The sequence below is a fragment of the Peptococcus simiae genome (genome assembly GCF_046569735.1).
Lineage (GTDB): Bacteria > Bacillota > Peptococcia > Peptococcales > Peptococcaceae > Peptococcus > Peptococcus simiae_A.
In genome coordinates this window covers 1-115,343 of record NZ_JBKICG010000003.1, presented here as the reverse complement: position 1 = coordinate 115,343, position 115,343 = coordinate 1, and the positions used below count along the sequence as shown (strand labels likewise).

Below are 115,343 nucleotides of genomic sequence, written 5' to 3'. Positions count from 1 at the left end.
CTTTAACAGTGCCAATAGTTACTTTTCAGTCATTATCCCGGTGGTCTTAGCAGTCGTGCTGGCCTATATTGCCGCCTACCAGCTGATTGCCCGGACCTATAGGGATATCCTTATCCGCCATAGCCATTAACAAAACCTGCCTCGAGGGAAAAACCCTTGAGGCAGGTTTTTTGATAGAAAGGATTAGAAATAATAATGGAGTGGATGTTTATTTATTCATTGGTGGCGTTCAGGTGAAAATAAGGAAGAAAGAAGTAAAAGATACTTGAATGTTTAAAAAGAATAGTATGATTACTGAAGTCATACTAAAAAATTCTAAAAATAACTCAAATAAGGGTGTTATAAAGGTGGATTAAAATGGTATGCTAATAATAGGGGGAGGCTAAAAGACACCGGATATGTATTTTTATTCAGGGAAATGAAAGGAGAATCGTTATGGCCAGTTTGCAGGATATTCCTTATGACCAGTTGACCATCGGTGATACGGCTGAACTATCTAAGACGATGACAGATGATGATGTACAGTCCTTTGCAGAGATATCCTTGGATCGGAACCCCCTTCATTTAGATGATGATGCAGCTCGGAGGTCTATTTTTGGGCAGCGGGTAGCCCATGGGATTTTAAGTGCTGGGTTGATATCTGCTGTTATCGGTACCCAGTTGCCGGGGAAGGATACCATTTATCTAGAGCAGACCTTGAAGTTTACGGCACCGGTATTTATAGGCGACCAGATTACCGCTAAAGTCACTGTAACGAATAAAAATGACGCTAAACATATCATTCAGCTGAAGACCCAAGTTACCAATCAAGACGGTAAGATGGTCATTGATGGGACCGCCACAGTAGTCAAAAAATAAGGAAGGATTTATATGACGAGTCAAAATAATGATTTTTTCAGCCAGTGGATGCAGGTGCAGAAGGATATGATGGACAGCTGGCAAAAGAATATGGCCCCTGACTACCAGGCGAACCCTTGGACAAGTGGTGCTTGGCTAGGAGACTGGTGGAAACAGATGACCAAGGCTTTTACGCCTGGTGTATTCGGGTCTTTTGCTGCCAATCCCATGGACCCCTTGGGATCAATAAAAAATGCGCTGTCCTGGAAGGAAGCCCTCTACAAATTATGGCAGCAACTCTATGAGAACCAGGTTGAACCAGGAGGAGAGGCCTGGCAAGACCTCTTGGACCGCTCTCAAAAGCAGGGTGCGGCTTTTTGGCAGGCTCAATTCGCTGAGTTTTTTCCGAAGGAAATGCAGGAAACTCTTACTCACGCCCAGGCCCTATTTACAGCTGCTTCTGAAACGGTGACCAACTTATGGGGGCCCTGGTCCAAGGCCTTTGTGCCCCTTCAGGAAAGTATGATGCGGGGTATCATGCAGGATCCGGAAGCCCTTTTAGAGGCCTTTGATTTGTGGAAAAAAACCTATCATGAAACGATGGGCAAGTACCTGAATATGCCGATGATGGGGATCTCCCGTGAAGCGCAGGAAATGCAGCTACAATTGCTAGACCGGGTCATTACCTTCATGACCTACTATATGGCCTTAATGGTGCGGGTCAGCCGGGTGTCTCAGACAACCATCCAAGGCATCTTTGAGGCCCAGTCGGAAAACTTGAAAAAGGGCCAAGTCCCCCAAAACTTTGAGGCCTTTTATGATTTCTGGAAAAAGACCTTGTCAGCTGCTTTCGATGACCTATTTTATTCTGATGAATTCACCAAACTACTGACAGCTACTGTCAATGCTGGTATGGACATGAAGGTGCTCAGTAATAAAAATATGGAAAGCTATTTAAAACAATGGCCCATCCCCCTTCAGAGTGACATGGACAGCCTATATAAAAAAGTACATGAGCTACAAAAAGACCTACAAGCCCTGAAAAAAGAACTGGCCGATTTGAAAGATACTGGATCCCAAAATATTAAAGGACAATAGGGAGGGCTTTGCATGGACAATTTAGAAACAAAAACCTTAGAGGATTTCTGGCAGCGCAGTATGTATGTACAAAGTAAAGTATTAAGCGGCTTAGAAGTTTTAATGAATGTAGATATTTCAGGCAGCAATGCGACGGAAAAAGAATTGATTTTTTCAGATAATAAAATGAAGCTTTACCACTACCGGCCCAGGGTAGAAAAGACCAATAAGTACCCGGTCCTTATCGTTTATGCCTTGGTTAATAAGCAGTACATGATGGACCTCCAGGAAGACAAGAGCCTCATCCGGAATATGCTGGAAGGCGGCCAGGATGTATATATCATTGATTGGGGCTACCCAACTGCCGATGACCGTTACATGACCATGGCAGACTACATTAACGGTTACATTGACCAATGTGTGGACATCATCGCCGACCGCCACCAGCTGGCAAAGATTAACCTGCTGGGGGTTTGTCAAGGCGGCACTTTCTGCCTGATTTATACCGCTCTTCATCAAGAAAAAATAAAGAACCTGGTGACCTTGGTTACGCCGGTTGATTTTTCAACGGATGATGGTTTGCTCTTTAAGTGGGGCAAACACTTAGATATGGACAAAATTGTTGCGGCATATGGTAATGTTGCCGGTGAATTTATGAACAGTGGCTTTCTCCTGTTGAAGCCCTATGACCTGATGGTCGACAAGTACGTTAACCTCATTGATGACTTGGACGATCCTTCTAAGATTGCGAATTTCCTCCGGATGGAAAAGTGGATTTTTGACTCTCCTGACCAAACAGGAGAAACGATTCGGGAATTTGTCAATGCCTTTTATCATGAGAACCAGCTGGCCAAGGGCAGCTATAGCTTGGAGGGTGAGCCGGTCAACTTAAAAAAGATCACTTGTCCAACCCTGGCTATTTTGGGTAAAAAGGATAACCAGGTACCTCCGGCGGCTACCCGTCCGATGATGGACCTGATTGGGTCTAAGGATAAGGAGTTGGCCGAGTTTGATACCGGACATATCGGTATTTTTGTGAGCCGCCGCAGTCAAAAAGAAGTGGCGCCAAAAATCAACGAATTTCTTAATAAGCACGCTCGGTAACAGGAAAACTATAAAAAATGAGTCGCTTTTGGCGGCTCATTTTTTACGGGTCCTTTACTTGACAAGGGAAAAAATCCCCTTTAAGATGAAAACATACCAGTGGCTGCCCTTTTGCGATAGGGCGGTTTTCTTTTTTGCTTAATAAGGAGGGATTAGGTGGAGGTCAAGGGACTGAGACGAGATTTTACCCATTATGTCAGTTTGAACGCCATTGCCATGCTGGGCTTTTCTTTTTATGTATTGGCAGACACCTTCTTCATCGCCTATTACATTGGGGCGGATGGCCTGGCGGCCCTGTCCCTGGCCCTGCCGGTCTTTTACATTGCTATCAATGGGCCGGGGATCTTACTGGGAATCGGGTCAGCGGCGCTTTTTTCGATTTCTATTGGCAAGCGGCAGTTTAAACAGGCCAGCCAGTATAGCCAGACGGCCCTGGCCACCGGGGTGGTTTATGCCCTGGCCCTGACGGCCCTGTTCTGGCTCTTCCGGGATGAGGTTTGCCGGCTCATGGGGGCCGAGGGGCAGATTTTTTACTATGTGCGGGACTATCTCTCCTACCTGGTGACCTTTACCCTGGCCTTTGTCCTCTTCCAGGTCTTTTTAGCCACCCTCCGCAATGATGGGAGCCCCCGGGTGGCTATGGCGGCCATGCTGGTCGGGAACCTGGTGAATACGGTTTTTGACTGGTTTTTAATGGGGCCCCTGGATATGGGCCTGGACGGGGCGGCCTTGGCCACCGGGGCCTCGCCCCTAAGTTCTCTTTTGGTGGTGGCCATCCACTTTTTCAAGGATGACCGCTACCTGTCCTTGCGGCCCTTTAAGCCGGATTTCAGCCTCTTGCCGGCCATTGCCCGGACGGGCCTGCCGGCCTTTATAACAGATGCCTCGAATGGGGTTTCGACCTATGCCTTCAACCGGATAATCCTCTTTATTGCTAATGCCCTGGCGGTGTCGGCCTACAGCATTATTTTGAATACAGCCCTGGTCATTATCTATATCTTGACCGGGATTGCCCAGGGGGTCCAGCCGCTCTTGTCCCTTTACTTTGGCCGCGGTGAGCCGGATGCGGTCCGGCGGCTCTGGCGGTGGGCCATCCGGACCATGCTGGTGGCCTCTGTTGGCATCGTCGCCCTGGGCGAGGTTTTTGCCCCGACCCTTGTAGCCCTCTTTAATACCCAGGGGGATGCAGCCCTCCAGGCCCTGGCAACGCCGGGGATGCGCTACTATTACCTGGCCTTTATCCCGATGGCTCTGAATATCCTGGCGGTCAATGCCCTGGCGGCAGTGACCGATGCCAGGGCTTCGGTGCTTCTTTCCCTTTGCCGGGCCCTGGTTTTCCCCATTCCCCTAGTCATTATTTTAGGCAGTGTCTTCCACCTTACCGGGGTCTGGTTAACCATTCCTCTGGCAGAAAGCCTGACCTTCCTGGTCTTCCTGGCCTTATACCGGCACAGCCGGTTGGCCCAAGGCAAAAGCGTGCCCGTCACTCCGTCTTAGAGTAGAGTGAGGGCACGCTTTTTTATGTGTTTTTATGAGGCGAAGGGGTCGGTCGGGGTGCCGCCGAGGGCACGGGACTGGAAGCCTTCGGTTTGGTCGGTTGTTGAACTGTAATTAATGAGCAGGACCAGGTAGAGCAAAATGGTGGCCAGCTGGGCGCTATCGGGATAGACCAGGAAGACCGGGGTCCAGTTGGGCCGGAATTTACGCTTGTACCGGTGGAGGCCGCTAAAGGAGTAAATGCTGGTGCTGAACTGGTAGGCGGTCCGGATGAGCTTGTCCCGGCGGCCGGAATAGCGGCCGGTGCCGACATTGGCCAGGGGGGAGCTGCCCAGGTCGAAGGACCGGTAGCCAGCCTCCTTGGCCCATTCGAAGAGGCTGATGAAGAGCATGTCCATGACCCCGTCAGCGGCTGTCTTGCTATAGCGCATGAGATCGATGGAGAGGGTGCCATCGCCATAGTCCGGGACCTCGCTGGCAAAGGCCTGGACCCGGCCGCTGGCGTCACAGAGTTCGAAGATGGCGCTCTTTTGGAGGTAGGCCGGGTCGAAGCTGCCCAGGGAAAAGCGTAATTCATGGCGGCTGCCCAGCCATTCATCGGAAATTTTCTGCCAGAGGGCCAGTTGCTCCAGGCTGTGGGGTGGGGTGGTCCGGCGGAGGTAGAAGCCTTCCTTTTCCATGACCGACCGGGTATGGCGGAGGCCCCGGTTCTTTTTCCCGGATAGGGTAAAGCTGGTCAGGTCGACGGTCGCATTTTCACCCAGCTTTAAGAAGCGGAAGCCTTCATTAATGTATTCGGTCAGGTAGCGGGCTCCGGTACTATAGAAGGAAACCATCATACCCAGGTCATCGGCCTGGAGGATGAGCTCGGAAATGGCATCGTCCACATCCGCCGGTTCGCCGATGGGGTCGCCCAGGACAAAGATATGGTTCTTGTAGGGCCGGTAGAGCATACAGACGGTGCCGCTTGAGGCAAAAAAGACCATGGTGTCCCTCATATAGAAGAGGTGGCCGAAGGGGCCGGCCCCATATTGGTCCACCAGGGCCTCAAAGCGGGCCTGGTCGTCTGGGCCGGGAGGCGTAAAGGTCAAATACCGCCGGCGGGTGGCCAGGGTGGCCAGGGTAATGGCCAATAGCAGGAGGAAGAAGATCACTGCCCCGGGCACGAAGGCGCCTTCATAGAGGAGGCTATTGATAAAGGGCCGGTGGAGGACCTGCTCCCAGATGACCATAAAGAGGGTGTAGCTGGCCATGACCAGGATGAGCCCCACGCTCAGCTTGATGATCAGAGGCCTGCTGACCGGAATAGAGGGTTGGGTAAAGAGGGGCCGGGCCAGGATCAGGACCACAATAAAGAAGAGGAGGATGGCGGCTAGAATAATGTCCAAGCCCACCAGGAGGCTGGTGACCATCCCGAAGAGCAGGACCCAGATGGCGACGGTATTGGCGTGTCGCAGGCGGAGGTCAATACCCCGGGCCACAATAATGAGCAGGATGCCCAGGAGGATGGTTGCCCCCCGGGAGAAGAGGGCCAGGCTGAGGGGCATCAATTGGGCCAGGACATGGATACGCCAAAAAAGCGTCGGCAAGACCGCCGAAAAGAGGAGGAGAAGGCCACAAAAGGCAATCCCCACACTGAGCATCCGGGGGAGGATATCCAGGACCCGTAAGAAGAGGGCCGGATTCAGCCGGTCGGTCAGGACCTGGATAATGAGGGTGAAGAGACCGATGAGCCAGGGCAGGAGGGTGTAAATGAGTCTTTCTGCCAAGAGGGCCATGACCACTTCGGAAGGGCTGTGGCCCAGGCCGGCAAAAAGGGCCAGGACTGTGGCGTCAAAAGTGCCCAGGCCCCCGGGGACCATAGAGAGGATCCCGATAATGGTTGCCACCGTATAGACCAGGATGCCCTGGCTGACCGGAATAGACCGGGCAAAATAGTGGAGGACAAAGGAAAAGTAGAGGCTGGCAACCAGCCATTCCCCGGCAGAGAGGAGGAGAGTCTCCAGCCGCATCTTCCGGGAGAGAAAGGCCAGGGGGGACCGGTTATGGCGTAAAACCGGCAGCTGGTCCCCAAATAAGTAGAGGGGGCAGAGGGCGAATAAAATCAGGCAAAAGGGCAGGTAGGTGATTTTACCCAGACTGACCAGGGCAAAGGAGGCCGGCAGAGCCATCATAAAAAGGCCCAGGAGGGTAGAGGCCAGGATGCCGGCCGATAACTGGTAGGCCTGGTCTTCGTCGGCGCCAGCAGCGGTATAGAGCTTGAGCCGCAAGGCCCCGCCGGTCAGGCCGGCAAAGCCGACAAAGTTATTAAAGCTCTGGGCAATCCAGCCAATGGAAAAGATCCGCCACTTGGCCAGGTCCAGCTTAAAGTAGCGGGCAAAGAGCAGGTCGTAGAGGGCGCAGCAGCTAAAGGCTGCCAGGCCGCCGGCAATGAGGACCAGCCAATCCCTAAAGGCCAGCCGGCTGACCATGTGCTCAATATCCCGCATATTGATTTGCTTTATTTCATCCTTTAAGGTAAAAAAAATCACGACCATAAAAAATAAAGCTAGGGCGATTTGTAGGGGTGTTCTGTATTTATTTAAGAAGTCTTTCAAATTTTTTATCCATATTTGTCTAGGCAAAACATTTCCTCCTTTTTTCATATTATACAAGCTAGCCTTCAAATTATAAATCACAGATTTTGTAACAAAACTTGTCAGATAATTCCATCTGATGTATAGTAAAAATAGGTTGATGGATACAGAAGATGAAGGCGTATAGGAGGCCTAAGTATGGAAACAACGAGTGTATTTTTACCAAACTTCACAATCGGTGGTGCTGATGTCTATAAAAAGGTACCGGAAATTGCCGGTCCTTACGGGAAAAAGGCAACGCTCATTGGCGGGAAAACCGCTTTGGAAAAGGCGGAAAAGGCCATTGGCGAGGCCCTGGCAGGCAGCCCTATAGAGGTCCTCGGTTCCCTTTGGTATGGGGGTGAGGCCACAGAGGCCCATGTGGAAAGGCTCATGGCAGAGCCCCTGGTCAAGGAGGCAGACATGCTCTTTGCCGTTGGCGGCGGTCGGGCCATGGATACCGTCAAGGTCGTCGGTGACCGTTTAGGGAAGCCGGTCTTTACCTTCCCAACCATTGCTTCCAACTGTGCCCCGGTGACCAAGGTCTGCGTCTTTTATCACGATGACCACACCATGCAGGGCCTGATTTTTGCCCAGACTCCACCCAAGCATACCTTTATCAATACCCAGATCATCGCTGAAGCCCCGAATGAATATATTTGGGCCGGCATTGGCGATGCCCTGTCCAAGCAATACGAGTCTTCTTTTGCCTCCCGGGGCCTGACCCTGGCCCATTCAGACCAGGTGGGGGTAGATATTGGCCACAACTGTGCCCGCCCCCTGCTCAGGTATGGGAAGGAGGCCATGGATGATGTCAAGGCCGGCCGGACCAGTGAGGCCCTGGCAGAAGTGGTCCTGAATATCATCGTCACCACCGGTCTGGTCTCCGTCTTTGTCAAGAATGACTTTAACTCAGCGGTGGCCCATGCCATCTACTATGGGGCCACCTTCTTGCCGGCCCCGGCCAATGGTCAGGTCCGCCTCCATGGCCAATTGGTGGCCTATGGGACCCTGATCCAGCTCCTGGTGGACCAAGACCGGGAAAACTTTGAAAAGGTCTATGCCTTAAACCAGTCCATTGACTTGCCAGTTTGCCTGGCGGATATCTGGGTGGATACACCGGCCTTGAAAGACCAGATGATTGACCACGCCTTGGAGCAAAATGACCTCAAGGTGGTCCCCTTTGAAGTGACCCGGGACCTCTTAAGCCAGGCCATTGATGATCTGGAAGCCTACCATAAGAGCCAAGTCTAGGCCAAGGTTGAGCTTAATCATAAAAGGGGCTGGGTCAGAATGCGTAAAATCATTCGACACAACCTCATAAAAGCTCATTTTTACTTGTCATTTTTCTCACTCTAGGCTAAGATTAAAATAATTGTTGTAGGACATGTATATACCAACAAAGGCCAAGGCCCGTCTCATTTTTGAGACGGGCCTTGGCCTTTTTGGGGGCTATTTTGCAACAGCCTCTTTCTGAGCTTTAGTCGGCGAATATATTCGCAATCTCCCGGTCGGCACTTTCAGGGCTATCGGCCCCGTGGATGATATTTTCAGAAACTGTCAGGCCGTAGTCGCCTCGGATGGTGCCCGGGGCAGCCTTGAGGGGGTCGGTGGCCCCGATTAAGGCCCGGCTGGCGGCGACCGCATTGGGTCCTTCTAGAATCATGGGGACGACCGGAGCTGACGTGATGAACTGGACCAGGTCATCATAGAAGTCCTTGCCCTGGTGCTCTGCATAGTGTCTGGCGGCCTGGTCGGCGGTCAGGGTCACCAGCTTTAAGCCCACCAGGCGGAGGCCCTTGCGCTCAAAGCGGCTGATAATGTCCCCGATACAGCCCCGCCGGACCCCGTCCGGTTTCACCATACAAAATGTGCGTTCCATACCATCATCCTTTCCTGGATCACTATCCGGGCCTTGGCCTTCCTCCTTGAGGCCGGGCCGAGGCCTCTTTTATTTGTATCATAGCTAAAGGCTGCCGGTCCTGCAAGAGGGAGCTTGCCGGGTCGGGCGCCTTAGCGGTTACAAACAAGCCCCTCTTGCTGGTTGATCCAACAAAAGGGGTAGGTATGCTTGTCTTTTACGGCTTAGTCGGCGTCTACTGTACCGAAGATGCGGTCGCCTGCATCGCCCAAACCGGGGACGATGTAGCCATGCTCATTGAGCACCGGATCTTTTTCGGCCAGGTAAACCCGGACATCCGGATGGGCCTCATGAACTTTTTGCAGGCCCTGGTCGGTGCCTAGGATAGCGGCAAAGGTAATATCTGTAGCGCCCTGGCTTTTTAAGAAGTCAATAGCATTGCAGGCCGAGCCGCCGGTGGCCAGCATGGGGTCCAAAACAATAACATGAGCCTCTGTAACATGACCCGGTAGCTTGTGGTAATAGGGTTCTGGCTCTAGGGTCTCTTCATTACGGGCCATACCGATATGGCCGACAGAGGCACTCGGTACCACAAACTGGAAACCCTCCAGCATGCCCAGACCGGCCCGTAAAATAGGCACCAGGACCACTGACCGTTCAGCCAGGCGTTTACACTCGGTGCTGGCCAGAGGGGTCTCAACGGTGGTCGTGACCAGGGGGAAGTCCCGGCTGATTTCATAGGCCATGAGCATGGCAATTTCGTTAACGATTTGACGAAATTGGGGGGTAGAGGTGGTCTTATCCCGCAAGAAAGAGATTTTGTGGTGAATCAGGGGGTGGTCAAAAATATGTGTGAAGCCCATCAAATCCTCCTTAGTTATATAAGGGGAAGCGGTCCGTTAGGTCTTTTACCAGGCGTTCTGCTGCCGCATCATCTTTGTCAATCAGTGCTAGTTTCATAATTTCGGCAATCTGTTCCATTTCTTTTTCACCCATGCCGCGGGTGGTAACAGCCGGGGTCCCAATGCGTAAACCGCTAGTAACCATGGGCTTTTCGGTATCGAAGGGGATGCCGTTTTTATTGGTAGTGACACCTAAGTCATCTAAAATAGCCTCAGCTTCTTTACCGGTCATGCCAACAGCCTTGGTGTCAATTAAGATCAGGTGGGTATCGGTGCCGCCGGAAACCAGGCGGAAGCCTTTTTCGGTTAAAGACTTGGCCAAGGTTTGGGCATTATCAACGACCTGTTGCATATAGGCTTTGAATTCCGGTTTCAGGGCCTCGCCGAAAGCAGCGGCCTTGGCTGCGATGACATGCATTAAGGGGCCGCCCTGTAAGCCAGGGAAAATAGCCTTGTCAATGGCCTTGGCCAGGTCTTCCTTGCAGAGGATCAGGCCGCCACGAGGCCCTCGTAAGGTTTTGTGGGTGGTAGAAGTGACGACATCTGCATAAGGAACCGGGCTTTGGTGGAGGCCGCAGGCTACCAGGCCGGCAATGTGGGCCATGTCGACCATGAATAGGGCGCCGACTTCTTTAGCCACCTTGCTGATCCGTTCGAAGTCAATTTCCCGAGGGTAGGCGGAAGCACCGGCAACGATGAGTTTCGGCTTCACTTCCTTAGCCACCTTTTCCAGGGCATCATAGTCAATACATTCGCTTTCCTTATCGACGCCGTATTCGGCAAAGTTAAAGTAGGTCCCGCTGATATTGACCGGGCTCCCGTGGGTTAAGTGACCACCATGGGCCAGGTTCATACCCAGTACCTGGTCGCCCGGTTTTAAGAGGGCGAAGTAAACACCCAGGTTGGCATTGGCCCCGCTGTGGGGTTGGACATTGGCATGTTCAGCGCCGAATAGCTCTTTCAACCGGTCGCGGGCCAGGTCTTCAACGACATCCACGTGTTCGCAACCGCCATAGTAGCGCTTGCCGGGGTAGCCTTCAGCGTACTTGTTGGTCAGGACAGAGCCTTGGGCAGCCATAACCGCCCGGCTGGTGAAGTTTTCAGAGGCAATCAGTTCAATTTTGTCCTGTTGACGCCTTTCTTCGGCGTCAATGGCATCTGCCAGGGCAGGGTCCGACGGACGCACATACTTATCAATATAATCCATGTATAATCCCCCTCTTTTTTATTGTACATAGCTTTCATATAAAACTGGCAATATTATAGCGGATTTAGGAAGTTATTGCAATAGTCTAATAACGTAGGCAGGGGCAGGCTAAGCTTTTCCAGGCCCGGCCGGGGCTGTCTTCTCCTGCCCTTGCTTAGGAGAGTGACTGAGGGCTCTTTTTCAGGCCTTTCCAGATGATTTGAGAGGGATTCTTAATTGAAAAGACTAAATAAAATTTGCGTTATTTGCGCTTGCAAAAACTAGGGCCTTTTGCTATACTGAGTCGTACGCCGATATAGCTCAATTGGTAGAGCAGCTGATTTGTAATCAGCAGGTTGCGGGTTCGAGTCCCATTGTCGGCTTAGTGCTGATGTGGCTCAGTTGGTAGAGCAGCTGATTCGTAATCAGCAGGTCGCCGGTTCAAGTCCGGCCATCAGCTTAGGCCTCGGTCGTGAGGCCTATTTTCTATGTGGAAAAAGACATGGCAGGGATTTATGCAAATACTTAAAAGATTAGACCTGAAACCTGGGTCTTTCTGACTAATAAATGAAAATTTTGAGAGTTTGGTATTATTTTGGTATTATATATAACACTTGACGATATCTAATTGATAGGGCATAATACTCAAATGAGGACATAAAGACCGACCTTCAAAATATACAGCAAAGCATTGAGATGGTGCTGTAGACGATAAGAATAATCTAGGGGGAATAGACCATGACCAATGAATCCATCTATGAAACCAAGCAAGCGCTGGTACACGAAATCTTAAAGACCAGACGTGAGCGCAATATGACCCAAAAAAATATTGAAGCAGCCTGTGGTGTCAAGCAGCCCGTCATTGCACGCATGGAACGTGGCCTGACCGACCCCCAGTTGACGACCATTTTAAAAGTACTGGCCCCACTAGGTAAAACCCTGGCCATTGTTCCCCTGGATGTTGACGAGGACTAATTTATATTTTTATATTATTATTACAATCGCGGACAGTGGTGTCTGCGATTTTTTTATAGCTGAAATCTTGTGGGCATTCATTGACGAAAAGCCCCTCGCCGTTGTCTTTACGACCCACATCTATTACAATAGTTAAAGGACTATTTAAGCTTAAGGAGGGGGCAGATGGCAAAACGCAAATCGATATATGTATGCCGGGAATGTGGTCATCAATCTCCTCAATGGCTGGGGAAGTGTCCGGGCTGCGGGGCCTGGGACAGCCTGGTGGAAGAAGTGCCGGTGGCTGTGTCGACTAAGCACCAGGCGGCCCGGTTGACGCCACCGGGCCTGGGGATCGACCGGGCAGTGCAGGCAGAGCCCCTATCGGCCATTGACAATAGCCAGTTGGCCCGGATTGGGACTGGGTCCCAGGAGCTGGACCGGGTTTTAGGTGGTGGCTTAGTGCCCGGGGCCCTTATCCTCCTGGCTGGTGACCCGGGGATCGGGAAATCAACGCTTACCATGCAGCTCATGGCCGGCGTCCACTTGGACGGGCCGGTGCTCTACATCTCCGGGGAAGAATCCCGGGGACAAATCAAGTCCCGGGCCAACCGGCTGGGGGCTGACGGGGATAAGATCTATCTCCTGACCGCCAACCAGATGGACCTCATTGAGGGGCATATCGACAGGATCCAGCCGAAGCTGATTGTTTTGGACTCGGTCCAGACGGTCTATGACCCGGACCTGACGTCGGCTCCTGGGACCGTCAGCCAGCTCCGCCAGGTGGCTAGCCGGAGCATGGGTTGGGCCAAGGGCCGGGGGATTCCAACGATTTTAATCGGCCATGTAACCAAGGACGGCAGTGTTGCCGGGCCCCGGGTCATGGAGCATATGGTGGACGCGGTCCTTTATTTTGAAGGGGACCGCCATTCTCAGTACCGGATCCTCCGGGCCTTTAAGAACCGGTTCGGGGCCAGCCATGAAATTGGCCTTTTTGATATGACCCGGGCCGGCCTGGCTGAGGTGCCCAACCCGTCGGCGGCCTTTTTGGCTGAGCGGCCGAAAAACGCGGCCGGCTCGGCGGTGACGGCCACCATGGAGGGCAACCGGCCTATTTTGCTGGAAGTCCAGGCCCTGGTGGCCTCGACGGTTTTCGGCTATCCCCAGCGCAAGACCACCGGGGTGGATAATGCCCGGGCCCTGATGCTCATGGCTGTCCTGGAAAAGCGGTTGGGCTTGGCCTTAAGCAAGGAAGATGTCTACCTGAATGTCGTTGGCGGCCTGCGGATTGGGGAACCGGCCGCAGACCTGGGCATTGCCTTGGCCGTCGTCTCTGCCTTTGACAACCGTCCCCTACCGGAAGATGTGCTCTTCCTGGCTGAGGTCGGCCTCACAGGCGAATTGCGGCGGGTCAGCCAGCTTTCCCGCCGCCTCCAGGAGGCAGCCCAAATGGGCTTCCGGCGGGCTGTGGTCGCAGCCGGGAGCCGGGTTGACGATGTGGATATTGAACTCATCAGCTGCAATAAACTATCTCAGGCGGTAGAAAAAGTATGGGGGGCGCTTGTATGACCAAACAGAGTAATATTAGCGAAATCCTGGAAATGGTTCGCATGACGGCCCCGGGCACCCGGCTCCGGGAGGGGCTGGATAATGTTTTGCGGGCCAATACCGGGGGGCTCATTATTGTCGGAGACTATGATAAGGTATCGGCCCTGGCAGAAGGTGGCTTTCACATCAATGCTCCCTATACGCCGGCCCACCTCTATGAGCTGGCCAAGATGGACGGGGCCATCCTGCTGTCCAAGGATTGCACTAAAATTTTCAGTGCCAACTGCCACTTAAACCCGGATCCCGGCACGCCATCGTCAGAAACGGGGATTCGCCACCGGACGGCTGAGCAGACCGCCCGGCAGACCGGGGAGCTGGTCATCTCTATTTCCCAGCGGCGGCAGCTGATCACCCTCTACCGAGGGAGCCAGCGCTATGTCCTTCGGGAGAGTGCCAGCCTCTTGAATACGGCTACCCAGGCCATTGAGGCCCTGGAAAAGTACAAGAATGCCCTGGACGAGGCCTTTGTCCGCCTGTCTCTGGAAGAATTTGACGATATGGTCAGCCTGGCCGATGTGGTCCAGGTGGTCCAGCGGGCCGAAATGCTGAAACGGGTTGATAATGAACTGACCCTCTATATTGCCGAACTGGGCACAGAGGGTCGCCTGGTCAGTATGCAGGCGGAAGAACTCATGAGTAACGTAGACCTTGATGAGCGGATGGCCCTGAGAGATTACCTGGTCTTCGATGACGAAAGCCCGGAGGCGGACCAGGTCAGTACAGCCTTGGATAAACTTGGCCGCCTGTCCAGTGAAGACCTGCTAGATGGGGACCGGCTGGCGGGTATTTTAGGTTATACCGGTTATAGCGACAAGGAACGGCGGAACCAGCTCTACTCCCGGGGCTACCGGATGCTGCACAAGATTCCCCGGCTCCCGTCATCGATTATTGATAATGTGGTGGAAACCTTCCTGAACCTGAACCGGATCACCAAGGCCAGCATCGACGACTTGGATGAAGTTGAAGGGATTGGCCCGGCCCGGGCCCAGCAGATTTCTACCGGTCTGGACCGGCTGCGGACTCAAACCATTATGGACAGCCACTGGTTCTAGTTCCAGGCTGAGTTGCCGGTGGACGCTCTTGTATTCCATTGAAGGGAGGTGAAGAAGATGCCATTAAAAATAGTGCGTGGATTTCTCATGTTATTTGGGGCGGTGAGTGGCTACTTTCTCGGATCAGTCGGCTATCGACAACTGATCGAACCGCTTAATCTGAACTTTTTGCCGTCACTCTCTTTTATGCCAATTATCGCCGGACTTATTTTTTCTTTATTATTCATGCTGATAGGCTTCGCCATAGCCCAACCCTTGATTAATGCCTTTGTCCATGGAACCCGTTTCTTAGAAGCCCGGCTTTCTGACGTGCCCTTAAGGGGCTTGGTTTCCGGGACCCTGGGCCTGATGGCTGGGCTGGTGGTTTCCCTGCTGATTATTCCGGCCGTGAAGACCCTGCCCTTGATCGGGGCCTATATGCCCCTTTTTATCATGCTCGTTTTAGGCTACCTGGGGGCTTCTATGGGCTACCGCTGGCGGGATGCCCTGGTGGCCTTACCGGATACCCTATTGGCCCATATGAACAAGCGGCCGGACCGGAAGCCTCGGAAGGAGGCCCCTAAGGGAACCGGAGACCTGGCCAGTGATTTCTTGCCGGGGACCCGGCCCAAGGTTCTGGATACCTCGGTCATCATTGATGGCCGGATTGTAGATATTGCCCGGTCCGGCTTTTTAGAGGGTCCTCTCATTATAACCCCCTATGTCTTGGATGAATTACGGCATATTGCCGATTCAGCCGATGCCTTAAAAAGAAACCGGGGCCGGCGGGGCCTGGATGTCTTAAATGACTTGCGGGAATGCGGTGTCCAGGTGGTTACCCTCAATAAGGACTACCCGGATATTGTTGAAGTGGATGCCAAACTGGTCATGCTGGCCAAGGACCTGCAGGGTTGTGTTGTGACCAACGACTACAACCTCAATAAGGTTGCGTCCTTTCAAAATGTTGAAGTGCTCAATGTCAATGAGCTGGCCGGCGCCATTAAAACAGTGGTCCTCCCGGGTGAAGCCATGCGGGTTGAAGTGGTTGGCCGGGGGAAGGGGGCCCACCAGGGGGTGGGTTACCTGGAGGACGGGACCATGATTGTGGTAGAAGGCGGGCGCGACCGGGTCGGGGAAAGCCTGGATGTGGTGGTGACCTCGGTCATCCAAACCAATGCCGGCCGGATGATCTTTGTACGATTGGAGGACTAGGGTGTTAGGGATAGTGGTTTTGGCTGCCGGCCGCGGCAAGCGGATGGGGGCAGGAGGAAATAAATTATTTTTGCCCCTGGGCGGGCAGTCGGTCTTAAGCCTGGCCCTTTGCCATATTAGGGCCGGGGCCCCGGCCTGTCCCCTGATGGTCGTTTACCGGCCCGGAGAAAAGGCCCTTGTCCAGGCTGCTTTGGCAGAAGCAAGCCTGGATCCTGACGAGGTCCTCTTGACGGAAGGAGGGGCCGAGCGCCAGGATTCTGTTCGTCAGGCTCTCTCTGCCTTGCCGGCCGACTGGGACCGGGTTCTCATCCATGATGGGGCCCGGCCTATCCTACGGGCTGCTTTAATGGCCAGGCTGGTCCGGGGCCTTGACCAGGCTGCAGCTGTGATCCCGGTCCTGCCGGTGACCGATACGGTTAAGCAGGTGGATTCTGAAGGCTATGTCCTTAAAACAGTGGACCGGACCAAGCTCTACCGGGTTCAAACCCCTCAAGCCTTTCAAGTGGCCCCCCTGCAGGCCTACCACAGCCGCGCCCTAGAAGAGGGGTTGGCTGTGACAGATGATGCGGCCCTTATGGAAGCCTATGGGGAAGCCGTCCTCACGGTGGCCGGTGACCCCTATAATATCAAGGTCACCCTACCGGCAGACCTCCCCCTGGCAGAACTTTATTTAAAGGAGAGCGGACTATGCGGATCGGATTAGGTACAGATGTCCACGCCTTTGCAGAGGGGCGGCCCCTTATCCTAGGTGGGGTGACCATCCCCTGTGACCGAGGGCTGGCCGGCCATTCAGATGCTGACGTCCTGGCCCATGCCTTGACCGACGCCCTTTTAGGGGCAGCAGGCTTGGGGGATATCGGCCGCCACTTTCCGGATACCGACCCGGCCTACAAGGGGGCCGATAGTCTCCTGCTTTTAAAGGAGGCCTACCGGTTGGTTCGGCAGGCCGGCTACCGGCTGGGCAATGCCGACTGTGTCATTATGGCCCAGGCCCCCAAGCTGGCCCCCTATATTGACCAGATGAGTCAACAGCTGGCTGGGGCCCTTGCTGAAGAGGCGGACCGGGTGCATATCAAGGCCACCACAACGGAAAAACTGGGTTTTGTCGGCCGCCAAGAAGGCATTGCCGCCCAGGCGGTAGTCCTGTTAGCGGTGGATAGTGAGTGATTTGATGACAGAAAAAGAAGCCTTTCATTTATCCGCCCTTACCCTGGCCTGGGTAGGGGATGCAGTTTATGAACTACACCTGCGCACAGCCCTCTTGGCAGAGAGCCACAAGGCCTCTACCCTGAGCCGCCTGTGTGTGGGTTTTGTTAACCATGGGGCCCAGTCCCGGGTGCTTTCAGCCCTTGAGCCCCTCCTCACCGAGAAGGAGGCCCAAATCTTGCGCCGGGGCCGGAATGCCAACGGGTCTGTTCCCCGGGGCGGCAACCCCGGCGATTACCGGCGGGCCACCGGCCTGGAAGCCCTGGTCGGCTACCTCTACTTGAGCGGGGAGACCGACCGGTTAAAGGAGCTCTTTTCGATGGTAGATAAGGAGTACGGAATTGAGTCAAGCAGATAATATTTTTATAGACAACTGTCGGGAAATTTTGACCAAGGGGGTCTGGGACAAGGACTACCCCGTCCGGCCCCGGTGGGCAGATGGGAGGCCGGCCCATACCATCAAAGCCTTCGGTCTCGTGAACCGCTACAATTTAGCTGAAGAATTCCCGGCCCTCACCCTGCGTCGGACCTATTATAAAAATGCCGTTGATGAACTCCTCTGGATTTGGCAAAAAAAATCCAACCGGGTGGCTGACCTGAAAAGCCGGATCTGGGACGCCTGGCAACGGCCTGACGGGACCATCGGCAAGGCCTATGGCTACCAGTTGGGGGTGGTCCACCACTACCCGGAAGGGGACTTTGACCAGGTGGATAAACTGCTCTATGACCTGGTCCATACCCCCCATAGCCGGCGGCTCATGACCAATATTTACAACCATGCCGACCTCCACGACATGGCCCTCTACCCCTGTGCCTATTCCATGACCTTTAACGTAAGCGGCAAAAAACTCAACGCCATTTTGAACCAGCGGAGCCAGGACATGCTGACGGCCAACAACTGGAATGTGGTCCAGTATGCGGTCCTGGTCCATATGCTGGCCCAGGTGACCGGCCTTGAGCCAGGGGAATTTGTTCATGTTATTGCTGATGCCCATATTTACGACCGGCACGTGGACATGGTTCGCGAGTTACTTGACCGGGAGCCTCGGCCGGCGCCGGTCCTCCGGCTCAACCCGGTAGTGACCGATTTTTACGACTTTACAGTGGATGACGTGGTCTTAGAGGGCTATGCGCCCTATGAATTTAACCATAAAATTCCGGTAGCAGAGTAGGTGATCATATGGAATTTATCGTAGCTGTTGACCGCCACTGGGGCATTGGCCAAAAGGGGCAGATGCTCTTTCATGTGCCGGCTGACCTGGCTTTTTTTAAAGAGACAACCATGGGCGGGGCCCTGCTCATGGGCCGGAAAACCTTTGAAAGCCTGCCCGGGGTCTTACCCGGCCGGCTGAACCTGGTCCTGACCCGACAGACGGATTATGATGCCGGCGAGGCCCGGGTGGTTCACTCGGTAGAAGAGGCCCTGGCTGCCGCCGGTGACCGGCGCTTATTTTTAATTGGCGGCGGCGACCTCTACCAGGCCCTCTTGGACCAATGTGAGGCTGGGTATGTGACCCGGATTAATGCAGAAGCCCCGGCGGATACCTATTTTCCGGATATGGGGGCAGAGGCAGGCTGGCTGCCGCCGGAAGTCATCCGGGAAGGGACCGATAACGGCTATGCCTTCCGGATTGAACACTACCGGCGGGAAGAAGCGCCACAAGAATAGAGGAGGCAGTTACCATAGCTGATTTATACGGAAGAAATGCGGTCCGGGAGGCCCTGAAAAGTGAGGCCGACCTCCAGCATATTAGCTTAGCAAAAGGGGCTAGACACGGTGTTATTGAGGACATCAGGCGGCTGGCCAAAACAGCCGGCGTTCCGGTCCGAGAAGTCGACCGTCGGGTCCTGGACCGGCGGTTTCCAGGCAAAAACCACCAAGGGGTGGCAGCCACCCTGGCAGACCTGCCCTATGTTGAATGGGAGGAGATCGTTCGCCGGGCCAAGGCCCAGGGCGAGGTCCCGCTGATTTTACTCCTAGATGACATTGAAGACCCCCAAAACCTGGGGGCTATGATGCGGTCGGCAGATGCCTTCGGTGCTCACGGGATTATTATCCCCAAAAGGCGGGCCGCCGGCCTAACCGAAGGGACCATGAAAGCGGCCTGCGGGGCCGGTGAATACGTCCCGGTGGCCCGGGTGGCCAACCTGGTTAACACCCTGAAGGCCTTGAAAAAAGAAGGCTTTTGGGTTTGCGGCAGCGCGGCCGATGGGACGGATATGTATGAGACCGACCTGACCGGGCCCCTGGTCCTGGTCATCGGCAACGAGGGCAAGGGGATGGGCCGCTTGGTCAGTGAGACCTGCGACTTTATCGCCAGCATTCCTATTGGCGGCCAGGTCGGGTCTTTGAATGCCTCGGTGGCCTGTGGCATCCTGCTGGCTGAAATCAGCCGGCAGCGGAGGCTTAAGCAGTGACGACCTGGCTCATTGTCGATGGCTATAATATGATCGGCCAGTGGCCGGCCCTGAGCGGAGACGGGACCCGGAGCCTGGAGGAGGCCCGGGATGATTTGAACGCCCGCCTGGATGAATACGGGGCCCTGAGTGGCTGGCGGGTCCTGGTGGTTTACGATGGTTACCGGGTCAAGGGAAATGCCGGCAGTACCCGGCGCTTTCCCTACCTGGAAATCATCTACACCCCTGAAGGGGTCACCGCTGATATGGTTATCGAACGACTGGCGGCCCAGCTGCCCAAGCGGAGTCACTTTTATGTCGCCTCCGGGGACCGGTTAATCCAGGAAACGGTCCTCTCTTTAGGGGGCCTTCGGATGACCGGACCAGAGCTTAGACAGACCCTTGCCGATGCACGGGTCAAGGCGCACCGGCTGATACATAAAGAAGTGCCGCGATCAACCCTTGACGGCCGGATTGACCCTGAGGTCCGCAGTCAGTTAGAGAAATTAATTAAAGAAGACGACAGACCGTCGTGAGAGGAGACCGGGTATGCATTACACCGATATTCTTGACGTGGACAAGAAAAACGTGCAAAAGGCGCGTAAGTACAGCTTGTCCATTATGGATGAAGAGATGAGCGTTGAAGAAGTAATCCGCACCCTACATGAAAAAAATATCAGCGTAGAGCCTGAAGAATACTTCTATGCCCTACAGGTGATCAGTGAAAACACTGACAATGAAGAAACCCTTATTAATGCATTTCCGGGGATGTTCAAAGCCTTTGAGGCCCACTTAAAACCAGAACCGCCAAGAAAATTTTCTAAGGACCACCCCCTACGCCTATACCGGCAGGAAAACGAAGCCATGTACGACTACTTTGATGATGGCGTCCACATGCTCCGCTATGAATTTGACCAGGCGGCCTGGATCCGCTATGCCAAAGAGGCCCAGGTCTATAAAACCCACCTGGTCCGCAAGCAAAACCAGCTCTACCCCCAGCTGGGAGATAAGGGGATCACCGGTCCCCTGCGGATTTTATGGTCCTATGATGATGATGTTAAAAATGCCCTGACAGAGTTTGAAAAGGCCACCTTAGACGGGCATGAGAAGGCCATCCAATCGGCCTTTTACACCGTCTATGATGTGACCGCCTTTTTGATGCGGATTGAAGAAAAACTTCTGTATCCGGCGGCCTTTAAGCTTTTAACCCTAAATGAATTTATCAAGATGGAAGTCGGCGATGATGAAATCGGCTATGCCTTTATTGAACCGCCGGCCCACAGCCAGAAGGAACGGCAAATGATGCGGGGGCTGGAAATCCTCATGCTCCACCATGACGGGAGTGAGCTGTCTGGCGACACGATTTTAAATCTGTCCACCGGGCGGATGAGCCTGAGACAGCTCAACCTCATGCTGAGCCACCTGCCCTTTGACCTGACCTTTATCGATGAAAACGACCTGGTCCGTTTCTACAATTCCCGGGCCAACCGGCTCTTTCCCCGGTCAGCAGGGGTCATCGGCCGAGATGTGAAAAATTGTCACCCCCGGGAGAGCCTGGCTAAGGTGGAGGCCCTGATTGAAGACCTGCGGACAGGCCAGCGGGCCTATGCAGACTTTTGGTACCCCAGAGGGGAGGAGATGATTTTGGTTCGTTACATTGGCGTCCGGGACAGTTCGGACGTTTTCCGGGGGATTTTGGAATTGGCCATGGACCTGGCCCCCTTCCAAAAAATCGAAGGCGTCCACCGCTTGGCGGATGAATAAGGGCAAGCAAAAAGCCGGAGAAAGATTCTCCGGCCATTTCTAGCATGGGGTAAAATAGGGGAGCGCTTTAGTCATCCACCTCGCCGTCCTCGCCAATTAAGGGGACAAAGGCAGGCACCGGGGACCAGACCGGCCGCATGGCAATGAGGGACAGGGCTCGGGCCTTTTCTAAAATTGGGGCGATGGCTTCTTCCGGTCCTTCAATGACCAGGTAGTCATTGGCCTGGCCGACACTGGTCATCCATTCATTGATTTCAGTGACGGTTTCTTCGGGTAGGGGGCCCTTGTCCACCTGCTTCCAGGGCATCCGCAGGGTGACGGGCAGCTTGAGCAGGCGGTCGCCCCCCATGGTCGCTAAAGAATTATAATGTAAGTCATCTAAGCGTGTATTGGTTAATAACAGTGCTTGTGTCATTTGCATGCCGCTCCTTTCTACCCCCATCATACAGGGGGGGCGGCCGGCTTGCAAGTCTTCCAGGCAACCATTAAGACAGGAGGCGCCTATGAAAATATCTACCAAAGGCCGGTATGGACTACGGGTCCTCATCGATTTAGCCGAACATTCATCTGAAGACCAGCGTGAAACCCTCCGGGCCATATCCGACCGGCAGAAGATTACGATTAAGTACTTAGAGCAAATTATGGTTCCCCTCCTGCAAGATGGCTATATCAAGAGCTTTCGCGGCCACTCGGGCGGCTATGTCCTGAGCCGGCAGCCGGCAGACATCCGGGTGGGTGATGTGGTCCGGACCATGGAAGGGTCCCTGGCCCCGGTGGCCTGCCTGGAAACAGATGCCGGCCACTGTCCCATGGCCGATGACTGCCCCACCCTGGTCCTGTGGCAGGGCTTGGAGGCCATTATTGAGGCCTATTTGGATCAAATTTCCCTGGCTGATTTAATCAATAACACGGTAGAAGACTTTGTTGTGGTCCGTCGTGCAGACTACCTAAAGGAAGGGAGTGCCCATGAGTCCTAGTGGATATGTCTTAGCCATCGTAGTCCTTTTGTGTGGATCCGCCTTCTTTTCTGCCTCTGAAACGGCCTTTACCTCCTTAAATACCATCCGAATGAAAAAAATGGCCGCCGATGGGAATAGGAAGGCAGAGCGGGTCTTGGCCATGGCCGAGAATTATGAGCGTTTATTGAGCTCTATTTTGATTGGTAACAATATCGTTAACATCACCTGCGCCTCCCTGGCAACGGTCTTGTTCGTGGACCTGATGGGGGCCCGGGGGATAACCATTTCCACTATTGTCATTACCATTGCCACCCTGACCTTTGGTGAGATTACCCCTAAAACCATTGCAAAGGAGCGGGCAGAGGCCATCAGCCTTGCTTTCAGCGGCCCCCTGCACGCCATTATGGTGGTCTTTAGGCCCCTGACGGCTATTTTTGGTCTCTTGCAAAGCAGCCTGGGCCGGTTCTTTGGCGGCAATGAAGATGCCGGCATCACCGAAGACGAGCTGATGACCATTGTCGATGAGGCCGAAGAATTCGGCAATATTGAGGCTGATGAACGGGAACTCATCCGGAGCGCCATGCAATTCGACGACCGGACTGTAGGGGATATTTATACCCCCCGGGTCCATGTCGTTGCTGTTGATGAAACCGCGGAGATTGAAGAAGTCATTGACCTCTTTAAGAGCAGCGGCTATTCCCGCCTGCCGGTTTACCGGGAAACCATCGATAATATTATCGGGGTTATCCATGTGAAGGACTTTTACGGGATGCTCCTGCAACAGAAGCAGGTCCCCCTCCAGGATTTAGCCAAGCCAGTGGGCTTTATTATGGAAAACAGAGACTTGGCCCGGCTGATGACCGCCCTGCAGCAGGATAAGTCCCACATGGTCGTCGTGACCGATGAATATGGAGGTACCGTCGGGATTGTTACCATGGAGGACCTCATTGAAGAATTGGTTGGGGACATCTGGGATGAATATGATGAGGTAGAGGCCCACCTGCACAAGGTGGCCCCGGGCAACTACCTGGTCAGTGGCCAGGCGGAAGTGGATGACATCCTGCCCCGCTTTAATGTCAAAACAGAGGACATTGAGGCCAATACCGTCGGCGGTTGGCTGACCGATATCCTGGGCCGGATTCCCCGTAAGGGGGATGAACTGACCCTCCAGGACTTCAGCGTCCGGGTTGAGCGGGCTAACCCCAGGTTTGTAGAGGAACTGCGCTTTACCCTTCGGACGCCGGGGGCAGACAAGTCCCCGGACCTGGCAGAGGAGGCTTAAAGATGGCTTTTCCAACAATTGATGAAGTCCAGGAGATGCTGGAGGCGGCCTGTGAGGAAATCCCTGAGGCCTTTTATGATGAGCTGAACCTGGGCATTCATTTAGAGTCGGAGGCCCTGCTCCATCCCGAAGGGCATGGGGACCTCTATATCCTGGGCCAATACTCTGTCAACCTGATTGGCTGCCAGATCAGTATTTTTTACGGGTCTTTTAAGGCCGTCTTTGCAGATGCCGACCGGGATGAGCTGAGCCGGCAGGTCAAGGAGACCCTCCTGCATGAATTTCGCCACCATATGGAACGCCGGGCCGGTGAGCGAGACCTGGAAATTGAAGATGAAGAGGAATTGGCGAGCTACCACCATGACTATGCTCTGCGGGTAGGAGGAAAAGATGCGTCTGGATAAATTTTTGCATGACATGGGCCTGGGGTCCCGGAAAGAACTGGGCCAGGCCATCCGGCGGGGCCGGGTGACCGTTGACGGCCAGCCGGTCGACCGGCGGGATTTTCAAGTTGGCGCAGAGGCCCTGGTGACCTTTGATGGGGCCCCCCTCAGCTACCAGGATGCCCAGTACCTGATGGTCCACAAGCCGGCCGGGGTGGTCACTGCCATGAAAGATAGCCGAGACCAGACGGTCATGGACCTCTTGTTTGGCCAGTCGAAAAAGCTGCGGCCCGTTGGCCGCCTGGATAAGGATACCACCGGCCTCTTGCTCCTCACCACAGATGGGCAATTGGCCCACCGCCTGGCCTCCCCCAAGTATAATATTCCCAAAACCTATCGTTTTACCTATAGCGGAGACTTCCCCCTGGATGCCGTCGAGCAGGTGGCCCGGGGCCTGACCCTGTCCGACGGGCCAACCCGGCCGGCCAAGTTAGATTTGACGGGGCCCGACCAGGCCCAATTGACCCTTTCCGAAGGCCGGACCCACCAGGTCAAGCGGATGTGTCATGCCCTGGGCGGGGAGGTCCTGACCCTCCACCGAGTCCGGCTGGGACCCCTGTGGTTGGGTGACCTGGCTGAAGGCCAATGGCGGAGCCTCAGTCCGGAAGAAATCACTGCCCTATATGCTGCCAGCGGTTTAAACAAGGAGGCGCTATGAGAGTATACGACTTTGACGAAACCATCTATGATGGCGACAGCACCGCCCACTTCTTTTTCTTCCTGCTCCGGCGTCACCCCGGCCTGGTTCGCTTCCTACCTGAAGGGGGCCTGGCTTTTTTGCGCTACAAGTTTGGCGGCTGGACCAAGACCCGGTTTAAAGAAAGGCTCTACCGCTTGTTTCAGGGGGTAGAGGATATTGAAGCTGAGGTGGCCGCTTTTTGGGCGGCCCACCGGGCGGGTATTAAGGAATTCTACCTGACCCAGCAGGCGGCAGATGACCTGGTTATCTCCGCTTCGCCCCGCTTTCTTCTAGCCCCAATCTGTGCCGACTTGGGCATCCACCAGCTCCTGGCCTCAGAGGTGGACCCAAAAACCGGTTTCTACCGGGGGCTCAACTGCTGGGGGGATGAAAAGGTCCGCCGCTACCTGGAGGCCGGCTACCGGTTGGAGGATATGACGGACTTTTACTCAGACTCCTTTTCCGATGCCCCCCTGGCCGTCCGGGCCAAGCGGGCCTGGCTGGTTACAGGGATGGACATCACACCCTGGCCCGGCCACTCCATGGAGGCCCAGACCCTTCAGTGAAGAAGATTTTTCTACCCATAAATCCCTATCAGTTCAAGACCTACTGCCAGCCTGGCGGCAGGTCTTTTTTTCTGTTCACTTGTTTGTAAAGGCAAATTGACAGGGCTCCCGTCATGAAGTATGATTTTAATATGGGAAATTTCTGCCAATTTAGAGAGGAGCGACATGCCATGGAAGATATAAGAAAAAGGCAAACCGTAGCGGATCTGGCAGCAGCCATTCCTGATGGGGCCTGCCTGACCTTTAGCGGTTTTACCATTTGGCGGCGGCCAATGGCCTTGGTCTACGAGCTGGTCCGGCAAAAAAAAAGACACCTGCACCTGATTGAGGTCAATGGGGGTACCCATTCGGATATCCTGGCCGGGGCAGGCTGTGTGGATATTTGGGAGTCCTGCTTTATCGGCCACGAGCTTTATGGCAAGCTGGGTAATAACATGGCCAGACGGATCCAGGCCGGGGAAACCATCTGCGAAGACTACAGCCACTATCAAATTTTGCTCCGCCTGGCTGCCGGGGCTGCCGGGATGCCCTTTATGGCCACCACAGCTGCCAAGGGGACGGATATTATGAACCCCGCTTATGATATGCTGGGACGGGCCGGCCTGCGGGATGGCAGCCGACCTAAAATTCCCAAGAAAAAATTTGACTACATCAAGGACCCCTTTTATGGCGGGACCGAGTACATCCTCCTGCCGGCGGCCCAACCGGATATTTGCGTGGCCCATGTCCACCAGATTGGTGACCAGGGCACCATCCGGGTAGAAGGGCAACGCTACAGCGATGTCGAAGCCATGAAGGCCGCAGACCGGCTCTTTGTTATTGCCGAAGAGGTCGTTCCGGAAGACTATCTGCGGCAAGAGCCGGCAGCTAATATTATCCCCCACTATATGGTAGAGCGGTATGCGGAAATGCCCTATGGGGCCCACCCGACCGGCTGTTACAACCGGTATGAAATAGACGGTGACTTTATCCGGGCCTATTACAAGCAGACCAAGACCCAAGAGGGCTTCGATGCCTGGGCCGAGGAATGGATCTTTAGCCTGCCCAACTTCGAGGCCTACCTGGAAAAATTAGGCTTCGGCCGCCTGCAGAACTTAACAGCCAACAGGGCCATCCATTACAGTACGACGATTAAGCGAGGTGCAAAAAAATGAGCAAGTGGGAGACCTATAAAGATAACTTTGACCACGCTCAGGTAGGGGAGTATGAAGTCATTGACCTCTTGGCAGTTGCCGGGGCTCGGGAAGTCCGGGACGGTGAAACGGTCTTTGCCGGCACAGGCCTGCCCATGCTTTCCGTTACCCTGGCCCAGCGAACGGGTGCTGGCCACGCCTCTATTATTTACGAAGCCGGCTCCATTGACGGCCGGCCGGAAAGCCTGCCCTCCTCCGTTGGCGATGCCCGGTGTGAACAGCAGGCCTCTGTGGTCAGCGGTCTGGCGGATGTCTTTGGCCAGCTGGAGCGGGGCCGGATCGACCTGGCCTTCTTAGGTGGGGCAGAAATCGACCGCTACGGCAATGTTAATACAACCGTGGCCGGGGACTATCTAAACCCGGACCGCCGTCTAGCCGGCAGTGGAGGGAACCCGGATATCAACGCCTTTGCCGGCCGTACCATCTTTACTATGGTTCAGGAAAAACGCCGCTTTAAGGAAAAGGTGGACTATATCACCTCCCCCGGCTGGCGGTTACCTGACTGGCAGGATGGGGGCAGGGTCAAGAGCCGGCAGGAAATTTTTGGCGATGCCTTCCGGGGCGGTCCCCAGGTGGTCATTACTAATATGGCCGTTTTCCGCTTTGATGACCAGTCAGGGGAAATGTACCTGGATACGGTTCACCCGGGCTACACGGTTGAAGATATTCAACAATTGGTGGGATGGGATCTGGATGTGTCCCGGGTTGCCGGTGAAACAGAGCCGCCAAGCTACCATGAGCTCTACCTGCTTTATGAAGAGATCGATCCGGAAGGTTTGTTTTTGTAAGCGCCATAAATAGGAAGGTAAACGATGAGGTTTAAGAGTTATAATCTGTTCTTATGGAATAGACAAAATGGACTTATAGGCAAAACCTACAACCAACCGTGTGATGCAAGGAATGCTTGTAATCAAGGGGCCTATTAATAAATAAGGTATTTGGGTATATATTAATATAAAGCCTGTAGTCTTGTTTAGGAGGTAGTTTAAAATGGAAGTTGATTTAAGGAATATTGGCAATGAAGAAGATTGTGAAAACATGAAAAAAGTCGCTTCAAAAGCGGGTGTTCAGGTGGTCTGCTCTGATGAAGATGAGAAGGAATTGGAGCGGGATGGGGCCCTTGACCTTTCCGATGCGGAAGACTGTGAAAACATGAAAACTGTAGCCTCAAAAGTTGGCATGCAAGTTGTTTGTGATGATGAGTAAAAAATAAAAAAACTCAAAGGTTATAAAAACCAGTCCTCTCCGAGAGGACTGGTTTTTTATTCCTGCCATAAGTATTGCAAATAAGTTCCAGGTCGTTTATGATTGGTTCAACGGCAAAGGGAAGACTTACCCAGGAAACCACTAGAGTTTTCCCCCTACATCATTGAAGTTGTTTTTAAGCTGCATGGTGTTGCTGAATACAAATGGTTATATTGATGTTCTTACTCAAAGGAGGAAATTTTAATGGCAGAAAAACAAAAAATGACGCCATCAGAAGCGATTGTTGAACAGCTTCGTGCTGAAGGTGTCGAGTATTGCGCCGGTATCGTCGGCTCCGCATTCATGGACATGTTGGACCTCTTCCCGGATGCAGGGATCCGCTTTATCCCTTGCCGGGATGAACACACTGCTGGGCACATGATGGACGCTTACAACCGCATTAGTGGTAAAATTGGTGTCTGCACCGGTCAGAACGGCCCTGGGATTACCAACTTAATCACTTCTATTGCTACCGCTTATCAAGCACACAGCCCGGTCCTCGTTATTGGTCCTTCTGCTGGTTCTGCTTCCGTAGGCTGGGACGGCTTCCAAGAAGTTGACCAAGTGCCGATGTTTAAACCTATTACCAAAAAATCTTTCGGCATTCCGCATCCTAGCCGTGCAGCTGACTGCGTACGTACCGCTTTCCGCGTCATGTATGCTGAACGTGGTCCGGTTTACCTTGATGTTCCCCGTGACTATTTCTACGGCGAACTGGAAGACTTCATCCTTCCTCCTGAAGAATACCGCAGCACCTCAGGCCTGATCCCTGACGGCGAAACCATGAAACGGGCTGCAGAAGTCATCGCTAACGCTAAACGTCCCGTCATCATCAGCGGCCGTGGTGTTGTTGACTCTGACGCTTTAGACTATGTTGAAAAAATCGCTGAATACCTGAGCTGCCCGGTTGCTACCACCTACCTCCACAACGATGCTTATCGTTTCAGTGATCCCCACTGGGTAGGGCCTATCGGCTACATGGGTTCCAAGGCTGCTATGTACTCCGTACGTGACGCTGACGTTATCTTAGCTATCGGCTGCCGTCTGTCCTATTTCGGGACCCTTCCCCAATACGACATCAAATACTTCAAACAAGACGGTTCTCAAGAAATCGTTCAAATCGACGTTCAAGCGAAACAAATCGCTCGTACCCACCCGGTTAAAGTTGGTATCGTCGGTGATGCCCGCGTAACCGCTGAAGGCCTCTTAAAACTTCTTCAAGAAAAAGGCGACCGTAAACCGGATCAAGCCCGCTTAGATGAAATCAAAGCCCTTCGCGCAGACTGGGATAAAGAAATCAAAGACCTGGCTATGGAAGAACCGGCTGAAGGCACCATCCACCCGCGTCGTCTCCTCTATGAAATGATGCTGGCTAAACCGGAAGACTGCATTGTTACCACCGACATCGGTAACGTTTCTTCCACCGCTAACAGCTATCTCCGCTTCAACAACCCCCGCTTACACGTTGCCTGCTTAACCAACGGGAACACCGGCTTCGCTTTCCAAGCTGCTCTTGGGGCTAAACTGGCTGCTCCGGACCAACCGGTTATGTCCTTAGCTGGTGACGGCGCTTGGGGTATGAGCTTCTATGAAGTTATGACCGCTGTTCAAGAAAATCTGCCGGTTGTTGCTGTTGTCTTCCGTAACAATGCATGGTGCGCTGAGAAGAAAAACCAAGTTGACTTCTACAACGACCGCTATGTTGGTTGCGAAATTGAAGCACCGAGCTGGGCTGAAGTGGCTCGCGTCATGGGCGCTGAAGGTATCTATGTTGACAAGGCTGAAGACTTGGCCGGCGCCTTCAAGAAAGCTTTTGACCTGACCATGAATGAGAAGAAAACCGTTGTCTTGGAAGTCCGCGTTGACGGCACCAAACTGGCACCGCCCTTCCGTAAAGACGCTCTGAAACTCCCGGTTCGCTTCCTTGACCGCTATAAACACCTCGACTACAGAGAATGGAAAAAAGACTGAGTTAACGACTCAATCTCATAGGAAATGTAGCATCATGATTGGCTGATGCCTTGCCGCCACATTCGCCATTATGAATGTGGCGGCTTTGCATTGGGGGGCCAATTTATGAAACACGAGGGAAAGAGGAGCCTTACAGAGGCTCGAATCAATTCTAAGCCAGCTACCATAGCGCCATCGCCGCACTTATTCCGCCTGAAGGATGGCAGCTGTGTGTGGGACATTCTCGGTGCAGGGCCGGACGGAGAAGAAATCCCTGCCCGCACAGGAGATGACCAGGCACGCTACAAGATTCACTACGCCTTTGTTGGCGGTAAACGCCACCATTGTGTGGCCTTACGGGTAGAAGACCGGACAGAGGGGCCTCATGATATTGAATGGCTCTATGTACGTTCCTATACCGGCGGACAAATTCGCTTCATTAGAGAGGGCGAAGAAGCAGAAGCGCTTTTGGCTATGGCTGAAGATGATGCTTATATGTTTTGTCAGAATGATCCTTGTATTGAATGTGCCTTTGCATGTAAGGTAGGCTTTGAATTTTATGCCTACTCGACATCTGAAGGACTTATTAAGGATGAGGCTAAGATTATTTACAGTAGAAGGTAATCACTAGAGTAAATGATTTTAGCAAAAGGTGTGGACGCATGAATAATAGCTGGCGTGGCACCCACAGAGGGGTTAAGACCGTATCACTGTCATGAGAAATGACACGTCCAGAAAGAGTTGATTTATGAACGACAAGAAGACCATTCAACCGACAGAAGAAGTTAAATTTGAAAAAGCCTTATCGCCACTTTCTATTTGGGGGTTGGCACTTGGCGCAATGATCGGCTGGGGCTGCTTTGTCCTCCCCGGTAATGAATTCTTGCCTAAGGGCGGACCGCTCGGCTCAACCATTGGGCTGATTATCGGTGCCCTAATGATTATTATCATCAGTTTCAGCTATTCCTACCTCATTAGCAAGTTTCCGGTGGCCGGCGGCGAATTTGTTTACGCTTATGCTGCCTTTGGGAAAATCCCTGCTTTCTTATGTGGTTGGTTTATTGCCATTGCCTATTGGGCCTTGATTCCCATGAACGGGACCGCAGTAGGCCTGATTGGCCGGTATATTTTTCCTGGGATTTTACAACATAAGGTCCTATATACAGTTGCCGGTTGGGAAGTATATGACGGCGAGATTATTGTCAGTGTGCTAGCCATTCTTATCGTAGGGCTCATTAATATGAGAGGCGTTAAGGCTGCTGGTTGGTTTCAGACCGCCGTCGCCTTAGGGCTGGTTGGGGCCATCCTTTTGGTCACTGCCGGGGTGATGATTTCAGAACCATCTCTGGATGATTTGAAACCCTATTTCCCGACAGGTTCTAGCCCGATTAAAGGCATTTTTGCAATCGCCGCTATGGCACCCTGGGCCTTTGTTGGCTTTGACTGTATTCCACAGGCTTCGGAGGAATATGCTTTTTCGAATAAAAAAACCAAGAAACTCCTCATTTCATCCATCGCTATTGCCTGTTTAATGTATGCACTAATGAACCTGGTGACAGGCATTGTTTTACCCTGGGAACAATTTTTAGCAGAAGGACATTTTTGGCCTACAGGTTTTGCTGTTGAAATGGTAGTCGGTAAGATTGGCTTGCTCTTTTTAGGGATTGCCATGTTCTGCGGGATTGTCAGTGGGCTCAATGCCTTCTATTTAGCCGGTAGTCGCCTGCTCTACTCTATGAGTTTAGCTGGCGCCCTTCCAGATCCCTTCAAAAAATTGGATTCTGTATACAAAGTGCCCCGGATGGCCATTATCTTTATGATGGTTTTAGCCATCATTGCCCCCTTCTTTGGCCGGCAAGTCCTGTCCTGGCTGGTTGATATGACTTCTGTAGGTGCGGCTATGGGTTTTGCCTTTACAACGGCATCTGCATCCCGGTTTGCTTATAGGCATGGCAACCGGTCCCAGTTTATCGTCAGCCTGATTGGCCTGACCTTTGCACTGATTTTCCTTTCCTTATTGTTGTTACCCTTTACGCCGGGTACCCTGTCTATGGAGGCCTGGGTCTGCCTAATTATCTGGATTGCAATCGGCGCTGTCTTCTACTTTGTCAAGCGCCATGACTATGCTAAATCCACCCAGCTGGAAGAATCCATTAAAGATTTAAGCGATGAAGCAGACCACGATCATTTAGCTTTTTAGATTCATTGCAGTTCGGTTGAATATCATATTAATGCCTGTTGCTTAAAGAAATCATCGAAAGGATGAACAGAATGACTTACAAATTACCAAAATTCACCCGTGAAGAAGTTCTCGAAATGGACCATAAGTACAACGTCCATTCCTGGTCTGCTCAAAAAGCCTTGAAAAACATTATTCCTGTTGAAAAATCTGAAGGCATCTACTTCTGGGACTATAATGGCAAACGTTATGCCGATATGTGCTCCCAGCTGGTTAACATGAACCTGGGTCATGGCAACCAACAAATTATCGATGCCATTAAAGAGCAGGCTGAACAACTCTGCTTTATTGCTCCTGGTCAAGCTGTTGGCATCCGGGCTGCTTTGGCTAAAAAAATCATTGAACATGCCCCTGAAGGCATGAGCCGGGTCTTCTTCACCAATGGTGGGGCTGACTCCAATGAAAACGCCATTAAAATGGCCCGTCAAGCTTCTGGTAAGCAAAAAGTCCTTTCCATGTACCGGTCCTACCACGGGGCTACCATCACTGCCGGTAACGTATCCGGTGACAGCCGTCGCTTTGCTGCTGAAATCGGTGGGAGCGCGCCTGGGATCGTTCACTTCTTTGGCCCCTTCCCTTATCGTGAAGAAATCGAATTCGAAAGCGAAGAAGCCTTAACCGAATACTACCTGAAAATGCTCCGTAAGCAAATCATTGCTGAAGGCCACAACAATATTGCGGCCATCATCTTAGAAACCGTTATCGGGGCCAATGGCGTTATTTTACCGCCTAAGGGCTATTTAGCCGGCATCCGGGCCCTCTGTGATGAATTTGGCATCTACATGATCTGTGACGAAGTTATGGCTGGCTTTGGCCGGACCGGGACCTGGTTCGCTGTTGACAACTGGAACGTATCTCCGGACATGATCACCTTTGCTAAAGGGGTTAACTCCGGTTATGTACAACTCGGTGGGATTATCATGAATGAAAAAGTGGTTTCCCACTTTGATGACAATGTCCTCCAATGCGGCTTAACCTACCAAGGCCATCCCCTGGCTTGTGCTTCCGCCTATGCTTCTATTGAATATATTGAAGAAAACAAGGTCTTAGATAATGTTCAAAAAGTAGGCAAGGTCCTGGGCGAATGCCTGGAAGAACTGGCTAAGAAACACGCTTGCGTTGGTGAAGTCCGCTACATTGGCCTCTTCAGCGCTATTGACCTGGTTAAGAATAAAGAAACCAAGGAACCAATTGCTGAATACGGTATTGATACCACCGGTAACCAGAAGAAGGTTGTTGCCAAGTGTAAAGAACTCGGCTTCTACACCTATGGCCGTGACAACTGCATCCAAATTTGCCCGCCGCTCATCATCACTGAAGAAGAGCTGCGTGAACAAATGAAGGTTCTTGATGAAGTTCTGACCTGGGCTGACAATGAATTTTGCAAATAAACCGGCTTGAAGGCCTGCCATTAAGCTAGAGAAGCACCCTGGGAAAAATTTTCCCGGGGTGCTTTTTGTGTATTGACAGAAGGGCAGGGAGGGGGTAGATTAAGGCTAATTGGTCCGGGCCTGGTTTTGCCTGAAAGGCAAGCAGAGAAGGGGTCCGACATATAGAAAGGATCGGTATGGCTCTTACATGTAAGCGGTTCAGTACATCGCAGATGATTATTTTGGGGTATGCCGGCGTGATTTTCTTGGGGACGGTCCTTTTGATGCTGCCAATCGCCACAGCAGATGGCCAGGGCGCCCCCTTCCTGACAGCACTTTTTACGGCCACATCGGCCCTTTCAGTGACCGGCCTGGTGGTAAAAAATACAGCCACCTACTGGTCCCTCTTTGGCCAGGGGGTAATTATCTCTCTCATCCAAATAGGGGGGATGGGGGTCATAACCGTGGCCATCGGCCTGTCCCTCCTGCGGGGTCGGCGGATTGGTCTGAAACAACGCCGGGTTATCCAGGATGCCTTGGCGGCGCCCCAGGTGGGCGGCATTATCCACCTGACCCGGGTGATTATCTACCGGGTGGCCCTGGTGGAGGCCCTGGGCGCCTTGGTCCTATTACCGGGCTTTGTGGACCGCTTTGGCCTGGCCCAGGGACTTTGGTACAGTGGTTTCCATGCCATTTCGGCCTTTTGTAATGCCGGCTTTGACCTCTTCGGCACCCAGACCCCCTATGCCTCCCTGACAGCCTTTGCCGATAGTCCGGTCGTCAACCTGGTCATCATGACCTTAATTATCATCGGTGGCCTGGGCTTTTTAACCTGGGAGGATATCTTGACCCAGCGGTTCAAGGTCAGGCGGTATAAGATGCAGACAAAGGTCGTCTTATTTATGACCGGGCTCCTGGTCCTTTTGCCGGCCCTCTACTTTTTTATGTATGAACTGGCCGACTTTCCCTTGCAAAAGCGGCTATGGGCCGCCCTTTTTCAATCGGTGACCACCCGGACGGCCGGTTTTAACACCATTAACCTGGGCCTTTTCAGTGGCGGTGGTCTAATGATCATGACCCTCCTTATGCTGGTCGGGGGCGGGCCGGGGTCCACTGCCGGTGGGATGAAGGTTACCACGCCGGCCGTCCTCTACGGGATGTCCCGGGCTGTTTTTAAGCGGGAACGGGCCGCCCACCTTTTTCACCGGCGGATACCGGTGACAGCCATCCATATGGCGGTGGCCATCTTTTGCCTATACACAGGGGTCTGCCTCCTGGGGGGCTTTTTCATGTTCTATTTTGAAAATCTGCCCTTACTCAAATGTTTATTTGAATGTGCTTCAGCTATTGGGACCGTTGGCCTGACCCTCGGTATTACTCCGGACCTCACCTGGGTCTCCCATGTCATCTTAATCATCCTGATGTTTGTGGGTCGGGTTGGGGCCATGACCTTTATGTTTGCCACCTTTTCCCAGACCCGAGACCGGAGCCAGGCCATGCCGGAAGAAAAGATTAATATTGGCTAGGAGGATAGAAATGAAAAACATCTTACTCATCGGCCTCGGCCGGTTCGGCCGCCATATGGCCCAGCAATTTTACACCATGGGCCACGAGGTCATGGCAGTAGACCGGCAGGAGGAACGAGTTAACCAGGTCCTTTCTTTTGTCACAGATGCCCAGATTGGGGATAGCACCGATGGGGCCTTCCTGACCAGCCTGGGCGTGGGCAATTATGACCTCTGTGTCGTTGCCATCGGGGACAGCTTTGAAAATTCCCTGGTCACCACCTCCCTTTTAAAGGAGCTGGGGGCCGGCCGGGTTATCGCCCGGGCCTCCCGGGGGATCCAGGAAAGGCTCCTCCTCCGCAATGGGGCCGATGAGGTCGTTTACCCGGAAAAACAACTGGCCCGGTGGACAGCTATCCGTTATTCCTCCGACCATATCCTGGAGTACTGGGCCCTGGACCAGGGCTATGCGGTTTATGAGCTGGATGTGCCGGCGGCTTGGCTGGGGCAGGCCGTGGCCCAGCTGGATTTACGGAAAAAATATGGGCTCAATATTTTAGGTATCCGCTATGCCGGCCAATTAGAGATGGAGGTTCGCCCTCAAACCATCCTGGAAGCAGGGGCTTCGGTCCTGGTCCTGGGCCCGGAAGCCCTCATCCGAAAGTGCTTTGATATTTAACCATGACGTCTCCCAACTAGGGCTGGAGCTCTAATCTGGGAGATTTTTTGTGTCTGTCAGCCGGGCGGCTAGGGGACCTGCCCGGACCTATCGGGGCAGCGGGAGCGTTTATTGGCAAGGGAATATGTGTATATGAATAATTAGTAGTCAGCGGTTGATATTTTTAGGAAAGGACGATGCAGCATGGCTGACACAAAAATTTCTATTCTTAATTTAATCCCTAAATATCAGGATGAGACGCAGAAGGAAGCTTTTGAGCGGGCATTAGGCCTAGCCCGTTTTGCCGAAGAAAATGATTTTAGCCGCTATTGGGTAGCGGAACACCATAACACCCGGGCCGTCCTGGGGTCAGCGACGGATGTGGTCTTGGGCTATCTTTTAGCCAATACCGATCGCCTCCGGGTCGGGGCCGGCGGGGTCATGTTGCCCAACCATACCCCCTTCCAGGTTGCGGAACGGTACGGCACCCTTGAAGCCCTCTACCCGGGCCGGGTGGACCTAGGGGTCGGCCGGGCGCCGGGCACCGACCGGGCAACGGCCCGGCTTATATACCGGGACCACTATGACCAGGAATCCTTTGCCGCTGCCCTAAGCCAGTTGCAGGATTATATGAGTGATGATGCTGACCAGCTCCCAGTGGCTCCGACGCCGGGGATCGGGGCCAAGGTGCCGATCTACGTCCTGGGCAGCTCAGATGCCTCGGCCTATGTGGCCGCTGAACTGGGCCTGCCCTACTCCTTTGCAGGGCACTTCTCTCCGAATTCCATTGGCCATGCCCTGGACATTTACCGGAAGCGGTTCCGCCCCTCTGAGGTCCTCCAAGAACCCTATGTCATCCTGGGCCTGACGACCAATATTGCCGAAACAGAAGAAGCCGCTGAAGAACTGGCCTTCCATGCCTCCCAGGTTTTCTTACATTTAATTCACCGCCAGAGTAAGGATGAATTCCTGAAGATGGACCCGGACCAGGCCCCTGAACTGACTTCTATTGAAAAATTCTACCTGCGGGCCCACCGGGGCTTATCCATTAGCGGGAGTATTGACGAGGCGAGAGACCAGTATAAGGCGGTCATGCGCCAATATGCCCCGGATGAAATCATTGGGGCTACCTATATTTCCGATCCTACAGCCCTGAAGGATAACTTCCGCCTCCTGGCCGACATCGTACGGAACGACTAAGCTACCGCCTTTACAGACCAAGCTATAACCCGCCGTCCAGCTCAGCTGGGCGGCGGGTTTTCTGCTAGATATAGGTGAGCTGGCCAAGGGCAAAAAGGGAAATTAAAAAACAAAAGTCCAGCGAATAAGGACTATCTGTTATATAAGTTATTTTGAGAAAATTAATTGATTATAAAATAATAATGGTTAAATAATATATAATTCGTCAACTACGGGATTCCAAGGGGTTTCATAAAAATAAAAAAAGAAAAAAGATGATATATAACAGTTGACAAGTCTACCGGAAGTGTGTATGATGTGGACTAATCACTATTTACTTATGGAGAGAAAAAAAGAGGTGTTATTTATGAGATGTTCCGGTTCTGAAGTTTTAATCAATGTGCTCATAGAGCGTGGCGTCGAGACCATTTTCGGCTACCCAGGTGGGGCGGTCCTAAACATTTATGACGCCCTTTATGACTATACCGATCAGATTCGGCACATCCTCACCGTAGATGAGCAGGGGGCCTGTTATGCGGCAGATGGTTATGCCCGGGCAACCGGCAAAACCGGGGTGGTCTTAGCCACCAGCGGCCCCGGGGCCACCAACTTGGTGACCGGGATTGCCAATGCCTATATGGACAGCATCCCCATGGTGGCCATTACCGGTAACGTAGCCCAGAATTTAATTGGGAAAGACTCTTTTCAGGAAATTTATATTACCGGCTGCACCATGCCGATTACCAAGCATAATTTTGTCGTCCGGGATATTGAGAACCTGGCCCCTATTTTACACCAGGCCTTTGATATTGCCAATTCTGGCCGGAAGGGGCCGGTCCTGGTGGATATCCCCAAGGATATCACCGCTGCCATGACCGACTATTCCCCCTTGCCCAAGGAAAATCAGGGGCCCAAAGCGCCGCCTGAAATTCCCCAGGCTGAACTAGACCTCTTGACCAAGCTCATTGAAAGTGCTGAACGCCCCTTGATTTATGCCGGTGGCGGCATCATTTCCGGGGAGGCCGAAGGTCCCCTGGCCCAACTGATGGAAAAGGCCCATATCCCGGCCTGCCATACCATTATGGGGACAGGCGCCATTCCCTATGACCACCCCTTGAACTTAGGCATGGTGGGCATGCACGGCCGGACCAGCTCTAACTTAGCCATAGAACATTGTGACCTCCTTTTGGCCTTAGGCGTCCGCTTTTCCGACCGGGTGGCCCTGAACTTTAAAAAATTTGCCCCCCAGGCCAGCCTGGTCCACGTGGATATCGACCCTTCCGAGCACCATAAGAATGTGCCCGTCGACCTGGCCATTGCTGCTGATGTAGGCGACTTACTGGAAGCCATCCTACCCCATGTTAGCCTTCAAGACCATGAGGACTGGTGGGCAGAGCTGAACCGGTTCCGGCAAGAGGACTGGCAGGCCCCGGCGGCCAAGGGTGAATTAGACCCGACTGCCATGGTCCAGGTCATCACCGACCTTTTCGGCAATGAAGGGACCCTGGTCACAGATGTCGGCCAACATCAGATGTGGGCCGCCCAAGGCGCCCGCCGGTCCAAGCCCCGGACCTTCATTACCTCCGGCGGTTTAGGGGCCATGGGCTATGGTTATGGCGCAGCCATGGGGGCGGCGGTCGCCCACCCGGATGAGCACATCGTCCACATCACCGGCGACGGGTCCTTCCATATGAATATGAATGAACTGGCCACCGCCGTCCACTATCAGATGCCCATCGTCACTGTTATTTTTGATAACCAGGCCCTGGGGATGCCCCGCCAATGGCAGCACTACATGTACGATGACCGGTATGCCATGAGTGACTTTTTCCGGACCACGGACTATGTGGCCCTGGCAGAGGCCATGGGGGCCAGAGGCGCCCGGCCGGACACTTTGCAGGCATTTGCCCAGGCCCTGGAAGAGGCCTTGGCTCATCCCGGACCTACAGTGATCTGGTGTCATATTGACCGTCATGCCCAAGTGCTGCCGATGATCCCTGCCGGGGGGACGGTTGCCGACAGCATAAGGACAGAATAGGAGGCCGTATGAAAAAACCAATGAAGCAGGAAGTTATTTGCATCTTAGCGGAAAATAATTACGGCGTCTGCGCCCGGATTGCCAGCCTGTTTGGCCGGAAGGGCTACAGTATTGATACCTTTACGGCGTCGACTACGTCGGATACTCACCTTTCCCGAATTACATTGACCCTATCGGGTGAGGAAGATGAGATCAAGCAAATCATGGCCCAATGCGAAAAGTTGGAAGAGGTCCGGACAGTTGAACTCTTGTCTGTACAAAATGCTGTTTTACGGGAAATCCTGCTGGTGAAGCTGGCCTTAGACCCGAATGATAGGACCCAGCTCTCTCGGATTATGGAGATTTGCAACATCTATAAGGCTGCTGTTGTGAGCTTGTCAACGGATATTATGATCCTGGAATTAACTGGGAAACCAGTCAAAATAGATGCTTTTGAAGAATTAATCCAGCAGTTTGAAATTGTAGAAATGTCACGGTCCGGTGCCACTGCAATGGCCCGTAAAGCGGTTCTTGGAAAGGAAGACTAAGCATGAAAAAATATTACGACAAAGATTGCAACATGTCCCTGTTAGAAGGCAAAAAGGTAGCCGTTATTGGCTATGGCAGCCAGGGACACGCCCATGCTCTGAACTTACACGACAGCGGGGTTTCTGTTGTTGTCGGCCTGGCCCCGACCAGTAAAAGCCGGGCCAAGGCAGAGGCAGCCGGCCTTGAAGTGGCTGACGTCTGCGATGCCGTCAAGGCAGCTGATATTGTCATGATACTGGTCCCCGATGAAGTAGCCGCTGACCTTTACCAAGCTGAAGTGGCCCCCAACTTAAAAGATGGGGCGGTTCTCATGTTCGCCCACGGCTTCAATATCCATTACGAACTGATCCGTCCGGCCCAAGGCCTTGACGTCGCTATGGTAGCCCCCAAGGGCCCTGGCCACACCGTCCGCAGCCAGTACCAGGAAGGCCGCGGGGTTCCTTCCCTGGTGGCTGTTTACCAAGATGCCAGTGGCCAAGCCAAGGACATCGCCCTGGCCTATGCGTCCGGCATCGGTGCCGGCCGGGCCGGGATCTTGGAAACCAGCTTTAAAGAAGAAACCGAGACCGACCTCTTTGGTGAACAGGCTGTCCTCTGCGGTGGGGTCACCGAGCTGATGAAGGCCGGGTTTGAAACCCTGGTTGAAGCCGGCTATGAACCGGAAATGGCCTACTTTGAATGTATCCACGAAATGAAACTCATCATCGACCTGATCATCGAAGGCGGCTTCTCCCGGATGCGGTACTCCATCTCCAATACAGCCGAATACGGTGACTATATCAGTGGCGAAAAGGTCATCTCCGATGATACCCGCCAGGCCATGAAAGACATCTTGAAAGATATCCAAAACGGGACCTTTGCTTCTGACTTCATGACCGAATTCTCCTCCGGCCGTAAGGCGCGCTTCTTAGCCAGCCGGCGCTTAGGTGCGGAACACCAACTGGAAGAAGTCGGCGGTGAATTACGCAGCATGATGAGCTGGCTCAAAGAAGACAAGTAAGGAGGACCTATGGCAGGACAAGAACCTTCTCGGACAGTCCTAGAGGGCCCCGAACGGGCCCCCAACCGCAGTCTCTTTTACGCCATGGGCTATACGGAAGAGGAACTGAACCGGCCCCTGGTAGGGGTGGTTAGTGCCTACAGTGAAATTGTCCCCGGCCATCAACACTTGGATAAATTGGCGCAAGCGGTGATGGATGGCGTTCGTCTGGCCGGTGGCACACCGATTTTGGTGCCGGCCATTGGCGTCTGCGACGGCATTACCATGGGGCATGCCGGCATGCGCTACTCCCTGCCCAGCCGGGAGCTCATTGCAGACTCTGTTGAGACAATGGCCCTGGCCCATGGCTTTGATGGCCTGGTCCTGGTGCCCAATTGCGATAAAATTGTCCCCGGTATGGCCATGGGGGCCGTCCGGATCAACCTACCGACCGTCGTCCTCTCCGGCGGGCCCATGCTGGCCGGCCGGGTAGGGGACCAGGACGTGTCCCTATCCCTGCTCTTTGAGGCCGTCGGTAAGAATAAGAGTGGCGTCCTCAGTGATGAAGACCTGGAGCAGATGAGCCAGGATGCTTGCCCGGGCTGTGGCTCTTGCGCGGGTATGTATACCGCCAATTCCATGAATTGCCTGATGGAGGCCCTGGGATTGGGCCTGCCCGGTAACGGGACCATTCCGGCCGTATCCGCCGCCCGCCGCCGCTTGGCCAAAACAGCCGGCATGCGGATTATGGACCTGATCCGGGAAGGGGTCCGGGCCCGGGATATCGTCAGCCAGGAAGCCCTCTTTGACGCCCTGGCCTGTGACATGGCCCTGGGCTGCTCTTCCAACTCGGTCCTCCACCTCTTGGCCATTGCCAATGAGGCGGACCTGGGCATTGACCTGAAAGACTTCAACGCCGTCAGCGAAAAAGTCCCCAACCTTTGCCACCTGGCTCCGGCCGGCCCGGCTCATATCGAAGAGCTGGACGCCGCCGGCGGCATCCAGGCCGTCTTAAAGGAACTGGTCCAAACCGGCCTCCTGCACCTAGACCGGCCCATGGCCTCCGGTAAAAGCCTCGGCGAGCAAATTGAAGGGGCTGTCAATAAGAACCCGGCCATTATCCGGCCCTTTGACCAGCCCTATTCAAAAACCGGTGGCCTAGCCATCCTCTTTGGCAATATTGCCCCGAATGGGGCCGTGGTCAAACGGAGCGCTGTGGCCCAGGAAATGCTGGTCCACACCGGCCCGGCCCGGGTCTTTGATGGCGAAGAAGAGGCCATCCAGGCCATCTATGGGGGCAAGATTGTCCCCGGGGATGTCGTGGTCATCCGCTATGAAGGCCCCACCGGCGGCCCGGGCATGCGGGAAATGCTCAACCCCACCAGCGCCCTGGCCGGCATGGGCCTGGACAGTTCTGTGGCTCTAATTACCGACGGCCGCTTCTCCGGAGCCTCCCGGGGCGCCTCTGTCGGCCATGTCAGCCCTGAAGCTGCCCAAGGCGGCCCGATTGCCCTAGTGGAAGAAGGGGACCGGATCACCCTGGATATCCCGGCCTACCGGATCCACCTGGAAGTATCTGATGAAGAATTGGAAACCCGCCGGCAAGCCTGGCAGGCCCCACCCCTCAGAGTCCAGAAAGGCTGGCTCAGCCGCTACGCCCGCCTGGTCTCCGGCGCCGACCAAGGTGCCGTATTGAAGGGCTAGATTTACAAGTGATAAAAAGCAATCGCCTTGTTTCCTGGATTCCAGGGCAAGGCGATTTTTTATGGCCTTTTGTGGCTTGGCAAGTGCATACACGGATATAAGAAAAGCCTGCACCGGAAAGAACCGGGGCAGGCTTTTTATACAGTTATTCAACGCCCTTTAAAGCCTCTACCATATCGACCTTGCGGAGTTTTTGGTGCATGAGGACCATGACCAGGAGGCTGACCAGGATAGTGAAGAGGCTGGCCAGGAGGAAGGTGGTCGGTAGGATCTGGGGGTCCATCATGACGTCGGCTGGGGCCAGGACGGTGATAATATTGAAGTGCATGGCCTTGCCCAGGGGGAGGCCGATGAGGATGCCCAGGAGGGTAAGAAAGCCGGTTTCCCGGTAGATGTAGGCGGTCACTTCTTCAGGGTAGAAGCCCAGGACCTTGATGGTGGACAGCTCCCGCATCCGTTCTTCAACGTTGATATTGGTCAGGTTGTAGAGGACTACCAGGGCCAGGCTCATACTGACGCTAACGATGATAATGATCATGACCCCCAGGGAGTCCAGGAGCTGGTTCATATTGGCGGTGGTATCGCTGGTTCGAGAAGTGGCCAGGACGATGTCATTTTTTAAAATATCTCGAACGATGGAACGGTCATCGATGCCGGCCTTGAGGCTGACCATGTCGGCATTGACCTGGGGCGGGTAGCCCCGAATCTGGCTATAGTTGGCCGGGTCCATATAGAGGGTATTGCCCACATAGGCCTCGCATAAAGCGGTGATGGGGACCCGCCGCTCAATTCCAAAGGCATCGGTATAGACCAGGTCGTCGCCGACACCGATGTTCATATGCCGGGCGGTTTGTTCGGTTAGGATAGCGCCATCGGCCAGGTCAAGAGGCTGGCCGGTCCGGCGGTCTCGCAGGATGACCCGGTCGGTAAAGGCCTGGGGGTCGGCCGGGACCATGACGGTCAGGGTGATGTTGATGCCCTTGTCGGTGGTCATATGGCCCTCGTCAATCCGGAGGGCCTGGCGGTCGGTTAACCGGCCCCAGGTGGCCTCTCGAAGGTCTTCTTGATAGGCGGCCTTGTCCTTTCCCGAGGCATTGCTGTCATAGGTGACCAGGAGGTCATAGTGGCTGAGCTGGTCAAACTGCATGGGGAAGATATTGGCCACAGCGTGGTGGAGGCCAAAACCCATGGTCAGGAGGGCTGTACAGCCGGCGACCCCGATAATGGTCAGGACGCCCCGCTTTTTATAGCGGAAGAGGTTGCGGATGGTCATCTTCTGCTGGAAGCCTAGGCGGCGCCAGAGGCCCTGCCAGTCTTCCAGTAGGATCCGGTTGCCAATGGCCGGGGCCTTGGGCCGGAGGAGGCTGGCAGCGTTCTCCTGGAGGATCCGGTTGCTGGCCAGGTAGGCTGCCAGGGCCGTACAGGAGAGGTTCAGTAGGAAGGCCAGGCCGATGGCCCAGGGGCTGATGGCCATTTGCGGTTCGGTAAAGATAAAGGAACTGCCGTAGGTCCGCCAGATTTGGGGGACCAGGATCAGGGCCCCGCCTAGGGTGCCCAGGAAGGCGGCAGGGAGGGCGGCAGCAACCCCGTAGAGGACGTAGACGGCGGTGATTTGCCGGTTGGCATAGCCGAGGGCCTTGAGGGTGCCGATTTGTCCCCGGGCCTCGTCAATCATCCGGACCATAGAGGAAAGGGTGATGAGAAGGGCGATGAGGTAGAAAAATACAGGGAAAATCCGGGCCATGAGCCGGATCCCGGTGGCGTAGTTGTAGTAGATGTTGTAGTCGGCGTTATCCATCCGGGTTTGGACTTGGTAGGCCGGCATGGTCAGGCGGCCGGTAGCCAGCTGGCTGTCGAGCCAGTCTTCAGCGGCCTTCTGGAGGGCCCGGTCGCCCAGACGGATGTCAGCTAGGCTGGCAGCCCGGAAGGCTTCATAAGCGCTGAGCCCCTGGCTGAAGGCCTGGCGGTTCCGGGTGAGGTCAGTCTTGGCCCCAGTCAGGCTCCGGTCCAGCCGGGCCCTGGCGCTGTCGAGCTGGAGCCGGCCGGCAGCCAACTGCTGGCGGGCTTGGACGAGGCTGGCCTGGTTTTGGGCTAAGACCTGGCCCTTGTCTCGGAGGGTCATAGCGCCCTTGTTCAAGGCTTCTTGCCCGGCAGTCAACCGGGCCTGGCTCTGCTGGAGCCGGTTTTCGTCCTGGGCCAGGCTGGTAGCTCCGGCTTGGAGGGCGGCCTGGCCCTTGTCCACGGCCTGGCGGGCCTTTTCCAGGGGGGCCTTTTGTAGCTTTAAGAGCCCTTCCTTGGCGGCCAGGGAAATCCGGGCAGCGGCCACTTCCAGCTGGCCGCTGGTGAGTTTTTCTTTTTCACTGGCCAGTTTTTTACGGGCCTGCTGCAATTGGCTTTCCCCGGCTAGGAGGCTGGCTTTTTGGGCATTGATTTTTGCCTGGCCTTCAGCCAGGGCGGCCTGGGCCGGCTGGATTTGTCTTTCCAGGGTCGCTTGGCCGTTGGCCAGGGCCTTTGCCTGGCCTTCCAAGCCTTGGCGGCGGGTGGCATAGCCCTGGTCGAGGGCGGCCAGGGATTGGTCACGTTCTGCTTCCACTTGGGCCATGTCTTCCCGGACGGCAATGAGCTCCTTCTTTTTAGCATTCAATTGGGCGGTGATGGCGGCTAATTTAAGGTGGGCATCCGGTTCGGTGGCCAAGATTATCTGCCGTTCCAGGGTCAGCCTTTGGACGTCTGCTTGCAGCGTGGCTTCCTTTTGCTGCAGGGGGGCCAGGCGGTTGGCTGCTTGGCTGCGGATTTTTTCTTCCTCAGCCTTTTGGCTGGCGGCGAGCTGGGCCAGCCCCTCTTGGACCTGGCTGGCCTTTTGCCTCAACTGCTGGAGCTTTTCCTTGGCCGGGGCCAGTTGCTGGGCCTTTTGGTCCAGGTCTTCCTGGGCCCGGCCCAGGGCCAGGCGGCCTTCTGCCAGCCGAGCTTGTTCGGCAGTCAGGCGGCGGTTACCGGCCTGCCATTGGGCCTGGCCCTCATTGAGCCGGGCCTCTTCCCGGGCCAGGGCCCTTTTGCCGGCGGCCACTTGCTGGTTGGCAGCGGCTAAACTGGCCTCGGCCTCTTGGAGGTCGGCGTCTTGCCGGGCCAGGTAGGCCTTTTGTCGGTTGAAGCTTGCCTGCTTTTCTCTTAGGTCGGTCCAGCCGGTCTTGACTTCGGCCTGGCCTCTGGCCAGGTCGGCTTCTTTTTCAGCCAGGTCCTGCCGGGCCCGGTCATACTTCTTGAGGCCCAGGGCCAGTTGGGCCTCCCCTTGTCTTAGGGCGATGGCCCGGTCAGCCAGGGCCATTTCTTGGCTGCGGAGGGTGCCCCGGCCTTGGGCTTCTTCGGCCAGGAGGGTCGGCGGTCCCTGCTGGAGGGCCAGGGCCTGGCCAGCCAGCTCCTTATCCTGTTCATAGAGCCGGCTCGGCCCGGCGGTCAGGCGGTGGTATTCGTCAACCAGGGTCTGGTCCCCCTGGGCCAGGCCTTGCTGGGCCTGGCGCAAGAGGTCTTCCTGCCGGCTGCTGGCCCGGCGGGCTAAACGCTGCTGGAGGTCTTTTTTGGCCTCTTCCAGGTCGGTGCCGGGGCGGTAGAAGAGGCGGATTATTTGCCGGTCTTGTCCGGCGAAATGGTCCTCTTCAATCCAGGCAAAGGCATCAACCGTACCATCGCCAAGGGGGACCCTTTTTTGACTAAAGGTGTGCTGGAGGTGTTCAGGTGAATTGACATGGCCAACGACGGTGAAGGTATCTGTATCGACTTGGGCCGGGGGATTTTGATCGGCATCCTGGACGCTGACCTGGCTGCCCAGGGGGTAGCTGGCGGCCAGCTTGTTTTCGATGGCGATTTCATGGGGCCCTGCCGGCAACCGGCCTGCGACCACTTCCGGTATAGGGAAGTCAGCCAGGCCTTCAAGGATGAGCACGTCCTTTTGGGGCTTACTTTCGATGGCGACCTGGCTGGCTGTGGTCATATCTTCTATACCGGGGCTGGCCGCCACCAGCCGGATATCTTCCGGGCTGAGGCCGAGGGGGTGGGTAATGGTCATGTCTGCCATCCGGCTTTCTTCAGCATAGTCGACCAGGGTCTTTTCCATGGTCGGCCCAATCGAAACGAGGCCGATGAAGACGAAGGCACTCAGGAGCAGCATGGTAAAAATGGCCAGATACCTGAGCGGCGCACCGCTGATTTGCCGCAGGGCATAGGCCCGGAGGTACTTATTCATGGCCTACCATTCCACATCTTCAATGGCCAGGGGGTTGGGGTTTAGGCGGACATCCCGGACCTTGGCATCGACGATGCTGATCACCCGATCAGCCAGCGGCGTCAATGCCTGGTTGTGGGTGATCACCAGGACGGTGGTGCCGGTGACCCGACAGGCATTATGGAGGAGGCCGAGGACTTCCCGGCCGGTCTGGTAGTCCAGGGCCCCGGTGGGCTCGTCAGCCAGGAGGAGGCGGGGCTTTTTGACCAGGGCCCGGGCGATGGCCACCCGCTGCTGTTCCCCACCGGAGAGCTGGGCGGGGAAGTTGCCGGCCCGGTCACTGAGGCCGACGGCAGCCAGGACATCTTCCGCCTTATCCGGCTGGTCGACCAACTGGGCGGCCAATTCGACATTTTCCAGGGCGGTCAGGTTGGGAACCAGGTTGTAAAACTGGAAGACAAAGCCGATGACCTCCCGCCGGTAGCGGGTCAGGTCACGGTCACTGTAATTTTCCAGGTGGGCGCCATCTACGATGATTTCGCCGCTGGTAGGCCGGTCCATCCCGCCTAGGAGGTTCAGAGTGGTGGACTTACCGGCGCCGGAAGGGCCGACAATAATGACAAACTCTCCCTGGTTCACGCTAAAGCTGATCTTGTCATTGGCAATGATTTGGGTCTCGCCCGTTTGATAAATTTTACTGCAATCAATTAAATCAATAAATGCCATGAGGGCCCTCCTTTCATCTTGAAAATGACTATGTTATGATATAGGTATAGAGTATTATACCACGCTTAGAATTAATTGACTATGAGGAGGTCGTTATGGTGTCTTTACAGTGGAGTAGGCAAGTCCTGCCGGAAGATGCCTTTTCTCAATTATATACAGACCATATGCAGGCTGACTTTCCGGCCTGCGAGCTGAAGCCCTTTAAGCACCTTCTGGCCCTGCAGGCCACCGGCAACTACGGCGCCTATACCTTTGGCCAGGCTGCCGATATGCGGGCCTATGCCTGCCTCTATGCCGACCAGGAGGCGGCCCTCCTGGACTACTTTGCCGTTGCCCGCGGTTACCGGTCTGAAGGCTGGGGGAGCCGGGCCCTGGAAGCCCTTTTGGACCAGGGCCTGCCCAGTGGTGGCCTTATCTTGGAATGTGATGACCCGGCCTTTGCAGAAACGGATGCTGAACGGCGGATTCGCGAACGGCGGATCCAGTTTTACGAGCGGCTGGGTTTTTCGGATAGTGGGGTTCGGGCAACGGTCTTTACCGCCCCCTTCTGGGTCATGGCCCGGGGGCAGGTAGAAGATGCCCGGGCGGCCCTCAAGCATGTCTATGACATTTTTGTGCCCGATGAGAAGCTCTATGCCAAGTATATTCATATCCACTAAAAAAGGGACTGTGTCAGAATGAGTAAAATCATTCGACATAGCCCCATAAAAGCTCCTTTTTACTTGTCAGTGTTCTCGTCTAGGTTAAGATTAAAATACTTGTTGTAGGCATGTATATAGTATAGCAAAAAAAGCACAAGGCCCGTCTCAAAAATGAGACGGGCCTTGTGCTTTTTTAGGGGCTATTTTACACCAGCCCCTTTTTTGCTTAGTCAGCTTTTTCTGTGAGTCGCCGGATGGCTTCCTGGTAAATGGCAATGGCCTTATAGAGGGAGGCGAGGGCGATGTGCTCATTGGCCTGGTGGAGCTGGCCGTCTTCGCCCGGGAAGAGGGGGCCATAGGCGACGGCCTTGGGCATCATCCGGGCGTAGGTCCCGCCGCCGATGGACAGGGGCTGGGCGGTGGCGTCGCCGGTCAGCTCTTGGTAGACTGCCAGGAGGGTGGCCACCAGGGGGTCATCGGCCGGGATATAATGGACGGCCTTGGCGGGGCCATCATAGGCTAGGTCCAGGCCATATGCGGCGGCCTTGGCCCGGACCCGGTCCACAATTTCTTCGGCCGTCAGCCCCCGGGGGTAGCGGATATTGATATTGACCCGGCTGGTAGCCGGCTGGATGTCGACAATGCCGGCGTTTACCGTTAGGGGGCCCATGACCTCATCGCTAAAGGCCAGGCCCAGGCCGGCCCCGTCCGGCTGGCGGTGGAGGCAGTCGCTGATAAAGGAAATGGTTGGGTCTAGTCCTTGGCCCAAATAGGCCTGGAGAAAGGCCGCTAGGTAGCTGGCCGCATTCCGGCCGGCAGCCGGTTCCGCCCCATGGGCAGACTTGCCCTGGAGGGTGAGCTTCACGTCGCCGGTGACCCAATCGGCCTGGCCCTGGAGACCCTGGTCTTGGCACCAGGCCGGAAAGCGGTCGGCTAAGTGGGCTGTCTGGTCGCCTATTAGGATGGCCTCTGCCCGGTCCGGGACCATATTGGCCCGTTCTCCGGCCTGGAGGATCTTTAAGGGGCCGGTGGCCGTCCTTTTAGCGGTGAGGTTTAAGGTGACCATCCCCTTTTCCCCGTTAATGAGGGGGAAGTCTGCATCCGGCGAAAAGCCCAGGCTGGGCATGGGCTCTGTGGCAAAGTAGCGGGCCATGCAGCCCCAATCGCTTTCTTCATCCGTTCCGATGATGAGGTGGATCCGCTTTTTCGGCTTAAAACCGGCCTCTTTTAAGCCCAGGAGGGCGTAGTAGGCGGCCATGGCCGGGCCCTTGTCATCGGCTGCCCCGCGGGCGTATAAAAACCCGTTCCGGATGCTGGCCTCAAAGGGCGGGCTGGCCCAGTCGCCGGTGGCCGGGACCACATCGACATGGACCAGGATACCTAGGATATCCTCGCCTGCGCCCCAGGCAATGCGGCCGGCATAGCCGTCAATATTGGTGGCTTCAAACCCGTCTCGGTCAGCCAGCTGGAGCATGTAGGCCAGGGCCTGGGCCGGTCCCGGGCCAAAGGGTTGGCCGGGGCCCTGCCGGCTGTCATCCCGGACACTTTCAATGGCCAGGAGACCGGCCAGGTCCCGGTGGAAGTGGTTTTTGTTTAGATGAGCCATCACTTGGCCCAGTGGATCATTCATGGTAAGCCTCCTCAAGCTGCTAGTGGTTTGCTAGGACCATCCTACCATTTTATCAGGCCTTAAACAAATGTCGCCGGCGACTGATTCCGGTCCGGTGATAGATAAGCAATATTAATGAAGAAAAAGCAAAGAAAGAAATCAGTCCGCCTCTGATTTATGCTAAAATTTACTTGGAACAAAAGCCATCTTAAAAAAACTTGACAGAATGGGTCGCATATTCGACAATAAGAATGAATGGATGGTTGACTACTTATTTCAGGAGGGTGATATGGCGGATTCGTTATTGGTGTTTCTGCAGGATGTTACATCCAGCCCCGCATACGCAATTACGGCCTTTTTAGTTTTAGCAGTCATCTTTGTGAATGGCTGGACCGACGCACCGAATGCGATTGCGACCTGCGTGTCTACACGTGCCATGCGGGCCCGGCCGGCTATACTGATGGCAGCCGTTTTTAATTTTTTGGGCGTACTGATTATGACCATGGTCAGCGCCGGTGTAGCGGAAACTATTTTTAATATGGTCGATTTTCGCGGCGAACCGTACCCGGCCTTGCTGGCCTTGTGTGCGGCCCTATTTGCCATTGTGATTTGGGCAGTGGCCAGCTGGTATTTTGGGATTCCCACCAGTGAAAGTCATGCCCTCATTGCCGGGATTTCCGGCGCAGCGATTGCCTTACAAGGGGGTATCAGCGGCATCAATGGGAATGAATGGATTAAAGTCATTTACGGGCTTATTCTATCTGTGACCCTTGGTTTTTTAATGGGCTGGTGTATTGTTCGCCTGGTTGGCCGACTCTTCAGAAATACCGATCGGCGCCGGACAGCCGGCGTCTTTCGAGGTGGCCAAATCGCCAGTGCGGCAGCCATGGCCTTCATGCATGGGGCCCAGGATGGGCAGAAATTCATGGGGGTCTTTATGCTGGGGATGTTTTTAGCCCGAGGTGAAAACCCTTCCGGCAGCTTTACCATTCCCCTGTGGCTGATGATTCTTTGCTCAGCTGTCATGGGGATAGGGACTTCTATCGGCGGCTACCGGATTATTAAGAGCGTAGGGATGGATATGGTCAAGATTAAGCAGTGGCAGGGCTTTTCAGCTGATGTGGCCGGGTCCCTGGTCTTGCTGATTGCGACCCTCGTCGGTTTCCCGGTCTCGACGACCCAGACGAAAACCACAGCGATTATGGGGGTTGGCGCCGGTAAGAGTTTATCCAGCGTGCGCTGGGACTTGGTTAGAAACATGGCCTTGACATGGTTAATCACCTTCCCCGGCTGTGGGTTAATTGGTTTTTGTGCAGTGAAAGCATTCGCAATATTGTTCGCATAGGGTTACTTAGAAAGTATTGGAGGAAAAAATGGGCCAAGATACTAAAGAAACCAAGAAGAATAAGAAGAAAACGCGGAAACCTAAAAAGAATTACAATTATTTCAAAGCCTTTGAGAAAATGACCCGGTATACCGTTCAAGCAGCGGCCTTGTTGGAAGACGCCACGACCAACTACAACCTGGATGTGGTTTTTGAAGACAAGCTGGAAGATATCCGCCGGGTGGAACACAAGTGTGATGAAGTGGTCTATGAAATCATGGACCAAATTGTCGCTGAATTTTTGCCGCCCATTGATCAGGAAGATATCATCAGCCTAACTTATGCCCTGGATGATGTCACTGATGCTATTGAGGACGTCTTTACCTGCATCTATATGTTCCGTGTGGATCATTTGCGGTCTGATGCCGTTGAATTTACCCGGATTTTATTACAGAGTACTGAAGGGCTTGAGGAAGCGGCAAAAGAATTTAGTCATTTCAAAAAGAGCAAGCACTTAAAGGATAAGGTGATGGCGGTTTCTGACTTGGAAAAAGAAGCGGACAAGCTCTTTGTCCGGGCCACCCATGAATTATTCGGGGATTCCTCTCTTGACCTGCGTGAAGTCATCATTTGGAAGGACCTTTATGAACGCTTAGAGAACTGCTGTGATGCCGCAGAAATGGTGACCAAGCTGATGGAGAAAATTCAATTAAAGAATCTCTAAACCAATCATTGAAACGGAGCAACCTGTATGCATTTTAACCGCTATACCCTGAGAAGGACCATGCTCGCCCTGGTCCTGCTCATTATCATCGCTTATGCTGTTTTTCATGCCGGAGATGTCGGGGTATCTTTTGGGAAATTACTCAATCTCTTAACGCCCTTTATTGCCGGGGCTGTCATGGCCTTTATTTTGAACGTACCCATGCGCTTTTTAGAAGGTCGGGTATTTTCGAAGATTAAGAGTAAGAAGTTTAAAAAGTTCAAACGGCCCCTAGCCGTTTTGCTATCACTAATCATTGTCATCTTATTGGTTACCCTGGTCTCGGTCATTGTTATTCCGCAGCTCATCGATTCTATTACCCTATTTGTGAGCAATATGCCGGAATACTTTGCCGGCTTTAACCACATCCTGGACCAGGTGGTCCAGCGGTTCCCAGATTCAGCTGAACAGGTCGAGCAGATACGGAAGAACATAGAGAATATATCCCCGGCCAATATCCAGCAAGGGATTATGGACTTCCTGCGGTCCTCGCCGGATGGGTCCAATGGGGATAATGGCAACCTCTTAACCTCGGCCCTCTTCTCAACCTTTGGGATCGTGACCAGTGTATTTGGCTTCCTGGTCAATGCCGTGGTGGGTTTTGCCTTTGCGATTTATGTCCTCTTTGCCAAGGAAGACCTGGCCATCCAGGGCCGGCGGTTGATCTTTGCTATCTTCTCCCATGAAACGGCCAAGTATGTCATCCACGTCTTTCAGGTGGGCTTTGCCAAGTTTTATAACTTCCTGACCGGGCAGTTATTGGAAGCGGTGATCTTGGGGTCCCTGATGAGTATCGGGATGCTTGTTTTACAGCTGCCCTATGCCTTCATGATTGGGGTCCTGATTGGCTTTACGGCCTTGATTCCCATTGCCGGAGCGGTGATCGGTGGCTTTATTGGTTTCTTGCTGGTCTTCAGCGTCAGCACCACCAAGGCCCTGATTTTCCTCGTCTTTATGCTCCTGCTCCAGCAATTTGAGTCCAATGTCATCTACCCCCGGGTGGTTGGCAGTTCGGTGGGGCTGCCCTCTATGTGGACCCTCTTTGCCATTACCATCGGTGGGTCTTTAATGGGCCTCATGGGGATGTTGCTCTTTGTCCCCTTGGTGAGCACGATTTACAGTTTGATTTCAGAAATTATTTATGGCCGCCTGGAAATGAAGGGGATTTCAGAGAAAGACCCCAATATTATCTATGGCGTACCGGATAGCAAGCGCTTAAAAAGTTAAGCGGACAAGTTCATAAAAAGTGGCGTTCGCGCCGACTGGTTGGAAACTTCCCAGGATAACACTAAGACCGCCCCCTAGGGGGGAGACAGCCTGTCTTTGTGCAGGCTGTCTTTTTTTGAAAGGAAATGAATATGCGTAGACAATCTTATACCTATCCCCTAGCTCTGACAGCTATTTGTGTTGGTGTCAACTTGGCCCTCTGCTTTGTCAATACCCAGCTCAAGCTCCCCATCTATATTGATACCGTCGGGACCATGACAGTTGCGGCCCTCCTGGGCGCCCCCTGGGCGGTGGCCTGTGCAGTCCTCAGTGCCATTGCCAACACCAGCATGGATGCCTTTGCCCTGCCCTTCCTGCCCCAAAGCATGACGACGGCCCTCCTGGCCACCCTGGTTTTCCGTCATCCCCGGGTCAAAAAGCTGGCTGCACCGGTTAAGGGACTGATTGTCGGCCTTCCGGCTGCGATGATCGGAGCCCTGATTGCCGCCTATATCTTTGGCGGGGTGACCTCGGCCGGGTCTAGCTATATCTTACAGTTTATGACCCATGTCATGGGGATGCCCCTGGTGGCTTCGGCCTTTATCGTCCAAGTGGTGACGGATTATCTTGATAAAACCCTGATCATCATCTTTGTGGGCCTGGTCATCCGGCGGATTCCCGGCTATATTTTAGAGCGCCTGCAATGAATTAACAGGTCCGCAATGAAATGGTAGGAAATGCTTGACATCTTTTTTACAAAACTATGCTATACTTGCCTTAAGCTGAAAGGCTAAGGAGGTATTCAATGAAGAAAACGATTATATCCACTGTCCTCGTGGCTGTCCTGGCCTTCCAACCCCTGGCAGCCCTGGCTGATGCAGCGGTGGGGGATAGTATTGTTACCATTGGGGATAACCTAAATGCCCAGCAGAGAGAAGAAGTCCTGCGCTACTTCAATGCCCCCCAGGGGGTCCAGGAAATTCGGGTAACCATTGATGAAGAACGGTACTACCTGGGCAATTCTGTACCGGCGGCCCAAATTGGGAACAGCACCAATTCCTGTGCCATGGTGACCTACACCTCTAAGGGGTCCGGGATCCATGTCACCACCAACAACATCAACTATGTCACCCCCTCTGCATATGAAAGCGCCCTGCTGACCGCCGGCGTCACCGATGCAGATGTCAAGGTAACGGCCCCCTTTGAAGTCAGTGGGACCGGGGCCTTAACCGGGATTATCAAGGCCTATGAAGTTTCTAGTGGGGCGCAAATTTCCGATGATGTGAAAAAAGCTGCCACCCAGGAGTTGGTCACCAATGCCAACCTCTCTAAAAGTCTGGGGGAAGACCAGTCCACAGCGGTCATCAATGACATCAAAAAGCGGATTGCTACGGAAAAACCCCAAACTGCCAATGACATCAAGGCCATCGTGGATAAAATCCTGGCCGACTACAATATCCAGTTAACAGACCAGCAGTACAAGCAACTTCTGGACACGGTCAACCAGCTGGCCAGCTTAAATATTGACTGGAATGCCCTGTCCGATAACCTCAACAAGTGGGCCCACCAGGCCAATGACTACCTGAACACAGAGGAAGGGCAAAACTTCCTGAGTAAATTAGGCAGTTGGTTTGAAAGCTTTATCGGCTGGTTTGCTGGCCTCGTCAGCGGGTCATCAGACCAGGCCCCGGCTGAAGAGACCAATAACGGCGGTCAGTAAGCAGGAAAAAGACGCCTTTAGGGCGTCTTTTTCCTATTCTAAGTATTTTACCTGTAAGCGAGTATGAAGGGAGGTCCCTATGGGCGGCTTGTATATCCATATTCCTTTTTGCCCCAGTAAGTGCCGCTATTGCGATTTCTTGAGCGGGCCGGCTGCGGAGGCCGACCAGGCGGCCTATATCGAGGCCCTGCTCATCGATCTCCGCCTCCAGATCCAGGCCTTTGACCAGCCTCTGGAGACCATCTTTATCGGCGGCGGCACGCCGAGCAGCCTGTCCCGGGCCAACTGGGCCCGGCTCCTGGAAGGGATGGCCGACCTGCCCGGCCTCGGGGCGGTCCAGGAATGGACGGTGGAGGTCAATCCCGGGGACCTGACAGCTGGGCTTTTGGCCGACTGGCTGGCCGCCGGGGTCAACCGCCTATCAATGGGGGTCCAGAGCTTTGATGATGCCACTTTAAAGATATTAGGCCGCCGCCATGACCGGCAAATGGCCCTGGCCGCTTATGAGACCATCCGGGCTGCCGGTTTTAGCAATGTCAACCTGGACCTGATGTACGGCCTGCCGGGGATGACCTTAGACAGCTGGCAGGCAACAGTCAAGGCGGCCCTGGCCTTGGCGCCCAGCCACCTGTCCCTTTATGGGCTCATTGTTGAAGAGGGGACCCCCATTGCCCAGGACCTGGCTGCCGGTCGCCTGCCGGATCCGGATGAGGACCTGGCCCGGGCCAGTTTTTTATGGCAGCGGGAGGCCCTGGCAGCGGCCGGCTACCGGCAATATGAGATTTCCAACTATGCCCAGGAAGGGGAGGTCTGCCGGCATAACCGGCTTTACTGGTCTCTGGGCGACTGGCTGGGCTGTGGTTTAGGTGCATCCGGTCAGGTAGGCGGTCGCTTTACCCGGCTGACCGGAGACCCGGCCCTCTATCGGTCCAGCCTGGCAGAGGGCCGCCTCCCCCTGGTCGAGGATGAGGTATGGTCTCGGGAGGACCTGATGAGCGAGCAGGTCATCCTGGCCTTGCGGCAGACGGAAGGCTTATGGATCCCCAGCTTTGATGCCCGTTACGGGGCCCACTTTCATCTTGATTACGCCGTGGCCATTAAGGCGGCCTGCACCCAGGGGCTGGCTGTCATGGACGGCCAGTATTTTAAGCCCAGTCTGGAAGGATTGCTCTTAAATAATGAACTGGCCATTTTATTTTTGTAAAGGCCCCTTTTGCCCTTGACAAGGGGGGCCAATAGTGGGATGATTTGCCATATCAGGTATGCCATTTGCAAGGGAGGCCTCATCATGGGACAAAGTCGGCTGAAGTTGTATAGACTTTTGATGTTTTTAGCGGTCATAGCGACTGTGGGCTACTATAATGCCGTCACCCGACTTTTTACCCTGCCGGCTACAGGGGTCGCTTATATTCAGAGCCATCTGTTACTGGCCCTGGCTTTCGTTTTGCTGGCCATGGGGGTTGGTGTCCTGGCCGTCCGCTTTTCCTTTGGTGGCTGGCGGCTGGGGACCATCTTGACCCTTGGCCTGGATGTCCTGGTCCTGCTCAGTGCGATTTTTGTAGACTTCGGTATATCGACGGATGTCCTCCGCTGCATGCTCCATAGCGGCGGGCTCATCCCCTTATCGGCCTTGAATATGGCTGTGGCCCTCCACTGGGTCTTCCGGGCCCAATAAAGCCCCATCTATCAAACCGTTTTCCCTTAGCTGGAAACGGTTTTTTTGTTGGATAAAAGGGGCAATTGCTTGACAAGAAGGGGGAAAGGTGATAAATTGAATGTGTAATTAGCACTCGATTAGATTGAGTGCTAACAAGATGTGACCAGTACAGAAGAAAAGGAGGCATGACGTGGGTATTACCGATCGCCAAGAACGCATCCTGGAGCACCTCATTCATGATTATGTGGCCAGCGGTGAACCGGTGGGCTCACGCACGCTGTCCAAAAAAGAAGACCTTGGCGTCAGTGCGGCAACCATCCGCAACGACCTGTCTGACCTAGAAGAGGCAGGCCTGGTCATTGCGCCCCATACCTCTGCCGGTCGGGTACCGACCGATGAGGGCCTGAGCTATTATATCAGCCGGCTCCTGCCGGTCCACTTGGCTGAAGACCGGTCGACCGACCCCTTTGGGGTCAAGGCCTGGTTGGGCACCGGCCGGGTCAATGATGATGTTACCCGGCTGGCCCTTGTGGACTGGCTGGCTAAAGCAGCAGGCCTGCCGGCCATGCTCTACCTCCCGGCCCTGGCAGCTGAGGAACAGCCGGTCCTGGCCCGGTTAAAGGTCATCTTCCTGGCCCCTGGCCGGGCCCTGATGGTTATGGTTACCGATGATGAGCAAGTCAGTAGTGACCTGGTGGATATGCCCTTGAGCATCGGTGAAAAGGAAATGCTCATTGCCGAGGGGCTCTTGAACCACTACCTGCGCGGCCTGCCCCTGCATTACTGGCGCCGGCCCCTGGCAGAGTTCTTGCAGCAGCAGGACGGTGAACTGGCTCACTTTATCCGCCAAATTGTCGACTTGCTCGGTGAAGCCATTTCCCATGATGGCCGCCGGGTCGTCTATGTTAGCGGGGCCTTAAAAATTTTAGACCAGCCTGAATTCCAGGAGCCGGACAAGCTGCGCCGGATCCTATCGGCCCTGGAGGAAGAAAGAACCGTACCAGACCTGCTGGCTGATGTATCCGGTAAGGATCCTGTGGTCCGCCTGGGCCGGGAACTGCCGAGCCCCCTCCTAGAGGACTGCGCCCTTGTGAGCGTAGCTTATCACATTGGCCGGCAAAGAGGCCACCTGGGCCTTTTAGGACCAAAAAGAATGAACTATCTTGCTTGCGCCCGTCTCTTACAAACGACCGCCCAGGCCATTGAAGAGATTTACCGAGACAAGGCCATGCTGGTACCAGACCGCCAAACGGACCTGGCCCCCCTCCTGCATTCCTTTGCTTGGCAACTGCGCGAGATTAGACAATAGAAAAGGAGTGAAGCGCATTGCGCGACCACGCATCTGAAAAAGAAACCATGTCGTCTGAGACAGAAGCCCCTGCAGAAGCGACGGCCGAAAAGGCTGAAGATGTGGCGGAAGCCACTGCTGAATCCGGCCAAGGGGAAGAAAATCCCTCCACTGGTGCCGAGACCCCGGAATTGGAAAACAGGTACATCCGCCTGCTGGCCGACTTTGACAACTACAAACGCCGAACCCAGCGGGAAAAAGCGGATATTTACCAGTATGCCAATGAAAGCCTCATTAAGGAAATCCTGCCGGTATTAGATGCCTTTGACATGGCCCTTCAAACAGCGCCCAGCTCTGATGACGACAGCCATAAAAGCGTCATGACCGGCCTGGAGCAAATCCAGCGGCAGCTGATGACGGTCCTAGAAGGGGCCGGCCTGTCCCGGATTGCCGGCCTGGGTGAAAGCTACGACCCGGTCTACCATGAGGCCATTATGGTCGATGAAAACGCCGACGCACCGGCCAATACCATCATTGATGAATTACGCACCGGTTACCAATTTAAAGATAAGGTACTGCGCCCCACTGTCTGTCGGGTCAGCGGGACCAGTTAACCATCCATTATATATGACAGATTATTAAGGATAAATATTCAGGAGGAAAAATATGGGAAAAGTTATAGGTATTGACTTAGGGACCACCAACTCTTGTGTGGCTGTTATGGAAGGTGGCGAGGCCGTCGTTATCCCCAATACAGAAGGAAACCGGACGACCCCGTCTGTTGTTGGTTTAAATAATAGCGGCGAGCGCCTGGTCGGCCAAGTGGCCAAGCGCCAAGCCATCACCAACCCCCACAACACCGTTGCTTCGATCAAGCGGCACATGGGGACTGACTACAAGGCCCACATGGGGGACAAGGAATACACCCCCCAGGAAATCTCCGCTATGATTTTGCAGAAATTGAAAAGCGATGCAGAAGCCTACCTGGGCGAAACAGTCAGCCAGGCCGTTATCACCGTTCCGGCCTACTTCTCTGACAGCCAACGGCAGGCCACCAAGGATGCCGGTAAAATTGCCGGCTTAGATGTTTTACGTATCATCAACGAACCGACTGCAGCGGCCCTGGCCTATGGGGTGGATAAAGAATCTGAAGACCAAAAAATCCTGGTCTTTGACCTAGGTGGTGGGACCTTTGACGTCTCCTTAATGGAAATTGGCGACGGGATTTTTGAAGTGCTGGCAACCAGTGGGAACAACCGCCTCGGTGGCGATGACTTTGACAAGAAAATCATTGACTGGGCTGTAGACAACTTCAAGAAAGATACAGGCATTGACCTGTCTGCAGATAAGACCGCTATGCAACGGTTAAAGGAAGCCGCTGAAAAGGCCAAAATGGAACTCTCGACAGTAACCACCTCTAACCTCAACCTGCCCTTTATCTCTATGGACAGCAATGGCCAGCCCCAGCACATGGACCTGACCCTGAGCCGGGCTAAATTTGACGAACTGACCGCTGACCTGGTTGAAAAAACCATGGTTCCTTCCCGTCAAGCCATGAGCGACGCCGGCCTGTCTGCCAGCGATATCGACAAGGTCATCTTAGTCGGTGGGTCCACCCGGATGCCCTCCATCCAGGAAGCCATTAAGAAATTAACCAATAAAGACCCCTTCAAGGGCATCAACCCGGACGAAAGCGTCGCCATTGGTGCCGCCATCCAGGGCGGTGTCTTAGTCGGCGAAGTCAAAGACGTGGTCTTATTAGACGTCACCCCCCTGTCTTTGGGGATTGAAACCCTGGGCGGCGTCATGACCAAGATTGTCGAACGGAATACAACCATCCCGGTATCCCGCAGCCAGGTCTTCACCACCGCTGCCGATAACCAAACCTCTACGGATATTCACGTCCTCCAAGGGGAACGGGAAATGGCCGCCAACAACAAGACCTTGGGCCGGTTCAGCCTGATGGATATCCCTCCGGCACCGAGAGGGATTCCGCAAATTGAAGTCACCTTTGACATTGACGCCAACGGGATCGTCAATGTATCTGCTAAGGACAAGGGCACCGGCAAGAGCCAGCGGATCACTATCCAGTCCAACAGCGGCCTGTCCGATGAAGACATTGACCGGATGGTCAAAGACGCTGAGGAAAATGCCGAAGCCGATAAGAAAATGAAGGAAGCTGTCGATACCCGCAATAACGCCGACAGCCTCCTCTTCCAAACCGACAAGGCCTTAAAAGACGCCGGCGAGACTGTTGAAGCTGCTGACAAGGAAGCCATTGAAGCTGCTCAAAAAGACCTCCGAACGGCCCTTGAAGGTGATGACACCGAAGACATCAAGGCCAAAACCGAAGCCTTAACCCAGGCCCTCTACAAGATGACTGAAAAAATGTATGCCAATGCACAAGCGGAAGCCAACGCTCAGGCTGAAGCCCAAGGGGACAATGCTGGTGCAGCCGGTGAAGACGGTACCTTTGACGCCGACTACACCGAAGTGAATGAAGACGATAAATAATGGCCGATAAGCGCGATTATTATGAGGTGCTCGGGGTTGATAAAGACGCCACAGACCAGGATATAAAAAAGGCCTTCCGAAAAAAGGCACGGAAGTATCACCCCGATGTGAACCCGGACGACAAAGAGGCGGAAAAGCGCTTTAAAGAAGTAAACGACGCCTACGAAACCCTTTCAGACCCGCAAAAACGCCAGCAGTATGACCAGTTTGGTCCGGACGGCCCCCAATTTGGAGGCTTTGGCGGCGGGCCAGGTGCAGGTGGCGCCGGCTTCGGTGGCGACTTTAGCGATATCGGCGATATCTTCAATATGTTCTTTGGCGGGGCCGCCGGTGGCGGCGGCCGACCACACGGTCCCCGTCGGGGCAATGACTTACGGGCCGACCTACTGATTGATTTTGAAACAGCTGTCTTTGGCGGCAAGGAAACCATTACCCTTACCCGGCGGAAGGTCTGTGACACCTGCCATGGGACCGGGGCCAAGGCCGGGACCAGCCCCCATACCTGCTCCCGATGTGGCGGGACCGGCCGGATTATCAGCGCCCAGCAGACCCCCTTTGGCCGGATTCAGACCCAAAGCACCTGTCCTGAATGTGGTGGCAGCGGTGAAATCATTGATGAACCCTGCACCGCCTGTGGCGGCCAGGGCCTGAAGCGGGAAACGGTCAGCCTGGATGTGACCATCCCTGCCGGGGTAGACAATGGCAACCGCCTGCGGATGCAGGGCGAAGGGGAGGGCGGCGAACAAGGCGGCCCCTCCGGCGACCTCTTCATCTACATCCGCGTCAAGCCCCACCCGATCTTCGAACGGGTTGATAACGATATCCACATGGAGCAGCCCATTAACGTGGCCCAGGCAGCCTTGGGGGATGAAATCGAAGTTCCTACCCTGGAAGGCCGCCTAAAATTTAAAATCCCCGCCGGCGTGCAGAGCGGCACCCGGTTCCGCCTCAAAGGCAAGGGCATCAAGGGGATGCGGAGCTTCGGGCGTGGCGACCAGTATGTAACGGTCGTTGTAGAAACGCCTAAGGGGCTCAGCGATGAGCAAAGGGACCTCTTTGCCAACCTATACGAAACCCTGGACCGGAAAGAACTTTATACGGACAGCAAGGGCCGGGCTCGAACAGCCAAAAACAGCTCCGGCAGCGGTAAGGGTGACAAGGATGAGGAAAAGGGTTGGTTTGGTAAAATCAAAGATACCGTCAACGATATTTTCCAAGATGATGAAGAAGAAGAGTCCCCTGATAAGAAATAGGTAAAAGCCTTTCATTGACCATCCGTCAGTGAAAGGCTTTTTTATATGGTTTGAATAATCCCCGCAAGGGGATATTAAATGGTATAATAGCCCAATAAGAGATTAGAAATGGAGGCAGGCTTATGGCTTACATTATTGCCCTGGACCAAGGCACGACCAGCTCTCGGGCTATTATTTTTGATCATGAACAGAATATCGTCGATATCCGGCAAAATGAAACCCGGCAATACTTTCCCCAGTCCGGCTGGGTGGAACAGGACCCCCAGGACATCTGGGCCTCGACCTTCGGGGCTTTACAGGAAACCCTGGCAGCTACCGGCATCAGTCCGGAAACCATTGACGCCCTGGCCATTACCAACCAGCGGGAAACGACCATCGTTTGGGACAAGACCACCGGTAAGCCGGTCTACAATGCCATTGTCTGGCAGTGCCGGCGGACAGCGGACCGCTGTCGGGACCTGGTGGACCAGGGCTACAAGGACCGGATTGCAGAGAAAACCGGTCTGGTCATCGACCCCTACTTTTCAGCGACCAAGCTGGCCTGGATTTTAGATGAGGTAGACCCGGACCGGACCCGGGCCAAGGCCGGTGACCTACTCTTTGGGACGGTTGATACCTGGCTTCTGTGGAAGCTGACCGATGGCCAGGTCCATGCCACCGACTATACCAATGCCAGCCGGACCATGCTCTTTAATATTCACAGCCTGACCTGGGACCAGGATATTCTGGACTTACTGGATATTCCCCGGGCCATGCTCCCAGATGTCCACCCCTCGTCCTATTCCTTTGGGCAGGCCCACTTGGGGCGGAATGTCATGGTGCCCGTGGCCGGCATGGCCGGTGACCAGCAGGCGGCCCTTTTTGGCCAGACCTGCTTTAGCCCCGGTGAGGCAAAAAACACCTATGGTACCGGCTGCTTTCTACTGATGAATATCGGTCATGAACCGATTATCAGCCGGCATGGCCTGGTCACGACCATTGCCGCCGGGACCAGCGACCAGCCCACCTATGCCCTGGAAGGGTCCATCTTTGTCGGTGGGGCAGTGATCCAGTGGCTGCGGGACATCCTGCATATTTTAGATGAAGCTGCGGACAGTGACTTTTTTGCGACCAAACTGGAAGATAACGAAGGGGTCTACCTGGTGCCGGCCTTTGTTGGCCTGGGCGCCCCCTATTGGGACGCCTATGCCCGGGGAGCCATGTTCGGCCTGACCCGGGGTACCGGTCGGGCCCATATTGTCCGGGCGGCCCTGGAGGCCATCACCTACCAGACCCATGATGTCCTAGAGGCCATGGTGGCCGAAAGTCCAGTTGAAATCAAGACCCTGCAAGTGGACGGTGGCGCTGCTGAGAATGACTTCCTCATGCAGTTTCAGGCGGATATCCTCAATGTACCGGTGGTCCGTCCGCAAATTCTGGAAACCACTGCCCTGGGGGCCGCCATGCTGGCCGGGCTAGCCGTTGGCGTCTGGAAGGACCTGGCCGAAGTGGCCCGGCACCGGCAGGTGGACCAAAGCTTCAAGCCGGCCATGGACGGGGATAAGAGGCAAAAAAATATAGATGGCTGGAAGGAAGCCATCCGTCGGACCTTGACCAAGCAAGTATAAGCAATAAAATAGGGATGTGTTCTACAGAAGGCATCCCTATTTTATTGGCTAAATCATACCCCACTTGCGCGTGTACTCTGCCTGCAGAAGATAGTCATCTTCAGTAAAGCCGTGCGCCTGCAAGGCAGCAATCGCATCTTTAAAGTCAAGGGCGACGGTTTCCATTTTAACGTAATCCCGGTGGGCGGTTAAAATCGTCCCTAAACCAATCCACACTGCCCAGTAGCCTTCTTTAAGCCATAAGTTTGAAAACTTACTGGTTTTACGTGTTTGTGCTTGCACGTGAATGCCTCCTTTTTTATAGTGGTTTAAGTAGCCAGCCGGATGTTGTCACCTCCTAGGGCTAGCCGAGGCTAGGTAAGTATGTAAATAAATACCAGCTATAGTATGAACTTATTTTTTCTTGGGGACAAGATATAAATGAAAGTAAAAGCCTAATAAAGCATAAATAAACCCTTAAAACATGTAATGGAAAAGATGATTAAGTATTAATTTTGATAATAAATAACACAACATATTCATTGAAAATGAACTCCTGTTTCAGTGATACCTTGCAAGTGTCCGGAGACGCTCATATATAAGTATAGAAGCTTTTTTATCTCTAGGCCTCTTTAAAAATAAAAAGAGCGCCCAAGTGGACGCCCTTTCAGCAAGGATTATAGTTTTTTATCTAACCAACATAAGATACGATAGGCCAAGAAAGCCCATAGGAAAAAGAAAGCAAAGGACAAGAGGGGATTTTTGAATCCCAAATAGGGCGAGTCGATAAAAATACTCTTCCAGTTAGGGACGTCTGTATAATAGTAGGCGCCCGGGCCGTACCCTTTATCAAAAAGAAAATGTCCCCAAAATATATCGTAGATAATAACCGCGCAGGCTAGGATAAAAAGGCCAAAGGCAAAAATTTGAAAAGGCAGTAATCGGCGTGCGTGCTTTTTGTTTCCTTGCACGGTTATCAGCTCCTTGTCCATTTAGTTTTTAAGAGAAAAGGGAGAGGTCAGGAATCGGGAAGAAGTTCCCTGAGAGGGCAATCCAAGCAACTAAGAGGGTTAGGATTAAGTTGAAGGATTGGCCAACAACGTAAAGAATCATCGGTTTACCGCCAGCCATTTGATCAGCCATTTCGCGGAAGTTGGACTCGAGACCGATAGACATGAAGGCCAGACAGAAGCACCAGCCCTTAAAGGTTTTGCAGCTGTCGATAATGGCTGTGGTGGTGTCTGAGCCAAGAGAGGGCAGGAAAATAAAGGAAGAAATCAAAGAAGCAGCAATAAAGCCCAGGATAAATTTCGGGAACCGGTGCCAAATTTCAGCTGCACCGACATCAGAAGAAGTCCCACGATCAACTTTGGTGGTAAAGAATATCGCAATACCGAAGGCAATGAAGCCGATTAAGATATTTTGAATCATTTTGACCATAGCGGCTACTTGACCACCTAATTCGCCTAAGGCTTCACCAGCTAAGACAACAGCCCCGGTGCTGTCGACAGTCCCGCCAATCCAGGCCCCACCAACCATTGGGTCAATATGAACTGCTTTAATAAAGAGCGGCATGCCGACCATCATAATAACGGTAAAAATCATGGATAGACCAATCGCAAAGGTCAGTTCGACTTTACGTGCCTTACAAGCAGCAGCTGCAGCAATGGCTGCCGATACCCCGCAAACGGAGGTAGCTACGGCAATAACCATTACCATCCGCGGATTTTCCATCTGTAGGAACTTACGCCCGAAAAGCCACATAAAAATAATAACCGTTGGAGTAACCAGCCAAGCAATAGATAAGCCGTAGCCACCAAACTTAGCAATATTAGCAAAAAGGACTTCTGCCCCCATAATAACCAAGCCTGTTTTAATGTAGTACTCCGTTTGCAAAATTGGTTTTAAGAAAGCCGGGGTTTTGAATACATTAGAAATAATAAGACCAATAACCAAAGCCCAAACAGCATATTCAAAATATTGCTTTAAAGTCACGTTGCCACTAACCAGGTAAACGATTGTACAGAGGAAGTATAATCCCGGGAAGGCCTTCATCCAAGCAGTGAAGTCTTTGCCCATAAAGTACATACCGATACCGAAGAGAATCTCAAAGAAGATGAGGGTGAAAATCCACTTAATTAGCACTTGACCAGAAAAAATATCCATAAAGGCCGTTTCACCATCACCCCAGGAGGCGAATTTGATGGCAGAGAAACTAAAGGGAGAATCGCCGGCAAAGATACCTGTGATTGTCGTAATGGCAGCAATGGTGATAACAGCAAAGCCCAGCCAGATGGTCCACCAGTCTTCAGCAGTCCATAAATCCTGGATAGAAAATTTACTGGCAACGACCTGTGCTTCATCACCGACCGGATTATCGTGGTCAATACATTCCCGTTCGAAGCAAGCCAGACGCTCTTCATCTGTCATACCTGCATAAGGATCATGTTTTTTCTTAGACATAGTATGCTCCTTTCGAAAATAGATTTTGAGAATGGGTCAAATAATCCTTGCTTCATATGAAAGATAACAAATTCTTATGATGAAAGCAAGGGAATGCTTTATTTGGTAACAAAAAGTTCAAGAAATAGTAAATTTGGATGATTTTTATTGCTTGCTTGACAGCTTAAGGGGAAGCTTGTATAATAGTCTTGTTGCAAAAGTAGAAAATCTTTTCTCACCTGCCGCCTAACGGTGTCCGGTTGCATCATCATTTAAGCTATATTTAGATATCCCATCTTCATATATAGTGGTTAATAGTGATGTAATATCGGCGGGTGAATCCCGTCTTTTTTTTATGCTATTTATTATTCACTATTCGGAGGTGTGGATCATAAGTAAAGAACTTCGTGTAAATGAAGCCGTTCGCTGTCGTGAAATCCGCTTGATTGGCAGTCAAGGGGAACAACTGGGGGTTATGCACCCCAGAGACGCCATGAAGGTCGCCGAGGAGCAGGGTTTAGATTTGGTGGAAGTTGCTCCAAATAGTAAACCACCGGTGTGCAAGATCATGGACTACGGCAAGTATAAGTATGAGCAACGCAAAAAAGAACGCGAAGCGAGAAAAAATCAAAAAACCATTGAAGTTAAAGAAGTTAAGTTGCGGCCGGGTATTGAAGACCATGACTTTAATACCAAGGTCCGTCATGCTGCCCGTTTCCTCGGAGAGGGCAATAAGGTGAAAATCACTATTATGTTCCGGGGGCGTGAAATTACCCATCCGGAACTCGGCCGCGAGCTTTGTGAGCGGGTAGCGGAAGATGTTCAAGATATTGCCAAGGTAGAGAAAGCCCCTAAAGTAGAGGGACGTAATATGACCATGATGTTGGTACCCTATGACAGTGGTGCTGACAAAAAGAAGAAGTAGTCGTGAGAGGAGAACCACCATGCCTAAAATGAAAACCCACCGCGGTGCAGCCAAACGTTTTAAACGGACCGGCACCGGTAAAATTAAACGGAACCACGCTTACACCAGCCATATCCTGGAGAAAAAATCTCCAAAGCGTAAGCGCAAGCTACGTAAAAGCGCCATCATGTTTAAGGGTGACGCCAAACGTATTGATCAACTCATCTAATTTATAGGAGGTCCAGATGGCTAGAATTAAACGTGGCGTCAATGCCCGCAAAAAACATAGAAAAATTTTAAAACAGGCAAAGGGTTATTACGGTAGCCGGTCTCGGGTATTCCGGGTGGCCAACCAGGCTGTCATGAAGAGCGGTCAGTATGCTTATGAACACCGCCGCCTGCGTAAACGTGACTTCCGTAAATTATGGATTTCACGTATTAATGCCGCTGCTCGTTTAAATGATATGAGCTACAGCACCTTGATTCACGGCTTGAAAGAAGCAGGTGTTGACATTAACCGTAAAATGCTTGCCGAATTAGCTGTCAACGATGAAAAGGCTTTTGCTGACATCTGCAGCCTGGCTAAAAGCAGCTTATAAGATTGAAGGCCTTCGTCATGGAGGCCTTTTTTTGCATATATTGATTGGGAGGGGCAGAAGGGAAGGAAATGTATGAAGGGCGGACTCCTGCAAGTATTTGTCAACGACCCTGAAAAGTGGTTTTCCGGGGCAGAATTGGCCGCAGAAATGGGCATTTCCAGGTCGGCCGTCTGGAAGCAAATTGAAGGCTTGCGGGCCCAGGGCCTTGCCATTGAGGCAGCGCCTAGAAAGGGCTACCGGCTGAGCGCTGAGGCCAACTTACTCAATGCCGTCGCTATCCAGGCGTCCCTGGACGAAAACAAGCCCTTTCAGTTGATGTACCAACCGACCATTGATTCGACCAATAAAAAGGCCGCTGAATTAGCCGGCGAAGGGGCCCCTGAATGGACCACCGTCGTGGCCGATAGCCAGTCTGCCGGAAGCGGCCGCCGGGGACGGCACTTTTACTCCCCGGCCGGGGTGGGGATTTATATGACCGTTATTTTGCGGCCCCAGGTGGCAGCAGAAGAGGCCACCCTTTTAACCATGGCTGCAGCCCTGGCTGTTGCTGAAACCGCTGAGGCCTTCAGTGAAGAAAAGATGGGCATCAAGTGGGTCAATGATATCTACCGGGGCCAGGCTAAGATAGCCGGTATCCTTACGGAAGCAGCCCTGTCCCTGGAAGAAAAAAGTCTTCGCTGGGCGGTGGTTGGCATAGGGCTAAACGTCTACCCCCATGCCAATGAAGCCGGCCAGGGCTACGGGAGCCTCTTTGACGGGCCCCGGGAGGACCCCCTGCTCCGGTCTAAAATGGCCGCTTCCATTTTAGACCGGCTCTATACCTATACCCAAGCTCTTTCAGACCGGCCCTATTTAGAGGGCTATCGGGACCGGCTATTTTTCTTAAATAAACCGGCCGACCTGGTCACCCTACGTGACCGCCGGACGGTCATTCCAAGGGATGTTGATGAGATGGGCCACTTGATTATTGAAAATGAGGCCGGCAGGCGAGAGACCATTTCCACTGGTGAGATTAGTTTGCGACCGCATGAATTGGGGGAATTATCATGACCACAGGTTTTGAACGCGCAAGTCAGTATTTAGCCGATAAAGGCTATGCTAACCGGATCCAGGCTTTTACCGAGAGTACAGCTACCGTTGCCCTGGCGGCCCAGCAGGTTGGCTGTGAAGAGGCACTCATTGCTAAAAGCCTGAGCTTTTACGATAAGGATGGGGGCTCCATTGTCATTGTAGCTGCCGGTGATGCCAAAGTAGATAATAAGGGCTTTAAGGAGCAGTTTGGCTTTAAGGCCAAGATGCTCCGGGGGGAAGATGTCGAGGCCCTGACCGGCTACCAGGCCGGCGGGGTTTGTCCCTTTGCCCTGCCCGAAACAGCAACTGTCTACCTTGACGCCTCCCTGAACCGGTTCGAAATAGTTTATCCTGCTTGCGGTGATGCAGCCAGTGCCGTAAGTCTGACCATCTCTGAGTTGGCTGAAGTCAGTGGCGCCCGGGCGACGGTGGATGTCTGTAAGGGTTGGCAAGAAGAGGCGTAAGAGATGGGCAGTAAAAAGCATAAAAAAACCAATGCCATGCGGCTTTTAACCCAGGGGGGCATCGATTACGAGGTCTACACCTACCGCTGGAAGGAAGATGACCTGGATGCCCGGCAGGTCGGTCCGGAAATTGACCGGCCGGATGAAATGATCTTTAAGACCCTCCTGGCCCTTGGGGACAAGACCGGGCCTATTGTAGCGGTCATCCCTTCTTATTTAAGTATTGATCTGAAAAAGTTGGCCCAGGTGAGCCAAAATAAAAAAGTGGAGATGCTCCCCTTAAAGGAATTAGAAAAAACCACCGGCTATATTCGGGGCGGGTGTTCGCCAATCGGTATGAAACACCAGCTGCCGACCTATATCGATAGGCATATTGACGGTCTTGATGAGGTTATTGTCTCTGCCGGCCAGCGGGGTCTGCAGGTGGGACTCAAGCCGGCAGACCTGGTAGCCTTTACCGAGGCCCTTGTTGTAGATATCACCATGGCCCATTTGTGAGAGAGTTTACAATTATTTTACATTTTAGCTGTAAGTCTAACGTATTCATTCGGTATGATGTACTTAACACCGAGAGGTGAAAAACTTTTTTCTTAAATCTAAGGAGGCCTTTTTAGAATGAAAAAATTAATGGCTGCTATGATGTGCATGGCACTTGGTATGGCTGTACTCGCTGGTTGCGGTGGCAACAATGACGCTGCTTCTTCTGAAGCTACTTCCGAACAAGCTAGCTCTGTAGAAGCTACCACCACTACCACTACTGTAGAAAAAGATGGCAGCGACGCCGCTACCACCACCACTACCACCACTGAAGAAGACACCAGCGCTGCTGAATAATAGCCTGAAAGTCTTAAGCACTGCTTCGGCAGTGCTTTTTTTATGCGTTTTTATACGAAAGGCTCTAGTTTATACTCAAAAAAGGGGGTTACCCAGTCATGTTTGGGATCATTCTTGTAGCTGCTTTTTTAGGTTTTTTGCTGCAAAGGGTTTCTGGAACCGGCTTTGCCCTGGTCATGGTACCGGTCTATACACTCTTTTTAGGTCCGGTAGAAGGGGTAGTGGTGAGCAATATCCTAAACGGTCTCGGCTGCCTCTTCTTAATGGTGGCCGCCCGCAAGGACCTCCAGTGGAAGCGGGTGTTGATTCTTTCAGGCGCAGCTGTACTTGGCATGTACCCGGGGATTTACCTGGTGAAATACCTGTCGCCGGCCTTCCTGCAACTTAGCATTGGCCTGATCATGCTGGTTGCCCTGGCCATTTCTCTGGGCTTTAAGGTGGATAAGCCCCATAAAGACGGCCTGGTGCCCTTGCTTTTATCCGGCCTTGGCGGGGGCTTTTTAGTGACGACAGCCGGCATCCCTGCACCGGCCATGGTCATTTATGCCCGGTATGTAAATTGGGACTTTCGCCACTTCAATGCAGCCATGCAAGGGGTCTTCTTCCTTATTTGCACCGTTACGGCCGGGATGAAGGTCGCAAGCGGGATTCCTTTTCCTAGGGACATTTTCAGTCTAAGCCATAATGGCTTGTTTTTACTTTTCGCTTTTATCGGTATGGGCCTGGGTGCTTGGTTGAGTCAGAGGATTCCCGATAAATATGCAGCAAGACTGGCCTTTATTGTGTCCATCATTGGTGCTGCTCTTGCGACTGGGAGGGGGGCTTGGCTGCTGGTCTTAGCCAACTAAAAAATAAGCAAGATAGCGGCCTACATACAGAAAATGGATACAATAGATTAGCGAAATTGAAAAGAAAAGAACATGAAAAATAAAAGAATAAATACCAATGAGCATATTATCCTTGTTTTTTGAAATAGATATAATATTTTTAGAAAAAACAGTGAAAAAAGAGGTTGAAAAAACGAAATAAAAATAAAAAAAGATAGACTGATAAAATTTACAAATATAAAACAGAAAAATTTTTAATTTAAATAATTTATGAGTTATTAATTGCATTGACAAGGTTTGTGAATAAGAGTATTATTAAGGCAGAAAGAGGAAGTTCATACTTGATAACTTGATTAATAACTTATTGAGTATAGAATGTATGGGGATAACCGATTATGTGCATGAGTAATCGGCTGCTGCGCATTGAAAAATAAAAATAAAAATAAACTTACAGCAATCCACACGGCACCATATCATGAAGCAATCGGTTATGTAAGATGAGGAGATGAGATCATGTCAAGTATTGCTTATAAGGCAGTTACCCCGGAAGTCATTAAACAATTTGAAGCAGTGGTACCGGGCAAAGTGTTAACCGGTGAAGCCATTAACCCGGACTACAATAAGGATGAGATGCCCATTTATGGGACCGGGAAGCCAGATGTATTAATTGAAGCGACAAGTACTGAAGCGGTAGCAGGTATTGTTAAAATTTGCTATGAAAACAGCATCCCCGTCATCCCCCGTGGGGCCGGTACCGGTTTAACCGGGGCAGGTGTTGCCTTTAACGGTGGTGTTATGATCGACATGTCCAAGATGAATCGCATCTTGGAATATGATATGGAAAATTTCGTCGTGCGGGTTGAACCGGGTGTCCTCCTGAATGACCTCGCTGAAGATGCCTTGAAACGGGGCCTGCTTTATGCACCGGATCCGGGCGAAAAATTTGCCACCCTGGGTGGCAATGTGGCGACCAATGCCGGCGGCATGCGGGCCGTCAAATATGGTGCCACCCGCGACTATGTCCGGGCCATGACGGTGGTCCTGCCAACCGGTGAAGTTGCCAAATTCGGGGCAACGGTATCCAAAACCAGCACCGGCTATAGCCTGATCAACATGATGGTTGGGTCAGAAGGGACCCTGGGGATCATTACCGAACTCACCTTAAAATTATTGGTTAAGCCAACCGCAGATATTTCACTGATCATTCCCTATGAAAACCTAGAAGATTGTATTGCGACTGTACCCTTATTTTTCTTAAACCACTTACAACCCCAAGCCTTAGAATTTATGGAGAGAGAAATCGTTCTTTCATCTGAACGGTATCTCGGACGGAGCATCTTCCCTAAGGAACATGAAGGCGTTGAAATAGGCGCTTATTTATTAGTTACCTTTGACGGTGATTCTGCAGAAGCCCTGGAAGGCCTCGTAGAAAAGGCTGCAGAAGTTGTCCTGGAAGCCGGGGCCATTGATGTGCTGATTGCAGATACACCGGCGAAGAAAAAGGATGCCTGGGCTGCTCGGAGTTCTTTCCTGGAAGCGATAGAAGCGGAAACAGAGCTTTTAGATGAATGTGACGTTGTTGTTCCGGTCAACCAGATTGCCAAGTACTTGACCTATGTCAATGAAGTTGGTGAAAAGTATGACTTTGAAGTCAAATCCTTTGGTCATGCCGGGGATGGGAACCTCCACATTTACACCTGCAGCAATGACATGGATGAAGCTGAATTTAAGCGCCAGGTCGATGAATTCATGTGGGATATCTACCGTAAGGCCCAAGAGGTTGGCGGCTTATTAAGCGGTGAACACGGGGTTGGCTACGGTAAATTAGATTACCTGGCCGAACTGTCCGGACCGGTTAGTATGCGGCTCATGGAGGGCATTAAAGAAGTCTTCGACCCGAAGATGATTATGAATCCTGGTAAAGTGTGCTACCCCTTGGAAGGCAAATAATTAAATATGTTTATATTTTGCTGCGAGATAGCAGCCGTCACCAATATAAAGTTTCAATGAGGAGGAAACTATTATGGCTTATTTAATTTCTGAAGAAGCACAAGACCTATTAAAAGACGTGAAACGGTTCTGTGAAAATGAAGTTGTTGAACAGTGTAAAGAATACGACCGAACTGGCGAATGGCCAAAAGAAATCTATGATAAAGCCATTGAACAAGGCTACCACGCCCTTGAAGTCCCAGAAGAATACGGTGGCCCGGGCCTATCTCGTGTCGATGTTGCCGCTTTAATTGAAGAAATGGCCATTGCCGATGCCGGTTTTGCAACCACAATTTCTGCCAGTGGTCTCGGGACCAAGCCGGTCCTCATTGCCGGTTCTGATGAACAGAAAAAACGCGTTTGCGATATTATCCTCGAAGGCGGTTTTGGGGCCTTCTGCTTGACCGAACCGGGCGCCGGGTCTGACGCCGGTGCTGGTAAAACCACAGCTGTTTTAGATGGGGACGAATATGTATTAAATGGCCGCAAATGCTTCATCACCAACGGTGGCGTCGCCTCCTTTTACTGTGTAACCGCCATGACCGATAAGAGCCAAGGGACCCGCGGGATTTCCATGTTCTTAGTGGAAAAAGGGACCCCGGGCCTGAGCACCGGTCATGAGGAAGACAAGATGGGTATCCGGACCTCCAATACCTGTGACGTGGTCTTTGAAGACTGCCGGATTCCTAAAGAAAACCTCTTAGGCGAAGAAGGTAAGGGCTTTAAGATTGCCATGCAAACCCTTGACCAGGCCCGGACCTGGATGGGCTGCGTATCTGCCGGGATTGCTCAACGCGGGATTAATGAAGCCATTGCCTATGGTAAAGAGCGGGTCCAGTTTGGCCGGCCCATTTTAAAATTCCAAGCCATGCAGTTTAAGATTGCTGATATGGCTATTAAGACTGAAGTGGCCCGTCAAATGGTTGCCCATTCCTTGACTTTGATGGACCAAGGCCTGCCTCATAGCAAGGAAAGCGCTATTGCAAAATGCTTTGCTTCCGATATCGCCATGGAAGTTGCTTCTGAAGCCATCCAAGTCTTTGGTGGTTATGGCTATAGCCGCGAATATCCGGTCGAAAAATTATTACGCGATGCCAAGATCTTCCAAATTTTCGAAGGATCTAATGAAATCCAACGCATCGTCGTTGCCAATAACACCATCGGCAGAATCTAATCTTATTGCGTAAAGACAGCTAAGGAGTACCTAAACGATGGATATTTTAGTTTGTATCAAACAGGTGGCAGATGATTCAATTGATATTTCCTTTGATGCGTCCAAAGACGCTATTAACTATAACGGAGCGGAGCAAGTGGTGAATGCCTTTGACACCTATGCCCTTGAAATGGCCGCTCGGCTAAAAGAAGCAAATGAAGGCGAAATTACCGTTATCTCTGTCGGACCCGACAGTGCTAAAAACGCTTTGAAGAACTGCCTGGCAGTTGGTGCTGAAAAAGCGGCCCTGATTCCCTGTGAAGACTACCAGGAAAAAGACCCGAAACAAATCGCCCAATTGCTGGCTAAGGGGATTAAAGACCTTGAAGCAGAACGCGGTGGCGCCTTTGACCTGATTTTCTGCGGGAAAGAGAGTACCGATGAAGCCTCCGGCCAAGTTGGTATTATGCTGGCCAAGGCCCTGGGCTACCCGGTGATCACCAATGTCATTGACATTGAAAAAGATGGCGATGCCGTCAAGGGCAAACATCAAACCGATGTGGGTTACGACTTAATTGAAGCTGCCCTACCTGCAATCATCACGGTGGAAAAACCGAAATATGAGCCAAGATACCCCACCGTTAAGAGTAAAATGGCCGCTCGTAAGAAACCGATTGAAGAACTAACCCCTGGTGACGCACAAGCCCATGGCTATGAAGTGGTCAAGGTTTACGGGCCACCTAAACGTGAAGCTGGCGTTAAAATTATCGCTGAGTCAGCAGAAGACGCTGTGGCACAAGCCATGGAACACGTTCATGCGGCCAAGGTTCTTTAGGAGGGGTGACTTATGAGCTTAGGAGATGGAAAAAACGTCCTAGTATTTGTTGAAGTGGTCGATGGATCACCGGTCAGCAATGCCATGGAAGCCTTGGGCCTCGGCCGTGAACTGGCCCAAGCTAAAGGCGAAGAAGTGTGTGCAGTTGTTATTGGTCCCGACCTGGATGTAGCTGCGGAAGCCTGCGCTAAGGGTGGGGCAGACAAGGTATTTACCGTTGCCCAAGACGCCTGGCAACTGGAAGCCTACGCCTCTATTTTAGGGCAACTCATCGAAAAATATACCCCAGCTTTAGTTTTGGCAGCATCCAACCAAAACGGTCGAGACTTGCAGGCAATCTTAGCCAACCAATTTGATACCGTATGCGTCAGCGATATCGTCGGTGCCCGGGTTGAAGACGGGGCCCTTATCCTGACCACCCCCCTCTACGGCGGCGGTGTCTGGAACGATGTCAAAGTCGCTAGCCATCCAAAATTTGCCACCGTCCGAGCCGGTACCGGTAAAAAAGTACCCCCGGAAGAAGCCACCAGCGGTGAAATTGTCAAAGAAGACGTCGCCCCGGCAGCAGGTGCCGTCTCCACAAAAGTGGCTGACGTCGTCAAAGAAGTGGCCGAAACCGTCAACCTGGAAGAAGCCGAAGTGGTTATCGTTGGCGGCCGTGGTATGGGCAGCAAGGAAAACTTCCAAAAAGTGCATGACCTGGCTGATTTACTCGGCGGTGTCGTCGGTGGTACCCGCCCTGTTGTCGAAGACGAATGGGTTCCCCATCCCCAACAGGTTGGCCAATCCGGTAAGATCATCGCACCGAAATTCTACATTGGCTGCGGTGTTTCCGGTGCTACCCAGCACTTAACCGGGATTTTAGGCTCTGACTTCATCCTGGCCATTAATAAAGATGAAGAAGCGCCGATCTTTGATGTGGCAGACTGTGGTATTGTCGGTGATGTCAACGAAATCCTGCCCCTCTTGATGGAAGAATTTAAGAAAGCTAAACAAGCCTAAGGCTTAGTCAAGCCAGTTGGGCCTAGCATAAAACCCGGATTCGGAGCGAATCCGGGTTTTCTTTTTTCTTTGCAAAGACGAATTTGCGTGTATAATTAGTAAAAACAGGACTGCTGCTTAAGAAAGGGGTAGGATCTATGATTTGTATAGAAGGGGCAAGGGTATATGCCCCTCATTCTTTGGGAAAAAAGAATATTTATATAGCTGGGGAAAAAATCATAGGCCTCAGTCATCATCAGCCGGCGAAATCTTTAGAACAGGTGATTTTTGCAGAAGACCTTATAGCCATTCCGGGATTAGTTGACCTACATGTGCATATTACCGGCGGTGGTGGTGAAGCAGGTATGATGTCACGGTCGCCTGAGCTTAGCCTAGAGACGATGATTCGGGCTGGGGTTACAACGGTTGCTGGCCTTTTAGGTACAGATACGGTGACAAGGTCTCTGGAAAATTTACTTGGTAAAGCACGGGCCCTTAGGGAAGAAGGGGTTAGTGCGGTTATTTACACCGGTGGTTATGATTATCCATCGCCGACCTTAACCGGAAATATTCGGAGAGATATATTCCTCATTCAGGAAGTTCATGGTGTTAAGCTGTCTTTGGCTGACCACCGCTCCAGTTATCCTCAAAGTATAGAAATAGAACGACTCCTTTCAGATGTCCGAGTGGCTGGTATGCTGAGGAATAAAGTATTTCAGCTCCATGTCCATATTGGCGATGAGGAAGAAAAATTATCCTCCCTGCTTGATATTGCCACACGACGCCCTCAACTGAGCACCCATATCACAGCGACTCATCTGAACCGGTCTGAAGCGGTATTTGCAGATGGCTTAGCCTTAGTCAAGGCTGGTGCCAATATGGATATTTCAACCGGCCTGTCGTCCGATAACCTGCATGTGGATACCCTTTCGGCAGAAGAGGCTGTGAAAAAATATGTAGACTTAGGTCTGCCACTAGACCAGCTGACCCTTTCCAGTGACGGGAATGGGAGTGCAGCGGAATATAATGCGGATGGGACCGTGGCAGCCTTTAAAATATCTCGCCTAGACAGTCTTTTGAAAACATTCCAAACCCTGGTCAATAAGGGCTATTTATCCTTTTCGGATGCACTTGCCCTCGTCACTGCTCAGCCGGCTAAACGTTTAGGTTTAGCCTATAAGGGAAAAATAGCCGAAAATATGGATGCAGACCTTGTCCTCTTGAGAAAAGATCTGAGCCTGTATGGGGTCATGGCTAGGGGCAAGTTGATCTACCAGGCAGGGGACTGAAAAACATCATGAAATTGAGGTGAAAGTATTGACATCCTTAGAAAACAATCATAGAAAACCCGCCTTGGCTTATGCAGTCATATCCCTGGTGACCATTGTTTCACTTATGGCCATTGGCTTACTTGTTTTTAAGGCAAATATCCAATCCCTGATGCTTTTGGCTTGGGTTGTCATGGGTTTTTTTGCTATGCGGTTAGGCTGGTCTTTCGAAGAATTGGAAGGGGCCGCCTTTCGGATGATCCACCAGGCCCTGCAAGCGACCATATTAATGGCAGCTGTAGGGGTCTTGATTGCTGCTTGGATCAGCGCCGGTACCGTTCCGACGATTATTTATGCTGGTCTAAAAGTGATTTCGCCCAAGTTCTTTCTCCTGACGACAGCCCTCATATGCGCCATTACCTCAACTGCAACGGGGTCTAGTTGGACAACGATGGGGACCGTAGGCTTGGCCATGCTCGGTGTCGGTATAGGATTGGGCATTCCGGTAGGCTTGACGGCCGGCGCCATTATTTCCGGTGCTTACTTTGGTGATAAGATGTCCCCCTTGTCTGATAGCACCCTTTTAGCTGCAGCCGTATGTAAAGTGCCTATTTTTACCCATATCCGTCACATGATTTATACCACCGGCCCGGCCATGCTCATTGCCTGTGGCTTATACACCTTTTTAGGGTTTAAGTATGCCGGGAATGCCTTTGATCATGCAGACGTGAATGCTATTTTGACGGGTTTTTCCTCACTATTTAAAATTTCCTGGATAACGATTTTGCCCGCCTTTGTTGTCCTTTTTATGATTTACAAAAAATACTCTGCCGTATTCTCTATCCTTTTAGGTGCCATCGCAGGGATGATTATAGCCGTTCTTTATCAGGGGGCCGATTTGCAGACGGTCTTGGCTGCAGTGTGGTCTGGCTTTGAGCCGGATGCGTCAGATGAACTCATGATTTCCTTCTTAAAGCGTGGCGGGATATCCAGCATGATGAGCACCATTGCCCTTATGCTTTTTGCGCTCGGCCTAGGTGGAATGATGCGAGAAACTGGGATTTTGCACGTTATTCTTGAGCACCTGGCCAAGGGGATCAAAAGCGTTCCGCGCTTGGTGGTATCGACGATGCTAACGAGCTATTTCGGCTCCGCAATATCGGGGTCCATGCACTTTTCTGCTGTGATTACAGGTACGCTTTTTGAAGAGCTCTATGAGAAGTTCAACCTAAAAGCAGAAAACCTGTCACGGATTATAGAGGACTGCGGCACCTTAGGTGCAGCCCTTATCCCCTGGTCAACGAACGCCGTTTTTGTTATGGGCATGTTAGATGTCAATTATTTACAATACCTACCTTATGCTTTTTTGAACTGGATTGACCCGCTCATCTCTCTCTTTTTGGGGGTGACAGGTATTGCTATGACTAAAATAGTCGCTCAAGAGAAAAAGATAATGTAGGAGATGGTATGAATGAGACAGACAGAACTGACCTTTGAAATTATGCTGCGGCCGGAATGGCTCAATGGGAGTGGCACCTACCATGGGGGCGAAATGCTTAAGTTGATGGATGAGCTTTGTGGCAGCCTAGCCACGGTGTATGATCCGCGAACTTATGTCACCGGATTTATTCATGGGGTAAGCCTAACCGGTTCGCCGACCGTGCGGAATATTATTCGTGGATATGCGACCATATGCTATACAACGCCCCGCACAGTTGCCGTGGAAGTCACCTTATATTACCGGAAACGGTCTGAAGCGAGAGATAAAGAGAGGGTCTGTGCCCACGGTTATTATATCTTTGTTGGGATAGATGGTGACGAGCCTATTGCACCCTTCGAACCGGTAGATCCAGGCAAAGCAGCAGGCTTAAAAAAAGAGCTGGCTGCTTATCTTAAAGAAAGCCGGCAACTAGTAAACGGTTAGTGGCTACAACACAGAAAAATAAGAATAAAAAATGCTAATAAAACCCATAAATCTATAGAAAGCGCCGTGGACACCTGCTTGTGGAAATTTCCTTGAACTCATCAATCAACATGTTATAATGCAATCAGTCAAAACAACTGAATATAATTTGCTTAAGGTCTTAAGCGGTTCAGATGAAAGTTGCAGGAAAAAGTGGCTATACACTTACCGAAGGATTGACGATCTCAGGTGTCCGTCAGGACAAGACTGTAACCGGATGATGGTCTGGAGAACTCATTGATTTGAGTACCGAAGGTGAAAATGCCTATAGGCGTGAATCTCTCAGGTAAAAGGACAGATAGGTATAAAGATCATAAGGTTCTTTATGTTGCCTGTTTTTTATATATCCTAAGAGTGAAAGACGCTTGTCTTTCACTCTTATTTTATCTAGGCCCCTTAAGCGGCTTATTTGTTCAGGGAAATTTATAGGAAAGAAGGAGTCGTCAGTGGCGTTTTTAGATGGAATGGTACAGGCAATAAGCGGTGTACTCTGGGATTATTTATTGATTTTCTTATTGGTTGGGACAGGGGTTTATTATACTGTCCGCTTAAAGTTTGTTCAGGTACGGTATTTTGGCCTGGGCTTGAAAAAGTTATTTGGCAGTTTTTCCTTCCATGGGGGGAAGCAGGAAGGCGGCTTAACCTCCTTCCAGGCCCTGGCAACGGCTATTGCCGCCCAGGTTGGGACAGGGAATATTGCCGGTGCAGCCACAGCCATTGCCTCCGGTGGGCCCGGGGCCATTTTCTGGATGTGGGTGTCTGCCTTCTTTGGGATGTCGACCATTTATGCCGAAGCCGTCATTGCTCAAAAAACCAAAAGAGAGCTTCATGGTAAGGTGGTTGGTGGTCCGGCTTTTTATATTCAAGAAGCCATTAAGGGGAATCTTGGGAAGTTCCTGGCCGGCTTTTTCTCTATTGCCATTATCTTAGCCTTAGGCTTTGCCGGGAACATGGTCCAGGCCAATTCCATCGGGGCGGCCTTTAACAGTGCCTTTGGCGTGAACCCGATCTTAGTGGGTGTTGCCTGCGCCCTGATCGCCGGCTTTATCTTTATCGGTGGGATTCAACGGATTGCCAGTGTCACAGAAAAAGTGGTACCGATTATGGCTCTCTTTTACGTCATTGGCTGCCTGGCCATTCTGGTTATGTGTGGGGGCGGGGCTGTTGCCGAAGCCTTCCGTGAGATTTTCGTTTCCGCCTTTGCACCGCAATCAGCTGCCGGTGGGGCGCTTGGTGTAACGGTCCAACAGGCGATCCACTACGGGGTGGCCCGGGGCCTTTTCTCCAACGAAGCTGGGATGGGGTCCACTCCTCACGCCCATGCGACCGCCAAGGTCAACCACCCGGCGGACCAAGGGGTTATCGCTATGATTGGCGTTTTTATCGATACCTTTATTATCTTAACCATGACCGCCTTGGTCATCGTCGCAACTGGCGCCTACAAGATGGACTTGACCGGCGCTGCCCTCAGCCAAGCGGCCTTCAATAGCCAATTTGGTGACCTGGGTATGATCTTTATCGCCATTTGCATGCTCTTCTTCGCCTTTACCACGATTATCGGTTGGTACTACTTTGGTGAAACCAACGTCCGTCGGCTTTTTGGCGAAAAAGCCATTAGGGTCTACGCCCTCCTCGTGGTTGGCTTTGTCCTGGTGGGTTCAGCCCAGGAAGTCGACTTTGTCTGGCACTTATCTGATATGCTCAATGGCCTCATGGTCCTGCCTAACTTAGTGGGTCTTCTGGCTTCTTCGGCCATTATCATTAAGCTGTCTAAGGAGTTTGATAAAAAACAAAGAGATCTGCGGAACTAAGCCTTTATTAGATGTATAAAGAGGGGCTGTGTCAGAATGAGTAAAATCATTCAACACAGCCCCTGGATTGCAGACAAACTTAGCCCTAATTGATTTATAAAATTCTCCTTAGCTATATATTATAAGCTTACATGGATATATCCATAAACAAAGTCCCTCCTCATTTTTTGAGCCGGGACTTTGTTTGTTAGAGGGGCTATTTTGCAACAGCCCCTTTTATGAGCTTTTTACTCAAAAGTAGTAGAGGCTTGCCTACAGGAGAAAAAAGTGTATACTATAACTAATGAAGACGTGGGCGGAGGGGCTTTGGCAGCCATCCACGTTTCTTTATAGGTTTGAGTTAGCTATAGACAACAAAAATGCGATTAGAAAGTTTGTAACTGAACTGAATGAAGTTACTAGAAGGAGGTCTTGTATGCAGAAATTGACTGAACTCCAGGAGGGGGAAAGCGGGCGGATTGTTGGTATAGAGGGAGACCGGCGGTATTTATCGCGGGTTACGTCGATTGGTTTAAACTATGGTTGTTGGCTGGAGATGGTTCAAAATGTAAAAAACAGGCCGCTCTTGGTTTATGGTCGTGATACGATGATTGCCCTGAACCGGGAAGAGTCGGAGCGGATCCGGGTAGAGGTGGGTCATGATGAAAGCGAGTAAGACCATTGCCCTCCTGGGCCAGCCCAATTCAGGGAAGTCGACGGTTTTTAACCAACTGACTGGGGGCCACCAGCATGTGGGCAATTGGCCAGGGAAAACAGTTGAAAAGGTGGAAGGGGTCTTTACTTTTAAGGGGCAGGCCTACTCTATTGTGGACCTGCCGGGGACCTACAGCCTATCGGCTCATTCGGATGAAGAAGTGGTGACCCGGGACTATATTGCTTCGGGCGCAGCGGACCTGGTTTGTATCCTGGCGGATGCCTCCCAGTTGGAGCGGAGCCTCTTTATGCTGGCTGACTATGCGGGTATCCGGATGCCGGCCCTCTTGGTGCTGACCATGATGGATGTGGCCGACAAGCAAGGGAAGCGGATTGACTGCGATAAGCTGGCCAAGAAGTTGGGTATCCCGGTCCTGCCCCTGGTGGGGACTGATCCGACAAGCTATGAAGACCTTTATTTGGCCTTGGAAGAAGGGATTTCTAGGCCCCGCTACCTATCAGAAGAGGCCCTGGTGGCCTGCTTTCAGACGGGTAGTCAGAAGGCGGCCTATGCCCAGGCCTTAACCATGGTGCCGGCAGAGGGGTTGGCCCTTTACTCACCGGCCTGGCTGGCGACCAAGCTCTTGGAGGGGGACCGGCTCATTGCTGAGGCCCTGGACCAGGACGGAAACCGGGATGTCCAGGCCTTTTTGGCAGCTAACCCGGATGGGAGCCTTTACACCGGCGACTGCAAGTTTGCCTGGATTGAAGCCCTTTTGGCCGACTGTGTGGACCGGTCCCAGGGCCGGCGGCGGGTCCTGGGCCGGTTTGATCGCTGGGCTATTTCTAAAAAATGGGGCAAGGCCATTGCCATAGGGATTGTCCTCCTGGGGGTCATGGCCTCCATGCTGGTGGCGGCGCCGATTATGGTCCTGGGCGGCGGCCTTCCCCTGCTCTTAAAGCCCTTGGTTATCCAGACGGGCCTGCCCCCGGTCCTGACTTCCTTTATCAACGGGACCCTGATGACGACGCTTGGCTGGGTGGCCTCCATGGCCGGCTTTGTCTTTGGCATCAACCTGGTCTTTGGCCTTATTGAAGAGGTGGGCTATATGGCCCGGGTATCCTATGTCTTTGACCACACCATGAACCGGCTGGGTCTCCAGGGCAAGTCCATTATGCCCATGTTGGTTAGCTTTGGCTGTACCATTGGCGGGGCGGCCGGGACCCGGGTCATTGATTCCTATAGCCAGCGGATTTTAACGATTGCTCTGGCCTGGGCCGTTCCCTGCGGGGCCACCTTCGCCGTGGTGCCGACCCTGGCCACGGCCTTTTTTGGCGGTGTCGGCGGTTTTCTGGTGATGGTCCTGATCTTTATCATTATGTTTATCCATATCAAGGTGACGGCCCTGGTCTTCGGCCGGACCCTGAGCCCGGTGGCAGACCGGACAGGGATTATTATGGAGCTGCCGCCCTACCATAAGCCCCGTTGGAAGGGGCTACTGAAGACCACCCTGGTCCGGTCTTTCGATATCTTTAAAAAAGCCTTTGTGGTCGTCTTTTTTGTTTCGGCCCTCTTCTGGGCCCTGACTTACTCGGCTGACGGGGATATGACAGGGACGGTCCTATACCGGTTTGGCCAGTCCATTGAGCCGGTGACCCGCTTTTTCGGGATGGGCTGGCAAACTTTCCTGGCCTTCCTGGCCTCGATGATTTCGAAAGAGGCAGTCCTGGGCGTGACGGGGGTCCTCTTTTCCCATACCGGGTCAATTTTTGAGGCCACCACCGGCGCCGGGGCAGATGCCCATATTGGGAATCTGCTGGCGGCTTCGATTTCCAAGGCCGAGGCCCTGGCCTTTATTATTGCTGTGACCTTTAATGTGCCCTGCCTGATGGCCTTGAATGCGACCTTGCACGAAACCCATTCGGCAAAGTGGACCCTGCGGATTGCCCTCTACTATGTGGCAACGGCTTTGGTCCTTGCGGCCTTGACCTACCATGTTTCAAGCTTATTTTTCTAAAGGTGGGATCTTATGTCTGTACTGGAATGGATAGCCCAGCCCGGCCTGCATGCGCCCCTGGAAGTAGCGGAGGCCTTGGGCATGTCCCTGGAAAGGGTCGAGGCCCAGCTGGCCTATTATGAACGCCTGGGATATATAAAAAAAGTGACGCCGGCCACTGGCTGCGGGAAGGCCTGCGCCTCCTGCCAGGGCTGTGGCTTAAAAAAGAAGGACCAGCCGACCCCGGCCTACTGGGAACGGGTTAGGTAAAGAGCGGACCTTTCGGTACGCCTGAACCGATATAGCTAAAATGATTTCCTAAGGAGCAACCCGATAAAAAAGTCTTCTGACTTGTTTTATCGGGTTGCCTTTTTGTTTTTCCGAGCAAGTAGGCAAATGGCAGTAAGCCAGACATCCTGGAGATAGACCTTAATCACTTGAAATAGAATCTTGAAATTCAAGTATTATTTATGGATGTATCCATCAGGAATATGGAAAGAAAAGCTTATCTTAAAGAGGTATTTTTTCGCTTCTGTAAAAAGTAAAACAATAATATTGAAAAACGAGAGCGCTTTTACTTTAATGAATATTTTTGTAGTAAAATGCTTACCATATCTAATAGGAATGATTAGCAACATCTGTAACCTGCTTAGGTATGATTGCCTTGTTGTGCTGGATGATTTTAGGAGGAAAAAATGGCAGATAAGAAAGGAAATACGAAGGGGATAGTCCGGAAGACGGTGACCATTTCTTTAGCGGCAGCACTTATTTCGGGACCGATTTTTAGCGATGCAGCTGTATGGGCTAAGGATCCCGCTCCTGTAATTTTAGGTGCAGGGAATGGGGTGAATTTAGCGCCGGCTAATACCAGTCTGGCTTACCCGGCTAATATAGTTAATGTTCTTAATTGGGATAAAGACGAAATGTCTGAAAACGACGTGAACTATTGGGGTATCAGCCAAGCCAATCCAAAGCAAAAACTCGTTAGAGTCACCACCTCGGACCCCATCGAAATCGTGGACTTCACCTATGAAGGCACTTTTGTAGACGAAGAAGGCAGAACAAACTTAAGACTATCTTATATGGAGAAATCTGCGGCGGTTTCAGCTGTTTGGAAACAAGCCCTCTTTAGATTTGACGATGACTTATACAACGCCATCGACTGGGAAAAATCTAAAGGTATTACCGAAAAAGGTGTAGCATATAAGTTTACAACAGCTCCTGGCAAGAATGAAAAATTGTTGTCTGTTGCAGAGATGATTGCAACTAGAACGCAAAATAAGAACAATTTGCCCATTAACCTTGTGTTAAAAGAAAATGTAAACTTAAATACCCTGGCTAAAAAGAACTATCTCATTCAAATGCGGTTAGTCGATGCAAAAAACCAACGGATTTACGCCTTTGCGCCGGGGAAATCCTCTCTCGACTATTCGACTTATACGAGAACCACATCGGTCTCTTTAGAAGATAAGATCGACACCCTATTTAAAAAGGGCCCCATGCAAAAGACAGGGGATTATCTCGCCGTGCAACGGTCCTTCCTGTCTGAATTTATCGCTAACCCAGACGGCTATGTGGATTCTTCGAACTTAGGTCTTGTTAGAACCCAATACCAAGGGGAGCGTGGATCTGCACCTGGGAATACAACCGATGGCAAACCGACGGGATTTGCCCAAGTCTTTGACGCTAGATTTGTTCAGTACTTTAAAGAAGATCCCCAAGGTAATATTGCCTATACCAACTTATTAAAGTCCGATAGAACAGAGTACGACAAGGACGTTCGCGTGCCTATTAAGAGAGATGACATCAACTATTCTCCGGATAAGAAGCTCGCCTACATTGTTATCGGCGAATCGAACTTTACCAAAGATGGCGTTAAAGTCGTTTCTGTCGATAAGATGAATAAAAAAATTAGCTTAGATGGTTTTTATTTCACTGCCATCGACTACGTCGTCGATAAGGAAAAATTCCAAGAAACTTTTCAAACCACGGGGACGACAAAGGTCAACTTCTCGACCATGACCGGCTGGGTAGAAACCAATCCTAAGGGTTGGAGCATCTTCGAAAAAGACTATGATAATGATTATGTCGTTCCGGCAGGGGAATCCTACATTGTGGATACAACACAACAACCTGAAAGCAATCAAATTATGATTCAAGCAGGCAATCCGGAAGAAGCCCTTCTTAGACGTTTCCAAGGATATTACGCAGGTTACAAAGGTTCTGACGCTGGATTTGAAAGAATTACCAAACTAGCTGATGGCGTATTTGAATTTAGCTTACGCGAAGGTGCTAAGATTTCTAATGGCGAAAAATTAAGAATTTATATTCCAGATTCAGAAAATCACCAAGGACCTTTAAACTTTATGGAAATGAAGAATGGGTCTAAATTAAATGGTGGTGCGGCGACCTTAAAGCTTGAAAAAGATAGAAATATCAATATGCACCTTTATAAAGCAGGTCAAAAAGGTAGCTTTAAGCTAAAATATACCCTCGCCAATGGTACGCCTTCAGAACTAGACTTCACACCGAAAGCAATGTGGAGTTATAGTGACAAAGATGGAGTAATGACGGGAGTACCCAATAAATCAATCACATCAACTGGTGGGAATTTCTGGATCAATACGAAAAAATTACAACCCGGTACGGATATTATCGTCGAGGCCTATGATGAAAATGGCGTCAAACAAGAAGATTTGACGTCATCGTTTAAGTATAAGGAATTAAAGAAACTGGACGAAAACTATACCGGTATGGCATGGGTCGATCATACAGAAGATTTGTCTCAAATTGGGATTGAAAAATCGACTTATGTTCCCTACCAAGACATTTACACCAACGATTACGCCGATGGCACCGACGATTGGTATAAAGATCCCCGCGTAGAAACAGACGGGGCCAAGTTTATGACCAAGACGGCCCATATTCTCGGCTTCTCAAAATACGAAGGCGCAAAAGTCAGAATGCGCTATATTAATCCGGAAAATATTACCTATGTAGGCAAGGCCGACGCTGAAAGCAATGAGTACAATAAAAATGGTGAAATTGTCGGAAAAGACGTCACCAAGACGGTGAACGTCCAAGGCACAGACCACGACGCCTACCTGTATGATATCGACTTGGCACAGCTCAGCGAGTTTAAAGATGGCAGCGGCATGGCAGGCGGATTTGAGCTTAAAAAAGATATGAAGCTTATCTTTAATGCGTCTAACGGTTCTGCCCTTCCCTCCGACTGGATTGAGTCCAGAGTCAAGACCAGGGTCTTATTTGATACCACAGAGGGTGCTTTTGCAGATAGCAAAAAACAAGCGGTTAAAGTCGTCCCCGACAACGAAAAATTCTTTGAAGAAGACGGATATACAGCGAACGGCTTTGAAGGGGCAGGGGCAAATACTGCAACCGGCGATAAATTCCCTGAAGCACCAACAGCAGATGGTAAGACATTCTTAGGTTGGGCAACAGAAGCTGGAAAGACAAAATTAGGAAAAACCGTGGTTAAAGCGGCGGATTACGATGCCTTGACGGAAGCTGAAAAATTCACATCCACCACAGCTGTACCGACCCACCAAGTCGTCTACGCCATTTGGTCGGAAGAAAAGCTCCTGACCTTTGACGCCAACGGCGGTACTTTTGACGACGGCAACAAAACCAAAACCGATGATATTACCGACGGTGTAACGCCACCAGCAAACCCGACACTAGCAGGCAAAGAATTTAAAGGTTGGGCAAGCACACCAGGTGCGACCCAACCCGAAGACGGAATCCTCAACAATGTCACCGCAGCAAAAACCGTTTACGCCGTTTGGGGCGATCCTGTTGTTCAAAAGGATAACGAAAAGTACAAAGCCGAATACGCTACCACAGATCCGGTAAAAGTAGGGGAAGCGGCACAATCTAACTACCCGAATTTTAAAAAGACCGAGGGCGGAGATGCTGTAAAACCGCAAGGAACGACCTTTAAGTTAGGAGAAGGTGCACCAACAGGTGCAACCATTGACGAAAACACAGGGATTGTTACCTACACACCAGTTGATGCTGATGCAGGTAAGACGGTAGACATTCCCGTCGTCGTCGTATATCCGGATAAATCTGAACAAGCGGCCACAGCGAAGATTGCAGTAGAAAAAGACACCAAACTTGACGTCAAAGCACCAGCGAAGACCGAAGTTAAAAACCCGGCTGCCTTAACAGACGAAGAAAAACAAGCGGTTAAAGATGCCATTAAGGAAGCCAACAAAGACCTAGGCTTAACCGACGATGACATCGACGTGAAAGCAGACGGTTCCGTCATCGTCACCAAAGACGGAAAAACCGGCGAATTAAAACCGGAACAAACCGTTACCGAAAGCCAAAAACTTGACGTGAAAGAACCGGCCAAAACCGAAGTTAAAAATCCGAAAGCCTTAACCAACGAAGAAAAAGCCAAAGTTAAGGAAGAAGTCAAAAAAGCCAACAAAGACCTCAGCTTAAGCGACGATGACATCGACGTCAAAGCAGACGGTTCCGTCGTCGTCACCAAAGACGGAAAGACTGGCGAATTAAAACCGGAACAAACCATTACCGAAAGCAAAAAGCTTGACGTTAAAGAACCGGCGAAGACAGAAGTCAAGAACCCGGCTGCCTTAACCGACGAAGAAAAACAAGCGGTTAAAGATGCCATTAAGGAAGCCAACAAAGACCTCGGCTTAACCGACGGTGACATCGACGTCAAAGCAGACGGTTCTGTCGTCGTCACCAAAGACGGCAAGACCGGCGAATTAAAACCGGAACAAACCGTTACCGAAAGCCAAAAACTTGACGTCAAAGCACCGGCCAAAACCGAAGTTAAAAATCCGAAAGCCTTAACCAACGAAGAAAAAGCCAAAGTTAAGGAAGAAGTCAAAAAAGCCAACAAAGACCTCGGCTTAAGCGACGGTGACATCGACGTCAAAGCAGACGGTTCCGTCATCGTCACCAAAGACGGCAAGACTGGCGAATTAAAACCGGAACAAACCATTACCGAAAGCAAAAAGCTTGACGTTAAAGAACCGGCGAAGACCGAAGTCAAGAACCCGGCTGCATTAACCGACGAAGAAAAACAAGCGGTTAAAGACGCCATTAAGGAAGCCAACAAGGATTTAGGCTTAACCGACGGTGACATCGACGTCAAAGCAGATGGTTCCGTTGTTATTACCAAAGACGGTAAAACTGGCAACTTAACCCCAGCTCAAACCGTTCAGGAAAAAACGGGTGAAAAAACCTATAAGACAAAGTGGGTTCAAGAAACTAAAAATGGCGTCATCACATTAAAAGAAAAAGATGGCAATCATCCGGACAATGATGGCATATCCGACCTTGAAGGTTATGAGCTTGTCCGTACAGATACTAAAGAAGAGGGCAATACTGTAACAATTACCAATGTCTACAGGTTACAATTGGCTTCAAAATTCTTAGGTCTTGACGGGCAAAATGTCAAAGAAGCTGAATTAGGGTATGATAAAGAGAACCCCAGTAAAGCGGATGGCTATACCTTCTTGTTTGATGAAGGAACAAGCACACAAGAAGTTGTCCAAGGGAAAAAAGCGTATATCGTTAATAGAATTTATGCTAAAAACCCGGAAATGGTAGAAGTCGCAAATCCTGACAATTTAACTGGACCTGAACAAGAAGCAGTTAAAGCAAAAGTAAAAGCGGCAAACAAAGATCTTAAAGATGATCAAATTGCAGTAGACAATAAAGGGAATGTGACCATTACAAGAGGTGCTAATACAGGACAGTTAGGCACGGACTTAACTGTAAAAAAAGATACCACTGCACCAGCTGCACCTACAGTCGTGGCAAATGACGACGGTTCTGTCACCGTAACACCACCTGCTGACAAGGATACTGACGTGGTGATGATCACTTATACTGATGAAGTGACAGGAACGGAAGGTACTGTTGCGGCAACAAAAGATGATCAAGGCAATTGGACTTTACCAAAAGATTCCGATTTAACCATTGATCCGAAAACTGGTGTCGTTACCATTCCAGCAGATAAGGTGAAAGACAATACAGAGGTCAAGGCTGTTGCTCAAGATACGGCTGGTAATACTTCAGACGAAGGAAGAGCAACAGTAGCAAAAGCGGAAACGATAGCTGAGAAAGTTAAGAGATTAAAAAAATTACAGTTGCCTGAAAAAACAATTGTTAAAGATGTAAACAATGTAAGTGACCAAGAAGCATCGCAAGTTGCATTAAAAATTTCAACTAAGAATAGAGACCTTATAATTGAGTTTGAACAATTTGATGTTTCAATAGGAAAGGATGGAACTGCAACAGTTACTTTTGCAGATGGAAGCTCTTTGACTATCCCAGGCACTGATTTGGTAATAGCTAAGGATAAAATTCTTGACGTGAAAGAACCGGCGAAGACCGAAGTCAAGAACCCGGCTGCCTTAACAGACGAGGAAAAACAAGCCGTCAAAGATGCCATTAAGGAAGCCAACAAGGATTTAGGCTTAACCGATAATGATATCGACGTCAAAGCAGACGGTTCCGCCGTCGTCACCAAAGACGGAAAAACTGGCAACTTAACACCAGCTCAAACCGTCACGGAAAGCACGAAGCTTGACGTCAAAGAACCGGCCAAGACCGAAGTTAAAAACCCAGCCGCATTAACGGACGAGGAAAAACAAGCCGTCAGAGACGCTATCAAGGAAGCCAACAAGGATTTAGGCTTAACCGATAATGACATCGACGTTAAAGCAGACGGTTCCGCCGTCGTCACCAAAGACGGCAAGACCGGCGAATTAAAACCGGAACAAACCGTCGAAAAGAAAGAAACAATTGCGGATAGAATTAAGCTCGTATTACCGGAAAAAACGGCAGTTGATGATGTAACTAATTTGACGGAAAGTGAAAAACTAGAAGTTGTAGGCAAATTAGTTAAAAAGAACCTGCATCAAGTGAAGGAATTTGGTGATTTTAGAGCAGTCGCAGGTGCTGATGGAACGACAACCGTAACCTTTGCTGATGGCAGTTCTTTAGAAATTCCTGGCACTGCGTTAGTAATAGCTAAAGATGTATTAGACGTCAAAGAACCGGCGAAGACCGAAGTCAAGAACCCGGCCGCCTTAACGGACGAGGAAAAACAAGCAGTCAGAGACGCTATCAAGGAAGCCAACAAAGACCTAGGCTTAACTGACAATGATATCGACGTTAAAGACGATGGTTCCGTCGTTATCAGCAAAGACGGCAAGACTGGCGGATTAAAACCGGAACAAACCATTAGCGACAGCAAGACAATTGACGTCAAAGAACCGGCGAAGACCGAAGTCAAGAATCCATCCGCATTAACAGACGAAGAAAAACAAGCAGTCAGAGACGCTATCAAGGAAGCCAACAAAGACCTCGGCTTAACCGATAACGACATCGACGTCAAAGACGATGGTTCCGTCGTTATCAGCAAAGACGGCAAGACCGGCAACCTAACCCCCGCCCAGACCATCCGTGAAAAAGCCACATCACCAGGCACCCCCGGTGGTGGTTCCAGCTTTATCATCCCCAAAGATGACAAAGGCACAGTAGAAGAGCTGAAAGACCACAAGGCCTACATCTTTGGCTATGAAGATGGCACCGTCCGGCCCGATGGAAAGATTAAGCGGGCCGAAGCAGCCGCCATGGTCGCCCGCCTAATGGGCTATGACCTATCAGATGTCAGCAAACCAAAATTTGCCGATACCAACGGCTGGTACAACAATGTTATCAACGCAGTCGTCAAAGCTGGACTCATGACTGGGTATGAAGACGGGTCCTTCCGGCCTGATGCCCCCATCACCAGAGCAGAGTTTGCCAAAGTCATCCAGAAGATTGACAAGCAAAATACCACCGATAACCTTCCCTTTGCCGACGTCCAAGGCCACTGGGCCCATCAAGCCATCACCCAGGCCTACGCCAATGGCCGGATTAGCGGCTACCCCGACGGCAGCTTCAAACCGGAACGAAAGATCAGCAGAGCAGAAGCAGCCAGCATCCTGAATGCCGTATTCGACCGGAAGGTCGATAAGGAAGGCCTGGCAAAAGTGGATGGAAAGGTCAAGACCTTCTCTGATTTGCAGGAAGGTCAATGGTACTACTATGACATGGTAGAAGCCATCAATAGCCATGCCTACCACAAGGCTGACCAAGCAAAAAGTGAATCCTGGCAGAAAGTAAAATAATCAAGTGTAAGAAGGAATGGGACAGGGTTGCTGTCTCGTTCCTTTTTTGTTCAATAGCACTTAGAAAAAAGAATCCCCTATAGCAAACCGGCCCAAGCTGGTCTTGGGCCGGTTTGCTATAGGGGATTCTTATGCTTGGTCAGGCGTTTAGTTAGGGGGAAGGAGAAGTGGTTTTATCCAATATTTCTAAGGCGAGGAGTTTAGAGGCGATGAGGGATTTGATATCCTCTATAGAGATATTGCGGACGTAAGTTGTTTGTTGTAGGGCAGCTAGAAGCTGGCTGATGAAGCGACAGACAGAGGGGTCATAGGAAACCAGGTACTTGAACCTGGTGGTATCAAAGGGGTCTAGTTTTTTCATGATAAAGCTATTTTTTCTCAAGACAAAGGACATATAGTAGTCCCAGTTAAAGTTGGTCATATACTGGGTATCAATTACCGCATAAGTATGGTGGTCTAAGTGGGTCAGTTTTTCTTTAAGGGATTTTAGGTAGCGTCTATAGGCCGGTTTGGGGAGGGTCAGATAGTAGGGCCCTACAGAGACCTTTCGACTTTCTATAGAGGCCAAGAGCGATGAGACATTAAAGGTAATCTCATAATGCTTATTGGAAAAGGCATAGCCTTGCAAGGCCAAGAGGTTATCCAGGATAGCCGCTTGTTTTTGGTTGACCTTATTTTTGCTGAGCACCTGCTTCAATTGGAGGGTGTCACTCAAGCAGCCGTCAATATAAGAGGTGAAGATTTTAGCTTTATCGTCGGCAAGGTTTTGTTCGTATTGGGACTTTTCAAAGGCGAAGTTATCAATGGTTTTTACTAAGGGGCTGCTGTACCTGAAGAGGCGGTTATTGTTGCGGTTCAGGTGCTTGAGTAAGTCCGGATTTTTAGAGAAGGTAATCATCAGGGGCTGGCCATCGTAAAAGGATTGGAAAAAGACGACGAACTTATTCTTCACATAGAGGTAGGGACTCCCTGCTGGTGTATCGGTATAGGTAAAAATATTTAAGTCATAATAAGATAAGAGGCCCAGGGCCTTGATGTAGCATAGCAGATCTTCTTGTTCAGGGACCCGGGGGAGGGCATTTACTAATAAGTTTAAGGTAATAGGAGCCTTTAGGCCGAAGAGCCATAATTGATCAAACCAATCCAATAAGGAGATGGATTGGTTGGTGGGCAGGGTAGAGTACATTTCGATGTGATCGAGCTCCAGGTCTGCAGCAAAAAGGGTATATAAAAAGCCGGCTATTTTTTTCTTGCCTACGATAACCTGATGGTCTTCCGGGGCCTCAAGGGGCGGAACATTGGATTTTTTGTAGGCCTCAAAATAAGCTGCCGTAAGGCTGTTATAGAGGGATTTATTCAGCATGGATTGGGTGGAGCAATTGGCATTTTTGGCTAAGATGACAGAAAGGGTATCCTTTTTATCGGAGTCAAAGAGGATGCTGGAAAACAAGGAGGCCAGCTCATTGTGAATGCCGGAAACGGAGGAGATGGAGGGGATTGACTTGCCGTTAATCCACTTGCTGATGTAAGAAACATCATAAAATAAAAGGTTGGCAATGTCTTGCAGCTTTTGGTCAGATGTATCAATCAGCCTTTTTAATAATTTTGCGTACTCCATACAAGGTGCCTCCTAGATTGGCAAGAGAGGGGTGCAGGTAGTTATGGTCCCTTGAGGGATAATAGCTATTATACCATGATTGTCCTGAGCCTGTGTCCTGATTATTATTTGGTAATAGTCAGGTTGGTTAGAAAGTGGTGGATAGTAAAGAAACCGTCCTCTAGGGACGGCTTCTGCAAAAATTACACGTTAAATAAAAATTCGATGACATCGCCGTCTTGGACGACATAGTCCTTGCCTTCCAGGCGGAGCTTACCGGCTTCCCGGGCCCCGGCCTCACCCTGGTAGTGGATAAAGTCATCATAGGAGATGACCTGGGCCCGGATAAAGCCCTTTTCAAAGTCGGAGTGGATCTTGCCGGCGGCGCCGGGGGCCTTGGTGCCCTTGGTGATGGTCCAGGCGCGGGTTTCCTTTTCGCCGGTGGTCAGGTAGCTGATCAGGCCGAGTAATTTGTAGCTGGCGGCGATGAGCCGGTCCAGGCCGCCGGAGGAAATGCCCAGGTCGTCTAAAAATTCCTGGCGTTCATCATCGTCCAGCTCGGCGATTTCCTGTTCTACAGAGGCGGATACGACGAAGACTTCAGACCCCTCCTGGGCAGCGTGGTCGCGGACAGCAGCTACGTAGGCATTTTCCTCAGCCAAGTCATCTTCGGCGACGTTGGCTGCGTAGAGGACGGGCTTGGCGGTTAAAAGGTTGAGCCGGTCAATAAAGACCTGGTGGTCCGGGTTATCCGGTTCAAAGCTGCGGGCACTTTGGCCGGCTTCTAAGTGGCCATAGAGGGCCTTTAGGCAGCCGTCTTCAGCAATGAGGTCCTTGTCCTGGGTCTTTTGCCCCTTAGCCGTCCGCTGGAGCCGGCGGTCAACAGCCTCCATATCGGCAAAAATCAGTTCCAGGTTGATGGTTTCAATATCCCGGACGGGATTAATATCGCCATCTACATGGATGATGTTGCTATCGTCAAAGCAGCGGACAACGTGGACGATGGCATCTACCTCACGAATGTGGGAAAGGAACTGGTTGCCCAGGCCTTCGCCCTTGCTGGCGCCCTTGACCAGCCCGGCAATATCCACAAATTCAATGACTGCCGGCAGGATTTTTTGGCTCCCACTAATGGCGGATAGCTTATCTAACCGTTCATCCGGTACGGTAACAATCCCAACATTGGGGTCAATGGTGCAAAAGGGGTAATTGGCCGATTCTGCGCCGGCCTTGGTTAGCGAATTAAAGAGGGTACTCTTGCCGACGTTCGGCAGACCGACAATCCCTAGTTTCATCTATACTTCATCCTTTCAACGTGAGGCATTCTATCTCCTGGTTATTATAGTAGACGGCTGAGGCTTTTGCAATTATGGCTTGGCGGTTGGGGTCTCTTCGCCGAGGCCTTCCTGGGCAGCTTGTAGGTAGCTGATAAAGCGCTCTACAGCCGGAGATTGGCGCCGGCTGGCCTTGGTGGCCAGGACAATTTGCCGGGTTAGGGTGGTGTCCAGGTCCCGGGCCACCAGCCGGTAGGGGGACCGCTCCAAGACCAGCTGGGGCACAATAGAAACCCCGATGCCGCTTTCAACCATGGCCATAATGACATAGTCATCATAGGTGGTGAAGCGGACATTCGGCGTGAGTCCATTGGCCTCAAAAAGGACGGTTACCTCGGAGGTTTTGCCTTCCTTTTCCCAGAGGAGGAGGGGTTCCTCACTCATGGCCTTTAAGGAAACCCTTTCACAGCTGGCCAAGGGGTGGTCCGGCGGCAGGATGGCGATGAGGTGGTCGTGGCCGAGGGGGATATAGTCGAAATTGCCCTCATAGGGCAGGCGTAAAAAGCCACAGTCAACGCTGCCCTCATTGAGCCACTGCTCCACTTCCGGGTAGTCACCCAGCATGATTTCATAGTCAATGCCCGGGTAGTCGGCCTGAAAACGCTGGATCAGGGCCGGGAGCCAGTGGATGGCCACACTGGTAAAGGTGCCAATCCGGATATGGCCACTTTCGACCCCATGCAGGCGTTGGACTTCATCCTGCAAGTCATCATAATCTGCCATGAGGGCCTTGATATAGGGCAGGAGTTGCTGGCCCTCAGGGGTCAGGGATAAGGGGAGGGTGGTCCGGTCCAAGAGGGAGACCTGCCATTCCTTCTCCAGGTCGGCAATCATCCGGCTAATGCCGGATTGGGAGTAATTTAAGGCATCTGCTGCCCGGGTAAAGCTCCCGGTGTCTACGGTCTTCAGCAGGGCCATGTATTTCGATAAGTTTTTATCCATTACCAGCACCTCATGATAAAAATGCATAGTAGCAATGCTAAACATTCGTTTTCTTAATGCACCCATTTATGATAAAGTAAATACAGCAAGAAGACAAGGGGAAAGGAGCATGCGGTATGCTTGTCAGCAATCCTGTCACCACCCCACCCGCCGGCCCTTTAACGCTGGTTCAAAAGCGGATTTACGCCCTCTTAGAGGAGCTGGAGATGCCCTACCAGCGGGTGGCCTGTGAAGCGGCCATTCGGATGGAGGACTGCACTGTCATTGAAGACCGCCTGGCCACGAAGGTCGTCAAGACCCTCCTCCTGGCCAACCGGCAAGAGACGGCCTACTACCTTTACGTGCTGCCGGGTGAGGCCCCCTACAAGGCTTCGGCCTTTAGCCAGGCCCTGGGTGTATCCCGGGCCCAGTTTGCCAAGGCCAGTGCCCTCCAGGCCCTCCTGGGGACGGAAATTGGCGGGACCACCATTTTAAGTGCGGTCTGGCCCGCTGCCAGGGAAGTCCAGCTGGTCATTGACCAAGCCTGCCTGGCTGCCCCCAGCTTGGGCTGTACAGATGGAACTCCGACCGGCTATTTGAAAATAGCCAGCCAGGACCTGCTCAACTTATACTTACCGGCCTGCGGACGGCAAGTGACCCTTATCTAAGACCGCAGATGAAGATACCCCCTCTCGTGAATTGGTGCATGGGAGCACTTGAGGGTTCAAGTGAGCACTGAGTCACGTTCTGCCTTATTGCCTGCTGGCGGTAAGGCTTTTTTTATGCCCAGACTGGCCGTTGCAGGGGCTTTTGTCATTTGATATGATGGGGGCAGAGAGGAGTGGTCCTGTGAAAAGAACCCTTGAATCATACTACACCACCATTGAAGATTTCCCGGCGGAAGGCATCTTATTCCGTGATATTACCTCTGTTTTAGGGGATGCTGACGGCTTTAAGCTGGCCATTGATGAAATGCTCAAGGCCATTGAAGGCGAAGCCATTGATGTGATTATTGGGATTGAGGCCCGTGGCTTTATGTTTGCCCCAGTCCTGGCCTACGAGTTAGGTAAGCCCTTTGTGCCGGTCCGAAAGGCAGGTAAGTTGCCCCGGGAAACGGTGTCAGCCACCTATACCCTGGAGTATGGAGAAGCAACGATTGAAATGCACGCCGATGCCTTTCCGTCCGGGGCCAAGGTTTTAATTGTAGATGACCTCATCGCAACCGGGGGTACCGCCAAGGCCACGGCCCAGATGGTTGAAGAATTGGGTGGGGTGGTATCCTCTTTTTTATTTGTATCTGAGCTGACCTACCTGAATGGCCGAGACCTTTTAAGGGACTATAAGGTGCGGAGCCTGGTCACTTTTTAAATATTCATTTTATTTTATAATATTGCCATTAGTGAAAGATACTGCTATAATATTGGTAAGTCGAAAGGAAATGTGGTGAAATGGTATCACGCTAGGTTGTGGCACCTAGGGTGCAGGTTCGAATCCTGTCGTTTCCTAACGTCGACGCACTCGCCGTATGGATGTGGGTGCGTTTTTTTGTTGGCAGATTTATAAGGAGGCGCCCGGTGAGGCTGTTATTTATAGGAGATATGGTAGGGCCGGCATCCATCGACCTGGCAGAGATGGCTCTGCGCCGGTTACGGCGAGAGGCCGCCTTTGACCTGGTCATTGCCAATGGGGAGAATGTATCCGTCAGGAACGGTTTGGCGGAATCAGAATACCGGGCCCTGCTAGCCATTGGGGTGGATGTGGTCACCTTGGGCAACCACGCCTGGGACAACCGTGATATTTATAATTATATCGACGATGCCGGCCGCCTGGTCCGCCCCTTCAACTATCCGCCGGGTACACCCGGAAGGGGCTGGTGCCTAGTCGATACAGGCAAGCACCAGGTGGCGGTCCTGGCGGCCATGGGCAATGCCCTCTGCTCAGCCCTGCCTTCTCCTTTTTTAGGCATTGAAGGGGTCCTGGCGGAAATCAAGGCCGAGGGCATCCGCCACATTGTGGTGGATATCCATGCCGAGGCCACGAGCGAAAAGGTGACCCTGGGCTATTTTCTGGACGGTCAGGTGAGTGCCGTCCTAGGTACCCATACCCATGTGCCCACAGCAGATGCCCGGCTCTTGCCGGCCGGCACCGCCTACCAGACAGATGTGGGAATGACCGGCCCCTATGAAAGCGTCATTGGTCTGGATATTGACCTGGCTAAGGCCCGGTTTACCACCCAGCGGCCCAGCCGCTACCGACAGGCCCCGGCTTGGCCCGGGGTCTTTCATGCGACAGAGGTGGGCTTAAATGGGGCCGGTCAGGCGGTAGACATCCAAACCCACCAGTTTATTCTCAATGAGGAAGGAGGCTTATTGTGAACGGTGCAGAAAAGGCATCCTTTGTGAACCAAGTATTCGATACCATTGCCGGTGACTATGACCGGATGAATATGCTCATGACCTGGGGCATGCTACCCATGTGGCAGCGGCGGGTCATGCGTTATACGGACCTGCCCTTAGCTGGCCGCGGCCTGGATGTGTGCTGCGGAACAGGCGAAATGGCCTTCCAAATGGCCAAGCTGGCCGGCCCCTACGGGGAAAGCGTCGGCGTCGACCTCTCCCGGGAAATGCTGGCAGCGGCCAAAGAAAAAAAGGCCCAGCGCCAGGTTGAAAACATCAGCTTTAAAGAAGGGGATGCCCTCAATTTGCCAGTATCCACCGGCTCTTTTGACGCAGCCACCTGCGGCTACGCCCTGCGGAATGTGACGGATATTCCCCGGGCCATCCAGGAAATGGCCCGGGCAGTCCGCCCTGGCGGCAAGGTGGTCTGCATTGAAGTGAGCCGGCCCCTCTTCCCGCCGGCCCGGCTATTTTTTAACTTTTATTATTACAAGGTGGTTCCTTGGTTGGGGGACCGGTTAGTCAGCCGCCGGCTGGTCGGGGACCAGTATAGCCCCTACGCCTGGTTGGCCGAATCCCTCCGGACCTTCCCCAACCGCCGGACCATTTGCCGCTATTACAAGGAAGCCGGCTTGGTGGATGTCCACACCCGGTCCTGCGGCTTTGGAGCCACGACGATTTACGTTGGCCGCAAGCCGACTAAAGAAGAAAGCCTCCAACCGGCGCCGACGGTCATTGACCGGGTCCTAGGGCCCATCGTTCAGTTGAAAAATAAGTGCCTTTCCTGTATAAAACGTTAAAAAAGGTCTGTGTCAGAATAGAGTGACCCCCTAAAGTTGGACTTTGTGGTCCAACTTTAGGGGGTTAGTTCATGTTTCTGAGTCACTCATACTTTTTTCTATGGCTGTTTTGGCATTTAGGTCATAGTTTTGCTTTCCGCCATCTCTAACACTCGTTCTGGGTTGATATAGTACCATTGTCGTACAGTACCTTTAGGAATGCCAAGATGATATGATGTATATTTGAACCTAGATCCTTGTTCAGACAATTTAGGTTGAAAACTTTTGTTTTATGAGGAATGGCTACTTGAAACTAATATGATGCTACCACAGTATTGCAAGCAAAAATAAATGGGTTTGTAAAGATTGGATTTGAGAAATAAATGCTTTATTAGTTAGTCATAGAATAATCAGAGCGTTTTTCTTTAGAGTTCAAATTGTTAAAAAATTTGATTGTGTAATTTGCAAAGTTTTGGGTATCTGAGGATGGTTTCTTTGGTAGTGCGATAACAATTTTGCGTTTTATGGGAGGGATTAATTTTTTGAGATGCACGCCTGCGGGTGGATTATGAAGACTAAGTGCGGGAAGAATCGTTACTCCCTTTCCGGCAGACACCATCTCCAGGATAAAACTATCATCTTCTGAATTGATAATTATTTCATTCTCGTAAGTGGCATTAAAGATATTTCCTTGGTAATTATTATTAAATACAGGGTTAATTGGTGACCGCAATATACAAAATTTGTTTAGTTCTTCTCTTGTGATATATTTTTCTCTTGTCGTTTCAAAAGAATCTGGAATTACGGCAAAAATATTATCTTCTAAAATGGGGGTAGAGTTAAATTCTTCAAAATACAAGGCGTTCCCTATACTCATATCGATAATATTATTTTTAAGATCTGTCCCTAATGATGTGGATCCAATATTAATTTCGAATTTTACATAGGGGTGAATTTCCTGGTAGGAGCTGATTAAATCAAACATAAATGCATGGCTTATACTTGCATGGGTTCCTATTCTGATAACTGGAATACTGTCTGATGAAATTTTATGAGCTTCTTTTAATAAAGCAGAAAGAGCGGAACTTGCTTCTTCAATAAAAGGCATTATCATTTCGCCAGATTTCGTCAGTACTATACCGCGATTCGTTCTTTTTAGTACTTCAAAGCCTAATTCGTTTTCTAAACTGTTCATCATTTGTGTTACAGCGGACTGTGTACAATTAAGTTCTTCGGCTGCTGCACTCATACTTCCATATTTAAGGATAATGAGTAGACTGTGCAATTTCCTATCATCCATATTATCTCCTCCAATCTACCTAATATAGAAAAACAGTATAGGAAAAAATACAGCCAACAAGAGGTGAAAATTAAAAAAAGAGTAATTAAATAAGATTCTAAGAGAATATGGTATGGTGCATCTTTTGTAATATTTTAAGGCCAATAGTCAAGTATAGCAAACCTTTTTTTATATTGTCATCAATATTAGCTTCTCTGATAAGGGTATCAAAAAAACTATCTTCCGAATTTTGAGAATAATCGGTATTATCATACAAAAGAGATTATTAATAATCTGCAAAACCCATATGGAAGTTGGTAAACACTTGGCAAATCACTTAGAGGGAGGTAAATGTTATGAAAATATTGAAAAAAAAGGAAAGAAAAAAACCAAGTTTCAAATACTCACTTCTGACGATGGTTGTAACTTTTGGCTTTATTATGATTCTTGCGCTTGGTTTAGGTGCATCAATTAATGCTTTGTTTTTTATAGCTTGGTTGATTGCTGTAGCTTTTGGACTAGGCACAGGGACATCATATAAGGAACTGCAGAATGGGATTGCTGATAACTGTAAGAAGGCCGTAGTGCCGGCAATGATAATTCTCAGTGTTGGTGCTCTAGTTGGAACATGGAATGCTGCAGGTACAGTACCAATGATTATTAGTTTTGGCGTAAAAACAATTTCGCCAAATATTTTCCCAATATCAGCTTTTACGCTTTGTCTTGTAACTGCACTTGCCACAGGAACCTCTTGGGGAACTTTTGGGACGGCAGGTGTTGCACTTTCGGCAATAGGACTCAGCCTAGGTGTTGATCCGGTTTTAACTGCTGGTGCAGTCTGTTCCGGCGCTTTCTTTGGCGATACAATTTCTCCTGCATCTGATAGCCCAAATTTGGCTGCTGCTGTATCTGGTGTTGACTTGTTTGCAGGTATTGCTTATCAGGCCAGAGTAACAGTTCCTTCAGCGATGATATGCTGTATTATGTACTATTTCTTTGGGCTTCAATATGCTGGAGGAGCAGTAGATAATTCTATGATTAATAAAATTGCAGGTGCTATAGACGGTAACTATAATATGTCGTTTATTCCACTCATACCGGCAATTATAGTCATCACGATGCTCGTTATGAAAATTCCTTCTATTCCGTCATTGTTATGTGGAGCAGTTTCTGGCGGTATTGTAGCTATCGTTTATCAAAAGCAGACTGCATTGGATACAATTACATTTTTTTGGAAAGGATTTTCAATTGATACGGGTGAAGAATTTGTAAATACGTTGCTCAATCGTGGCGGTGTTATGGGGATGGCTTCAACAGCGATTATGTTTTTCCTAGCATTCGGGTTATTTGGAATTTTGAATGCTGCGGGAATTATAGATTCTTTTGTGGAGCCATTTACCAGCAAAATGAACAGCAAGTTTTCTTTGGTTGTATCTAGTATGCTAATGGGCGTGTTTGGGACTGTTGTTGGAGCATCTATGAATTTTTCGTATGCTTTTGCAGGGAGTATTATGCAACCGGTATTCGATAAAAAAGGATTAGATAGAAGAGCTTTGATGAGAGCACTGGGTGTTGGATGTACAGCATTAGCTGTACTTATTCCATGGAGCTTGAGTACTCAAGTCGCTGCTCCATTTTTGGACGTAGAGCCACTTGATCTTATTAAGTATAACTGCTTTTTGTATGTGTCACCCGTAGTCTTAGTCCTTTGGACTAAGTTTGGCAAAGACACTAAGTGGAAAAGTGAATTGGATTCTGAGTTGATAGAAAAAATTTATGCATGAGGAATCTAGCGAAAGGAAGGGAGTATTATGAACACAATCGTCATCAATGAGAAATGGTGTAAGCAATGCGGGATATGTGCAACATTTTGCCCTAAAAAAGTTTACGATCGAGATGAGGATGGGCGACCATTACCGTCTAGAGAAATTGACTGTATCGGATGCTTGATGTGTGAAAAACGTTGTCCTGAGTTTGCAATTAAAGTGAAAAAGGAGGATTAAAAATGGGCGAATACAGATTTATGCAAGGTAATGCTGCTATGACCGAAGGGGCTATAGCAGCTGGCGCTCGTTTTTATGCAGGATATCCGATTACACCTTCTAGTGAAGTGGCAGAAACTTCTTCTGTTAGACTTCCTGAAGTTGGAGGCCTGTATATCCAAATGGAAGATGAAATAGGTAGTATAGCCGCACTAATAGGCGCCTCTCTATCTGGGAAAAAATCCTACACAGCTACCAGTGGCCCAGGTTTATCTTTGATGGCAGAAAACTTAGGCGTTGCAATTATGGCTGAAGTACCATGTGTTTTAATTGATGTTCAACGTTCTGGTCCGAGTACAGGTTTAGCAACTAAGCCTGCTCAGGGTGATGTAATGCAGTCGCGCTGGGGTACTCACGGTGACCACTCTATTATAGTAATTTCCCCATCTTCTGTTCAGGATTGTTTTGACTACATGATTAAAGCATTTAATTATGCTGAAATCTATCGTACTCCGGTAATCTTTTTAGCAGATGAAATAGTGGGTCACTTAAGGGAACAATGCATTATTAGAAGCCCGGAAGAAATTGAAGTAGTTGACCGCCCGACTCCTCTTTGTAGCCCTCAAGACTATAAGCCCTTTGAACATGATGGAAAAACAACGCCTCTTGCCTCCTATGGTAGCGACTATGTATTTAAAGTTAATGGTAGTATGCATGATGAGTATGGCAATGCTTGTGCAGTGCCAGCTAACGCAAATAGGATTATCCGGCACCTTTCAAATAAGATTGAACAACATGTTGATGACATCTCTATTGTACGAAAATACAACATGGAGGATGCGGAAGTAGCTCTCATTGCCTATGGTGGAACTGCAAGATCAGCATTAGGGGCGATGCAAAAAGCAAGAGAAGCGGGAATAAAAGCAGGCGTTCTTCAAATCGTTACGATTTGGCCGGTGCCAGAAAAAGAAATTCTGGAAGTTATGAATTCTGTTAAAGCGGTGGTAGTTCCTGAAATGAATCTAGGTCAGTATATAGGTGAAATCAGACAACGTAATCCAAGGAATATACCGGTAGTAGGTGTGAATCGTATAGATGGGCAACCGATAGAACCGGCTCAGATTTTAGCGAAGATGAAGGAGGTTCTAGAATAATGCTTAAAGATTATTTGCTCGTAGAAAAATTCCCACTTTTTTGGTGTTCAGGATGCGGTAATGGTATTGCATTACAAGCCATTGTTAGAAATATGGATAAAAGGAACTGGACGAGGAAAAATACAGTAGTTGCGACTGGTATTGGTTGTTGGGGTAAGGCTGATGACTATCTTAGTACCAACCGTATACATGGGACTCATGGTAGAGCTCTGCCTTTTTCAACTGGGGTTAAATTAGCTAATCCTAAACTAAATGTAATTACAATTATGGGTGATGGGGATGGCATTACTATTGGTGGTAATCATTTGATTCATGCAGCAAGAAGAAATGTTGATGTAACAGCGATTATGGTCAACAACTTAAACTATGGGATGACTGGCGGTCAATATTCAGGCACAACACCAAAGAGTTCTTTAACAAAAACGTCTGTTTATGGACATGTTGAAAACGGTTTTGATGTATGTGGGGTTGTTAAAGCAGCCGGTGGTAGCTTTGTTGCAAGATGTACCGTTTACGATGTGAATCAATTGGAAAAAATTATAGGGCAAGCTATGGATCATAAAGGCTTTTCCTTTGTTGAAATTATTTCTCCTTGTCCTACCCATTTTGGCCGCAACAATAAGCTAGGTGATGCACCTGCAATGATGAAATTGATAAAAGAAAACACTATTTCAATTAAACAAGCAGAAGGACTTGATTTTGAAGAATTAAGGGGCAAATTTGTAACTGGTATTTTTGAGAATCGTGAACAAGAAGACTACTCAACAGCATATCAAAAGATTATTGATGGGCTTCAAATAAAACAAAAGGTTGAAGATAAAGATGAGCCGAAAGAGCAATTTATAGAAAACGATGTGTCTGCAGCCCCTGGCCGTAAAGAAATCACAATTAGCGGTGTTGGTGGCCAGGGGATGATTTTGTGCGGTACCATGATTGCTAATGCTTCCGCTATTAATGACCATAAAAACGCAACACTATCAACAGAATACGGGACAGAAACACGCGGTACTTTTGCCAAGGCGGATGTTATTTCAAGCGATGATGAAATTTTCTTCCCAGATGTTACGGATCCGGATTTGGTTGTATGTCTTCACCAGATTGCCTATGAAAGATACACGGGAAAACTTAGCGAAAAATCAAAGATTATTTATAATTCGGACGAGGTAACGCCAGACCTGGCTCAAAGTCATAAAGAAATAGGGATTCCGATTACTAAAATTGCTAAGGAAATAGGGAATACCGCTGTCGCAAATATCGTAACGCTCGGTATTATAGCGGGGTATACAGGCGTGGTTTCTCATTCTGGTGCTAAAGAACAAATCCAGAGTTTCTTTGGTTCAAAGAGCGATAAGATTTTACAAATGAATTATCAGGCTTTTGACAAAGGTGTAGAAGTGGCCAAATATTTATAAGAATTGGATTAAGGAGGACAACATGAGATTAAGTGATAGGTTAGATAGACTTCCTGTTTCCGGAATCAGAAAAATGTTTTCTCTAGCTGAAAAATATGATGATACAATTAACCTTTGTATAGGCGAACCTGGATTTGATACACCGAGTCATATTATTGAAAAAGGGTGTTGGGCACTACAAAATGGATACACCAAATATGTAGCCAATGCTGGCATTATGCCGCTTAGAGAAGCTCTTGCTGACAAAATGAATTGCGATAATGGCTTTAATGTAAAAGCGGAAAATATCATGGTTAATTTTGGTGCAGGGCAAGCGTTGATGGAAACCATGCAGGTCATTCTTAACCCTGGTGATGATATTCTTGTTCCAAACCCGTGCTTTTCAAATTACTTTGGTTATATAGCTTTGGCGGGTGCTAATGCTATTACTGTCCCAACCTATGAAAAAGACCATTTTCATATTAAGGCTGAGATATTAGAAAAATATATTACGGAAAAAACAAAAGCGATTTTTATCAATACCCCTTGTAATCCTACTGGTGCGGTGACCCCTTTAGAAGATTTAGAAAAAATTGCAGAGTTAGCAAAAAAATATGACCTAATTATTGTTTCTGATGAACCTTATGAAAAGATTATTTTTGACAATAATAAGCATGTAAGTATTGGCTCATTACCGGGAATGTTTGAAAGAACAATTACGGTAAATAGCTTTTCTAAAACTTATGCTATGACTGGCTGGAGATTAGGCTATGCAGTGGCACCGGCAGAAGTAATTAAAGCAATGATTCAAGTTCAGGGTCCTTTAACAGCTAATGTAACTGCTGCTATGCAGTTTGGTGGTATTGCAGCACTAACAGAAAGCCAAAGCTGTGTTAACGAAATGGTTCAAGAGTATTTGAAACGACGCAATATTTTAGTTAAGGGACTTAATGAAATTAAAGGGATTTCTTGCCTAATGCCAGAAGGAGCCTTTTATGCATTTGCTAATATTCAAGACGTGGGGATGTCTGCTAAGGATGTAGCCATTAAGCTTTTAGATGAGGTTCAAGTAGTAACAACACCAGGAGATGCCTTTGGTCCTGCCGGTGAAGGTTTCCTAAGATTTTCTTTTGCAGCGTCAGAAGATAATATTGTAGCAGCTCTTGAACGAATGAAAAACTGTCTAGGAGAAAAATGATGGTTACTAAGGTAATGACAGAAAGAGAAGCAATTTCTAAATTTGTTAACGATGGGGATGTTTTGACGCTCGGCGGTTTTTCTACAAACCGCCGAGCTTATGGATTGGTACATGAAGTAATACGGCAAAAAAAATGCCATTTAATTCTAGAAAGTGGACCATCAGGCGGGGATAGCGACATGCTGATTGGTTCAGGTAATGTGGATATTTTTATTAACTCATATATAGCCAATGCAGGATATACAAATGTAAGTCGTCGATTTAGAGAAGCTGTTGAAACCGGAAAAATCATGTTCGAGGATTATTCTTTAGATGTGCAGACGATTGCATATCATGGAGCTGCTCTTGGATTACCGTATGTTCCTGTGAAAAATATGCTGGGGTCTGATTTAGAAAAATATTGGGGGATACCAGAAAACGAACGGAAAAAAGTAAAGAAAATATCTGATAAAAAATTTATAGTTCAAGAAAACCCCTTTAAAGCTGGGGATATACTTTGTTTGGTACCAACACCAAAGATTGATGTAGCCTTGATTCATGCTCAAAAAGCTAGTCCTGACGGTACGGTGAAAATTGAGGGACCTTCATTTCAAGATATAGATATAGCTATAGCGGCGAAGCACACTATTATTTCGTGTGAGGAGCTCGTTTCGAATGAGGAAATGCACAACAATCCACAAGAAAATTCACTTCCAGGATTATGCGTTGATGCAGTTGTATTGATGCCTTATGGAGCTCATCCCTCACAATGTTTTGGATACTATGATTATGATAGCAAGTTTTTTTGGGAATATGATATGGCGAGTAGATCTCAGAAAGATTTTGATAAGTTCATGATAGAAAATATTCTTTCACTAACTGACCATAAGGAGTATGCAGATAAAATAGGAGATAAGCAATTAAAAAAATTGCATGTTGATAAACAGTTTGGATATGTTCCGGATGTAGATAGAAGTAAAAATGCAGTTTTAGGGAAGAAGTGAAGTAAATGGAATGGACATCGAAGGAAATGATGGCGGTTGCTCTTGCCAGATGTATTGAAAATGGTAAAACCTATATTGTAGGTACAGGACTTCCATTAATTGGAGGAGCATTAGCAAAAAATACACATGCACCTCACGCACGTTTACTTTTTGAGTCCGGAATTATTGAAGGGGACCCATTAGAAGTTCCAACAAGCGTTTCGGACCTGAGAATTTGCCATGGTGCTTCAGTTTTATGGCCTCAGTTTAGATATTTTGGTTTAGAGACCATAGAAACCAATCGAGGTAGTATCGCAGGAGGGTTTCTTGGTGGGGCAGAAATAGACCCTTATGGAAACTTGAATTCTACGAGTATAGGGGATTACTGGAAGCCTACGACTAGATTTTCCGGATCGGGTGGGGCTAATGGGATTTCAACCTATTGTGATACATTTATTGTAATGAAACATCAGAAGAGACGCTTTTCTGAACATGTGGATTATATTACAAGTCCAGGATGGATAGATGGACCGGAAGGAAGACGTAAAAATGGATTAAACCCAGACAAAGGACCTCGTGCTGTAGTTACAGAGTTAGGTATTATGCGATTTAATGAGAATAAAAGGATGTATCTCTCTGAATATTTTGAAGGTGTGACACCAGAACAAGTACAAGATAATACCGGCTTTGATATTGACATATCAAAAGCTCATTTGGCAAAGCCACCTTCGCAAGAGGAATTAAGTATACTTAGGGAAAAAGTTGATCCGAAAGGTCTTATGACTAGATAGGTGGTTAAAAGTAAGATAGAGGTTCTCATATGAATATAATAACAATGTTAGGGATTGTTGTAGCTGTTGTATTAATCGCTGGTTTAGCGATTCATACAGGAGCTAAGACTATCAATGATGAGACAAATGATAATAATGCTGCGGTGATAGCTGGTGTTATTATGGGCACACTAGTAGGCGGTAGTTCAACCGTAGGGACTGCCCAGTTGGCGTATGATTATGGATTTTCGGCATGGTGGTTTACTTTGGGAGGAGGCATAGCATGTTTTATACTAGGTCTTCTATATGTTAAGCCCTTGCGGCGGGGAAATAATGCAACCTTAGTAGGTATGATTCGAGATGAATATGGTCCAACAGCAGGTATATCTGCAACTCTTCTAAACTCTTTAGGTACATTTATAAATATCATATCACAGCTATTGGCTGCATCAGCAGTTGTTCTTATTGTATTTCCTGAGGCTAGAACTGTAGTAACTGTTTTAATTGCAGCATTCTTTATGGTTTTATATGTAGTTTTTGGTGGCACGAAAGGGGCGGGTATAGTAGGAATTCTTAAACTTGCTCTGCTTTACATTTCAATGGTTGCATGTGGCTTAACTGTGTTGAAAGAAGTGGGGGGCATAACCCCATTCATAGATATGGTTGGATTGCTTAAAGAAAAAACAAATGTCAATTACTTTAGCGTTTTTTGTAGAGGGTTCAGATTCGATTTTGGATCATGCATGTCTTTAGTGTTTGGTGTACTAACTACACAAACGTATGCTCAAGGCGTATTATCGGGACGTAGCGATCAAGCAGCAAGACTAGGGGCGTTTGTATCTGCTTTAATGATTCCTCCTATTGGTATTTTTGGAATTATGGTCGGTCTATATATGCGTTCGGTAACGGATTCGTCCACTTTTATTGCTAAGACTGCATTGACTCAATTTGTCCTTACGCAAATGCCGGATTTTATAGGTGGTATTGTTCTGGGGACGCTTTTTATTGCTAGTGTTGGAACAGGCGCAGGGCTAGCACTTGGGATTGCAACCGTAATTAGAAGAGATTTAATTCAAAAAATATCTAGTAATTTTCAAAAGCAGGATGCAAATGGGCTTCTGCAAAAAATATTAATAGTAATTATTTTAATATGTGCGAGTGCTTTATCTAGTGGTGCTCTTGGGGATACCATACTTAATTTTGCATTTATGTCTATGGGGTTACGTGGTGCGACCGTATTTGCTCCTCTGTGCTTCATATTATGGGGTAAGCGTAAGGTATCTAAAGGATGGGCAACGGTTTCGATAATTGTTGGTCCAGTTGTTGTTCTATTATTCCAAACAGTGCCTATTTTAAATAGCCTATTAAATGGATGGAATTCTTTATTTCCAGGAATCATTTCTGCAGTATTCATTATGGCACTTGGATATATGAAGGCGAGGAAGGATATTACTTATAATAGGTAGCAATTTCACTAAATTAGCTTTCACCGTTATTGTTAACTCACTATAAGTGGAAATTATCGAAAAAGCAAAATATAAGATTGTATGAGTCGTTTTGTGCTCTTTCTATTTCTGGGTTAACAAACAGAAAGAGCCGAACGGCTCATTTTTCATATTAACTTATATTAGACAACTGGAGGGATATAGTTGCATCAATAAAGTTGGTGTAAAAACTACTATAAGCTCTGGATGAGGAATGCCAGTTTTGATGTTGACTAATACAGCTCTGGTTAAGCGATTCGCTGCCCTAGCATTCGGAAAATATGGGCCACTTTCGCCCTCCGCCTGATTTTTTGACTCAATTTTTTACGGAAGGCTTGCGATTCTTTTTGGAAACACGAAGCGTTAAATGTGACCCATATAAATTGTTAATCATGCTCATGCTTGTACCCTCCAAACCTTGATGTAGTCATTCCGTTTGGGGCTCCCTATATTGCTAAATTGTTGTCTTTGGTATATTTAGAGTACATGCTTGGATAGCATTAAAATAAAGATCGGTGATATCTAGCTGTATATCCAGCTGATTTTGGTGGGTTCATTTTCTGCTCTAGCTGATATCCTTAGGTTGAATGATTTGTAATATTTTTAAATCATTAATAAGAGTATCGTACTTTTGGTATCGCATGTACCGCACTCCTTCTACTAACCCATATACGATAATACTTCCTATTACTAGGATCAATAAGATACTTGCAGCTAACTCTACTTGATCAACAGTCGATTTATTGACTATTATGTTATCAAAAACGACTAGCAGGACCGGTATTGCCATAACACCCATGGGTTCGACAAAAAAAGTTTTCAAATCTTTAGAAAGCTGATATTTTTTCTCCTTGATGTCTTCAATAATAACCTGGATTTTTTCTGTATCATCGACACATATCTTTTCTCTTATCAACAATCTTTTCAGATACTTCACTCTTAGTAAGTCATTCTTTGTAATAATTTTTTCGGCATTTGCTATTTTTTCCTTCATAAAATGATGAATAAAGGATAGATAAAGCCACCAACTTGAGAAAATAAAAAGTAATATGATTAAACTGCATTTAATATCATATGTAATATAGCTAAACAATGTAAAGCATATTGCACCTATCCCCAAGATAAAGGTTAAAGTGTTAATATCTTTTGCCCATTTAGGAGCGGGCTGTTTTGCCATATTTTTAATTTTTTCATATTCATACATGAGCTTAGGAATATTCATAATAACCTCTTTCCATAACTGAATTAATTTTTCTAAGTATTCCCTATAAAAATGGGGCTGTTGCAAAATAGCCCCTCTAACAAACAAAGTCCCAGCTCAAAAAAATGAGGAGGGACTTTGTTTATGGATATATCCATGTAAGCTTATAATATATAGCTAAGGAGAATTTTATAAATCAATTAGGGCTAAGTTTGTCTGCAATCCAGGAGCTGTGTCGAATGATTTTACTCATTCTGACACACCCCCTTTTGTATTTGTCTTAGGCTTCCAGGGCGACGGCGGTAAAGACGGCGGCGCCGATGGGGAGGGCGTCTTCGTTGAGGATGACTTTGGGGTTATGGAGGATGTTGCAGTCCTGGCTATCGGCGGACCGGGACCCGATCCGGAGGAAGGCGGCGGGGACTTGGGCGGCGACGAGGGCGAAGTCTTCGGAGGCGTTGAGGAGGCCGCCTTCTTCCAGGGTCAGGCGCTGGTCGGTGCCGGCGGCTTCTTCGGCGCTGTTGATGGCCTGGAGGGCGCCTTTTAACTGGCGGATGCGGTCAGGGTCGGTAATGTTGGCGGGGATGCTGTAGTCCCAGGTGACCTGGGCGCTGCCCCGGAAGCTTTCGGCTGTGAGCCGGCTGACGGTTTCCAGTCGGTCTTTTAAGAAGGTCCGGACGTCCGGGTCCATGGCCCGGAGGGTGCCGGTGAGGATGGCCTGGTCGGGGATGATGTTGCCGGTGGTGCCGGCCTGGAAGGTGCCGATGGTCAGGAGGGCTTCGGTTTGGTAGTTGATTTCCCGGGCGATGAGGGTTTGTAGGGCCAGGTGGAGGTGGGCGCCGATATTAATAGGGTCAACCCCTTCCTGGGCCGAGGCTCCGTGGCAGCCCTGGCCTTGGATGGTGATCGTAAAGCCGTCTACCGAGGGCATGAAGGGGCCTTCGGTCAGGGCGACGGTGCCCACCGGGAGGGTGGGCATATTGTGGACGGCAAAGGCGTAGTCCACCTGGTTGTCGGCCAGGATGCCGTCATCAATCATGGATTGGGCACCGGCGAAGATTTCTTCAGCGGGCTGGAACATAAAGACGATTTTTTGTTGGAGGTCCTTTTCATGGGCCTTTAAGAGTTGGGCGGCCCCCAGGAGCATGGTGGTATGGAGGTCGTGGCCACAGCCATGGCTGACGCCGGGCTTTTCCGAGGCAAAGGGCAGGCCGCTTTCTTCTGTTTGCTCCAGGGCATCCATGTCCGCTCGGAGGAGAAGGGTTTTCTCTCCTTGGCCAAGGCTGGCGGTGACCCCATTTTTACCGCAGGGCTTGGGGTCATAGCCCATGGCCTTCAATTGGTCGCTGACATAGGCAGCGGTTTCTTTGGTATCCAGGCCGACTTCCGGGTTGCGGTGGATATGGCGCCGCCACTGGACCATTTGCTCTTTTAGGGCCTGGGCTTCTTTTAAGTAATGCATAAGGACCTCCTTGTATTTATTCGCAAAATGTGTAAGAAACAATAAAAAACCGGAGATTGGAATTCCAACCTCCGGCCCGCACCGGTCTAAAGGCAACTTCCGGCGCTAGAGTTTTTGCTTTTACCAAGGGTAAAAGCCTGGCAAGCTCAAAGCCCCTGAATTTAATCGTCAGGCGTGAATCGTCATTTAGTAAACAATCGTAAAATACCGGGCGTGCGTTATATTGTCACTAGGTAAACCGGATCCGTTCTTTATTGTAATGACGCTTGCCACCAAAGCTTCTTATCTTTTTTTATTTTTCCAGGGTGGCTAAATTGACTTCGACCTCTGTCCGGGCATTGGACTGGTCGATGGCCAAGGAAATCTGGCTGACCTCTTCTCGGAGGTCGGTTACAATCTGGACGACCTGATCATAGCCGGGCAGGCCGTATTCTACCAGGCCAACGCCATTTTCGGCAGTATAATTGGCCCCGGGGGCATTGTGGATGCTGGTCAGGGGCTCTAAAAGGCGGAGCCGGCGGCGTTTGGCGGTCACTTCATTGAGGAGGTGGCCGGTGCCGGTTTCCCGGTTTTTTTGGTCAATGGCATCTTGCAGGGTCAGGTAGTCGTCTTCCAGGGCCTTCATTTTTTTGAGGGCAGCGGCGACGATGGCTTCCTTCTTGCTGGTATCTGCAGGCTTCCCCTGGTTCACAGACAGGGGGTAGTTCTGAAATTGGACAATGGCGTTCTTGGTCCGGTCTATCTCTGTCTTGAGCTGGCTCAATTGAAAGATGGCTGCCTGCATGGTCATGGTTATCTTGGCCATAGGATCACCTCATTCATCATTCTGGTCGGTATGGATGTCTTTCCCTAGGTCTTCTTCGAAGAGGGGGATTAAATCACTGTACCCTTCTCGGGCCATCTCCTTTAGGGGGATAAAGCGGGTGGCGTAGCCGTTGATACAGTAGCGGAGGCCGCCGGCCTCCCGGGGCCCATCCGGGAAGACGTGGCCCAGGTGGGCGTCACCGACCCGGCTCCGGACTTCGGTCCGGACCATGCCCAGGGAGTGGTCGTCATGGTTGGTCACCAGGGCCTCGTCCAGGGGCTTGGTAAAGCTGGGCCAGCCACAGCCGGCGTTGTACTGGTCGAGGCTGGAAAAGAGGGGCTCTCCGGTGGTGATATCCACATAGATACCGGGCTCCTGGGCGCCGGCGTGCAAGGGGTGACTGAAGGGGCCTTCGGTGGCTGCGTCCTGGGTGATCCGGTAGGCGAGGGGGGAGAGCTTGTCTTTCAAATAGCTGCCGCTGGGCTTGTGGTAGCGGCGGGGGTCCAGGGAGCTGGTCACCACTTCCGGTGGACCGGCCTTTACTTCATTATAAAAGGATTGGGGGATGTGGCAATAACCGCCGGGATTTTTTTCCAGGTAATCCTGGTGGTAGTCTTCGGCGGCGTAGTAGTTCTCCAGGGGTAAGACTTCGACCACCAGGGGCTTTTCGTACCGGCCTGCTTGGGCGGCGACAAAGGCCCGGGCCCGGTCTAAGAGGGCTTCATCCCGGCTGTAGATCCCGGTCCGGTATTGGCTGCCGATGTCTGCACCCTGGCGGTTGAGGCTGGTGGGGTCAATGATCCGGAAAAAGCCGGTGAGGACTTGGTCTAGGGAGAGCTTATCCGGGTCATAATCAATCCGGACGGTTTCTGCTGCCCCGGTGCGGCCGCTGCAGACGGCCTCATAGCTGGGCCCTTCGACCCGGCTTTGGGCATAGCCGACATCTGTATCCTGGACGCCGGGCATGAGCTTGAAATAATGTTCAACGCCCCAAAAACAACCACCGGCTAAGTAAATGCGTTCTGTTTTTGCTGGCATGGGGACCACCTTTCTTTACTGGGCCAGGAAGGCCTGGTAGGCGCGCATGGTCATGTAGCAGTCGGCCTTGGCGGCCAGTTCGATGGGGGCGTGCATGGAGAGCATGGGAACACCACAGTCTACCACTTCGGCGCCCCGGTTGGCCAGGATATAGGCGATGGTGCCACCGCCGCCCTGGTCAACCTTGCCCAGCTCACCCATCTGCCAGAGGACGCCGGCGTCATCGAAGATTTTGCGGATGTCTTGTAAAAATTCAGCATTGGCATCATTGGACCCGCTCTTGCCCCGGGCCCCGGTGTATTTATTAATGGAGACACCTCGGCCGATGAAGGCGGTGTTCCGCTTGTCCATGACTTCCGGGAAGCTGGGGTCCAGGGCGGCGGTTACATCGCCGGAGAGGACCCGGCTCTGGCTCAGGGTCCGGCGGAGGTCCAGCTCCCTGCCCCCGGTTAGGTTGAGGAGCTCGGCCAGGGCATTCTCGAAGAAGATGGCGCCCATGCTGGTATTGCCGACAGAGCCAATTTCTTCCTTGTCAACCAGGAGGGCGGCTGCCCAGCGGCTGGGGGTATCCTTCATGTTTAAGAGGCCATCGACGGCGGCAAAGGAACAGGACCGGTCATCGTGGCCATGGGCCGCAATCATGGACCGGTCCAGGCCCACTTCCCGGGCCCGGCCGGCCGGGACGAGTTCTAATTCGGCTAAGAGGAGGTCTTTTTCCACCAGGCCATAGCGGTCGTGGAGAAGGCTTAGGAGCCGGGCCTTAACCGGGTCTTTGACCTCTTCACCCGCCTCGTCGATGAGGGGTTCCAGGCCAAAGACGGCGTTTAGCTGCTCGCCGGTGACCCCTTCGGCCAGGGTCTTGGCATTCTGGTCCTTGCCCAGGTGGGGGAGGAGGTCGGTGATATAGAAGACCGGGTCATCGGGGTCATCGCCGATATTAATGGTGACTTCTGTTCCGTCTTCCCGGTAGGCAATCCCGTGGAGGGCCAGGGGCAGGCAGGTCCACTGGTACTTTTTAATGCCCCCGTAGTAGTGGGTCTTGAGGAGACCCAGGCCCCCGTCTTCATAGAGGGGGTGGCTCTTTAAGTCCAGGCGGGGGGCGTCAATGTGGCTGCCCACAATGTCCAGGCCGGCGGTTAAAGGCTCAGTGCCGGGCATAAAGAGGACGACAGCCTTGTTCTTGTGGTTTAAGTAAAAGCCTTGGCCGGCCTTGGGGGCCTCGCCGGCCTTGATGATATCGTCAAAGGACCGGTAGCCGGCCTCTTGGGCCAGGCGGATAATGGTCTTGGCCGCTTCCCGTTCGGTTTTGGCCGCATCTAAAAACTGCATATACCGGTCGGCATATTGGTTCATGTCTTCTTTTTCTTGGGCGTTAATATGGTCCCAAACGGAATTAATCTTATATTCATGTTCCATAAAAGAACCCTCCATTCTACCTGTCTTTATACCCAAGTCTTTCTAAAATTATTTGCCAACTAGGGGGGACTTCAGTATCATTGTAAGTAGATACAGACGAGTGCTAAGAAAGGACGTGTAAGCATGCTGGTAGAGACCCACTGCCATTCGGCAGCCTTTTCGCCGGATGCCCGGCAGACCCTGGAGGAATTGATCGCTGCCGCCCAGACCCGAGGCTTTGAGGCCCTGGTCTTGACCGACCACTATGACAAGAACTATTTTTCGGATGGGTCCACAGACCAGGTGACCCCCCTGGGCCAGCCGCCGGAGGCCGGGGAATGGATTTTTGACCTGGCCCTTTATGCCGACACCGTCCGCCGGGCCCGGGCCGACTTCCCCGGCCTCCTTTTGGGGATTGAGATTGGCTACCGGCCGGAATTGGCCGAGACCCTGACCCCCTTCCTGGCCCCCTATGGCTTTGACCAGGTCCTGGGCTCTATCCATGCCGTTATGGGCCAGGACCTGGGCGCCCGCCGGGACCACCCCCTCTATGACCTGCCCAAGCAGGCGGCCTATGAAAGGGTCCTGGAGGCCCATCTTGACATGGTGACCTCGGCCTTCCACTTCCAGGTCATGACCCACTTTGACTACCTGACCCGGTATGCCCCCTACCCGGACCCTTCCATCACTTACGCCCCCTTTGCCGACCACTTCGACACCCTGTTCAAGGCCCTGATTGAGCGAGACATCGCCCTAGAAGTCAACCTGCGGACCCGGTACAAGCACTTTGACCAAACCGGCCAGGACCCGGGCCTCTGTGACCCGGCCATCCTGCGCCGCTACCGGGACCTGGGCGGGGATCTCATTACCCTGGCCGGCGATGCCCACCAGCCGGCAGACCTGGGCCGGTTTATGCCGGAGGCCAAGGCCGAACTCAAGGCCCTGGGCTTTCAATCCGGCTACTACTTTAAAGCCGGTCAGCCCATCCGCTACGCCTTATAGGCCCTTATGAGAGGAGAAAAAACCATGGATTTATTTATTACAGCTGAAGCCCTAAGGGATCACTTCGATGAAGTAACGGTCTTTGACCTGCGCTTCCTCCTGGAAGACCTCTCCTACCACCGGGTGGTCTATGAAGAAGGACATATCCCCGGGGCCTTTTACCTGGACTTTGAAGATGACCTGTCCGACCCCAGGGGAGACTTCGGCGGAGACCACCCCTTCCTCCTACCGGACGACTTTGCCCGCCTCTTAGAAGGCTTTGGCCTCAAAGACGACAGCACCGTCGTCCTCTATGATGAGGAATCCCTGATGAGTGCCGCCCGCTTTATCTACCAGAGCCGGTTTGCCGGCCTGTCTATTAAGATCCATATCCTCAAGGGGGGCTATGGGGCTTGGCTGGCCGCCGGCGGCGAAGAAGAAACCGCCATCCCCAAGGCGCCGGGTGGGGGCCACTTATCTATCCAGCCCCGGCCGGACCTTATCTGCAAGCAGGATACCGTCAAAGAAAAAATGGATGACCCGACCAGCCTCTTAATCGATAGCCGGGCCCCCCAGCGCTACCTGGGCCAGGTGGAACCCCGCTACCGGATTGCCGGCCACATCCCCGGGGCCGTCAATTACTTCTTTAAAGACGTCATCGCTGAGGATGGCGGGCTAAAAGACCGGGCCTACCTGGAAGACCACTTTGCCGGCCTGGATAAGTATGATGACATCATCCTGTCCTGCGGCAGCGGCGGTAGTGCCTGCGTCAACAGCCTGGCCCTCCAGGCCCTGGGCATCCCCCACCGGCTCTATAACGGCAGCTACAGCGAATGGGTCGCTAATCCGGATAACCCCGTTAACACCGGGGAAGAGGGGAAGTAAGGCATCCAAATAAATAAAAAAATCTCTCCGAACTAATGAACTGACCCCCTAAAGTTGGACCAAAAAATCCGACTTTAGGGGGTCTTTGCATGGCAAAATATAGC

At 51.0% G+C, this 115,343-nt stretch carries 104 protein-coding genes, 3 tRNA genes and 1 riboswitch (1 of these 108 running past the window's edge); of the genes, 87 read left to right on the top strand and 20 right to left on the bottom strand.

The genetic code is table 11. The features are described from left to right. The 5 genes from ACLGL1_RS02275 to ACLGL1_RS02255 all read left to right on the top strand — a co-directional run. Positions 1-130, top strand: the end of a protein-coding gene (locus tag ACLGL1_RS02275; protein WP_411007172.1) for an FtsX-like permease family protein. 1,895 nt of this gene lie to the left of the window's left edge; only the last 130 of its 2,025 coding nucleotides appear in the window; its start codon lies beyond the left edge, outside the window; its stop codon occupies positions 128-130. Positions 131-435: 305 nt separating this feature from the next. Beyond that, a complete protein-coding gene (locus tag ACLGL1_RS02270) occupies positions 436-858 on the top strand; it encodes a MaoC family dehydratase (protein ID WP_411007171.1) in 423 nt (140 codons plus the stop codon). Between the two features lie 12 nt (positions 859-870). Beyond that, positions 871-1,935, top strand: a complete 1,065-nt coding sequence (locus ACLGL1_RS02265) for a poly(R)-hydroxyalkanoic acid synthase subunit PhaE (protein WP_411007170.1) — start codon at positions 871-873, stop codon at positions 1,933-1,935. A gap of 12 nt (positions 1,936-1,947) precedes the next feature. Beyond that, positions 1,948-3,018, top strand: coding sequence for a class III poly(R)-hydroxyalkanoic acid synthase subunit PhaC (gene phaC / locus ACLGL1_RS02260; RefSeq protein ID WP_411007169.1), 1,071 nt, complete (start codon positions 1,948-1,950; stop codon positions 3,016-3,018). 156 nt (positions 3,019-3,174) lie between these two features. Continuing rightward, positions 3,175-4,515, top strand: coding sequence for an MATE family efflux transporter (locus ACLGL1_RS02255; RefSeq protein ID WP_411007168.1), 1,341 nt, complete (start codon positions 3,175-3,177; stop codon positions 4,513-4,515). A 32-nt stretch (positions 4,516-4,547) separates the two neighbouring features. Here ACLGL1_RS02255 and mprF read toward each other — a convergent pair whose 3' ends face one another. After that, complete coding sequence (gene mprF / locus ACLGL1_RS02250) at positions 4,548-7,139, bottom strand: bifunctional lysylphosphatidylglycerol flippase/synthetase MprF (protein WP_411007167.1); 2,592 nt, start codon at positions 7,137-7,139, stop codon at positions 4,548-4,550. 150 nt (positions 7,140-7,289) lie between these two features. Between mprF and ACLGL1_RS02245 the strand changes: the two genes are divergently transcribed. Then, positions 7,290-8,384, top strand: a complete 1,095-nt coding sequence (locus ACLGL1_RS02245) for an iron-containing alcohol dehydrogenase family protein (protein WP_411007166.1) — start codon at positions 7,290-7,292, stop codon at positions 8,382-8,384. A 226-nt stretch (positions 8,385-8,610) separates the two neighbouring features. Here ACLGL1_RS02245 and ndk read toward each other — a convergent pair whose 3' ends face one another. The 3 genes from ndk to glyA form a co-directional block, all read right to left on the bottom strand. After that, positions 8,611-9,012, bottom strand: coding sequence for a nucleoside-diphosphate kinase (ndk, locus tag ACLGL1_RS02240; protein ID WP_411007165.1), 402 nt, complete (start codon positions 9,010-9,012; stop codon positions 8,611-8,613). 203 nt (positions 9,013-9,215) lie between these two features. Beyond that, entirely contained in the window at positions 9,216-9,854 is a 639-nt protein-coding gene (gene upp / locus ACLGL1_RS02235; RefSeq protein WP_411007164.1) for a uracil phosphoribosyltransferase, read from the bottom strand. A gap of 10 nt (positions 9,855-9,864) precedes the next feature. After that, the gene (gene glyA, locus ACLGL1_RS02230) at positions 9,865-11,100 is read right to left on the bottom strand and encodes a serine hydroxymethyltransferase (protein WP_411007163.1); all 1,236 of its coding nucleotides are present in this window, start codon (positions 11,098-11,100) and stop codon (positions 9,865-9,867) included. Positions 11,101-11,389: 289 nt separating this feature from the next. Here glyA and ACLGL1_RS02225 point away from each other — a divergent pair. The 14 genes from ACLGL1_RS02225 (at position 11,390) to ACLGL1_RS02160 (ending at position 21,251) form a co-directional block, all read left to right on the top strand. After that, a tRNA-Thr gene (locus ACLGL1_RS02225) sits at positions 11,390-11,462 on the top strand. Positions 11,463-11,466: 4 nt separating this feature from the next. After that, positions 11,467-11,539: transfer RNA gene (locus ACLGL1_RS02220), tRNA-Thr, on the top strand. A 278-nt stretch (positions 11,540-11,817) separates the two neighbouring features. Further along, positions 11,818-12,054: a helix-turn-helix domain-containing protein gene (locus ACLGL1_RS02215; RefSeq protein ID WP_091791516.1), complete on the top strand. Its 237-nt coding sequence runs from the start codon at positions 11,818-11,820 to the stop codon at positions 12,052-12,054. Between the two features lie 165 nt (positions 12,055-12,219). After that, on the top strand, positions 12,220-13,602 hold the full coding sequence (gene radA, locus ACLGL1_RS02210; protein ID WP_411007162.1) for a DNA repair protein RadA: 1,383 nt from the start codon (positions 12,220-12,222) through the stop codon (positions 13,600-13,602). After that, positions 13,599-14,693 (top strand): DNA integrity scanning diadenylate cyclase DisA, encoded by a 1,095-nt coding sequence (gene disA / locus ACLGL1_RS02205; protein ID WP_411007161.1) that lies wholly within the window; start codon positions 13,599-13,601, stop codon positions 14,691-14,693. Before radA ends, disA begins: the two co-directional genes overlap by 4 nt. Positions 14,694-14,750: 57 nt before the next feature. Further along, the gene (locus ACLGL1_RS02200) at positions 14,751-15,884 is read left to right on the top strand and encodes a PIN/TRAM domain-containing protein (protein WP_411007160.1); all 1,134 of its coding nucleotides are present in this window, start codon (positions 14,751-14,753) and stop codon (positions 15,882-15,884) included. A 1-nt stretch (position 15,885) separates the two neighbouring features. After that, positions 15,886-16,587, top strand: coding sequence for a 2-C-methyl-D-erythritol 4-phosphate cytidylyltransferase (ispD, locus tag ACLGL1_RS02195; protein ID WP_411007159.1), 702 nt, complete (start codon positions 15,886-15,888; stop codon positions 16,585-16,587). Next, complete coding sequence (gene ispF, locus ACLGL1_RS02190) at positions 16,572-17,051, top strand: 2-C-methyl-D-erythritol 2,4-cyclodiphosphate synthase (protein WP_411007158.1); 480 nt, start codon at positions 16,572-16,574, stop codon at positions 17,049-17,051. Before ispD ends, ispF begins: the two co-directional genes overlap by 16 nt. Before the next feature lie 4 nt (positions 17,052-17,055). Further along, positions 17,056-17,448: a Mini-ribonuclease 3 gene (locus ACLGL1_RS02185; RefSeq protein ID WP_411007157.1), complete on the top strand. Its 393-nt coding sequence runs from the start codon at positions 17,056-17,058 to the stop codon at positions 17,446-17,448. Beyond that, positions 17,432-18,262, top strand: coding sequence for a thymidylate synthase (gene thyA, locus ACLGL1_RS02180; RefSeq protein ID WP_411007156.1), 831 nt, complete (start codon positions 17,432-17,434; stop codon positions 18,260-18,262). The genes ACLGL1_RS02185 and thyA overlap by 17 nt, the downstream gene beginning before the upstream one ends. An 8-nt stretch (positions 18,263-18,270) precedes the next feature. Next, positions 18,271-18,759: a dihydrofolate reductase gene (locus tag ACLGL1_RS02175; protein ID WP_411007155.1), complete on the top strand. Its 489-nt coding sequence runs from the start codon at positions 18,271-18,273 to the stop codon at positions 18,757-18,759. After that, the gene (rlmB, locus tag ACLGL1_RS02170) at positions 18,756-19,508 is read left to right on the top strand and encodes a 23S rRNA (guanosine(2251)-2'-O)-methyltransferase RlmB (protein WP_411007186.1); all 753 of its coding nucleotides are present in this window, start codon (positions 18,756-18,758) and stop codon (positions 19,506-19,508) included. Before ACLGL1_RS02175 ends, rlmB begins: the two co-directional genes overlap by 4 nt. After that, complete coding sequence (locus ACLGL1_RS02165) at positions 19,505-20,023, top strand: NYN domain-containing protein (RefSeq protein ID WP_411007154.1); 519 nt, start codon at positions 19,505-19,507, stop codon at positions 20,021-20,023. Before rlmB ends, ACLGL1_RS02165 begins: the two co-directional genes overlap by 4 nt. Before the next feature lie 13 nt (positions 20,024-20,036). Then, positions 20,037-21,251, top strand: coding sequence for a PAS domain-containing protein (locus ACLGL1_RS02160; protein WP_411007153.1), 1,215 nt, complete (start codon positions 20,037-20,039; stop codon positions 21,249-21,251). A 67-nt stretch (positions 21,252-21,318) separates the two neighbouring features. Here the strand turns inward: ACLGL1_RS02160 and ACLGL1_RS02155 are convergent, their stop codons facing one another. Further along, complete coding sequence (locus tag ACLGL1_RS02155; protein WP_411007152.1) at positions 21,319-21,666, bottom strand: hypothetical protein; 348 nt, start codon at positions 21,664-21,666, stop codon at positions 21,319-21,321. 88 nt (positions 21,667-21,754) lie between these two features. Between ACLGL1_RS02155 and ACLGL1_RS02150 the strand changes: the two genes are divergently transcribed. The 19 genes from ACLGL1_RS02150 (at position 21,755) to ilvD (ending at position 41,768) form a co-directional block, all read left to right on the top strand. Beyond that, positions 21,755-22,228 carry an RrF2 family transcriptional regulator gene (locus ACLGL1_RS02150; RefSeq protein WP_411007151.1) on the top strand — a complete coding sequence of 158 codons (474 nt, stop codon included), beginning with the start codon at positions 21,755-21,757 and terminating at the stop codon, positions 22,226-22,228. Further along, positions 22,218-23,492 (top strand): hemolysin family protein, encoded by a 1,275-nt coding sequence (locus ACLGL1_RS02145; protein ID WP_411007150.1) that lies wholly within the window; start codon positions 22,218-22,220, stop codon positions 23,490-23,492. Before ACLGL1_RS02150 ends, ACLGL1_RS02145 begins: the two co-directional genes overlap by 11 nt. Before the next feature lie 2 nt (positions 23,493-23,494). Further along, positions 23,495-23,896, top strand: a complete 402-nt coding sequence (locus tag ACLGL1_RS02140; RefSeq protein WP_411007149.1) for a metallopeptidase family protein — start codon at positions 23,495-23,497, stop codon at positions 23,894-23,896. Continuing rightward, positions 23,883-24,593, top strand: coding sequence for a pseudouridine synthase (locus ACLGL1_RS02135; RefSeq protein ID WP_411007148.1), 711 nt, complete (start codon positions 23,883-23,885; stop codon positions 24,591-24,593). Before ACLGL1_RS02140 ends, ACLGL1_RS02135 begins: the two co-directional genes overlap by 14 nt. Beyond that, the gene (locus ACLGL1_RS02130) at positions 24,590-25,180 is read left to right on the top strand and encodes a haloacid dehalogenase-like hydrolase (RefSeq protein WP_411007147.1); all 591 of its coding nucleotides are present in this window, start codon (positions 24,590-24,592) and stop codon (positions 25,178-25,180) included. The genes ACLGL1_RS02135 and ACLGL1_RS02130 overlap by 4 nt, the downstream gene beginning before the upstream one ends. 170 nt (positions 25,181-25,350) lie before the next feature. Further along, positions 25,351-26,334: a CoA transferase subunit A gene (locus ACLGL1_RS02125; RefSeq protein WP_411007146.1), complete on the top strand. Its 984-nt coding sequence runs from the start codon at positions 25,351-25,353 to the stop codon at positions 26,332-26,334. After that, entirely contained in the window at positions 26,331-27,161 is an 831-nt protein-coding gene (locus tag ACLGL1_RS02120) for a CoA-transferase subunit beta (protein ID WP_411007145.1), read from the top strand. The genes ACLGL1_RS02125 and ACLGL1_RS02120 overlap by 4 nt, the downstream gene beginning before the upstream one ends. A 202-nt stretch (positions 27,162-27,363) precedes the next feature. After that, complete coding sequence (locus ACLGL1_RS02115) at positions 27,364-27,579, top strand: hypothetical protein (protein ID WP_411007144.1); 216 nt, start codon at positions 27,364-27,366, stop codon at positions 27,577-27,579. A gap of 243 nt (positions 27,580-27,822) precedes the next feature. Then, entirely contained in the window at positions 27,823-29,589 is a 1,767-nt protein-coding gene (xsc, locus tag ACLGL1_RS02110) for a sulfoacetaldehyde acetyltransferase (RefSeq protein ID WP_411007143.1), read from the top strand. A gap of 210 nt (positions 29,590-29,799) precedes the next feature. Beyond that, complete coding sequence (locus ACLGL1_RS02105; protein WP_411007142.1) at positions 29,800-30,192, top strand: hypothetical protein; 393 nt, start codon at positions 29,800-29,802, stop codon at positions 30,190-30,192. A gap of 124 nt (positions 30,193-30,316) precedes the next feature. After that, the gene (locus ACLGL1_RS02100; RefSeq protein WP_411007141.1) at positions 30,317-31,768 is read left to right on the top strand and encodes an APC family permease; all 1,452 of its coding nucleotides are present in this window, start codon (positions 30,317-30,319) and stop codon (positions 31,766-31,768) included. 71 nt (positions 31,769-31,839) lie between these two features. Next, positions 31,840-33,198: an aminotransferase class III-fold pyridoxal phosphate-dependent enzyme gene (locus ACLGL1_RS02095; RefSeq protein WP_411007140.1), complete on the top strand. Its 1,359-nt coding sequence runs from the start codon at positions 31,840-31,842 to the stop codon at positions 33,196-33,198. Positions 33,199-33,374: 176 nt separating this feature from the next. Further along, positions 33,375-34,703: a TrkH family potassium uptake protein gene (locus tag ACLGL1_RS02090; RefSeq protein ID WP_411007139.1), complete on the top strand. Its 1,329-nt coding sequence runs from the start codon at positions 33,375-33,377 to the stop codon at positions 34,701-34,703. A 10-nt stretch (positions 34,704-34,713) separates the two neighbouring features. After that, positions 34,714-35,361: a potassium channel family protein gene (locus ACLGL1_RS02085; RefSeq protein WP_411007138.1), complete on the top strand. Its 648-nt coding sequence runs from the start codon at positions 34,714-34,716 to the stop codon at positions 35,359-35,361. A 183-nt stretch (positions 35,362-35,544) separates the two neighbouring features. Beyond that, a complete protein-coding gene (locus ACLGL1_RS02080) occupies positions 35,545-36,540 on the top strand; it encodes an MsnO8 family LLM class oxidoreductase (protein WP_411007137.1) in 996 nt (331 codons plus the stop codon). Positions 36,541-36,886: 346 nt separating this feature from the next. Further along, complete coding sequence (gene ilvB, locus ACLGL1_RS02075; RefSeq protein ID WP_411007136.1) at positions 36,887-38,557, top strand: biosynthetic-type acetolactate synthase large subunit; 1,671 nt, start codon at positions 36,887-36,889, stop codon at positions 38,555-38,557. A gap of 8 nt (positions 38,558-38,565) precedes the next feature. Then, on the top strand, positions 38,566-39,084 hold the full coding sequence (ilvN, locus tag ACLGL1_RS02070; protein WP_411007135.1) for an acetolactate synthase small subunit: 519 nt from the start codon (positions 38,566-38,568) through the stop codon (positions 39,082-39,084). Between the two features lie 2 nt (positions 39,085-39,086). After that, positions 39,087-40,085 carry a ketol-acid reductoisomerase gene (ilvC, locus tag ACLGL1_RS02065; protein ID WP_411007134.1) on the top strand — a complete coding sequence of 333 codons (999 nt, stop codon included), beginning with the start codon at positions 39,087-39,089 and terminating at the stop codon, positions 40,083-40,085. A 9-nt stretch (positions 40,086-40,094) separates the two neighbouring features. Beyond that, positions 40,095-41,768, top strand: a complete 1,674-nt coding sequence (gene ilvD, locus ACLGL1_RS02060; RefSeq protein WP_411007133.1) for a dihydroxy-acid dehydratase — start codon at positions 40,095-40,097, stop codon at positions 41,766-41,768. A gap of 145 nt (positions 41,769-41,913) precedes the next feature. On the opposite strand, the gene ACLGL1_RS02055 is transcribed toward ilvD, so the two are convergent. Then, positions 41,914-46,008, bottom strand: a complete 4,095-nt coding sequence (locus ACLGL1_RS02055; RefSeq protein ID WP_411007132.1) for an FtsX-like permease family protein — start codon at positions 46,006-46,008, stop codon at positions 41,914-41,916. A 3-nt stretch (positions 46,009-46,011) separates the two neighbouring features. Beyond that, entirely contained in the window at positions 46,012-46,713 is a 702-nt protein-coding gene (locus ACLGL1_RS02050; protein WP_411007131.1) for an ABC transporter ATP-binding protein, read from the bottom strand. 95 nt (positions 46,714-46,808) lie between these two features. On the opposite strand from ACLGL1_RS02050, the gene ACLGL1_RS02045 reads away from it, so the two are divergent. Continuing rightward, on the top strand, positions 46,809-47,372 hold the full coding sequence (locus ACLGL1_RS02045; RefSeq protein WP_411007130.1) for a GNAT family N-acetyltransferase: 564 nt from the start codon (positions 46,809-46,811) through the stop codon (positions 47,370-47,372). Between the two features lie 208 nt (positions 47,373-47,580). On the opposite strand, the gene pepV is transcribed toward ACLGL1_RS02045, so the two are convergent. Then, a complete protein-coding gene (gene pepV / locus ACLGL1_RS02040) occupies positions 47,581-48,984 on the bottom strand; it encodes a dipeptidase PepV (RefSeq protein WP_411007129.1) in 1,404 nt (467 codons plus the stop codon). Between the two features lie 268 nt (positions 48,985-49,252). On the opposite strand from pepV, the gene ACLGL1_RS02035 reads away from it, so the two are divergent. The 12 genes from ACLGL1_RS02035 to glpK all read left to right on the top strand — a co-directional run bounded on the left by ACLGL1_RS02035 (position 49,253) and on the right by glpK (position 62,295). Next, complete coding sequence (locus ACLGL1_RS02035; RefSeq protein ID WP_411007128.1) at positions 49,253-50,308, top strand: anion permease; 1,056 nt, start codon at positions 49,253-49,255, stop codon at positions 50,306-50,308. A gap of 28 nt (positions 50,309-50,336) precedes the next feature. Next, positions 50,337-51,011: a DUF47 domain-containing protein gene (locus ACLGL1_RS02030; RefSeq protein ID WP_411007127.1), complete on the top strand. Its 675-nt coding sequence runs from the start codon at positions 50,337-50,339 to the stop codon at positions 51,009-51,011. Positions 51,012-51,038: 27 nt separating this feature from the next. After that, complete coding sequence (locus ACLGL1_RS02025) at positions 51,039-52,277, top strand: AI-2E family transporter (protein ID WP_411007126.1); 1,239 nt, start codon at positions 51,039-51,041, stop codon at positions 52,275-52,277. 131 nt (positions 52,278-52,408) lie between these two features. Next, complete coding sequence (locus ACLGL1_RS02020) at positions 52,409-52,963, top strand: hypothetical protein (protein WP_411007125.1); 555 nt, start codon at positions 52,409-52,411, stop codon at positions 52,961-52,963. A gap of 98 nt (positions 52,964-53,061) precedes the next feature. Next, entirely contained in the window at positions 53,062-53,976 is a 915-nt protein-coding gene (locus tag ACLGL1_RS02015) for a DUF1002 domain-containing protein (protein ID WP_411007124.1), read from the top strand. 79 nt (positions 53,977-54,055) lie between these two features. Further along, positions 54,056-55,180 (top strand): radical SAM family heme chaperone HemW, encoded by a 1,125-nt coding sequence (hemW, locus tag ACLGL1_RS02010; protein WP_411007123.1) that lies wholly within the window; start codon positions 54,056-54,058, stop codon positions 55,178-55,180. An 84-nt stretch (positions 55,181-55,264) separates the two neighbouring features. Beyond that, positions 55,265-55,651: a hypothetical protein gene (locus tag ACLGL1_RS02005; RefSeq protein ID WP_411007122.1), complete on the top strand. Its 387-nt coding sequence runs from the start codon at positions 55,265-55,267 to the stop codon at positions 55,649-55,651. A 172-nt stretch (positions 55,652-55,823) separates the two neighbouring features. Further along, the gene (gene hrcA / locus ACLGL1_RS02000; RefSeq protein ID WP_411007121.1) at positions 55,824-56,942 is read left to right on the top strand and encodes a heat-inducible transcriptional repressor HrcA; all 1,119 of its coding nucleotides are present in this window, start codon (positions 55,824-55,826) and stop codon (positions 56,940-56,942) included. 17 nt (positions 56,943-56,959) lie between these two features. Beyond that, complete coding sequence (grpE, locus tag ACLGL1_RS01995) at positions 56,960-57,535, top strand: nucleotide exchange factor GrpE (RefSeq protein ID WP_411007120.1); 576 nt, start codon at positions 56,960-56,962, stop codon at positions 57,533-57,535. 52 nt (positions 57,536-57,587) lie between these two features. Further along, on the top strand, positions 57,588-59,435 hold the full coding sequence (gene dnaK / locus ACLGL1_RS01990; RefSeq protein WP_411007119.1) for a molecular chaperone DnaK: 1,848 nt from the start codon (positions 57,588-57,590) through the stop codon (positions 59,433-59,435). Next, positions 59,435-60,688, top strand: a complete 1,254-nt coding sequence (gene dnaJ, locus ACLGL1_RS01985) for a molecular chaperone DnaJ (RefSeq protein ID WP_411007118.1) — start codon at positions 59,435-59,437, stop codon at positions 60,686-60,688. Before dnaK ends, dnaJ begins: the two co-directional genes overlap by 1 nt. Before the next feature lie 122 nt (positions 60,689-60,810). Next, on the top strand, positions 60,811-62,295 hold the full coding sequence (gene glpK / locus ACLGL1_RS01980; protein ID WP_411007117.1) for a glycerol kinase GlpK: 1,485 nt from the start codon (positions 60,811-60,813) through the stop codon (positions 62,293-62,295). Between the two features lie 48 nt (positions 62,296-62,343). On the opposite strand, the gene ACLGL1_RS01975 is transcribed toward glpK, so the two are convergent. The 3 genes from ACLGL1_RS01975 to ACLGL1_RS01965 all read right to left on the bottom strand — a co-directional run bounded on the left by ACLGL1_RS01975 (position 62,344) and on the right by ACLGL1_RS01965 (position 64,737). Next, complete coding sequence (locus tag ACLGL1_RS01975; protein WP_411007116.1) at positions 62,344-62,577, bottom strand: hypothetical protein; 234 nt, start codon at positions 62,575-62,577, stop codon at positions 62,344-62,346. Positions 62,578-62,951: 374 nt separating this feature from the next. After that, a complete protein-coding gene (locus tag ACLGL1_RS01970) occupies positions 62,952-63,245 on the bottom strand; it encodes a hypothetical protein (RefSeq protein WP_411007115.1) in 294 nt (97 codons plus the stop codon). A 28-nt stretch (positions 63,246-63,273) separates the two neighbouring features. Then, entirely contained in the window at positions 63,274-64,737 is a 1,464-nt protein-coding gene (locus ACLGL1_RS01965; protein WP_411007114.1) for a YeiH family protein, read from the bottom strand. 334 nt (positions 64,738-65,071) lie between these two features. Between ACLGL1_RS01965 and infC the strand changes: the two genes are divergently transcribed. The 20 genes from infC to ACLGL1_RS01865 all read left to right on the top strand — a co-directional run bounded on the left by infC (position 65,072) and on the right by ACLGL1_RS01865 (position 90,225). Beyond that, the gene (gene infC / locus ACLGL1_RS01960) at positions 65,072-65,641 is read left to right on the top strand and encodes a translation initiation factor IF-3 (RefSeq protein WP_411007113.1); all 570 of its coding nucleotides are present in this window, start codon (positions 65,072-65,074) and stop codon (positions 65,639-65,641) included. A gap of 19 nt (positions 65,642-65,660) precedes the next feature. Beyond that, positions 65,661-65,849: a 50S ribosomal protein L35 gene (gene rpmI / locus ACLGL1_RS01955; RefSeq protein ID WP_411007112.1), complete on the top strand. Its 189-nt coding sequence runs from the start codon at positions 65,661-65,663 to the stop codon at positions 65,847-65,849. 16 nt (positions 65,850-65,865) lie between these two features. Beyond that, complete coding sequence (gene rplT, locus ACLGL1_RS01950) at positions 65,866-66,219, top strand: 50S ribosomal protein L20 (RefSeq protein ID WP_411007111.1); 354 nt, start codon at positions 65,866-65,868, stop codon at positions 66,217-66,219. A gap of 72 nt (positions 66,220-66,291) precedes the next feature. Beyond that, complete coding sequence (locus ACLGL1_RS01945; RefSeq protein WP_411007110.1) at positions 66,292-67,269, top strand: biotin--[acetyl-CoA-carboxylase] ligase; 978 nt, start codon at positions 66,292-66,294, stop codon at positions 67,267-67,269. After that, positions 67,266-67,754: a YbaK/EbsC family protein gene (locus tag ACLGL1_RS01940; protein ID WP_411007109.1), complete on the top strand. Its 489-nt coding sequence runs from the start codon at positions 67,266-67,268 to the stop codon at positions 67,752-67,754. The genes ACLGL1_RS01945 and ACLGL1_RS01940 overlap by 4 nt, the downstream gene beginning before the upstream one ends. A gap of 3 nt (positions 67,755-67,757) precedes the next feature. Further along, positions 67,758-68,252 (top strand): Cys-tRNA(Pro) deacylase, encoded by a 495-nt coding sequence (gene ybaK, locus ACLGL1_RS01935; RefSeq protein ID WP_411007108.1) that lies wholly within the window; start codon positions 67,758-67,760, stop codon positions 68,250-68,252. A gap of 129 nt (positions 68,253-68,381) precedes the next feature. Continuing rightward, positions 68,382-68,588, top strand: coding sequence for a hypothetical protein (locus ACLGL1_RS01930; protein WP_411007107.1), 207 nt, complete (start codon positions 68,382-68,384; stop codon positions 68,586-68,588). A 98-nt stretch (positions 68,589-68,686) separates the two neighbouring features. Further along, positions 68,687-69,436: a sulfite exporter TauE/SafE family protein gene (locus tag ACLGL1_RS01925; protein ID WP_411007106.1), complete on the top strand. Its 750-nt coding sequence runs from the start codon at positions 68,687-68,689 to the stop codon at positions 69,434-69,436. A gap of 492 nt (positions 69,437-69,928) precedes the next feature. Next, positions 69,929-71,365, top strand: coding sequence for an FAD-binding oxidoreductase (locus ACLGL1_RS01920; protein WP_411007105.1), 1,437 nt, complete (start codon positions 69,929-69,931; stop codon positions 71,363-71,365). 73 nt (positions 71,366-71,438) lie between these two features. Continuing rightward, positions 71,439-72,578, top strand: a complete 1,140-nt coding sequence (locus tag ACLGL1_RS01915; protein WP_411007104.1) for an acyl-CoA dehydrogenase family protein — start codon at positions 71,439-71,441, stop codon at positions 72,576-72,578. 37 nt (positions 72,579-72,615) lie between these two features. Continuing rightward, complete coding sequence (locus ACLGL1_RS01910; protein ID WP_411007103.1) at positions 72,616-73,392, top strand: electron transfer flavoprotein subunit beta/FixA family protein; 777 nt, start codon at positions 72,616-72,618, stop codon at positions 73,390-73,392. A gap of 12 nt (positions 73,393-73,404) precedes the next feature. After that, positions 73,405-74,394: an electron transfer flavoprotein subunit alpha/FixB family protein gene (locus tag ACLGL1_RS01905; protein ID WP_411007102.1), complete on the top strand. Its 990-nt coding sequence runs from the start codon at positions 73,405-73,407 to the stop codon at positions 74,392-74,394. A gap of 137 nt (positions 74,395-74,531) precedes the next feature. Then, entirely contained in the window at positions 74,532-75,662 is a 1,131-nt protein-coding gene (gene iadA / locus ACLGL1_RS01900; RefSeq protein ID WP_411007101.1) for a beta-aspartyl-peptidase, read from the top strand. Positions 75,663-75,726: 64 nt separating this feature from the next. Further along, entirely contained in the window at positions 75,727-77,100 is a 1,374-nt protein-coding gene (nhaC, locus tag ACLGL1_RS01895) for a Na+/H+ antiporter NhaC (RefSeq protein WP_411007100.1), read from the top strand. Between the two features lie 12 nt (positions 77,101-77,112). Next, positions 77,113-77,565: a hypothetical protein gene (locus ACLGL1_RS01890; RefSeq protein WP_411007099.1), complete on the top strand. Its 453-nt coding sequence runs from the start codon at positions 77,113-77,115 to the stop codon at positions 77,563-77,565. Positions 77,566-77,819: 254 nt separating this feature from the next. Next, positions 77,820-77,912: riboswitch (glycine riboswitch) on the top strand. A 138-nt stretch (positions 77,913-78,050) separates the two neighbouring features. Then, positions 78,051-79,415, top strand: a complete 1,365-nt coding sequence (locus tag ACLGL1_RS01885; RefSeq protein WP_411007098.1) for an alanine/glycine:cation symporter family protein — start codon at positions 78,051-78,053, stop codon at positions 79,413-79,415. 415 nt (positions 79,416-79,830) lie between these two features. Continuing rightward, positions 79,831-80,070, top strand: a complete 240-nt coding sequence (locus tag ACLGL1_RS01880) for a ferrous iron transport protein A (RefSeq protein WP_411007097.1) — start codon at positions 79,831-79,833, stop codon at positions 80,068-80,070. Then, on the top strand, positions 80,054-82,066 hold the full coding sequence (feoB, locus tag ACLGL1_RS01875; RefSeq protein ID WP_411007096.1) for a ferrous iron transport protein B: 2,013 nt from the start codon (positions 80,054-80,056) through the stop codon (positions 82,064-82,066). The genes ACLGL1_RS01880 and feoB overlap by 17 nt, the downstream gene beginning before the upstream one ends. A gap of 12 nt (positions 82,067-82,078) precedes the next feature. Next, the gene (locus ACLGL1_RS01870) at positions 82,079-82,315 is read left to right on the top strand and encodes a FeoC-like transcriptional regulator (RefSeq protein WP_411007095.1); all 237 of its coding nucleotides are present in this window, start codon (positions 82,079-82,081) and stop codon (positions 82,313-82,315) included. Between the two features lie 425 nt (positions 82,316-82,740). Then, positions 82,741-90,225, top strand: coding sequence for an S-layer homology domain-containing protein (locus ACLGL1_RS01865; RefSeq protein WP_411007094.1), 7,485 nt, complete (start codon positions 82,741-82,743; stop codon positions 90,223-90,225). Positions 90,226-90,376: 151 nt separating this feature from the next. Here ACLGL1_RS01865 and ACLGL1_RS01860 read toward each other — a convergent pair whose 3' ends face one another. From ACLGL1_RS01860 to ACLGL1_RS01850, 3 genes are all read right to left on the bottom strand, one after another. Beyond that, complete coding sequence (locus ACLGL1_RS01860; protein WP_411007093.1) at positions 90,377-91,843, bottom strand: helix-turn-helix domain-containing protein; 1,467 nt, start codon at positions 91,841-91,843, stop codon at positions 90,377-90,379. Between the two features lie 182 nt (positions 91,844-92,025). After that, on the bottom strand, positions 92,026-93,117 hold the full coding sequence (gene ychF / locus ACLGL1_RS01855; RefSeq protein WP_411007092.1) for a redox-regulated ATPase YchF: 1,092 nt from the start codon (positions 93,115-93,117) through the stop codon (positions 92,026-92,028). Between the two features lie 72 nt (positions 93,118-93,189). Continuing rightward, a complete protein-coding gene (locus ACLGL1_RS01850) occupies positions 93,190-94,098 on the bottom strand; it encodes a LysR family transcriptional regulator (RefSeq protein WP_411007091.1) in 909 nt (302 codons plus the stop codon). A gap of 116 nt (positions 94,099-94,214) precedes the next feature. Here ACLGL1_RS01850 and ACLGL1_RS01845 point away from each other — a divergent pair, with 116 nt between their 5' ends. The 5 genes from ACLGL1_RS01845 to ACLGL1_RS01825 all read left to right on the top strand — a co-directional run bounded on the left by ACLGL1_RS01845 (position 94,215) and on the right by ACLGL1_RS01825 (position 97,273). Further along, entirely contained in the window at positions 94,215-94,745 is a 531-nt protein-coding gene (locus ACLGL1_RS01845; RefSeq protein WP_411007090.1) for a YbaK/EbsC family protein, read from the top strand. Between the two features lie 157 nt (positions 94,746-94,902). Beyond that, on the top strand, positions 94,903-95,445 hold the full coding sequence (locus ACLGL1_RS01840; protein WP_411007185.1) for an adenine phosphoribosyltransferase: 543 nt from the start codon (positions 94,903-94,905) through the stop codon (positions 95,443-95,445). A gap of 66 nt (positions 95,446-95,511) precedes the next feature. Continuing rightward, positions 95,512-95,582, top strand: a tRNA-His gene (locus ACLGL1_RS01835). Between the two features lie 69 nt (positions 95,583-95,651). Next, positions 95,652-96,452 (top strand): YmdB family metallophosphoesterase, encoded by an 801-nt coding sequence (locus tag ACLGL1_RS01830; protein ID WP_411007089.1) that lies wholly within the window; start codon positions 95,652-95,654, stop codon positions 96,450-96,452. Next, the gene (locus ACLGL1_RS01825) at positions 96,449-97,273 is read left to right on the top strand and encodes a ubiquinone/menaquinone biosynthesis methyltransferase (RefSeq protein ID WP_411007088.1); all 825 of its coding nucleotides are present in this window, start codon (positions 96,449-96,451) and stop codon (positions 97,271-97,273) included. Before ACLGL1_RS01830 ends, ACLGL1_RS01825 begins: the two co-directional genes overlap by 4 nt. Positions 97,274-97,643: 370 nt before the next feature. Here ACLGL1_RS01825 and ACLGL1_RS01820 read toward each other — a convergent pair whose 3' ends face one another. Then, positions 97,644-98,552: a LysR family transcriptional regulator gene (locus ACLGL1_RS01820; RefSeq protein WP_411007087.1), complete on the bottom strand. Its 909-nt coding sequence runs from the start codon at positions 98,550-98,552 to the stop codon at positions 97,644-97,646. A gap of 335 nt (positions 98,553-98,887) precedes the next feature. On the opposite strand from ACLGL1_RS01820, the gene ACLGL1_RS01815 reads away from it, so the two are divergent. From ACLGL1_RS01815 to ACLGL1_RS01780, 8 genes are read left to right on the top strand one after another with little or no spacing between them, the layout of a single operon-like run. Beyond that, positions 98,888-100,315 (top strand): Na+/H+ antiporter NhaC family protein, encoded by a 1,428-nt coding sequence (locus ACLGL1_RS01815; protein WP_411007086.1) that lies wholly within the window; start codon positions 98,888-98,890, stop codon positions 100,313-100,315. Between the two features lie 27 nt (positions 100,316-100,342). Continuing rightward, positions 100,343-100,534 (top strand): ferredoxin family protein, encoded by a 192-nt coding sequence (locus tag ACLGL1_RS01810; protein ID WP_411007085.1) that lies wholly within the window; start codon positions 100,343-100,345, stop codon positions 100,532-100,534. A gap of 2 nt (positions 100,535-100,536) precedes the next feature. Then, entirely contained in the window at positions 100,537-101,667 is a 1,131-nt protein-coding gene (locus tag ACLGL1_RS01805; RefSeq protein ID WP_411007084.1) for a 2-oxoacid:acceptor oxidoreductase subunit alpha, read from the top strand. Beyond that, positions 101,667-103,079, top strand: coding sequence for a thiamine pyrophosphate-dependent enzyme (locus ACLGL1_RS01800; protein WP_411007083.1), 1,413 nt, complete (start codon positions 101,667-101,669; stop codon positions 103,077-103,079). The genes ACLGL1_RS01805 and ACLGL1_RS01800 overlap by 1 nt, the downstream gene beginning before the upstream one ends. Before the next feature lie 22 nt (positions 103,080-103,101). Next, positions 103,102-104,256, top strand: a complete 1,155-nt coding sequence (locus ACLGL1_RS01795; RefSeq protein WP_411007082.1) for a pyridoxal phosphate-dependent aminotransferase — start codon at positions 103,102-103,104, stop codon at positions 104,254-104,256. After that, positions 104,256-105,239, top strand: coding sequence for a CoA transferase subunit A (locus ACLGL1_RS01790; protein WP_411007081.1), 984 nt, complete (start codon positions 104,256-104,258; stop codon positions 105,237-105,239). The genes ACLGL1_RS01795 and ACLGL1_RS01790 overlap by 1 nt, the downstream gene beginning before the upstream one ends. A gap of 5 nt (positions 105,240-105,244) precedes the next feature. Continuing rightward, a complete protein-coding gene (locus ACLGL1_RS01785) occupies positions 105,245-106,009 on the top strand; it encodes a CoA-transferase subunit beta (RefSeq protein ID WP_411007080.1) in 765 nt (254 codons plus the stop codon). Positions 106,010-106,038: 29 nt separating this feature from the next. Next, positions 106,039-107,454 carry a sodium:solute symporter family protein gene (locus ACLGL1_RS01780; protein WP_411007079.1) on the top strand — a complete coding sequence of 472 codons (1,416 nt, stop codon included), beginning with the start codon at positions 106,039-106,041 and terminating at the stop codon, positions 107,452-107,454. 583 nt (positions 107,455-108,037) lie between these two features. Here the strand turns inward: ACLGL1_RS01780 and ACLGL1_RS01775 are convergent. From ACLGL1_RS01775 to ACLGL1_RS01755, 5 genes are all read right to left on the bottom strand, one after another. Continuing rightward, positions 108,038-108,694, bottom strand: a complete 657-nt coding sequence (locus tag ACLGL1_RS01775; protein ID WP_411007078.1) for a hypothetical protein — start codon at positions 108,692-108,694, stop codon at positions 108,038-108,040. Positions 108,695-108,953: 259 nt separating this feature from the next. Next, positions 108,954-110,135 (bottom strand): M20 metallopeptidase family protein, encoded by a 1,182-nt coding sequence (locus tag ACLGL1_RS01770; protein ID WP_411007077.1) that lies wholly within the window; start codon positions 110,133-110,135, stop codon positions 108,954-108,956. A 292-nt stretch (positions 110,136-110,427) separates the two neighbouring features. Continuing rightward, positions 110,428-110,940, bottom strand: a complete 513-nt coding sequence (locus tag ACLGL1_RS01765; protein ID WP_411007076.1) for a hypothetical protein — start codon at positions 110,938-110,940, stop codon at positions 110,428-110,430. A gap of 9 nt (positions 110,941-110,949) precedes the next feature. Beyond that, entirely contained in the window at positions 110,950-111,978 is a 1,029-nt protein-coding gene (gene msrA, locus ACLGL1_RS01760; protein ID WP_411007075.1) for a peptide-methionine (S)-S-oxide reductase MsrA, read from the bottom strand. A 15-nt stretch (positions 111,979-111,993) separates the two neighbouring features. Then, a complete protein-coding gene (locus ACLGL1_RS01755; RefSeq protein WP_411007074.1) occupies positions 111,994-113,394 on the bottom strand; it encodes an aminopeptidase in 1,401 nt (466 codons plus the stop codon). A gap of 123 nt (positions 113,395-113,517) precedes the next feature. On the opposite strand from ACLGL1_RS01755, the gene ACLGL1_RS01750 reads away from it, so the two are divergent. Together ACLGL1_RS01750 and ACLGL1_RS01745 are read left to right on the top strand one after the other, a co-directional pair. Continuing rightward, the gene (locus tag ACLGL1_RS01750) at positions 113,518-114,375 is read left to right on the top strand and encodes a histidinol-phosphatase HisJ family protein (RefSeq protein WP_411007073.1); all 858 of its coding nucleotides are present in this window, start codon (positions 113,518-113,520) and stop codon (positions 114,373-114,375) included. Between the two features lie 24 nt (positions 114,376-114,399). Beyond that, positions 114,400-115,239 carry a sulfurtransferase gene (locus tag ACLGL1_RS01745; RefSeq protein WP_411007072.1) on the top strand — a complete coding sequence of 280 codons (840 nt, stop codon included), beginning with the start codon at positions 114,400-114,402 and terminating at the stop codon, positions 115,237-115,239. The last annotated feature ends 104 nt before the right edge of the window (positions 115,240-115,343 follow it).

Coding starts and splice junctions, on each gene's coding strand:
- ACLGL1_RS02035 (WP_411007128.1), top strand. CDS start 49,253: ATGGCGGATTCGTTATTGGTGTTTCTGCAGGATGTTACATCCAGCCCC.
- ACLGL1_RS02175 (WP_411007155.1), top strand. CDS start 18,271: ATGGAATTTATCGTAGCTGTTGACCGCCACTGGGGCATTGGCCAAAAG.
- ACLGL1_RS02200 (WP_411007160.1), top strand. CDS start 14,751: ATGCCATTAAAAATAGTGCGTGGATTTCTCATGTTATTTGGGGCGGTG.
- ndk (WP_411007165.1), bottom strand. CDS start 9,012: ATGGAACGCACATTTTGTATGGTGAAACCGGACGGGGTCCGGCGGGGC.
- radA (WP_411007162.1), top strand. CDS start 12,220: ATGGCAAAACGCAAATCGATATATGTATGCCGGGAATGTGGTCATCAA.
- ychF (WP_411007092.1), bottom strand. CDS start 93,117: ATGAAACTAGGGATTGTCGGTCTGCCGAACGTCGGCAAGAGTACCCTC.
- disA (WP_411007161.1), top strand. CDS start 13,599: ATGACCAAACAGAGTAATATTAGCGAAATCCTGGAAATGGTTCGCATG.
- dnaJ (WP_411007118.1), top strand. CDS start 59,435: ATGGCCGATAAGCGCGATTATTATGAGGTGCTCGGGGTTGATAAAGAC.
- ACLGL1_RS02020 (WP_411007125.1), top strand. CDS start 52,409: ATGCGTAGACAATCTTATACCTATCCCCTAGCTCTGACAGCTATTTGT.
- ybaK (WP_411007108.1), top strand. CDS start 67,758: ATGGGCAGTAAAAAGCATAAAAAAACCAATGCCATGCGGCTTTTAACC.
- ACLGL1_RS02150 (WP_411007151.1), top strand. CDS start 21,755: ATGAAAATATCTACCAAAGGCCGGTATGGACTACGGGTCCTCATCGAT.
- ACLGL1_RS01790 (WP_411007081.1), top strand. CDS start 104,256: ATGGTTACTAAGGTAATGACAGAAAGAGAAGCAATTTCTAAATTTGTT.
- ACLGL1_RS02095 (WP_411007140.1), top strand. CDS start 31,840: ATGACTTACAAATTACCAAAATTCACCCGTGAAGAAGTTCTCGAAATG.
- ilvN (WP_411007135.1), top strand. CDS start 38,566: ATGAAAAAACCAATGAAGCAGGAAGTTATTTGCATCTTAGCGGAAAAT.
- ACLGL1_RS01820 (WP_411007087.1), bottom strand. CDS start 98,552: ATGGATGATAGGAAATTGCACAGTCTACTCATTATCCTTAAATATGGA.
- ACLGL1_RS01810 (WP_411007085.1), top strand. CDS start 100,343: ATGAACACAATCGTCATCAATGAGAAATGGTGTAAGCAATGCGGGATA.
- ACLGL1_RS02130 (WP_411007147.1), top strand. CDS start 24,590: ATGAGAGTATACGACTTTGACGAAACCATCTATGATGGCGACAGCACC.
- ACLGL1_RS01945 (WP_411007110.1), top strand. CDS start 66,292: ATGAAGGGCGGACTCCTGCAAGTATTTGTCAACGACCCTGAAAAGTGG.
- phaC (WP_411007169.1), top strand. CDS start 1,948: ATGGACAATTTAGAAACAAAAACCTTAGAGGATTTCTGGCAGCGCAGT.
- ACLGL1_RS02140 (WP_411007149.1), top strand. CDS start 23,495: ATGGCTTTTCCAACAATTGATGAAGTCCAGGAGATGCTGGAGGCGGCC.
- msrA (WP_411007075.1), bottom strand. CDS start 111,978: ATGCCAGCAAAAACAGAACGCATTTACTTAGCCGGTGGTTGTTTTTGG.
- ACLGL1_RS02115 (WP_411007144.1), top strand. CDS start 27,364: ATGGAAGTTGATTTAAGGAATATTGGCAATGAAGAAGATTGTGAAAAC.
- ACLGL1_RS02160 (WP_411007153.1), top strand. CDS start 20,037: ATGCATTACACCGATATTCTTGACGTGGACAAGAAAAACGTGCAAAAG.
- ACLGL1_RS01860 (WP_411007093.1), bottom strand. CDS start 91,843: ATGGAGTACGCAAAATTATTAAAAAGGCTGATTGATACATCTGACCAA.
- ACLGL1_RS01925 (WP_411007106.1), top strand. CDS start 68,687: ATGTTTGGGATCATTCTTGTAGCTGCTTTTTTAGGTTTTTTGCTGCAA.
- ACLGL1_RS01800 (WP_411007083.1), top strand. CDS start 101,667: ATGCTTAAAGATTATTTGCTCGTAGAAAAATTCCCACTTTTTTGGTGT.
- ACLGL1_RS01905 (WP_411007102.1), top strand. CDS start 73,405: ATGAGCTTAGGAGATGGAAAAAACGTCCTAGTATTTGTTGAAGTGGTC.
- ACLGL1_RS02080 (WP_411007137.1), top strand. CDS start 35,545: ATGGCTGACACAAAAATTTCTATTCTTAATTTAATCCCTAAATATCAG.
- ilvD (WP_411007133.1), top strand. CDS start 40,095: ATGGCAGGACAAGAACCTTCTCGGACAGTCCTAGAGGGCCCCGAACGG.
- ACLGL1_RS01840 (WP_411007185.1), top strand. CDS start 94,903: ATGGGGGCAGAGAGGAGTGGTCCTGTGAAAAGAACCCTTGAATCATAC.
- ACLGL1_RS01940 (WP_411007109.1), top strand. CDS start 67,266: ATGACCACAGGTTTTGAACGCGCAAGTCAGTATTTAGCCGATAAAGGC.
- ACLGL1_RS02215 (WP_091791516.1), top strand. CDS start 11,818: ATGACCAATGAATCCATCTATGAAACCAAGCAAGCGCTGGTACACGAA.
- hemW (WP_411007123.1), top strand. CDS start 54,056: ATGGGCGGCTTGTATATCCATATTCCTTTTTGCCCCAGTAAGTGCCGC.
- ACLGL1_RS02155 (WP_411007152.1), bottom strand. CDS start 21,666: ATGACACAAGCACTGTTATTAACCAATACACGCTTAGATGACTTACAT.
- ACLGL1_RS01750 (WP_411007073.1), top strand. CDS start 113,518: ATGCTGGTAGAGACCCACTGCCATTCGGCAGCCTTTTCGCCGGATGCC.
- ACLGL1_RS02015 (WP_411007124.1), top strand. CDS start 53,062: ATGAAGAAAACGATTATATCCACTGTCCTCGTGGCTGTCCTGGCCTTC.
- ACLGL1_RS02090 (WP_411007139.1), top strand. CDS start 33,375: ATGGCTCTTACATGTAAGCGGTTCAGTACATCGCAGATGATTATTTTG.
- ACLGL1_RS01745 (WP_411007072.1), top strand. CDS start 114,400: ATGGATTTATTTATTACAGCTGAAGCCCTAAGGGATCACTTCGATGAA.
- ACLGL1_RS02100 (WP_411007141.1), top strand. CDS start 30,317: ATGAACGACAAGAAGACCATTCAACCGACAGAAGAAGTTAAATTTGAA.
- ACLGL1_RS02030 (WP_411007127.1), top strand. CDS start 50,337: ATGGGCCAAGATACTAAAGAAACCAAGAAGAATAAGAAGAAAACGCGG.
- ACLGL1_RS01775 (WP_411007078.1), bottom strand. CDS start 108,694: ATGAATATTCCTAAGCTCATGTATGAATATGAAAAAATTAAAAATATG.
- ACLGL1_RS01785 (WP_411007080.1), top strand. CDS start 105,245: ATGGAATGGACATCGAAGGAAATGATGGCGGTTGCTCTTGCCAGATGT.
- glyA (WP_411007163.1), bottom strand. CDS start 11,100: ATGGATTATATTGATAAGTATGTGCGTCCGTCGGACCCTGCCCTGGCA.
- ACLGL1_RS01880 (WP_411007097.1), top strand. CDS start 79,831: ATGCAGAAATTGACTGAACTCCAGGAGGGGGAAAGCGGGCGGATTGTT.
- rplT (WP_411007111.1), top strand. CDS start 65,866: ATGGCTAGAATTAAACGTGGCGTCAATGCCCGCAAAAAACATAGAAAA.
- xsc (WP_411007143.1), top strand. CDS start 27,823: ATGGCAGAAAAACAAAAAATGACGCCATCAGAAGCGATTGTTGAACAG.
- ACLGL1_RS01765 (WP_411007076.1), bottom strand. CDS start 110,940: ATGGCCAAGATAACCATGACCATGCAGGCAGCCATCTTTCAATTGAGC.
- ACLGL1_RS02025 (WP_411007126.1), top strand. CDS start 51,039: ATGCATTTTAACCGCTATACCCTGAGAAGGACCATGCTCGCCCTGGTC.
- ACLGL1_RS02125 (WP_411007146.1), top strand. CDS start 25,351: ATGGAAGATATAAGAAAAAGGCAAACCGTAGCGGATCTGGCAGCAGCC.
- ACLGL1_RS02185 (WP_411007157.1), top strand. CDS start 17,056: ATGACAGAAAAAGAAGCCTTTCATTTATCCGCCCTTACCCTGGCCTGG.
- ACLGL1_RS02085 (WP_411007138.1), top strand. CDS start 34,714: ATGAAAAACATCTTACTCATCGGCCTCGGCCGGTTCGGCCGCCATATG.
- ACLGL1_RS02050 (WP_411007131.1), bottom strand. CDS start 46,713: ATGGCATTTATTGATTTAATTGATTGCAGTAAAATTTATCAAACGGGC.
- upp (WP_411007164.1), bottom strand. CDS start 9,854: ATGGGCTTCACACATATTTTTGACCACCCCCTGATTCACCACAAAATC.
- ACLGL1_RS01915 (WP_411007104.1), top strand. CDS start 71,439: ATGGCTTATTTAATTTCTGAAGAAGCACAAGACCTATTAAAAGACGTG.
- ACLGL1_RS01795 (WP_411007082.1), top strand. CDS start 103,102: ATGAGATTAAGTGATAGGTTAGATAGACTTCCTGTTTCCGGAATCAGA.
- infC (WP_411007113.1), top strand. CDS start 65,072: ATGCTATTTATTATTCACTATTCGGAGGTGTGGATCATAAGTAAAGAA.
- pepV (WP_411007129.1), bottom strand. CDS start 48,984: ATGAATGATCCACTGGGCCAAGTGATGGCTCATCTAAACAAAAACCAC.
- ispF (WP_411007158.1), top strand. CDS start 16,572: ATGCGGATCGGATTAGGTACAGATGTCCACGCCTTTGCAGAGGGGCGG.
- ACLGL1_RS02270 (WP_411007171.1), top strand. CDS start 436: ATGGCCAGTTTGCAGGATATTCCTTATGACCAGTTGACCATCGGTGAT.
- ACLGL1_RS02265 (WP_411007170.1), top strand. CDS start 871: ATGACGAGTCAAAATAATGATTTTTTCAGCCAGTGGATGCAGGTGCAG.
- ACLGL1_RS01890 (WP_411007099.1), top strand. CDS start 77,113: ATGAGACAGACAGAACTGACCTTTGAAATTATGCTGCGGCCGGAATGG.
- ACLGL1_RS02120 (WP_411007145.1), top strand. CDS start 26,331: ATGAGCAAGTGGGAGACCTATAAAGATAACTTTGACCACGCTCAGGTA.
- ilvC (WP_411007134.1), top strand. CDS start 39,087: ATGAAAAAATATTACGACAAAGATTGCAACATGTCCCTGTTAGAAGGC.
- ilvB (WP_411007136.1), top strand. CDS start 36,887: ATGAGATGTTCCGGTTCTGAAGTTTTAATCAATGTGCTCATAGAGCGT.
- ACLGL1_RS01850 (WP_411007091.1), bottom strand. CDS start 94,098: ATGGATAAAAACTTATCGAAATACATGGCCCTGCTGAAGACCGTAGAC.
- rpmI (WP_411007112.1), top strand. CDS start 65,661: ATGCCTAAAATGAAAACCCACCGCGGTGCAGCCAAACGTTTTAAACGG.
- ACLGL1_RS01965 (WP_411007114.1), bottom strand. CDS start 64,737: ATGTCTAAGAAAAAACATGATCCTTATGCAGGTATGACAGATGAAGAG.
- ACLGL1_RS01870 (WP_411007095.1), top strand. CDS start 82,079: ATGTCTGTACTGGAATGGATAGCCCAGCCCGGCCTGCATGCGCCCCTG.
- ACLGL1_RS02145 (WP_411007150.1), top strand. CDS start 22,218: ATGAGTCCTAGTGGATATGTCTTAGCCATCGTAGTCCTTTTGTGTGGA.
- iadA (WP_411007101.1), top strand. CDS start 74,532: ATGATTTGTATAGAAGGGGCAAGGGTATATGCCCCTCATTCTTTGGGA.
- ACLGL1_RS01780 (WP_411007079.1), top strand. CDS start 106,039: ATGAATATAATAACAATGTTAGGGATTGTTGTAGCTGTTGTATTAATC.
- glpK (WP_411007117.1), top strand. CDS start 60,811: ATGGCTTACATTATTGCCCTGGACCAAGGCACGACCAGCTCTCGGGCT.
- feoB (WP_411007096.1), top strand. CDS start 80,054: ATGATGAAAGCGAGTAAGACCATTGCCCTCCTGGGCCAGCCCAATTCA.
- ACLGL1_RS01815 (WP_411007086.1), top strand. CDS start 98,888: ATGAAAATATTGAAAAAAAAGGAAAGAAAAAAACCAAGTTTCAAATAC.
- ACLGL1_RS02005 (WP_411007122.1), top strand. CDS start 55,265: ATGGGACAAAGTCGGCTGAAGTTGTATAGACTTTTGATGTTTTTAGCG.
- ACLGL1_RS01920 (WP_411007105.1), top strand. CDS start 69,929: ATGTCAAGTATTGCTTATAAGGCAGTTACCCCGGAAGTCATTAAACAA.
- ACLGL1_RS01865 (WP_411007094.1), top strand. CDS start 82,741: ATGGCAGATAAGAAAGGAAATACGAAGGGGATAGTCCGGAAGACGGTG.
- ACLGL1_RS02135 (WP_411007148.1), top strand. CDS start 23,883: ATGCGTCTGGATAAATTTTTGCATGACATGGGCCTGGGGTCCCGGAAA.
- ACLGL1_RS01845 (WP_411007090.1), top strand. CDS start 94,215: ATGCTTGTCAGCAATCCTGTCACCACCCCACCCGCCGGCCCTTTAACG.
- ACLGL1_RS02045 (WP_411007130.1), top strand. CDS start 46,809: ATGGTGTCTTTACAGTGGAGTAGGCAAGTCCTGCCGGAAGATGCCTTT.
- ACLGL1_RS02245 (WP_411007166.1), top strand. CDS start 7,290: ATGGAAACAACGAGTGTATTTTTACCAAACTTCACAATCGGTGGTGCT.
- ACLGL1_RS02055 (WP_411007132.1), bottom strand. CDS start 46,008: ATGAATAAGTACCTCCGGGCCTATGCCCTGCGGCAAATCAGCGGTGCG.
- ACLGL1_RS01755 (WP_411007074.1), bottom strand. CDS start 113,394: ATGGAACATGAATATAAGATTAATTCCGTTTGGGACCATATTAACGCC.
- ACLGL1_RS01805 (WP_411007084.1), top strand. CDS start 100,537: ATGGGCGAATACAGATTTATGCAAGGTAATGCTGCTATGACCGAAGGG.
- ACLGL1_RS01770 (WP_411007077.1), bottom strand. CDS start 110,135: ATGCATTACTTAAAAGAAGCCCAGGCCCTAAAAGAGCAAATGGTCCAG.
- dnaK (WP_411007119.1), top strand. CDS start 57,588: ATGGGAAAAGTTATAGGTATTGACTTAGGGACCACCAACTCTTGTGTG.
- ACLGL1_RS01910 (WP_411007103.1), top strand. CDS start 72,616: ATGGATATTTTAGTTTGTATCAAACAGGTGGCAGATGATTCAATTGAT.
- ACLGL1_RS01930 (WP_411007107.1), top strand. CDS start 68,382: ATGGCTGCTATGATGTGCATGGCACTTGGTATGGCTGTACTCGCTGGT.